The organism is Acidimicrobiales bacterium, from assembly GCA_016794585.1.
Lineage (GTDB): Bacteria > Actinomycetota > Acidimicrobiia > Acidimicrobiales > DATDAH01 > JAEUJM01.
Genome location: JAEUJM010000043.1, coordinates 1 through 115,025, shown reverse-complemented (window position 1 = coordinate 115,025; position 115,025 = coordinate 1). Strand labels below are relative to the sequence as shown.

General features: G+C 73.0%; 110 protein-coding genes, 1 tRNA gene and 1 other RNA gene (1 of these 112 running past the window's edge). 75 read left to right on the top strand and 37 right to left on the bottom strand.

Annotated features, from left to right (window positions below; genetic code table 11):
- Positions 1–1,657, bottom strand: the 5' portion of a protein-coding gene (locus JNK12_21200) for a DUF11 domain-containing protein (protein MBL8778468.1). It extends 587 nt beyond the left edge of the window; 1,657 of the gene's 2,244 nt are visible here — the first part of the coding sequence; the start codon lies at positions 1,655–1,657; its stop codon lies off the left edge, out of view.
- A gap of 140 nt (positions 1,658–1,797) precedes the next feature.
- Here JNK12_21200 and JNK12_21195 point away from each other — a divergent pair.
- The 7 genes from JNK12_21195 to JNK12_21165 all read left to right on the top strand — a co-directional run bounded on the left by JNK12_21195 (position 1,798) and on the right by JNK12_21165 (position 9,455).
- Positions 1,798–1,872, top strand: a tRNA-Val gene (locus JNK12_21195).
- Between the two features lie 110 nt (positions 1,873–1,982).
- Positions 1,983–3,764 carry an N-acetylglutaminylglutamine amidotransferase gene (locus tag JNK12_21190; protein MBL8778467.1) on the top strand — a complete coding sequence of 594 codons (1,782 nt, stop codon included), beginning with the start codon at positions 1,983–1,985 and terminating at the stop codon, positions 3,762–3,764.
- Positions 3,761–5,512: an N-acetylglutaminylglutamine synthetase gene (gene ngg, locus JNK12_21185; GenBank protein MBL8778466.1), complete on the top strand. Its 1,752-nt coding sequence runs from the start codon at positions 3,761–3,763 to the stop codon at positions 5,510–5,512. Before JNK12_21190 ends, ngg begins: the two co-directional genes overlap by 4 nt.
- Before the next feature lie 5 nt (positions 5,513–5,517).
- Positions 5,518–6,693, top strand: a complete 1,176-nt coding sequence (locus JNK12_21180) for an osmoprotectant NAGGN system M42 family peptidase (protein ID MBL8778465.1) — start codon at positions 5,518–5,520, stop codon at positions 6,691–6,693.
- A 45-nt stretch (positions 6,694–6,738) separates the two neighbouring features.
- The gene (locus JNK12_21175) at positions 6,739–7,551 is read left to right on the top strand and encodes an alpha/beta hydrolase (GenBank protein MBL8778464.1); all 813 of its coding nucleotides are present in this window, start codon (positions 6,739–6,741) and stop codon (positions 7,549–7,551) included.
- Complete coding sequence (locus JNK12_21170) at positions 7,548–7,952, top strand: ester cyclase (protein ID MBL8778463.1); 405 nt, start codon at positions 7,548–7,550, stop codon at positions 7,950–7,952. Before JNK12_21175 ends, JNK12_21170 begins: the two co-directional genes overlap by 4 nt.
- A 45-nt stretch (positions 7,953–7,997) precedes the next feature.
- Positions 7,998–9,455 (top strand): FAD-dependent oxidoreductase, encoded by a 1,458-nt coding sequence (locus JNK12_21165; protein MBL8778462.1) that lies wholly within the window; start codon positions 7,998–8,000, stop codon positions 9,453–9,455.
- A 117-nt stretch (positions 9,456–9,572) separates the two neighbouring features.
- On the opposite strand, the gene JNK12_21160 is transcribed toward JNK12_21165, so the two are convergent.
- The 3 genes from JNK12_21160 to JNK12_21150 form a co-directional block, all read right to left on the bottom strand.
- Complete coding sequence (locus JNK12_21160; protein ID MBL8778461.1) at positions 9,573–11,579, bottom strand: molybdopterin-dependent oxidoreductase; 2,007 nt, start codon at positions 11,577–11,579, stop codon at positions 9,573–9,575.
- 17 nt (positions 11,580–11,596) lie between these two features.
- On the bottom strand, positions 11,597–12,088 hold the full coding sequence (locus JNK12_21155) for a hypothetical protein (GenBank protein MBL8778460.1): 492 nt from the start codon (positions 12,086–12,088) through the stop codon (positions 11,597–11,599).
- Between the two features lie 68 nt (positions 12,089–12,156).
- On the bottom strand, positions 12,157–12,801 hold the full coding sequence (locus JNK12_21150) for an HAD-IA family hydrolase (protein MBL8778459.1): 645 nt from the start codon (positions 12,799–12,801) through the stop codon (positions 12,157–12,159).
- Between the two features lie 46 nt (positions 12,802–12,847).
- Here JNK12_21150 and JNK12_21145 point away from each other — a divergent pair, with 46 nt between their 5' ends.
- Positions 12,848–14,218, top strand: coding sequence for a hypothetical protein (locus JNK12_21145; GenBank protein ID MBL8778458.1), 1,371 nt, complete (start codon positions 12,848–12,850; stop codon positions 14,216–14,218).
- 35 nt (positions 14,219–14,253) lie between these two features.
- Here the strand turns inward: JNK12_21145 and JNK12_21140 are convergent, their stop codons facing one another.
- The 3 genes from JNK12_21140 to JNK12_21130 all read right to left on the bottom strand — a co-directional run bounded on the left by JNK12_21140 (position 14,254) and on the right by JNK12_21130 (position 18,565).
- Positions 14,254–15,735 carry a radical SAM protein gene (locus JNK12_21140; protein ID MBL8778457.1) on the bottom strand — a complete coding sequence of 494 codons (1,482 nt, stop codon included), beginning with the start codon at positions 15,733–15,735 and terminating at the stop codon, positions 14,254–14,256.
- 74 nt (positions 15,736–15,809) lie between these two features.
- Positions 15,810–18,026 (bottom strand): PQQ-dependent sugar dehydrogenase, encoded by a 2,217-nt coding sequence (locus JNK12_21135; GenBank protein MBL8778456.1) that lies wholly within the window; start codon positions 18,024–18,026, stop codon positions 15,810–15,812.
- Positions 18,023–18,565 (bottom strand): hypothetical protein, encoded by a 543-nt coding sequence (locus JNK12_21130; protein MBL8778455.1) that lies wholly within the window; start codon positions 18,563–18,565, stop codon positions 18,023–18,025. The genes JNK12_21135 and JNK12_21130 overlap by 4 nt, the downstream gene beginning before the upstream one ends.
- Positions 18,566–18,669: 104 nt before the next feature.
- On the opposite strand from JNK12_21130, the gene JNK12_21125 reads away from it, so the two are divergent.
- The 8 genes from JNK12_21125 to JNK12_21090 all read left to right on the top strand — a co-directional run bounded on the left by JNK12_21125 (position 18,670) and on the right by JNK12_21090 (position 25,480).
- Entirely contained in the window at positions 18,670–20,760 is a 2,091-nt protein-coding gene (locus JNK12_21125; GenBank protein MBL8778454.1) for a transglycosylase domain-containing protein, read from the top strand.
- Positions 20,757–21,506, top strand: a complete 750-nt coding sequence (locus tag JNK12_21120) for a hypothetical protein (protein ID MBL8778453.1) — start codon at positions 20,757–20,759, stop codon at positions 21,504–21,506. Before JNK12_21125 ends, JNK12_21120 begins: the two co-directional genes overlap by 4 nt.
- Before the next feature lie 5 nt (positions 21,507–21,511).
- The gene (locus JNK12_21115) at positions 21,512–22,081 is read left to right on the top strand and encodes a histidine phosphatase family protein (protein ID MBL8778452.1); all 570 of its coding nucleotides are present in this window, start codon (positions 21,512–21,514) and stop codon (positions 22,079–22,081) included.
- 155 nt (positions 22,082–22,236) lie between these two features.
- On the top strand, positions 22,237–22,410 hold the full coding sequence (locus JNK12_21110; GenBank protein ID MBL8778451.1) for a DUF1918 domain-containing protein: 174 nt from the start codon (positions 22,237–22,239) through the stop codon (positions 22,408–22,410).
- 105 nt (positions 22,411–22,515) lie between these two features.
- The gene (locus JNK12_21105) at positions 22,516–23,133 is read left to right on the top strand and encodes a TraR/DksA C4-type zinc finger protein (GenBank protein ID MBL8778450.1); all 618 of its coding nucleotides are present in this window, start codon (positions 22,516–22,518) and stop codon (positions 23,131–23,133) included.
- Complete coding sequence (locus JNK12_21100; protein MBL8778449.1) at positions 23,130–23,942, top strand: sigma 54 modulation/S30EA ribosomal C-terminal domain-containing protein; 813 nt, start codon at positions 23,130–23,132, stop codon at positions 23,940–23,942. Before JNK12_21105 ends, JNK12_21100 begins: the two co-directional genes overlap by 4 nt.
- Before the next feature lie 70 nt (positions 23,943–24,012).
- Positions 24,013–25,206 (top strand): DNA polymerase IV, encoded by a 1,194-nt coding sequence (gene dinB, locus JNK12_21095; protein MBL8778448.1) that lies wholly within the window; start codon positions 24,013–24,015, stop codon positions 25,204–25,206.
- A 61-nt stretch (positions 25,207–25,267) separates the two neighbouring features.
- The gene (locus JNK12_21090; GenBank protein ID MBL8778447.1) at positions 25,268–25,480 is read left to right on the top strand and encodes a hypothetical protein; all 213 of its coding nucleotides are present in this window, start codon (positions 25,268–25,270) and stop codon (positions 25,478–25,480) included.
- A gap of 13 nt (positions 25,481–25,493) precedes the next feature.
- Here JNK12_21090 and JNK12_21085 read toward each other — a convergent pair whose 3' ends face one another.
- The 3 genes from JNK12_21085 to JNK12_21075 all read right to left on the bottom strand — a co-directional run bounded on the left by JNK12_21085 (position 25,494) and on the right by JNK12_21075 (position 28,807).
- The gene (locus JNK12_21085; GenBank protein ID MBL8778446.1) at positions 25,494–25,967 is read right to left on the bottom strand and encodes a VOC family protein; all 474 of its coding nucleotides are present in this window, start codon (positions 25,965–25,967) and stop codon (positions 25,494–25,496) included.
- A 60-nt stretch (positions 25,968–26,027) separates the two neighbouring features.
- Complete coding sequence (locus tag JNK12_21080) at positions 26,028–27,980, bottom strand: heavy metal translocating P-type ATPase (GenBank protein MBL8778445.1); 1,953 nt, start codon at positions 27,978–27,980, stop codon at positions 26,028–26,030.
- Between the two features lie 212 nt (positions 27,981–28,192).
- A complete protein-coding gene (locus JNK12_21075) occupies positions 28,193–28,807 on the bottom strand; it encodes a GNAT family N-acetyltransferase (GenBank protein MBL8778444.1) in 615 nt (204 codons plus the stop codon).
- Between the two features lie 264 nt (positions 28,808–29,071).
- Between JNK12_21075 and JNK12_21070 the strand changes: the two genes are divergently transcribed.
- Positions 29,072–29,917, top strand: coding sequence for an alpha/beta hydrolase (locus JNK12_21070; GenBank protein ID MBL8778443.1), 846 nt, complete (start codon positions 29,072–29,074; stop codon positions 29,915–29,917).
- Positions 29,918–29,943: 26 nt separating this feature from the next.
- Here the strand turns inward: JNK12_21070 and rnpB are convergent.
- Positions 29,944–30,300: RNase P RNA component class A (gene rnpB / locus JNK12_21065), an RNA gene on the bottom strand.
- Between the two features lie 160 nt (positions 30,301–30,460).
- Between rnpB and JNK12_21060 the strand changes: the two genes are divergently transcribed.
- Positions 30,461–31,900 carry an alpha/beta fold hydrolase gene (locus JNK12_21060; GenBank protein ID MBL8778442.1) on the top strand — a complete coding sequence of 480 codons (1,440 nt, stop codon included), beginning with the start codon at positions 30,461–30,463 and terminating at the stop codon, positions 31,898–31,900.
- Between the two features lie 163 nt (positions 31,901–32,063).
- Positions 32,064–32,894, top strand: a complete 831-nt coding sequence (locus JNK12_21055) for a PhzF family phenazine biosynthesis protein (GenBank protein ID MBL8778441.1) — start codon at positions 32,064–32,066, stop codon at positions 32,892–32,894.
- Positions 32,895–33,060: 166 nt separating this feature from the next.
- Here the strand turns inward: JNK12_21055 and JNK12_21050 are convergent, their stop codons facing one another.
- From JNK12_21050 to JNK12_21030, 5 genes are all read right to left on the bottom strand, one after another.
- Entirely contained in the window at positions 33,061–33,939 is an 879-nt protein-coding gene (locus tag JNK12_21050; protein ID MBL8778440.1) for a hypothetical protein, read from the bottom strand.
- 119 nt (positions 33,940–34,058) lie between these two features.
- Positions 34,059–35,504 (bottom strand): glycerol kinase, encoded by a 1,446-nt coding sequence (locus JNK12_21045; GenBank protein ID MBL8778439.1) that lies wholly within the window; start codon positions 35,502–35,504, stop codon positions 34,059–34,061.
- 83 nt (positions 35,505–35,587) lie between these two features.
- The gene (locus JNK12_21040) at positions 35,588–35,974 is read right to left on the bottom strand and encodes a TIGR04086 family membrane protein (protein ID MBL8778438.1); all 387 of its coding nucleotides are present in this window, start codon (positions 35,972–35,974) and stop codon (positions 35,588–35,590) included.
- A 16-nt stretch (positions 35,975–35,990) separates the two neighbouring features.
- Positions 35,991–37,496, bottom strand: a complete 1,506-nt coding sequence (locus JNK12_21035) for an FAD-binding oxidoreductase (protein MBL8778437.1) — start codon at positions 37,494–37,496, stop codon at positions 35,991–35,993.
- On the bottom strand, positions 37,489–39,150 hold the full coding sequence (locus JNK12_21030) for a glycerol-3-phosphate dehydrogenase/oxidase (protein ID MBL8778436.1): 1,662 nt from the start codon (positions 39,148–39,150) through the stop codon (positions 37,489–37,491). The genes JNK12_21035 and JNK12_21030 overlap by 8 nt, the downstream gene beginning before the upstream one ends.
- A gap of 132 nt (positions 39,151–39,282) precedes the next feature.
- On the opposite strand from JNK12_21030, the gene JNK12_21025 reads away from it, so the two are divergent.
- The 6 genes from JNK12_21025 (at position 39,283) to trpD (ending at position 43,662) form a co-directional block, all read left to right on the top strand.
- Complete coding sequence (locus JNK12_21025) at positions 39,283–39,762, top strand: transcriptional repressor (GenBank protein ID MBL8778435.1); 480 nt, start codon at positions 39,283–39,285, stop codon at positions 39,760–39,762.
- Positions 39,755–40,174, top strand: a complete 420-nt coding sequence (locus JNK12_21020; GenBank protein MBL8778434.1) for a rubrerythrin family protein — start codon at positions 39,755–39,757, stop codon at positions 40,172–40,174. The genes JNK12_21025 and JNK12_21020 overlap by 8 nt, the downstream gene beginning before the upstream one ends.
- Before the next feature lie 164 nt (positions 40,175–40,338).
- On the top strand, positions 40,339–41,685 hold the full coding sequence (locus tag JNK12_21015; protein MBL8778433.1) for a 4Fe-4S dicluster domain-containing protein: 1,347 nt from the start codon (positions 40,339–40,341) through the stop codon (positions 41,683–41,685).
- Positions 41,682–42,281 (top strand): DUF3501 family protein, encoded by a 600-nt coding sequence (locus tag JNK12_21010; protein ID MBL8778432.1) that lies wholly within the window; start codon positions 41,682–41,684, stop codon positions 42,279–42,281. Before JNK12_21015 ends, JNK12_21010 begins: the two co-directional genes overlap by 4 nt.
- Before the next feature lie 98 nt (positions 42,282–42,379).
- The gene (locus JNK12_21005) at positions 42,380–42,610 is read left to right on the top strand and encodes a WhiB family transcriptional regulator (GenBank protein MBL8778431.1); all 231 of its coding nucleotides are present in this window, start codon (positions 42,380–42,382) and stop codon (positions 42,608–42,610) included.
- Positions 42,611–42,651: 41 nt separating this feature from the next.
- Positions 42,652–43,662, top strand: a complete 1,011-nt coding sequence (gene trpD / locus JNK12_21000; protein MBL8778430.1) for an anthranilate phosphoribosyltransferase — start codon at positions 42,652–42,654, stop codon at positions 43,660–43,662.
- A 101-nt stretch (positions 43,663–43,763) separates the two neighbouring features.
- Here the strand turns inward: trpD and JNK12_20995 are convergent, their stop codons facing one another.
- Together JNK12_20995 and JNK12_20990 are read right to left on the bottom strand one after the other, a co-directional pair.
- Positions 43,764–44,405, bottom strand: coding sequence for a hypothetical protein (locus JNK12_20995; GenBank protein MBL8778429.1), 642 nt, complete (start codon positions 44,403–44,405; stop codon positions 43,764–43,766).
- A 94-nt stretch (positions 44,406–44,499) separates the two neighbouring features.
- On the bottom strand, positions 44,500–46,218 hold the full coding sequence (locus JNK12_20990; protein MBL8778428.1) for a DEDD exonuclease domain-containing protein: 1,719 nt from the start codon (positions 46,216–46,218) through the stop codon (positions 44,500–44,502).
- 43 nt (positions 46,219–46,261) lie between these two features.
- Between JNK12_20990 and JNK12_20985 the strand changes: the two genes are divergently transcribed.
- Entirely contained in the window at positions 46,262–46,495 is a 234-nt protein-coding gene (locus tag JNK12_20985) for a hypothetical protein (GenBank protein ID MBL8778427.1), read from the top strand.
- On the opposite strand, the gene JNK12_20980 is transcribed toward JNK12_20985, so the two are convergent.
- The gene (locus JNK12_20980; protein ID MBL8778426.1) at positions 46,485–47,162 is read right to left on the bottom strand and encodes a hypothetical protein; all 678 of its coding nucleotides are present in this window, start codon (positions 47,160–47,162) and stop codon (positions 46,485–46,487) included. The two genes, JNK12_20985 and JNK12_20980, sit on opposite strands and share 11 nt — an antisense overlap.
- A 68-nt stretch (positions 47,163–47,230) precedes the next feature.
- Here JNK12_20980 and JNK12_20975 point away from each other — a divergent pair, with 68 nt between their 5' ends.
- The 12 genes from JNK12_20975 (at position 47,231) to JNK12_20920 (ending at position 58,815) form a co-directional block, all read left to right on the top strand.
- Positions 47,231–47,434, top strand: a complete 204-nt coding sequence (locus JNK12_20975) for a hypothetical protein (GenBank protein MBL8778425.1) — start codon at positions 47,231–47,233, stop codon at positions 47,432–47,434.
- A 9-nt stretch (positions 47,435–47,443) separates the two neighbouring features.
- The gene (gene queG, locus JNK12_20970; protein ID MBL8778424.1) at positions 47,444–48,511 is read left to right on the top strand and encodes a tRNA epoxyqueuosine(34) reductase QueG; all 1,068 of its coding nucleotides are present in this window, start codon (positions 47,444–47,446) and stop codon (positions 48,509–48,511) included.
- Positions 48,508–49,623 carry a glycosyltransferase family 4 protein gene (locus tag JNK12_20965; protein MBL8778423.1) on the top strand — a complete coding sequence of 372 codons (1,116 nt, stop codon included), beginning with the start codon at positions 48,508–48,510 and terminating at the stop codon, positions 49,621–49,623. The genes queG and JNK12_20965 overlap by 4 nt, the downstream gene beginning before the upstream one ends.
- Positions 49,620–50,123 (top strand): hypothetical protein, encoded by a 504-nt coding sequence (locus JNK12_20960; GenBank protein ID MBL8778422.1) that lies wholly within the window; start codon positions 49,620–49,622, stop codon positions 50,121–50,123. Before JNK12_20965 ends, JNK12_20960 begins: the two co-directional genes overlap by 4 nt.
- Positions 50,124–50,134: 11 nt before the next feature.
- Positions 50,135–50,590, top strand: coding sequence for an SRPBCC family protein (locus JNK12_20955; GenBank protein MBL8778421.1), 456 nt, complete (start codon positions 50,135–50,137; stop codon positions 50,588–50,590).
- 7 nt (positions 50,591–50,597) lie between these two features.
- On the top strand, positions 50,598–51,809 hold the full coding sequence (locus JNK12_20950; protein MBL8778420.1) for an ArsA family ATPase: 1,212 nt from the start codon (positions 50,598–50,600) through the stop codon (positions 51,807–51,809).
- Entirely contained in the window at positions 51,806–52,054 is a 249-nt protein-coding gene (locus JNK12_20945; GenBank protein ID MBL8778419.1) for a hypothetical protein, read from the top strand. Before JNK12_20950 ends, JNK12_20945 begins: the two co-directional genes overlap by 4 nt.
- 58 nt (positions 52,055–52,112) lie before the next feature.
- Positions 52,113–54,425, top strand: a complete 2,313-nt coding sequence (locus JNK12_20940; GenBank protein ID MBL8778418.1) for a hypothetical protein — start codon at positions 52,113–52,115, stop codon at positions 54,423–54,425.
- A 41-nt stretch (positions 54,426–54,466) separates the two neighbouring features.
- A complete protein-coding gene (locus JNK12_20935) occupies positions 54,467–55,582 on the top strand; it encodes a hypothetical protein (protein MBL8778417.1) in 1,116 nt (371 codons plus the stop codon).
- A 1-nt stretch (position 55,583) separates the two neighbouring features.
- On the top strand, positions 55,584–56,564 hold the full coding sequence (locus JNK12_20930) for an ROK family protein (GenBank protein ID MBL8778416.1): 981 nt from the start codon (positions 55,584–55,586) through the stop codon (positions 56,562–56,564).
- 10 nt (positions 56,565–56,574) lie between these two features.
- Positions 56,575–57,747, top strand: a complete 1,173-nt coding sequence (locus JNK12_20925; GenBank protein MBL8778415.1) for an aminotransferase class I/II-fold pyridoxal phosphate-dependent enzyme — start codon at positions 56,575–56,577, stop codon at positions 57,745–57,747.
- Positions 57,748–57,831: 84 nt separating this feature from the next.
- Positions 57,832–58,815: a DMT family transporter gene (locus JNK12_20920; protein MBL8778414.1), complete on the top strand. Its 984-nt coding sequence runs from the start codon at positions 57,832–57,834 to the stop codon at positions 58,813–58,815.
- Positions 58,816–58,888: 73 nt separating this feature from the next.
- Here JNK12_20920 and JNK12_20915 read toward each other — a convergent pair whose 3' ends face one another.
- Positions 58,889–59,482 (bottom strand): TetR/AcrR family transcriptional regulator, encoded by a 594-nt coding sequence (locus tag JNK12_20915; protein ID MBL8778413.1) that lies wholly within the window; start codon positions 59,480–59,482, stop codon positions 58,889–58,891.
- A gap of 96 nt (positions 59,483–59,578) precedes the next feature.
- Between JNK12_20915 and JNK12_20910 the strand changes: the two genes are divergently transcribed.
- Entirely contained in the window at positions 59,579–60,235 is a 657-nt protein-coding gene (locus JNK12_20910; GenBank protein MBL8778412.1) for an ACT domain-containing protein, read from the top strand.
- Here JNK12_20910 and glpK read toward each other — a convergent pair.
- The 6 genes from glpK to JNK12_20880 all read right to left on the bottom strand — a co-directional run bounded on the left by glpK (position 60,197) and on the right by JNK12_20880 (position 65,751).
- A complete protein-coding gene (glpK, locus tag JNK12_20905; protein MBL8778411.1) occupies positions 60,197–61,681 on the bottom strand; it encodes a glycerol kinase GlpK in 1,485 nt (494 codons plus the stop codon). The genes JNK12_20910 and glpK overlap by 39 nt on opposite strands.
- 75 nt (positions 61,682–61,756) lie before the next feature.
- The gene (locus JNK12_20900; GenBank protein MBL8778410.1) at positions 61,757–62,395 is read right to left on the bottom strand and encodes a GerMN domain-containing protein; all 639 of its coding nucleotides are present in this window, start codon (positions 62,393–62,395) and stop codon (positions 61,757–61,759) included.
- On the bottom strand, positions 62,392–63,822 hold the full coding sequence (locus tag JNK12_20895) for a HAMP domain-containing histidine kinase (GenBank protein MBL8778409.1): 1,431 nt from the start codon (positions 63,820–63,822) through the stop codon (positions 62,392–62,394). The genes JNK12_20900 and JNK12_20895 overlap by 4 nt, the downstream gene beginning before the upstream one ends.
- Before the next feature lie 8 nt (positions 63,823–63,830).
- Positions 63,831–64,529, bottom strand: coding sequence for a response regulator transcription factor (locus tag JNK12_20890; protein ID MBL8778408.1), 699 nt, complete (start codon positions 64,527–64,529; stop codon positions 63,831–63,833).
- A 59-nt stretch (positions 64,530–64,588) separates the two neighbouring features.
- A complete protein-coding gene (locus JNK12_20885) occupies positions 64,589–65,395 on the bottom strand; it encodes an inositol monophosphatase (GenBank protein MBL8778407.1) in 807 nt (268 codons plus the stop codon).
- Entirely contained in the window at positions 65,392–65,751 is a 360-nt protein-coding gene (locus JNK12_20880) for a hypothetical protein (protein ID MBL8778406.1), read from the bottom strand. Before JNK12_20880 ends, JNK12_20885 begins: the two co-directional genes overlap by 4 nt.
- Between JNK12_20880 and JNK12_20875 the strand changes: the two genes are divergently transcribed.
- A complete protein-coding gene (locus tag JNK12_20875) occupies positions 65,735–66,487 on the top strand; it encodes a polyprenol monophosphomannose synthase (protein MBL8778405.1) in 753 nt (250 codons plus the stop codon). The genes JNK12_20880 and JNK12_20875 overlap by 17 nt on opposite strands.
- Positions 66,488–66,718: 231 nt before the next feature.
- Here the strand turns inward: JNK12_20875 and JNK12_20870 are convergent, their stop codons facing one another.
- Positions 66,719–67,159, bottom strand: coding sequence for an LPXTG cell wall anchor domain-containing protein (locus JNK12_20870; GenBank protein ID MBL8778404.1), 441 nt, complete (start codon positions 67,157–67,159; stop codon positions 66,719–66,721).
- Positions 67,160–67,370: 211 nt separating this feature from the next.
- On the opposite strand from JNK12_20870, the gene JNK12_20865 reads away from it, so the two are divergent.
- From JNK12_20865 to JNK12_20850, 4 genes are all read left to right on the top strand, one after another.
- Positions 67,371–68,120 carry an FkbM family methyltransferase gene (locus JNK12_20865; protein MBL8778403.1) on the top strand — a complete coding sequence of 250 codons (750 nt, stop codon included), beginning with the start codon at positions 67,371–67,373 and terminating at the stop codon, positions 68,118–68,120.
- A 10-nt stretch (positions 68,121–68,130) separates the two neighbouring features.
- Positions 68,131–69,273, top strand: coding sequence for a glycosyltransferase (locus JNK12_20860; GenBank protein MBL8778402.1), 1,143 nt, complete (start codon positions 68,131–68,133; stop codon positions 69,271–69,273).
- Positions 69,273–70,262 carry a DUF362 domain-containing protein gene (locus JNK12_20855; protein MBL8778401.1) on the top strand — a complete coding sequence of 330 codons (990 nt, stop codon included), beginning with the start codon at positions 69,273–69,275 and terminating at the stop codon, positions 70,260–70,262. The genes JNK12_20860 and JNK12_20855 overlap by 1 nt, the downstream gene beginning before the upstream one ends.
- Before the next feature lie 88 nt (positions 70,263–70,350).
- Complete coding sequence (locus tag JNK12_20850) at positions 70,351–72,021, top strand: hypothetical protein (protein MBL8778400.1); 1,671 nt, start codon at positions 70,351–70,353, stop codon at positions 72,019–72,021.
- Here the strand turns inward: JNK12_20850 and JNK12_20845 are convergent.
- The 3 genes from JNK12_20845 to JNK12_20835 form a co-directional block, all read right to left on the bottom strand.
- The gene (locus tag JNK12_20845; GenBank protein MBL8778399.1) at positions 71,955–73,205 is read right to left on the bottom strand and encodes a hypothetical protein; all 1,251 of its coding nucleotides are present in this window, start codon (positions 73,203–73,205) and stop codon (positions 71,955–71,957) included. The two genes, JNK12_20850 and JNK12_20845, sit on opposite strands and share 67 nt — an antisense overlap.
- Before the next feature lie 61 nt (positions 73,206–73,266).
- Complete coding sequence (locus JNK12_20840; protein MBL8778398.1) at positions 73,267–74,241, bottom strand: NAD-dependent epimerase/dehydratase family protein; 975 nt, start codon at positions 74,239–74,241, stop codon at positions 73,267–73,269.
- A 16-nt stretch (positions 74,242–74,257) separates the two neighbouring features.
- On the bottom strand, positions 74,258–75,499 hold the full coding sequence (locus JNK12_20835) for a glycosyltransferase family 4 protein (GenBank protein ID MBL8778397.1): 1,242 nt from the start codon (positions 75,497–75,499) through the stop codon (positions 74,258–74,260).
- Between the two features lie 28 nt (positions 75,500–75,527).
- On the opposite strand from JNK12_20835, the gene JNK12_20830 reads away from it, so the two are divergent.
- From JNK12_20830 to JNK12_20815, 4 genes are all read left to right on the top strand, one after another.
- Positions 75,528–76,322, top strand: a complete 795-nt coding sequence (locus JNK12_20830) for a class I SAM-dependent methyltransferase (protein ID MBL8778396.1) — start codon at positions 75,528–75,530, stop codon at positions 76,320–76,322.
- Entirely contained in the window at positions 76,315–77,904 is a 1,590-nt protein-coding gene (locus tag JNK12_20825; protein ID MBL8778395.1) for a sugar transferase, read from the top strand. Before JNK12_20830 ends, JNK12_20825 begins: the two co-directional genes overlap by 8 nt.
- Positions 77,905–78,063: 159 nt before the next feature.
- A complete protein-coding gene (locus tag JNK12_20820) occupies positions 78,064–78,561 on the top strand; it encodes a hypothetical protein (GenBank protein MBL8778394.1) in 498 nt (165 codons plus the stop codon).
- Between the two features lie 42 nt (positions 78,562–78,603).
- Positions 78,604–80,226 (top strand): aminoglycoside phosphotransferase family protein, encoded by a 1,623-nt coding sequence (locus JNK12_20815; GenBank protein MBL8778393.1) that lies wholly within the window; start codon positions 78,604–78,606, stop codon positions 80,224–80,226.
- Positions 80,227–80,444: 218 nt separating this feature from the next.
- Here JNK12_20815 and JNK12_20810 read toward each other — a convergent pair whose 3' ends face one another.
- Positions 80,445–81,029 (bottom strand): hypothetical protein, encoded by a 585-nt coding sequence (locus JNK12_20810; protein ID MBL8778392.1) that lies wholly within the window; start codon positions 81,027–81,029, stop codon positions 80,445–80,447.
- A 4-nt stretch (positions 81,030–81,033) separates the two neighbouring features.
- Positions 81,034–81,522: a GNAT family N-acetyltransferase gene (locus JNK12_20805; GenBank protein ID MBL8778391.1), complete on the bottom strand. Its 489-nt coding sequence runs from the start codon at positions 81,520–81,522 to the stop codon at positions 81,034–81,036.
- A 73-nt stretch (positions 81,523–81,595) separates the two neighbouring features.
- On the opposite strand from JNK12_20805, the gene JNK12_20800 reads away from it, so the two are divergent.
- Positions 81,596–82,741, top strand: coding sequence for a hypothetical protein (locus JNK12_20800; protein MBL8778390.1), 1,146 nt, complete (start codon positions 81,596–81,598; stop codon positions 82,739–82,741).
- Between the two features lie 196 nt (positions 82,742–82,937).
- Positions 82,938–84,056 (top strand): YHYH protein, encoded by a 1,119-nt coding sequence (locus JNK12_20795; GenBank protein MBL8778389.1) that lies wholly within the window; start codon positions 82,938–82,940, stop codon positions 84,054–84,056.
- Positions 84,057–84,299: 243 nt separating this feature from the next.
- Here the strand turns inward: JNK12_20795 and JNK12_20790 are convergent, their stop codons facing one another.
- A complete protein-coding gene (locus JNK12_20790) occupies positions 84,300–84,782 on the bottom strand; it encodes a YbaK/EbsC family protein (GenBank protein ID MBL8778388.1) in 483 nt (160 codons plus the stop codon).
- Positions 84,783–84,808: 26 nt separating this feature from the next.
- Here JNK12_20790 and JNK12_20785 point away from each other — a divergent pair, with 26 nt between their 5' ends.
- From JNK12_20785 to JNK12_20775, 3 genes are all read left to right on the top strand, one after another.
- The gene (locus tag JNK12_20785) at positions 84,809–85,294 is read left to right on the top strand and encodes an NUDIX hydrolase (GenBank protein MBL8778387.1); all 486 of its coding nucleotides are present in this window, start codon (positions 84,809–84,811) and stop codon (positions 85,292–85,294) included.
- Positions 85,294–86,589: a DNA polymerase IV gene (locus JNK12_20780; GenBank protein ID MBL8778386.1), complete on the top strand. Its 1,296-nt coding sequence runs from the start codon at positions 85,294–85,296 to the stop codon at positions 86,587–86,589. Before JNK12_20785 ends, JNK12_20780 begins: the two co-directional genes overlap by 1 nt.
- A gap of 84 nt (positions 86,590–86,673) precedes the next feature.
- The gene (locus JNK12_20775) at positions 86,674–87,048 is read left to right on the top strand and encodes a DUF3040 domain-containing protein (GenBank protein MBL8778385.1); all 375 of its coding nucleotides are present in this window, start codon (positions 86,674–86,676) and stop codon (positions 87,046–87,048) included.
- On the opposite strand, the gene JNK12_20770 is transcribed toward JNK12_20775, so the two are convergent.
- From JNK12_20770 to JNK12_20760, 3 genes are read right to left on the bottom strand one after another with little or no spacing between them, the layout of a single operon-like run.
- Complete coding sequence (locus JNK12_20770; GenBank protein MBL8778384.1) at positions 87,012–89,318, bottom strand: transglutaminase domain-containing protein; 2,307 nt, start codon at positions 89,316–89,318, stop codon at positions 87,012–87,014. The two genes, JNK12_20775 and JNK12_20770, sit on opposite strands and share 37 nt — an antisense overlap.
- Complete coding sequence (locus JNK12_20765) at positions 89,315–90,508, bottom strand: DUF58 domain-containing protein (protein ID MBL8778383.1); 1,194 nt, start codon at positions 90,506–90,508, stop codon at positions 89,315–89,317. The genes JNK12_20770 and JNK12_20765 overlap by 4 nt, the downstream gene beginning before the upstream one ends.
- 7 nt (positions 90,509–90,515) lie before the next feature.
- Positions 90,516–91,475 (bottom strand): AAA family ATPase, encoded by a 960-nt coding sequence (locus JNK12_20760; GenBank protein ID MBL8778382.1) that lies wholly within the window; start codon positions 91,473–91,475, stop codon positions 90,516–90,518.
- 42 nt (positions 91,476–91,517) lie between these two features.
- On the opposite strand from JNK12_20760, the gene JNK12_20755 reads away from it, so the two are divergent.
- From JNK12_20755 to JNK12_20650, 22 genes are all read left to right on the top strand, one after another.
- Positions 91,518–92,432 (top strand): ROK family protein, encoded by a 915-nt coding sequence (locus JNK12_20755; GenBank protein ID MBL8778381.1) that lies wholly within the window; start codon positions 91,518–91,520, stop codon positions 92,430–92,432.
- 10 nt (positions 92,433–92,442) lie between these two features.
- On the top strand, positions 92,443–92,697 hold the full coding sequence (locus JNK12_20750; GenBank protein ID MBL8778380.1) for a hypothetical protein: 255 nt from the start codon (positions 92,443–92,445) through the stop codon (positions 92,695–92,697).
- A gap of 85 nt (positions 92,698–92,782) precedes the next feature.
- A complete protein-coding gene (locus tag JNK12_20745; GenBank protein MBL8778379.1) occupies positions 92,783–93,301 on the top strand; it encodes an HNH endonuclease in 519 nt (172 codons plus the stop codon).
- Positions 93,298–94,089, top strand: a complete 792-nt coding sequence (locus JNK12_20740) for a hypothetical protein (GenBank protein ID MBL8778378.1) — start codon at positions 93,298–93,300, stop codon at positions 94,087–94,089. Before JNK12_20745 ends, JNK12_20740 begins: the two co-directional genes overlap by 4 nt.
- A 162-nt stretch (positions 94,090–94,251) precedes the next feature.
- Entirely contained in the window at positions 94,252–94,719 is a 468-nt protein-coding gene (locus tag JNK12_20735) for a hypothetical protein (GenBank protein MBL8778377.1), read from the top strand.
- A 243-nt stretch (positions 94,720–94,962) separates the two neighbouring features.
- Positions 94,963–95,904, top strand: coding sequence for a 16S rRNA (cytosine(1402)-N(4))-methyltransferase RsmH (gene rsmH, locus JNK12_20730; protein ID MBL8778376.1), 942 nt, complete (start codon positions 94,963–94,965; stop codon positions 95,902–95,904).
- Entirely contained in the window at positions 95,901–96,434 is a 534-nt protein-coding gene (locus tag JNK12_20725; protein ID MBL8778375.1) for a hypothetical protein, read from the top strand. Before rsmH ends, JNK12_20725 begins: the two co-directional genes overlap by 4 nt.
- Before the next feature lie 254 nt (positions 96,435–96,688).
- A complete protein-coding gene (locus tag JNK12_20720) occupies positions 96,689–98,416 on the top strand; it encodes a penicillin-binding protein 2 (GenBank protein MBL8778374.1) in 1,728 nt (575 codons plus the stop codon).
- A gap of 1 nt (position 98,417) precedes the next feature.
- The gene (locus tag JNK12_20715; GenBank protein ID MBL8778373.1) at positions 98,418–99,830 is read left to right on the top strand and encodes a UDP-N-acetylmuramoyl-L-alanyl-D-glutamate--2,6-diaminopimelate ligase; all 1,413 of its coding nucleotides are present in this window, start codon (positions 98,418–98,420) and stop codon (positions 99,828–99,830) included.
- Complete coding sequence (locus JNK12_20710; GenBank protein MBL8778372.1) at positions 99,827–100,864, top strand: phospho-N-acetylmuramoyl-pentapeptide-transferase; 1,038 nt, start codon at positions 99,827–99,829, stop codon at positions 100,862–100,864. The genes JNK12_20715 and JNK12_20710 overlap by 4 nt, the downstream gene beginning before the upstream one ends.
- The gene (gene murD / locus JNK12_20705; GenBank protein MBL8778371.1) at positions 100,864–102,192 is read left to right on the top strand and encodes a UDP-N-acetylmuramoyl-L-alanine--D-glutamate ligase; all 1,329 of its coding nucleotides are present in this window, start codon (positions 100,864–100,866) and stop codon (positions 102,190–102,192) included. Before JNK12_20710 ends, murD begins: the two co-directional genes overlap by 1 nt.
- A 25-nt stretch (positions 102,193–102,217) precedes the next feature.
- Complete coding sequence (gene ftsW, locus JNK12_20700) at positions 102,218–103,414, top strand: putative lipid II flippase FtsW (GenBank protein MBL8778370.1); 1,197 nt, start codon at positions 102,218–102,220, stop codon at positions 103,412–103,414.
- A 31-nt stretch (positions 103,415–103,445) separates the two neighbouring features.
- Positions 103,446–104,618: an undecaprenyldiphospho-muramoylpentapeptide beta-N-acetylglucosaminyltransferase gene (murG, locus tag JNK12_20695; protein ID MBL8778369.1), complete on the top strand. Its 1,173-nt coding sequence runs from the start codon at positions 103,446–103,448 to the stop codon at positions 104,616–104,618.
- The gene (gene murC, locus JNK12_20690) at positions 104,611–105,987 is read left to right on the top strand and encodes a UDP-N-acetylmuramate--L-alanine ligase (GenBank protein ID MBL8778368.1); all 1,377 of its coding nucleotides are present in this window, start codon (positions 104,611–104,613) and stop codon (positions 105,985–105,987) included. Before murG ends, murC begins: the two co-directional genes overlap by 8 nt.
- The gene (gene murB / locus JNK12_20685; protein ID MBL8778367.1) at positions 105,984–106,895 is read left to right on the top strand and encodes a UDP-N-acetylmuramate dehydrogenase; all 912 of its coding nucleotides are present in this window, start codon (positions 105,984–105,986) and stop codon (positions 106,893–106,895) included. Before murC ends, murB begins: the two co-directional genes overlap by 4 nt.
- A gap of 12 nt (positions 106,896–106,907) precedes the next feature.
- The gene (locus tag JNK12_20680; GenBank protein ID MBL8778366.1) at positions 106,908–107,732 is read left to right on the top strand and encodes an FtsQ-type POTRA domain-containing protein; all 825 of its coding nucleotides are present in this window, start codon (positions 106,908–106,910) and stop codon (positions 107,730–107,732) included.
- 166 nt (positions 107,733–107,898) lie between these two features.
- Positions 107,899–109,008 (top strand): cell division protein FtsZ, encoded by a 1,110-nt coding sequence (ftsZ, locus tag JNK12_20675; protein MBL8778365.1) that lies wholly within the window; start codon positions 107,899–107,901, stop codon positions 109,006–109,008.
- 13 nt (positions 109,009–109,021) lie between these two features.
- Complete coding sequence (locus JNK12_20670) at positions 109,022–109,699, top strand: polyphenol oxidase family protein (GenBank protein MBL8778364.1); 678 nt, start codon at positions 109,022–109,024, stop codon at positions 109,697–109,699.
- The gene (locus tag JNK12_20665; GenBank protein ID MBL8778363.1) at positions 109,696–110,349 is read left to right on the top strand and encodes a YggS family pyridoxal phosphate-dependent enzyme; all 654 of its coding nucleotides are present in this window, start codon (positions 109,696–109,698) and stop codon (positions 110,347–110,349) included. Before JNK12_20670 ends, JNK12_20665 begins: the two co-directional genes overlap by 4 nt.
- 92 nt (positions 110,350–110,441) lie before the next feature.
- Positions 110,442–111,053, top strand: a complete 612-nt coding sequence (gene sepF, locus JNK12_20660) for a cell division protein SepF (protein MBL8778362.1) — start codon at positions 110,442–110,444, stop codon at positions 111,051–111,053.
- 5 nt (positions 111,054–111,058) lie between these two features.
- Positions 111,059–111,316: a YggT family protein gene (locus tag JNK12_20655; GenBank protein MBL8778361.1), complete on the top strand. Its 258-nt coding sequence runs from the start codon at positions 111,059–111,061 to the stop codon at positions 111,314–111,316.
- A gap of 86 nt (positions 111,317–111,402) precedes the next feature.
- The gene (locus JNK12_20650) at positions 111,403–112,668 is read left to right on the top strand and encodes a DivIVA domain-containing protein (GenBank protein ID MBL8778360.1); all 1,266 of its coding nucleotides are present in this window, start codon (positions 111,403–111,405) and stop codon (positions 112,666–112,668) included.
- A gap of 356 nt (positions 112,669–113,024) precedes the next feature.
- Here JNK12_20650 and JNK12_20645 read toward each other — a convergent pair.
- Positions 113,025–115,025, bottom strand: a 2,001-nt coding sequence (locus tag JNK12_20645) for a class I tRNA ligase family protein (protein ID MBL8778359.1), incomplete at its 5' end; no start/stop codon positions are given.

The window sequence follows — 115,025 nt, the reverse complement described above, 5'->3', positions numbered from 1 at the left end:
CTCCCACCCACGAGTCGATGTAGTCGTTGCCGCCGCCGCCGTTGATGACATCGGCCCCTGGGTTGGAGGTGGCGAAGTCGAGGTCACCGAGCAGGTAGTCGGACCCGAACCCGCCCGTGATGGTGTCCGCGCCGTTCATGCCGACGATGAGGTCAGCGCCAGCGCCGCCGTCGATGATGTCGTCACCGCCGAGGGCGCAGATGGCGTCGTCGCCGCCGAGGCTGTTGATGACGTCTGGCCCCGGCGTGCCGAGGATCACGTCGTCGCCCTCGGTGGGCACGTCGCCCTCGGCCAGCGAGATGTTCACCGGGTTCGGTCCGCAGAACGGTGCCTTGACCGTCACGCTGATCTGGTTCGACGCGAGCAGCGGGGTCTGGGCCGTGTCGACCGCGGCGGTGTTCTTCCAGCTGCCCACGTCGGCCAGCACCGGGATGTAGGTGCAGTCGATGGTGATGCTCGCTCCGGCCGCCAGGTCGGCGACCGGTCCGGCGCAGTCCGGCGCCTTGAAGTCGACGATCACGATGCCGGTGAGGGTCTGGTTGCCGGTGTTCTCCAGCTCCAGGTGGAGGTCGATCTCCTCGGTGACGAACACGGAGGTCTGGTCGACCGTCTGGGCGATGGTGATGGCGGGCGCCGCAGCGACGACGGTGCTGGACACCTCGTTGCTGACCACGGCGGTCGTCTCGTTGGAGTCCACGGACGCGCTGTTGGCGAAGGTGCCGACGTCGCCCGGGGTCGTGGTGTAGGTGCAGTCCACCGTGGTCGTGGCCCCGGCGGCGAGGTCGGCCACGGGGCCGTCGCAGTCGGGTGCCGCGGCGTCGGTGACCGCGAGGCCGGTGAGCGTGCGGTTACCGGTGTTCTCGAGCTCGAGGTGGTAGTCGAGGTCCTCGCCTGCGACCACCTCGCTCTGGTCGACCGTCAGGGTGGCGGTCAGCCCGAAGGACTCCGCCGTGACGGTGACGTCCACCTGGTTGGAGTCGACCGAGGTGGTCTGGTCGGACACCGCCGACGCCACGTTGCTGACCGTACCGACGTCGCCCGCGTCGGTGGTGTAGGTGCAGTCGATGGTCGTGCCGGCGTCAGGGGCCAGGGCACCGACGGCGCTGTCGCAACCGGGCGCCACCGGGTCGGTGACCGTCACCCCCGTCAGGGGCTGGTTGCCGCTGTTCGTGACCTCGACGTGGAAGTGGATGTCATCGCCCGCGATCACGCTCGTCTCGTCTGCCGTCTTCGTGACGGTCAGCTCGGACAGGGGGGCCTCGACGGTGGTGTTCACCGTCTCGGACAGCGCCAGGGCCCCTTCGTTCGAGGTGACCACCGCGGCGTTGCTGTAGGTGCCGACGTCGTCGGGGTCGACCGTGGTGTACGAGCAGTCGACGACGACGTCCTCGGCGGGCGCGAGGTCTGCCACCGGGCCCGCGCAGTCCGGCGCCTTCGGATCGATGATGGTGACGCCGGTGAGGGTGACGTCGCCCGTGTTGGTGACCGTGAGGTGGTAGTCGATCGGGTCGCCGGCGACCACGGTGGCCTGGTCGGCGACCTTCGTGATGGTGAGCGCTGGGTTACCCGCCTCGGGGGCGCCCTGCGCACCGGCGGGCGGCGACGTGGCGATGAGGGCAGCGGCCAGTGCCGTTGCGGTCAGTGACGCAACGACCACGCTGCGTCGCAATGTCCGGGACGGATGTGGCATTGGGACGTTCCCCTCGGTGGCGAGAACCGGAGGGTAGCCGACGCTCCGGAGGCGCTGGCGGCAACCACGCGAGGGTCGGTGGGGACAAGGGCTAGCGTGGCCGACCCGGGCGCTTAGCTCAGTCTGGTCAGAGCACCTCCCTTACAAGGAGGGGGTCGGGGGTTCGAGTCCCTCAGCGCCCACCGGGGACGGGTGACGTCCGGGTCGATCGCCGCGGCCGACCGCCCCGGGCGTTCGGTTGCGGTGAGGAGGCCCGCGCATAGTCGCCGGTGGTCCGGGTAAGGCCGGGGTCGTGTGTGGGATCGCGGGCGAGGTGCGCAGGGCGGGGGAGCGCGCCGATGTGGCCGCCGTCGACGCCATGGCCACTCGTCTCGAGTCCCGCGGGCCCGATGGATCGGGGGTGTGGGCGAGCGGGCCGATCGCGTTCGCCCACCGGCGACTGGCGATCATCGACCTGTCGGAGGCGGCGGCGCAGCCGTTCCACCGCTCGGACCTGGGCCTCACGGTCACCTTCAACGGGTGCATCTACAACTACGAGGCGCTGCGGGCCGAGCTCGTGGCCGGTGGCTACACGTTCTCGTCGCACGGCGACACCGAGGTCATCCTGGCCGGCTACCACCGCTGGGGAACGGCGGTGGTGGATCGGCTCGTCGGCATGTTCGCCTTCGCCGTCGCCGAGCGCGACAGCGGGCGCGTGGTGCTGGCCCGCGACCGCCTCGGCATCAAGCCCTTGTACCTCGCCGACGTCGATGGCGCCCTGCGTTTCGCCTCCACCCTCCCTGCCCTCGTCGCGGGCGGCGGCGTCGACACCAGCATCGACCCCGTCGCGCTCCACCACTACCTTTCGCTGCACTCGGTCGTGCCCGCCCCACGCACGATCCTCACCGGCGTCCGGCGCCTCGACGCCGGCACGGTCATGACGGTCGAGCCCGACGGCGGTCGATCGACCCACCGGTACTGGGAGGCGGCGCGCCGGCGCCGTGACGACCTGGTCGACCTCTCGGCCGACGAGTGGCGGGACGCCCTCGGCGCGTCGCTACGGCAGGCGGTCCGCCGCCGTCTGGTCGCCGATGTCCCGGTCGGGGTCCTCCTGTCGGGCGGCCTCGACTCGAGCCTCATCGTGGGGCTCTTGGCCGAGCTCGGCCAGGACCGGCTGTCCACCTTCAGCATCGGCTTCGAATCGGCCGGCGAGATCGAGGGCGACGAGTTCCGCTACTCCGACGTCGTGGCGGAGCGTTTCGACACCGATCACCACCGCCTGCGCATCCCCACCGATGATCTCGTCCCCGCCCTGCGTGACGCGATCGGAGCCATGAGCGAGCCGATGGTGAGCCACGACGTCGTGGCGTTCTCCCTGCTCTCGCAGGTCGTCTCCCGGCACGTGAAGGTGGTGCAGTCGGGCCAGGGCGCCGACGAGGTCTTCGCCGGGTACCACTGGTACCCGCCGCTGGTCGACGCCGACGACGACGGAGCGTCCGCCTATCGGGAAGGGTTCGTGGACCGCCCGCACGCGGCGATGTCCGACCTCGTGGACGGGGACTGGCTCGCCGATCACGACGTGACCGGCGAGCTGATCGACGCCCACTTCGCGCGGCCCGGCGCCGACACGGCGGTCGACCGAGCCCTGCGCCTCGACACCGAGGTGATGCTGGTGGAGGACCCGGTGAAGCGCGTGGACAACATGACGATGGCCTGGGGCCTCGAGGCCCGGGTGCCCTTCCTCGACCACGACCTCGTCGAGCTGGCCGGTGCCTGCCCGCCTGAGCTGCTGCTGGACCAAGGCGGCAAAGGTGTCTTGAAGGAGGTGGCCCGCCAGGTGATCCCGCAGGAGGTGATCGACCGGCCGAAGGGGTACTTCCCGGTCCCGGCCCTCACCCACCTCGACGGCGAGGTGCTCGAGATGGTCCGGGGCGCGCTCTACGCGCCCGAAGCCAAAGCCCGCGGCCTGTTCCGACCGGATGCCGTCGACCGCCTGCTCCAGGACCCCAACGCCGCACTCACGCCGCTCGGTGGCAACCCGTTGTGGCAGATCGGGCTGCTCGAGCTGTGGCTCCAGCGCCAGGGCATCCGATGACGGCCGCATCCTCCACCGCCGGTCCGACCGCCGCCGGGGCTGAGGTCGCCCTCGAGTGTGGGTGGGGCCGGGTCGTGTTCGGCCAGACCTTCACCGACCACGACCGCATCGCCGCCGCCATGGCCGACGAGCGGGCGGGCCAGCGCGACATCTGCCTCTACGCCGAGGACGCCCATGTCCTCGCCAGTCGGCATCCGCACGCGCTCTTCATCGATCCGTCGTTCACCTACCGGCTCGATCTCGGCGCGCACCGTCGGTCCCGCACCGAGGTGGCGGGGGTGACGATCCGCGAGCTGCAGGCGGACTCGGAGGACGACGCCCACGCGGTCAACCACGTCTACGCGCGGTGCGGGATGGTGACGGCCGACGTCGACACGATCCGCGCCAACCAGCGCACCCCGGTGTTCCACTACCTCGTGGCCGTGGACGACGCCTCAGGCGCCGTGGTCGGCACGGTGACCGGTATCGACCACCGCGAAGCGTTCGGGGATCCCGGGAACGGGACGAGCCTCTGGTGCCTCGCCGTGGACCCGCAGGCGGTGTTCCCCGGCGTCGGCGAGGCGCTCGTCGTGGAACTGGCGGCGCTCTTCGCTGACGCCGGCCGATCGATGCTCGATCTCTCGGTGCTGCACGACAACGGGCCCGCCATCGCCTTGTACGACAAGCTCGGGTTCCGCCCGGTGCCGGTGCTCTGCCTGAAGCGCAAGAACCCGATCAACGAGCCGCTCTTCGTGCGCACGATCGACGAGGTCCAGGCGCTCAACCCCTACGCCCGCATCGTGGCCGACGAGGCGGCCCGGCGGGGGATCACCGTCGAGGTGCTCGACGCCGAAGGCGGGTACCTGCGGCTGTCGCACGGTGGTCGGACCATCGTCACCCGTGAGTCGCTGTCCGAGCTGACCACCGCGGTGGCCATGAGCCGCTGCGACGACAAGCGGGTCACTCGCCGTGTGGTGAGCAGCGCCGGCATCCGGGTTCCCGAAGGGCGCGTGGCCACCGAGGGCCCCGAGGACGTGGCCTTCCTCGAACGCTGTGGGCGCCTCGTGGCGAAGCCGGCCCGTGGCGAGCAGGGCCAAGGCGTCACCGTCGGCATCGACCGTCCCGATGCCCTGGCCACCGCGATCGACCATGCCCGCAGCTTCGACACCCAGGTGCTGCTCGAGGAGTACGTCGCCGGTCTCGACCTGCGGCTGGTGGTCATCGACGACGCCGTCGTCGCGGCGGCGGTGCGTCGGCCCGCGACCGTGGTGGGAAACGGAGGAGCTACGGTGGCCGACCTCATCGAGGCCCAGAGCCGGCGTCGGGGCGCGGCCACGGGTGGCGAGTCCTCGATCCCCATCGATGGTGACACCCTCGAGGCCCTGGCGGCCGCGGGCTACGGGCTCGACGACGTGCCGCCGGCGGGCGCCGAGGTGGAGGTCCGGCGTACGGCCAACCTGCACACCGGCGGCACCATCGAGGACGTCACCGACCGGGTCCACCCGAGCCTCGTCGACGTGGCCATCCGTGCCGCCCAGGCCATCGCCATCCCGGTGACCGGCATCGACCTGATCGTGCCCGATGTCGCGGGCCCGGAGTACGCGCTGATCGAGGCCAACGAGCGGCCCGGCCTCGCCAACCACGAGCCCCAACCAACCGCCGAGTGCTTCGTCGACCTGTTGTTCCCCGGCACCTCGCCGCTACCGCGCCATTGGGAGCCCGATGCCGGGACGACCGGACGGATGCACACCGCCGGCGCCGACCGGTGACCGGGATGGCCTCAGAGCGGCCGGCGGGCGGTGGCCCCCTGCCGTTCGACCGCTCCTATCTCACCGACCTGCTGGTGGATCTGCTGCGGACGCCTAGCCCGTCGGGCCGCACCGATCAGGCCATCCAGCTGGTCGGGGACCGACTGACCGACCTCGGCTTCGAGATCGTGGTCACTCGGCGCGGCGCACTGCGGGTCGAGTGGGGCGCTCCGCGCGAGCACCACACGCGCCGCGCGCTCATCGCGCACATCGACACCCTCGGTGCGACCGTCAAGGAGCTGAAGGGGAACGGGCGGCTCGCCGTCGTCCCCATCGGCACCTACAGCCCTCGTGTGGCCGAGGGAGCACGCGTGACCCTCTTCACCGACGGCACCGACCGGGCGCCGCTGACGGGCACGATCCTGCCGTTGAAAGCGTCAGGGCACCGCTACCACCGTGAGGTCGACACCCAGCCGTCGGCCTGGGACAACCTCGAGGTGCGGGTGGACGAACGGGTGGACGACGCCGATGGCCTCGCCACGCTCGGCCTCCGTGTGGGCGACCACATCGCGGTCGACTCGGTGCCGGTCGTGACGCCGTCGGGCTTCGTCAACGCCCGCCACCTCGACGACAAGGCCGGCGTGGCCGCCGTGCTCACGGCCCTCAAGGCGCTGCGCGACGCCGAGGTCGAGCCGACGGTGGCGTGTCAGGTGCTGATCACCATCTCCGAGGAGGTGGGGCACGGCGCATCCAACGGCCTCGACGACGACGTGGCCGAGCTCGTCGCGGTCGACAACGCCGTGGTCGCACCCGGGCAGCAGTCGAGGGAGGATCGGGTCACCATCGCCACCCAGGACCTCCACGGCCCGTTCGACTACCACCTCACCCGCCACCTCATCGAGCTGTGCCGCGCCCACGGGATCCGCCATTGCCGCGACGTGTTCGACTTCTACCGCTCGGACGCGGCGGCCGCGCTCGAGGCGGGGATGGCGACACGTGCTGCCCTCGTGGGCGTGCCCGTCGACGCCAGCCACGCCTGGGAGCGCACGCACCTCGACGGTGTCGCATCGGTGGTGCAGCTCCTCGTCGCCTACCTCCGAAGCGAGCTCACCTTCACCCACTGGGACCGGGCGCCGGTCGGCCCTCTCGAGGAGTTCCCCTCCACCAGCGTGCAGCCCGCGCCGCTCCAGCCGCCGCGCTGAAGCCGGCGGTTGCCGTCACGTCGAGCCTCTGCTCTGCTGTGCGGCATGGACGGGGAGGAACGCGGCGTCGTCGAGCGCAGCGGCCGCCAGGTCGGCTGGTCGCGTGTCGGAGCCGGTCCACCGTTGGTGCTGCTCAACGGCTACGCGGCGACGGCGGCCGACTGGGACCCGGTCTTCCTCGGCGCCCTCGCCGACGGCTTCGAGGTGGTGCTGCCCGACCACCGGGGGATGGGCACGTCCACCTGGGGCGACGACGACGAGCCGTTGTCCGTCGCGTCGATGGCCGCCGACGTCGCAGCGGTGATGGACGCCCTGGGCCTCTCGTCGGCGCCGGTCGTGGGGTGGTCGATGGGTGGTTTCGTGGCGCAGACCCTGGCGTCGCACGCTCCCGAGCGCATCGAAGCACTGGCCCTCCTCGGGACCGATCCCGGTGGCCCGTCGGCCGTCGCGGCCGACCCGGCGGTCTGGGCGCGCCTGACCGACGCCTCGGGCTCGCCACGAGAGCAGGCCTCCCGGCTTCTCGGTGTGCTCTTCCCGGCGGCGTTGGCCGCGCAGCTCGACGAGCAGGTCGGACCGCTGGTGGCGGAGGGCCGGGAGGCGCTCGACCACCGGGTGCTGCGGGCCCAGGAGGCGGCCATGGACGCGTGGCACGCCGCGACGCCGCCGCCCGCCCCGTCGCTGCCCACACTGGTCGCCTGCGGCGCGCTCGACGTCGTCATCCCTGCGGCCAACGCCCCACTGCTGGCCGAGCGCTGGCAGGCGCCGACCGCCACCGCCTTCGAGGACTGCGGGCACGCCTTCATGGCCCAGGTCCCGGACGTCCTCGCCGCCCAGATCAAGGAGCACCTGTCCCCGTGAACGACGACCTCGACGCCAACAAGGCCCTCGTCCGCCGCTTCTACGCCGAGGCCATCAACGAGCGCGACCTCGGTGCCGTGGATCGACTGCTCACCGCGGACTTCACCCACGACGGCGAGCAGCGCGGGCACGACGGTCAGCGGGTCGCCGTGGCCGCCTTCCTCGACGCCTTCCCGGACCTCCGCAACGAGATCCTGCTCATCCTCGCCGAGGGCGACCTGGTCGCGGCACACCAGCGCTGGAGTGGCACCCACTCGGGGCCGTTCGCCGGGGTGGAGGCGACCGGTCGGTCCGTCACCTTCACCTCCACGGCGGTGCTGCGGATCGCCGACGGGCTCATCGCGGAGGCATGGGATCAGGTCGACGTCGCCGGCCTGATGGCCCAGCTCAGCGCCCCCTGACCCGGGTGGTCTCGGCGTCGTTCGGGTTCTGCCAGACTCCCGGCCGTGACGACCTCGGACGACCTGCTCTCGCCGATCGAGCCCCTGGCGGCGGACGCCGTCGCGGACTGGGATGACACCGCCGACGTGGTCGTGGTCGGGCTCGGGTGCGCCGGCGCCTGCGCAGCGATCGAGGCGGCGGAGGCCGGGGCCAGCGTGGTGGTGCTGGAGGCGGCCGCGTTCGGCGGCGGCACCTCGGCCCTGTCGGGTGGGCTGATCTACCTCGGCGGGGGTACGCCGGTGCAGGAGGCCTGCGGCTTCGAGGACTCGCCCGACAACATGGCCCGCTTCCTGAGGAAGGCCTGCGGCCCCGGTGTCGACGAGGCCAAGGTGACCGCCTATTGCGACGACAGCGTGGGGCACTTCCACTGGCTCGTGGACCATGGCGTCCCCTTCGAGGGGCGGTACCACCCCGAGCACGACCGCGAGCCGCCGGACACCTCCGGCCTCGTGTTCAGCGGCGGGGAGGACTCCTGGCCGTTCAACGAGGTGGCCACCCCGGCCGCGCGCGGGCACCACCCGGCGCATCCGGACGCCGCCGGCGGATTCCTCATGCAGCGGCTCCTGGCCGCCGTGGATGCGGCAGGCGTGCGGGTGGTCACGGAGGCCACCGTCGAGCGCCTCGTCGTACGCGACGGCGCCGTGGTCGGGATCGAGGCCATGGTCGAAGGCGACCTGCGCCGCGTCCAGGCCGAACGTGGCGTGGTGCTCACCGCCGGCGGCTTCATGTTCAACCGCGCCATGGTCGAACGCCACTGCGCGGCCGCGCTGCGCTGCAACGTCCCCATCGGCACCGAGCACGACGACGGCCGGGCCATCCGCATGGCGGCGGGCGCCGGCGCGGCCGTGGAGGGTCTGGACCGCATCGAGGTGGGCATCCCGCTGGCGCCGCCCCGCAGCATCGTGCGGGGGATCATCGTGAACGGCCAGGGCGAACGCTTCATGAACGAGGACACCTACGCCGGCCGCCTCGGCCACGAGTTCCTGCTGCATCAGGACGGCCGGGTGTACTTCGTGCACGACGACGAGACGTTCGCGGTGAACATCGCCGGCTACAAGCCGCGCTGGGTGGCCGAGACCGCGACCGAGCTCGAGGAGGAGATGGGCCTGCCCGCCGGGTCGCTCCAGCGCACCCTCGACGACTACAACCGCCAGGCCGCCGAGGGCCACGATCCCGCCCACCACAAGGCGTCCGAGTTCGTGCAGCCGCTCGAGCCTCCCTACGGCGTCGTCGACCTCAGCGTCGACCGCTCCTGGTACGCCACCTTCACGCTCGGTGGCCTGGTCACGGATCCCGACGGTGTCGTGGCCACAGCCGAGGGCGGCGAGGTGCCCGGCCTCTTCGCCGCGGGTCGAACGACCGTCGGCATCGCCGTCGGCGGGTACGTCAGCGGGATCTCGCTGGGCGACGGCACCTACTTCGGACGTCGCGCCGGGCGCGCCGCGGCAGGCCCGCGACACTGATCCCCGATCCGGGTCCGCGTCGCACGCACGTTCGCGCCGGGTCCACGGTGGCGTGGTGGTGAAGGTGGTGTGGTGGCCACCACGATGGCCCCGGACTGGGACGACACCGGGTGGGCCTCAGGGTGAGGGCGACGCCGCTACCGGGAGGCCTGAGGCCAGGGGCATGGTGGTGAGCGGGTCGACGTCGACGTCGCCGCTGGTCAGCGCCCCCGGGCCGGCGTCGAGGTGGCCGTGGGTCATCGAGGCGACGCCGCGGCGCACCGCGGGGTCGGCGACGGCCACGGCGGTCACGCGGCCGTGTGCGGACGTGAGGCGCACCGAGGTGGCGCCTTCGGTGAGGTCATCCGGGTGGAGGCGCACGACGGGGACGTCGGCGCCGGCGCCGTAGGGCACCGAGTTGCTCCACGCCGGCTCTCGTCGGGGGGCGAGCAGCAGCGCATCCGTCGCACCCGCGGACGGGGTCGCCGCACTGAGCGCCTGCAAGCGGGACAGCAGCGGAGCGGGGGCGATGCTCCAGCGTCCCTCAGGGAGCAGGTCGTCGTGGACCCACCCGTGCTCCACCTCGGTGGTGACCCCGTGGGGACCGGCGGAGAACACGGCGGCGCCGTCGAGGGTGCTGTGGCCCAGGATCCCGTGCAGGTAGAGCTCGTCGGTGAGCAGGTCGGGGTCGACGCCCCCCGGCGTCGGCCGGCCGAGGGCACGATCGAGGGCGGCGAACATCCACCAGACCGGGCGTCGGTCGGCGACGGGAGCCACCACGGCCGTGGTCGCCTGGAGGCCGGGGCGGACCGCGGTCAGCTCCGCGAGCGTGAGGTCCGCCCGTTCGAGCTGTCCGGTGGCAGGCAGGACGTGGGTGGCGAGCTCGGTCATCGGGCCCTCGGTCACGTCCACCACGGCGAGGACGTCGAGGCGACGCAGTGCCGCCCGCAGGCGCTCGGGCTGCGGGAACGCGGAGAGCGGGTTGCCGCCGGTCACGAGGAGGGCACGCACGTGGCCCGCTTCGATCTCGTCCACGAGCGCGGCGCAGGCGATCTGCCCCAGCACACGCGGGAGCTCGGGGCGGCTGCGGGCGGGGCCCGGCGGTGGGGGAGCGTCGGGGGACGGTGCCGGGCGGCGCCGCAGCTGGTGGATGGCCCCACGGTGGAAGTACATGCCCGTGGGGTTGTCCAGGGAGCCCGTGGCGATCAGGAGCACCCACCGGAGCCACTCGGCGATGACGCCGTCCGGGCTCATGGTGACGCCGGTGCCGCAGTGCATGGCGAGACAGCCGCGGTGGGCGCGGACCTCGGCGATCAGGTCCTCGAGCCGCGCCGGGTCGACGCCGGCGACCGCGGCGGCGCGCTCGACCGTGAACGGGGCGAGTGCCCTGCGGAGCGCCTCGACCTCGTCGGGACGGCAGTGGTCGGTGAGCTCCCGCTCGTCGGCGCCATCGTCGAGGACGGCCCGGGCCATCGCCGCGAGGACGGCGACGTCGGCTCCCGGTCGCACCGGAAGGTGGGCGTCGGCGTGGCGGGCGGTCTCGCTCGCCCGGGGGTCCAGCACCCAGACCCGCCCGCCCGCAGCGCGGAACGCGCGCAGCCGCCCGATGGGGTCGGGCAGGGCCGTGCCGTAGCCGTGGGACACGACCGGGTTGGTCCCGACGAGGACGGCCAACCCCGGCCGGGTCGGATCCCACACCGGGTTGAGCATCGGCTCGCCCGCCACGAGCTCGGCGGCCACGAGGACGGGGGCGTTGTCCACGGTGACCGCGGTGACGAACGAGGAGCTGCCGATCGAGGGCAGCCACTGCGCGGCCGCGACCTGCCCGGCGGCGTCGTAGGCGAGGCCGGTGGCCAGGTAGAGGGCGACCGCATCGGGGTCGTCGGCGATGATCGGGCCGAGGCGGCCGGCGAGGTCGGCCAGCAGTTCGTCCCACGACACCGGCCGCTCCCCGAGCCGGGGTTGGTCGAGCCGCCCGGGACCGTGGTGCCAGGCCGGCAGTCCCCGGCCCTTCCCGCACACGTAGCCCCGGGACACGGGGTGGTCGGCGTCGCCGCGGACGCGCTGCACCCGGTCACCGTCGACGGTGACCACGATGCCGCACGCCGCGGCGCAGATCCGGCAGTAGGAGCGGTGATCGGGCACGGGTGCGCCCGGGGGCGTCAGCCCTCGTCGCCCTCGGCGTCGTCGCCGGCCTCGAGCTCGTCGGTCCCGTACACCGTCTCGGTGACTTCGATCTCGTCGATGGTGCCGTCGCCGTCCAGGTCGACGCCGGTGGCCACGATCTCCTCGACGGCGTCGAAGGTGCCGTCGCCGTCGATGTCGATGGCCGTCGTGGTGGTCTCCTGGACGATGTCGGGGACGCCGTCGCCGTCCACGTCGATGGCGGTGGTGGTGACCTCCTGGATCACGTCGGTCTGCCCGTCGCCGTCGAGGTCGTAGATGGTGGTCTCGGTCGAGGTGATGATGTCGGGCTCGCCGTCGCCGTCCACGTCGATCACCGTGGTCGACGTCTCGGTCACGATGTCGTCGAAGCCGTCACCATCCACGTCCTTCGAGACGGTCTCGGTGACGTTGACGCCGTCGAGCTCGCCGTCCCCGTCCAGGTCGATGCCCGAGACGACGATGTCGGGGTCGTTGTCCTGCTCGCTCATGTACGTCAGCCTCTCGGTCCTCGGAGCGGCCGTCCCGCCCCGTTTTGCGCCAGGGTAGGCGCAAGCGGTCACCCCAGGGGGAAGCCGACCACCGACTCGAGTGCCGTGATCGCCTCGTCGGGGTCCACCACCTTGATGGTGGTCATGCCCATGGCCTTCGCGGGCTTGAGGTTGATGCCGAGGTCGTCGAGGAAGACGGCCTCCGTCGGCTCGATGCCGAGGCGCTCGCAGGCGACCTCGTAGAACCGGGGGTCGGGCTTGCGCACGCCGACCTTGCTGGACTCGACGACGGCGTCGAACAACGCGAGCACCTCCGCCATCTCGTCCTCACGGTCGACGTGGCCGTGGCCGTCGTCGGGGTCCGCCGCCACGACGAAGTTGTTCGTCAACAGGCCGGTGACGAGCCGCTCGGAGCAGCGCCGCACCGCTTCGACCATGCGGGGCCGCAGCCGCCCCTGGAGCAGGGCCAGCACGTCACCGCCGTCGACCTCGTGGCCGAGGGCCTTCGACTCGGCCGCGAAGCGTCGCCCGAACTCCTCGAGGCTCACCTCGCTGCGCTCGAGGGCGGCCCAGGCGTTGGTGTCCGGGTCGGTGGCGTTGACGGTGCGGAGGAAGTCCTCGGGCAGCCCGCGCTCGCGCTCGAACGCAGCGAAGGCCTCGAACGGCGAGGACAGGATGACCCCGCCGAAGTCGAAGAGCGCGGCGCGGATCACGGGTGACGCCGCAGAGGGGGGAGCAGGTCCATATCGTCATTGTCCTATGTCTGCTGCGCCCAGCTCGACCGCCCCCAAGATCACCCTCGTCGGCGCCGGCGGGATGGCCTTCGGGCCCACGATGGTCAACGACGTCATCAAGACCCCTGAGCTGGCCGGAAGCCGCCTGGTGCTCCACGACGTCAACCAGGAGCGGCTCCTGCGGGCTTACCGGTTCGCGGCCAAGCTCAACGCTGCGTCCGGCGCCCCGGTCATCCTCGACCACACCACCGACGCCGCCGCCGCGCTCGACGGCGCCGACTTCGTGATGAGCAGCGCCGAGTTCGGCCGCTTCCACTACCGGCGCCAGGACTACGAGGTGCCCAACCGTCACGGCGCCCGCCAGATCAACGGTGAGAACGGCGGCCCCGGCGCGGTGTTCCACTCGCTGCGCAGCGTGAAGAACACGCTCGGCATCTGCGCGGACATCGAGCGCCACTGCCCCGACACACTCCTGATCAACCTGTCGAACCCACTGAGTCGGGTCGCCCTGGCCATCGACCGCCACACGGAGGTCCGGTCGGTGAGCATGTGTCACGAGATGCCCAACGGCGTCTCGCGCCTCGCCAAGTTCCTGCGCCGTGACCGACACGACATCGAGGCCGAGGCCTCCGGCATCAACCACTTCACGTTCTTCACGACGATGCGCGACCGTCGCACCGGCGAGGACCTCCTCCCCGAGGTGCGCCGCCTCTTCGCCAAGAGGGCGTTCGACTACGGCCCCCGCTCCATCGACGCGGCCAGGCGCATGGGGGGCATCGGACCGCTGGGCGCCCTCGTGGACGAGCTCTACATGCCCTTGGTGGTGCACCTGGTCCGTGAGTACGGACTCGTGCCCTGCTCCATCGACAGCCACATCGGCGAGTACCTGCCGTTCACCGCCGACGTCGCCGAGTGGTACCCCTCACGCGTGGACGTGATGGAGCGCTTCAGCGACTTCACCGAGCGCCTCAGCACCTGGGTGGCCGACACCCACCTGCCGTTGCCCCTGCACCGGGTCGGCCACAGCGCCGAGGAGGTGATCCCGATCATCGCCGCGGTCTGGACGTCCACGCCGACCCGGCTGATGGCCGTGAACGTCCCCAACCACGGCAACGTCCCCGACATCGCCGACGGGGCCATCGTCGAGGTCGGGGCCACGGTCGACGGGGCGGGTGTCCACCCGGACGTCGTGGCGCCGGTGGGCGAGCCGCTGGCGGGCTGGATCGCACCCCAGATCGAGCTCCAGGAGATGATCGTCGAGGCCACCGTCACGGGTGACCGGGAGCTGGCCTTCCGCGCCCTTCTCGAGGATCCGCTCTCGCCCGACGACCCGGCGGCCTGCCGGGCCATGTTCGACGAGCTGTGCGAGCTCCAGGCGGAGCAACTGCCCTTCTGAAGGCGACGCGGCGCGCCAGGAGCGCCCGGCGCTCGTCAGCTGTGGGCGCGGTGACCCACCACGACGCAGCCCTCGTCGGCCCACCCGTCTTCGTCGCGGAGGGCGACCAGCGCAAGACGGAACTCCTCGTCGCCACACGAGGTGTGGGCGTCGACCTGGTTCGTGTCGCGGTGCACCACCACGTAGTCCTTCATCAGGCCGAAGCGGACGGTGAGGAGGTCGCGCAGGTCCGAGACCGGACGACCCACGAAGTCGCCCTCGGGCACCCCGAAGAGGTCGTCGGGCGCCGGCGTGCAGGCCCGGATCACGTCGTCGGGGCCCACGGTGATGACGTGCACGGGGGCCTCGGAGAACTCGCCGATCGTGGCGAGGGCGGCGGTGGCGTCATGGGGGCCGTCGCCCTGGCGCGGCAGGTCGAGGATCTCGTAGGCAGAGGCCGCCCACTCCGCGTCGTCGCCTCCACCGCCGCCTCCGCTCTCGACCCAGTGGGCGATGCGGGCGAGCTCCTGCTCCCAGACGGGGAGGTTGCGACCGAGACGCGGGGCGACCGTCGGCGCCTGCGACCGGAGGAGGTCGAGCACCGCCTGCATCTCGTCCCGCGGGAGCCGGGCGATGCTGCAGTGCCCCGGGTGGTGCACGACGCTCACGTTGACGGGGATGTCCCGTTCGTCGGCGAACAGCAGCAGGTCGGCGAACTCGTGCGCGTTCTGGACCATCAGGCAGTGGTTGATCATCACCGTGGTGCCGCGCCGGCGGGCGTAGTCGCAGAAGCGGTCGACGTTGGCCAGCACGGCGTCGATGTCCGCTCCGACGCGGATGGCCTCGTAGGTCTCCTCCTTCACGCCGTCGAGGGAGAACACGAAGCTGAACGCCAGCTGGTCGAGGGCGCGTTCGACCCGGTCGTTCCACTGGGTGGCGTTGGTCACCACGACCACGGGCAGCTCGGGGGCGACCTCGGCGATCAGGTCCCAGGCCCGGAAGTTCTCGGCGCCGAGGAAGGGCTCGCCGCCGGCGAACTGGACCTGGTGGAGGTGGGGGAGGAACGCGGTGAGGTCCTCGAAGAACTCGTCCCCGTAGACCGCCGGCAGCGGGGCCCGGTGCTCTCGATGGATCCGGATCGACGACGACAGGTCGCCGTTGCACTGGATGCACTGGAGGTTGCAGCTGTTGGAGAGGTTGAATTCGAAGAAGGTGGGCCAGGCGCCGCTGGCGGGGTCCTCGGTGAGGTGTGTGGCCCGAGCGTCGAAGCCTGCGGGGTACGAGCCTTCGCGGCCCTCCTGCGCGACCTCGATGCCGCAGCCCTGGCACCCGAGGGACCAGTCGTCCTGCGCGAGCGCGGCGACCAGCTCGCGACGGCGTTCCCCGGTCCAGAGATCGCGGAGCCGGTCGGTGCCGATGTTCCCCAGAGGGAAGCGCACGTTGCGACAGCACGCTCGGACGTCCCCGTTGGGGTCGAAGTACAGCTGGACCGACGGGGCGGCGCAGGCCGAGTGGGGTCGGACGGCGAGGGCGCGCATGGCGGGGCGGAGTCTACCGATGCGCTCCCGGCCGCCGAGGCCCGAGCGGTGGCGGAGGCGCCGGCCCCGACGTGTCAGCCGGGGGTGATGCGCAGGATGGCGTTGTCGCTGGAGTCCGACGTGGTCAGGTAGAGCGCGCCGTCAGGGCCCTGGGTCGGCGTGCGCAGGCGGCCGTGGGTGCCGTCCAGCTCGGCCGGGATCTCCTGGCGGACGTAGGTCCCGTCGCGCGTGAAGAACATGACGTGCAGTTGGCTGTCCTTGAGGGCGGCGACCGCGAGCGCGCCCTCCCAGGTGCCCCACGCGCCGCCGGTCAGGAAGTGGGCCCCGCTCCAGGCGTTGGTGGGGTTGCCCGACGAGCGGTTGGCCACGAGGGACCCCGGGTGCCGGGTGAGGTCGGTCATCGGGCGGCTCTCGTCGTAGAACAGCGGCCCGGAGAGGGGCACGGGGTCGTAGCCGTAGTTGGCCCCCGGCCGGAGGCGGTTCACCTCGTCGTCCCGGAAGGTCCCGTGCTCGACGGACCACATCTGGCGGGTGCCGGTCCGCCACGCGAGGCCCTGCACGTTGCGGTGGCCGTAGTTGTAGACGCGTGGGTCCGTGGTCGGGTCGGTGTCGCCCACGAACGGGTTGTCGGGTGCCGCCGCGCCGGTCACGGCGTCGATGCGCAGCACCTTGCCCCCCAACGAGGCGCGGTCCTGGGGCACCGTCGGGGACGCGACGTCGCCCGTGCCGATCCACAGGTACCCGTCGGGCCCGAAGCGAAGCCGGCATCCGCTGTGGCGACCCGGCGACGGCGCGCTCGGGGGTGCCACCGGCAAACCTCCGAGCAGGGGGTCGGCCACGCGGGTGGCCGTCGTGTACCCGACGTCCACCTGCCACGCCACGACCTGGATGTCGTAGGCCGCTCCGGCCTGTTGGCCCTGGCAGGTGTAGAAGCGGCGGTTCGTGGCGAACGCCGGGTCCACTGCGAGGCCGAGCACCCCGCCCTCGCCCACGGCGTACACGTCGCTCTGGTCGGCCACGAGCTGGCGCACCGTGCCGTCGGGCAGGCGGACGTCGAGGTCGCCGGACCGCTCGTCGAAGAGGAGCGCCCCGTCGGGGGTGAAGGCGAGGTCCCAGGGCACGCCGATGCTGCCGTCGGGCAGATCGCCGTCGCTGATGAAGGTCTCGACGGTCAGGGTGGGGCGTCGACTCGACGTCCACACCTGGTCGGGCCTCGGTCCCTGCCGGTGCCAGACGATGTCGGCGCCGGTGCTGGCGTCGAAGTCGCCCACGACTCCCGCGAAGCTCCCACCGCGCTCCTCGATGCTGGTGGCGAACGAGCCGCGCGTCCCGGTCCCACGCCACAGCGGGTCGGCGGCCGCCCCTTCGGCGTACCACAGGACGTCGGTCCGCACGTCGGTGCCCGAAGGGTGGAAGTTGGCCGCGACGGGCCGGTACGGGCCGTCGATCGAGACCGTGGCGGGGGAGAAGGCCCGCGAGGCGTTGCCGTACCAGACCCGGTCGGGAGCGGCGCCGTAGCCGAACCAGAACACGTCGTCGCGTCCATCCCCGTCGAAGTCGCCGGTGAACGGCCGGTACGTGCCGTTGACCGTGACGGTCGCCTTCGTGAAGGTGCCGTCCGGGTTGCCGTACCGCACGGAGTCGCCCGCAGGTCCGGCCCGGTACCAGAGCACGTCGTCGCGGCCGTCCCCGTCGAGGTCGCCCACCAGCGCCTTCGCGTCGTCGGGCGCCGTCGTGGACCCGGTGTCGAAGGTCTCGTCGGGCTGGCCGAGGTCCAGTCGGTCCGCTCCGTCGGCGTACCACAGGACGTCGTCGTTGCCGTCGCCGTTGAAGTCGCCGACCGCCGGTCGGGCGCCGTCGGGCGTCGACAGGGCGTGGTCGACGAAGGTGCGGTTGCCCCGCCCCGCGGCGAGGACGTCCGTGCCGGGCCCGTACCAGACGAGGTCCTCGCGGCCGTCCCCGTCGAAGTCTCCGGCCACCGCCTTCTGGTCCTCGGGCGCCGTGAGGGCGACGGTCGTGAACGCGGCCGACGGGCCGCCGAAGGCCACCTCGTCCGTCCCGCCGCCGTACCAGGCGATGTCGTCTGCGCCGTCGCCGTCGAAGTCGCCGGCCACCGGCCGGCGGTCGCCGCCGAGTGGGGCCGAGACCCGGGTGAACGAGACGGCCGGGGGAGGTGCCGGGGCCGTCCCGCTGGACACCGCGGCCACCGGTTGCGGGAGCGTGGCCCCGGCGATGGCCACGAGCGTCCCGGCGACCAGCAGCGCACGGACGCGGGCCGCCGGGAGGGTCACCCGGTGCCGGGGACGGGCTCGGGGACGATGTCCCCGCACATGCTGGGATCGGGACAGGTGGTGGCTGCCGGGATGTCGCCGCACATCTCGCCATCGGCACACTCGCCGTCGGTCCTGATCTCGCCGCACATGCCCACGTCGCCGCAGTCGTCCGAGGGCACGATCTCCCCGCACATCTCGGCGTCACTGCAGTCGGTGGGCGCGATGTCGGCGTTGTCGGCGGACTCGGGGACGGCTGCGGCGGTCGTCGGTGGCGCCGTGGTGGCGGTGGGACCGACGGTCGTCGACGGGGAAGGCGCCGCGTCGGCCACGAGGGCGACCCCCTCGCCGACCGGCCGGGCCGGAGCGGGCCCGGCGACGGCCGCGACCGTCGCGCCCGCGGCGACGAGGACCACCACGATGGCCGCCACGACGGCCATCCGACGGCGGCGGGACCGCGGCGCGCCTACGTCCCCCGAGCGGGGGTCACGCCGTCGGGGAGCGACCTCGTCGAGGGTCAACGCCTCCGGGGCGTCCCGGGGTGGGTCCTGGCTGGCCATGGCTTCTCCATCGACCGTAGCGGCGCTCCCTCAAGATCGGGCCGCGCGCGACCGGTCGGCCCGATGCTTACTGGACCGAGCCGACGGGTAGATTGCTCCCCGGCGTGCGCAAGCTCCTCACCCTTCTCCTCGTGGTCGCCCTGTCGGGCGCCGGCCTCGCCGTCTCGGCGCTCGCCCTCGCGCCCCAGGCGCGCGACATCGTCAGTGCCACCCGGGTGGAGGACCCACGCTTCCGGCTCCGTCCGCTCGACGAGCGTTCGATCGTCTACGCCGGCGACGGCACCGTGCTCGCCTCGCTCCACCGCGAGCAGAACCGCGAGATCGTGCCCCTCGAGGACATCCCCGACACGGTGATCCAGACCATCCTCGCCGTGGAGGACGAGAACTTCTACGACCACGGGCCCGTGGACCTGCGCTCCACCGTGCGGGCGCTGTTCGAGAACGTGTCCGCCGGTGACGTCGAGCAGGGTGGCTCCACCATCACCCAGCAGCTCGTGAAGATCTCGCTGCTCACCCCGGAGCAGAGCCTGAACCGCAAGATCCGCGAGGCCGTCCTCGCCGTGCAGCTCGAGCGCGACCTCACCAAGGACCAGATCCTCCGGAGGTACCTCAACAGCGTCTACTTCGGTGGTGGCGCCTACGGCGTCCAGGCGGCGGCCGAGCTGTACTTCGACAAGGACGTCGGCGAGCTGGGCTGGGGTGAGGCGGCCATGCTCGCCAGCCTCATCCAGAACCCCGTCGGGTACGACCCGGTCCTGCGCCCCGACCAGGCCCGCGAGCGCCGGCGGGTCGCGCTTCAGCGCCTGGTGGAGACCGAGCACCTCACCCAGGAGGAGGCCGACTTCTACGACTTGGCCCCGCTGCCGACGGTGCGCAACCAGGCCCTGCCGCAGGCCAACGACTACTTCATCGAAGAGGTGAAGCAGCGCCTCCTCGACGACCCCAACCTCGGGGCCACCGAGGAGGAGCGCTACAACGCCGTGTTCCGGGGCGGGCTGCGCATCTACACGACCTACAGCCCGCAGGCGCAGTACTACGCGCTGCTCGCCCGCAACACCCAGATGCCCGACACCGGCGGCCAGTTCACCGCGGCCCTCGCCTCCGTCGAGGCGTCGACGGGCGCGGTGCGGGCGCTCGTCGGGGGTCCGGGCTTCGACAACTACAAGTACAACCTGGCCACCCAGGGCCTGCGCCAGCCCGGTTCCTCGTTCAAGATGATCGTGCTCATGGCGGCGCTGGAGAACGGTGTCGTGCCCGACGACAACGTCGACGGTGGCAGCCCCTGCAGCTTCGCGAACCCGGGGGGCGCACCGGACCCGTACGTCGCGTCCAACTTCGGCGGCAGCCGCGGCGGCCGGGGCACGATCACCAGCCTGACCACGGCGTCGTCGAACTGCGGCTTCCTCCGCCTCGGCCAGCTCGTCGGACTCGACAAGGTGGTGGAGACGGCTCGCCGCCTCGGTATCACCACGCCTCTGGACCCGCGGGCGATGTCGATGCCCCTCGGCGCCTTCGAGGTGCACCCCATCGAGATGGCGGGGATGGCGGCGACCTTCGCCAACGGCGGCCAGTACAACGAGCCGTACTTCATCGAGCGCATCGAGGACCGCCAGGGCAACGTCATCGAACAGCACGTCCCCGAGAACCGCCAGGTCGTCTCCGCCCAGAGCGCCTGCCTCGCCACGGAGATCCTCGAGGCCAACGTGCGTGGCGGCACCGGCACCGCGGCCCAGCTCCCCAACGGCCGCCCCGCTGCGGGCAAGACGGGTACCGCCCAGAGCTTCGGCGACGCCTGGTTCGTCGGCTACACGGCGCAGCTGGCCACCGCGGTGTGGATGGGCAACGCCGAGGCCCGGGTGCCGATGACCAACGTCGGGGGCCGCCAGGTCACCGGCGGCTCGTACCCGGCACAGATCTGGCACGACTTCATGGCCGCCGCGCATACGCTCGCGCCCATCGAGGACTTCCCGCAGTGCGAGCCGACCCGCCCGGGACGCACCATCGACCGCATCCCCGACTTCTCCGGCGGGGCCAACGGTGATCCCGGCGAGGTGGTGGTGGACGACGGGAGCGTCACCCCGGACTCGGTGCCGGCCACGTCGTGCCCGCCGGGGTTCGTTCCGGCCGCCACCGGCTGCTTCCAGCCCACGCCGACCACCGCGCCCGATCCCGTCACCGTGACGGTGCCACCGTGAGCGAAGACGCCGCAGCGCAGGACGAGGCCCCGGCCGGTCCGCTCGAGCGCCTGCTCGTCGTCCAGCAGCACGACACCGAGGCCGACCAACTCCGGCACCGTCTGAACGCCCTGCCCGAGCGGGCGCGCCTCGATGCCAAGATGACCGAGATCGCGGCTCTCGAGGCGCGCGTCGCGGAGCTCACCGAGCGGCGCAGCGCCATCGGACGGGACCTGAAGCGGCTCGAGGACGAGGTCGCCATCGTCGAGGCGCGACGCGCGGAGACCGACGCCAAGCTCTACGGCGGCGCGGTCAACGCGGCTCGGGAGCTCCAGGCGCTCCAGGACGAGTTGGCGTCGTTGAAGCGCCGCCAGACGAGCCTGGAAGACGACGAGCTCGAGCTGATGGAGGCCGCCGAGCCGCTCGACGCGGACCTCGAGCGCCTCGGCGCCGAGCAGGCCGCCGCCGACGAGGAGGCCACGGTGCTCACCGCGGCGCTGGCCGAGGCCGAGAGCTCGGTGAGCGCCGATCTCGAGCGAGCCGTCGCGGCGCGGGAGGCCAGCGTGGACGGGCTCGATGAGGAGCTGCTCGCGGAGTACGAGCGTCTCCGGCGCGAGCTGGGTGGGGTGGCGGTGGCTCGACTCGCAGGGACGTCCTGCGGTGGGTGCCACCTCAGCCTGTCGGCGGTCGAGGTCGACCGGATCCGCAAGACCCCGGCGGGGGCCATGGTGCACTGCGAGGAGTGCGGGCGCATCCTCGTCCACTAGGGCCCGTGCTCATCATCGTCCGCCACGGCCGCACGGCCGCCAACGCACAGGGTCGTCTGCTGGGCCGCGACGACCCTCCCCTCGACGAGGAGGGGCGGGCCCAGGCGCGGCGGGTCGGCGCGGCGCTCCGGGCCGATCGTGTCGTGTCGAGCCCCCTGCTCCGGGCGCGCCAGACCGCAGAGGCCCTCGGGTGCCCGATCGAGGTCGACGAGCGGTGGATCGAACTGGACTATGGCGACCTGGAGGGGACCCCGACCGCCGACGTGCCGCGTGAGACCTGGGCGGAGTGGCGCGCCGACGTCTGCTACCACCCCGAGGGTGGCGAGTCCCTGGTCGAGCTCCAGGAGCGTGTCGCCGGTGCCTGCGACGAGCTGATCGAGGAGGCGACCCGACGAGACGTGGTCGTGGTCACCCACGTATCACCGGTGAAGGCGGCCGTGGCCTGGGCCCTCGGCGTCGGCTGTGAGGTCTCGTGGCGCACGTTCGTGGCGCCGGCCTCCGTCACCCGGATCGCCGGCGGCCCCTGGGGCCCCTCCCTGCACACGTTCAACGAGACCTCGCACCTCTCGGTCTGAGCCCACCGTCCGGCGGCGTCCGCCGTCGCCACGGGTCAGGCGCGGCCGTCGTGACCTTCGGCCCTGTCCTGCCCGGTGTCGCGGGATGACGATGTCGGTGGAAGTCCTCTCCGAGAAGGGAGTGCCCCATGCAGGCACGAGTAGGAGACCGCATCGTGATCCGTGGCCACCACGTCGGCGAGCCGATTCGTGACGGCGAGATCCTCGAGGTGCGCGGGCCCGACGGCGGGCCGCCCTACATCGTGCGATGGGAGGACACCGGCCACGAGACCCTCTTCTTCCCGGGCTCCGACGCCCTGGTCGAGCACCTGGCGCACCACGCTTCCTGAGCTCGATCGGCGTCGATCGAACCCCCGACGGGGCGACTCGACGGCTGCACGGCCGTCGCACTGGCCCGTCGCGCCCCAACCACCCACGAGGACGGAGGTGCCGTCATGGACGAACGGACGGCAAGGCAGTTGCTGGAAGAGGAACAGGCGCGGCTCGAGGCCCTGGACCGGGGATTCGACGACGTCGGCCCTGATCGGGCACAGGCCGAGAACGCGTCTGCGGTCTTCGAGAACGAGAAGGAGCGATCGCTCCGGCACCAGGTGGCCGCGGATCTGCGAGACGTCGCCGATGCGTTGGCTCGGCTCGAGGCCGGCCGCTACGGCCGATGCGAGACGTGCGATCTGCCCATTCCCTCGGAGCGGCTCGAAGCCGTGCCGGCGACCCGGTTCTGCGCCGAGCACGAGGGAATGTGGGAGGCCGACCGGCTCAACCTGTCGGTGCCGGCTGGTGCCTACATGGATGACGACGCCCACGCCATCGAGCGTGCAGCCGCCCGGGAAGCGGGACGCAACCTCGACCTGGTACCCGACGACGACGAGACCGAGACGGTGGAAGCGGGCCCCGAGCAACGGGCCCTCCACCTGACCGACCCGGCACGGCCCGACCCCGACGCCCTCACGGCGGACGAGCTCGCCGTCCTGGAGCGTCGGCGCGCCGAGTGGGACGAGGAGGACGAGCGGGTCGCCCGCGAGGTGGCCCGAGAGGAAGAGGAGCAGCGATGACAGATCTCAGCGACACCACCCGTCCCGAGGAGCAGGTTCGGCTGGCCGTCTCCGCCGGCGAGGGCGTGCCCGCCTCCGCGGTCGACTACGCCACCGCCAAGCTGCGCCACCTCGCGAGCCACGAGCGGGCCCCCATCCTCTTCGGGGAGGTCCGCCTCACCCTCGAGCCCAACCGGGCGCGCGAGCGACCGGCCAAGGCCGAGGCGGTGTTCGTGGTGAACGGCGACCCGGTGCGGGCCCACGTCGCGGCGCACGATCTGCCCGAGGCCGTCGACCTTCTCGAAGACCGGATGGCTCGCCGCCTCGAGCGACACCGGCGCCGGGGCACCGATCGGGCGCGTCGCCTCCACGGCCACGAGGACCACGAGTGGCGTCACGGGGACCCTCCCGGCCAGCGGCCCGAGTACTTCGACCGCCCGGCCGACGAGCGCCGCGTCGTCCGGCGCAAGAGCTTCACGATGGGGGAGATGACCTGCGACGAAGCCGCCGACGCACTCGATCTCCTGGGTCACGACTTCCTCCTGTTCGCCAACCTCGCCACCGGCGCCGACGCCGTCGTGTTCTACGGCGACGATCACGGGCTCGAGCTCATCGACGCGTCGGGCCGCGCCGATGCCGTCGCCACCGACACGGTGGCGCCCGTGCGCCTGAGCCACCACGGCACGCCCCGGTGCACGGTCGCGGAAGCGGTCGCTCAACTGGACGTCGACGTGCTGCCCTTCGTGTTCCACGTCGATCCCTCCACGGGGCGGGGGAGCGTGGTCTACCGCCGCTACGACGGCCACTACGGGGTGATCACTCCCGCCTGAGTGCTTGGTCGGCCCCGGTCGGCGCCAGGGCCGGCAGGCAGCTTGGGCGCTCCTGTGCGAACATGTGTTCGTGTCCCGAGGTGATGCGTCCATCCTGCACGCCGACCTCGACTCGTTCTACGCCTCGGTGGAGCAGCGGGACGATCCGGCGCTGCGGGGTCGTCCCGTGGCGGTGGGCGGGGGTGTGGTGCTGGCCGCCAGCTACGAGGCCAAGGCCTTCGGCGTGCGGACCCCGATGGGCGGCCGCCAGGCCCGGGAGCTGTGCCCGCGGCTCGTGATCGTGCCCCCGCGCATGCACGCCTACACCGAGGCGAGCAAAGCCGTGTTCGCCATCTTCGATCGCACGACTCCGTTGGTCGAAGGCCTCTCCATCGACGAGGCGTTCCTGGACGTGGGCGGGTTGGGACGGTTGGTGGGCCCGCCACGCGAGATCGCGGTCACGCTTCGTCGGACCGTCGCCGAGGAGGTCGGGCTCCCCATCTCGGTGGGGATCGCCTGCACCAAGTTCCTGGCGAAGGTGGCCAGTGCGGTGTCCAAGCCCGACGGCCTGCTCGTCGTGCCGCCGGACGGGGAGCTGGCCTTCCTGCACCCGCTCGCGGTCGAGCGGTTGTGGGGGGTCGGGCCCGTCACCGGCCAGAAGCTGCGGGAGAGGGGCCTCCGGACCGTCGGCGAGGTCGCCGAACTGGCCGAGGAGGACCTCGTGGCCATCCTGGGGCCGGCCGCCGGCCGCCATCTGCACGCGCTGGCCCACAACCGCGATCCCCGCCGGGTCGAGACCGGCAAGCGCCGCGGCTCCATCGGCTCCCAGCGCGCCCTCGGGAGCCGCCCTCGCCCGCCGCACGAGGTCGACGCCGTGCTCATCGGCCTGGTCGACCGCGTGACCAGGCGCCTGCGCCGTGCAGAGCGCATCGGACGGACGGTCGTGCTGCGCCTGCGCTTCGGCGACTTCAGTCGAGCGACCCGCTCACACACCCTGGCGCAGCCGACCTCCGAGACCACGGCGATCCTCGAGGCGGCGCAGGCGCTGCTCGACGGGGCTCGACCGCTGATCGCCGAGCGGGGGCTCACGATGGTGGGTGTCGCCGTGGCCAACCTGGCCGACGACCGGCCGGTCCAGCTCGCGCTGCCCTGGCGGGGGCGGCGCGCCGGCGCGCTCGATGCCGCGGTCGATCAGCTCCAGGAGCGGTTCGGCACCGACGCCGTCACCCGTGCGGTCCAGGTCGGCCGCGACCAGGGATGGTCGGTCCCGATGCTGCCGGACTGAGGCGTCATCGCGGACCTTGGTCCCTGGCCTGGCCGGTGCCGGGTTTGCGAGACTCGTCGCCATGATGACCGAGGTCTCCACCTACCGGATCGGCCGCCAGCGCATCGTCCAGACCGACAAGCACGACCACGCGCTACGCGATGGGGACGAGCGTGCGCTCTGCGACAAGTACTCCGCCAAGGTGCTGCTGCTCCACGACCTGCCCTTCATCGCCTTCGGCGAGCACGCCTGCGACGAGTGCAGTCGACTGGTCCGGGTCGAAGCCGGGGCCTGAGCGAGGGGGCGCCTCAGGCGCCGTCGGCGGCCGCCTGGAGCGCGGCCATGTCCAGCTTCACCATGCCCAGCATCGCCTTGGTGGCCCGGGCGACCCGGTCCGGATCGGGATCGTTCATGAGCGCTTCCCAGCCGGCGGGGACCACCTGCCACGACAGGCCGTAGCGGTCGCGCAGCCAGCCGCACTGGACCGGCTCACCGCCGTCGGTGAGCTTGTCCCAGTAGTGGTCGAGCTCGGCCTGGTCGGCGCAGTCGATGAGCAGGGACACGGCCTCGCTGAAGGTGAACTGGGGCCCGCCGTTGATGCCGGTGAAGGGTTGGCCGTCGAGGGTGAAGTTCACGGTCTGCACCGTGCCGGCCGGGCCCGGGGAGCCCTCGATGTAGTGGGTGATCTCCCCGATCGCCGAGTTGGGGAAGATCGACACGTAGAACTCGGCGGCTTCGAGGGCCTGGGTGTCGAACCACAGGTTCGGAGTGATGCGGGGCATGGTGCCTCCTGGCGCGGTGGACGGTGTCGTCCCGGTGTCGACGGCGGGGCGTGCCCGGCATCATCGCGCCTCGGCACGCTCGGGACGGAGGTCCAGTCGACGCAGGAGCTGCGCGTTGAGGGCCACGACGATGGTGGAGACGCTCATCAAGATGGCTCCCACGGCGGGGGAGAGCTCGATGCCCGCCCACTGGAGGGCGCCGGCCGCCAAGGGGATGGCGACGGCGTTGTAGCCCGCGGCCCACAGGAGGTTCTCGACCGACTTGCGGTACGTGGCGCGGGACAGGGCGAGGATGCCCAGCACCGCTCGCGGGTCGCTACTGGCCAGCACGAGGCCGGCCGACTCGACGGCCACGTCGGTGCCCGCTCCGATCGCGATGCCGACGTCGGCCCGAGCGAGCGCGGGAGCGTCGTTGACGCCATCGCCGACCATGGCGACGCGGTGACCCTGGTGCTGCAGCTCGGCCACCGTCGCCGCCTTGTCCTCGGGCAGCACCTCGGCGAAGACCTGGTCGACGCCGAGGTCGTTGCCGACCGCCGTCGCGACCTGTTGGGCGTCGCCGGTGACCATGACGACGCGTCGCCCGTCGGCCTGCAGGGCGGCCACGGCCGCTCGCGCCTCCGGGCGGACCTCGTCCTCGAGGGCCAACGCACCCACGACCTCGTCCTCTCTGACGAGGAAGAGGACTGCGGCGCCGCGATCGCTCCACGCCTGGATCGGCGAGCCGACCTCCTCAGGCGGCTGCGTGTGGCGTTCCCGCAGCAGTGTCGGTCCGCCGACCGCGTACCGGGTTCCCTCGACGGTGGCCTCGACGCCTCGTCCGGTCAGGGAGCGGAAGTCGGTCGCGGTCGGCCTCACGAGGTCGCCTGCCGTGGCGACGATGGCCCGAGCGAGTGGGTGCTCGCTGTCGGCCTCGACCGCCGCGGCCGTCCGCAGCACCCGGTCCTCGCTCCACCCACCGGCACCGACCACGCCGAGGACGGCGTGCTCGCCCTTCGTGAGGGTGCCGGTCTTGTCGAACAGGAAGGTGTCGACCGTGCGGCTCGCCTCGAGGGCGAGGCGGTCCTTCACGAGGATGCCGTTGCGGGCGGCCATGGCGCTGGCCAACGAGGTCGTCAACGGGATGGCCAGGCCCAGTGCGTGGGGGCAGGAGATCACGAGCACGGTCACCACCCGAACGACGGCCTCGTCGGGCTCGCCCAGCGCGGTCCACACGAGGCCGGTGAGGAGCGCGGCCGCCACGGCGACGTAGAACAGGAGCGCCGCCGCACGGTCGGCGAGCACCTGCGAGCGGGACCGGGAGGCCTCGGCCTCGGCGACCAGCCGCCCGATGCCGGCCAGGGTCGTGTCGTCGCCGACCGCGGTGATCCGGAGGCGCAGGGCCGAGTCGGTGGCCACCGTCCCGGCCACCACCCGGTCACCGTGGCTGCGGGGGACCGGGCGGGACTCACCCGTGATCATCGACTCGTCGACCTCGGCGGCCCCGTCGACGACCTCGCCGTCGGCCGGTACCCGGGCGCCCGAGCGCACGAGGACGACGTCGCCAGGGTGGAGATCGGCTGAGGCCACGGTCGTCACCGTGCCGTCCTCGCCGACCCGCTCGGCGACGTCGGGCAGCAGCGAGGCGAGGGCGCCAAGGGCGTCCTGGGCCTGACCGAGGGCACGCATCTCCTGCCAGTGGCCGAGCAGCATGATGGTGATCAGCGCGCCGAGCTCCCACCAGAAGTCGAGGTCGAACCAGCCGAGGGACGTTGCCAGCGAAGCGGCGTAGGCCACCGTGATGGCCATGGCGATGAGCAGCATCATCCCCGGCTCGCGCTCACGGCCTTCGCGGGCGCCCCCGGTGAGGAAGGGCCAGCCTCCCCACAGGTACAGCACCGTCCCCAGCACCGGTCCGACCCACTCCATCGCGGGGAGGTCGAGTTCGTAGCCGAACCACTCCATGACCATGTGGCTGGTCACCACGACCGGGAGGGTCAGCAGGAGGCTGAGCCAGAACCGACGCCGGAACATGGCGACGCTGTGGCCGGCGTGCTTGCCGTGCTCGGCGACCCGCTCCTCGTCGTGGCCCCGGTCGGCGTGGTCCCGGTGGACGTGGCCCCGATCGTCGCGGTGGTTGGGCGGCGCGGTCGGGTCGACGGTGATGGGCATGGCGGCACTCCTCGATCGGATGAACATCAGGATACCCCTAGGGGGTATACCGATCCATCCCCAAGATGCGGGGGTCAGCGCCTGCCGGTGGCCTCCTGGAGCTGCCAGGCCCCTGCCGTGAGGCCGTACACCGCCACCCGGAACCGCTCGCCGTCCTCGGTGAGGTCGACCTCGTGCAGTCGGCGCATGCCGAGGCGCTCCATGACGGCCAGGCTGCGGAGGTTGGGCACGTCGGCCATGGCGGTGAGGCGGTCCCATCCGAGGACTTCGAAGCCGTGGGCCAGCCATGCTCGGGCGGCCTCGGTGGCGTAGCCGTGCCCCCAGTGCTGCGGTACCAGCCGCCATCCGAGCTGGAGGTCGTCCGGAAACCACGGCACGACCGACAAGCCGACGGCGCCGATGAACGCTCCATCGTCGCGGCGCTCGACCGCGACCATGCCCGCCCCGGTGCGGCGCAAGGTGCCGTTGCTGTCCGCCATCTGCTCCTCGGTGTACGCCGGGTCCCTCGGACCGCCGAGGTACCGCATCACCTCCGGGTCGGCCGAGATGGCGGCGTAGAGCGCGACGTCGTCGCGGCGGAACGGCCGCAGGACGAGCCGCTCGGTCTGCATGATCGTGGGCCCGCCCCAGGGGTCGGCGGACGAGTCGGGACCGACGGCGGCGGGGGAGGTGGGGTCGTGGTCGGTCACCTCGGGCCTCGCGGGGTCTGGGCGGCGGGACAGGACACCGACCGTAGAGCGCGGCCCCGGGTGGACGCCGAGGGTTTCGTCGCAGACCGGCGCGAGCGCCACCGTTCTCGAGGGAGTTCTCGCCGTCGGGGACGACGGGTAGTGCGCAACGGTGTTGCGAGCGCCGGAGCCCGGACGAGGCCCCCGACGGCGGCAGACTGTCCCCGGTGGGGGGCCAGGGAGTCGTCGTGGCTGAACGAGTCGGTGATGGACCAGGGAGTTGTCGTGGCTGAACGAGTTGTCCGGGCCAACGGGGTGGATCTCTGCGTCGAGGCCTTCGGCGAGCCGCAGGATACGGCCGTCCTCCTCATGCAGGGCGTCGGTGCCTCGATGTTGTGGTGGGAGGAGCCGTTCTGCCGCTCGCTCGCGGGACGGGGCCGCCACGTCATCCGCTACGACAACCGGGACACGGGTCGCTCGGTGACCTCTGAGCCCGGGCGGCCCGAGTACACCGGTGGCGATCTCGTCGCCGACGCCGTCGGTGTGCTCGATGCCCTCGCCGTGGAGAGGGCGCAACTGGTCGGGGTGTCGGCCGGCGGCGCCTTCGCCCAGCTCCTCGCGCTCGACCGCCCCGACCGGGTCGAGGGTCTGGTCCTCATCACCACCACCGCGGCGCTGTCCCTCGATCGTGAACTGCCGCCACCCACGGACGAGTTCCTCCGCTTCGCCTCCGGTTTCTCGGTGGACTGGGAGGACGAGGCGTCGGTCATCGAGGGACAGGTCGCCTACGCCCGGCTGCTCGCGGGCGGGGTCCGCCCGTTCGACGAGGCGGCGATGCGTGATCTCGTGCGTCGCGACGTCGAGCGGGCCACGGACATCGCGGCGCTGCAGAACCACGATCAGATCGCCGACGACGGCAGGGAGCGACCGCCGCTGTCGTCCATCGCCGCTCCGACGGTCGTGATCCACGGCAGCGCCGACCCGATGTTCCCCCTCGCCCACGGCGAGGCCCTCGCCGAGGAGATCCCCGGTGCCCACCTCCTGGTCCTCGAGGGTGCCGGCCACGGCCTCGACCGCACGGACTGGCCCACGGTGCTCGACGCCATCACCGGCCAGGCCGCCGGCGCCTGAGCGACGAGCCCGGCCTGCCCGGTGTGACGGTGAGTCGGCCTGTAGGCGGGGTTCTGTCCACCGGGCCCTTGCGGGGATCCGGATGGATGGTCATCCATCTGTGCGGCCTACCTGGGGACATGGACCGGGCCGGTCGTCCCCGCTTTGGCCTTGCTCCGGGTGGGGTTTGCCGAGCCGCCCGGGTCACCCCGGGCGCTGGTGCGCTCTTACCGCACCGTTTCACCCTTACCTGTGCCGACCCTGCGGCCGGCCATCGGCGGTCTGTTCTCTGTGGCACTTTCCTGCAGGTCACCCTGACTCGCCGCTAGCGAGCACCCTGCCCTACGGAGCCCCGACCTTCCTCGACCCGGTCGTTGCCGAGCCGCGACCATCCAGCCGACTCACCGTCACCGTTCAAGTGTGCCACCCACCACCGCCGAAGTCCTCCGGTTCGGGGAAGCGTCGAGCCGTTCCGAGCGGTCTGAAGGTGCCGAGAACCCGGGCCTGTTCGCTCGTCGAGCCGCCGGTCGACCGCACGCGGCCGCTGAGTACGCTGGCCACACCATGGGGTCGGTTCACCGGGGGCGCCGACGAACCGTGGTCGGCCTCGCCGCGCTGCTGGCACTCGCCGCCTGCTCGTCCGGCGGCGAGGAGAGCACCGACGTCGCGGTCTCGACCGAGACGACCGCGGCGCAGGAGCAGGTCGATCCCGCCATCGCCGAGTTGCCCGGCGGGGACGTGGCCGCCATCGACCCGGACGGCACCGACCCCTTGCCGTCGCTGCCCGACGACGTCGCCTTGCCCATCGTGTTCGTGCACGGATTCGCCGGCTCGGCCCAGCAGTACGAGTCGCAGGCCATCCGCTTCGCGGCCAACGGGTATCCGCAGGAGCGGATCGTCGCCTACGACCACGACGGCGCAGGTTTCGACGTCGACGGCTACACCGACGGGCTCGAGGAGGTGATCGACGACACGCTGGCCGAGTTCGATGCCGAGCAGGTGTACCTGGTCGGACATTCGCGGGGGACGTTCGTGTCCGGCTCCTACCTGGCCGACCCGGCCCGGGCCGCCAAGGTGGCCAAGTACGTCGCCCTCGATGGCGCTCCCTGCCCTGAGGTGGTGCCCTGCCTCGCTCCGACGCAGGAGACGAACCCCGGTCAGTCGCACGTCGAGGTGGCGACGTCCCCCGAGTCGTTCGAGGCCCAGTACGAGTTCCTCGTGGGCGAGGCGCCCGAAGTCGTCGACATCGAGCCGCAGCAAGCGCCTGTGGTGCTGGCCGGCCGAGCCGTCGAGTTCCCGGCGAACACGGGTCGCGAGGACGCCACGCTCGACGTGTGGGAGGTCGATCCCGACACCGGGTCCCGGCTGGGCGACGAGCCGCACGTCTCCTTCGAGCTCGGCGCGGACGGAGCGTTCGGGCCGTTCGTCGCGGCCTCCGGCGCGCACTACGAGTACGCGTTGTCCGCGCCCGACACCGACGTCCAGCATCACCTGTACCTGCAGCCCTCGGTGCGCAGCAGCAGCATGGTGCGCCTGCTCTCCTCGGGCCCCGACGGCGCCACCCGGGCCAACACCAACACCGGGGATGAGCACGCCGCGCTCATCGTCATGCGCATGCGCGAGTGGTACGCCGAGGACGACGCCGATCGGCCCGGCGACGAGCGGGACGTGCTGACGGTCGCCACGAACAGCGCCAGCGGCGACGCACCCGAGGCGAACGTGATCGTCGATTTCGTAGGGAACGCCGACATCGCGCTGCACCTGCACGACGACGCCGCGACGCCCGGGGTGTCCACGCTCGAGCCGCTGCCGTACTTCTCCGCCCAGCCCTTCCAGGCCGGCGTCGACGTGTACCTCCCGGGTGCCGACGTGCCCGACGGCACCATCACGGTGACCAACCTGCCCAGGGGGGACGCCGATCGCCCGCAGACGGTCAACGTCCCGAACTGGGCGTCGACGGGCCACTCGATCAGCGTCATCTTCGCCGACCACCCCGTGGGCTGACTGTCAGGATCGCTCCAGCGGCCAGTTGATCTGTTCGGCGGCGGGATCGGTGATCTCGACCGTGACCCATGGTTTGACCGGCCCCGCGTGCACGCGGCCGTCCAGTGGCGCCGGTCGAGGGAACGACGCCCGTTCGGGCACGGCGACGTGCGACGCTCGCGGGATGCCGCGACCGATCTTCGAGGTGGACGTCTTCGACACGGGCCCGTTCTCGGGCAACCCGGTGGCCGTGGTGCTCGAGGCCGACGGCCTGTCCGACGAGGAGATGCAGCGCTTCGCCCACTGGATGAACTTCTCGGAGACGACGTTCGTCCTCACACCGACCGATCCGAGCGCGGACTACCGGCTGCGCATCTTCACCCCGAGCTTCGAGCTGCCCTTCGCCGGCCATCCGACGCTCGGCAGCGCCCACGCCTGGCGGGAGGCGGGTGGGCGGCCCAAGGGCGGCGACCTCGTGCAGGAGTGCGGCGTGGGGCTGGTGACCCTCCGCTCGAGCTCGGACGGGCAACTGGCCTTCGAGGCGCCGCCGCTCCTCCGGTCCGGGCCGGTCGATCCGGAGGTCCTGTCCGAAGCGTGCCGCCAGGTGCAGCTCGACCCGGCGTCGGTGCTGCGGGCGGAGTGGGTGGACAACGGGCCCGGGTGGATCGCCCTCGAGGTGGGCTCGCTCGACCAGCTGCTCGCTCTGGAGGCCGCCCCGGGGGAGTGCAAGGTGGGCGCCTTCACCCGGCTGCCCGACGACGACGAAGCGGCCATCGAGGTGCGGGCCTTCTTCCCCAAGGACGGCGTCACGGTGGAGGACCCCGTGACGGGCAGTCTCAACGCGTCCCTGGCCTGCTGGATGCTCCGGGACGGCGCGCTCACCGCCCCCTACCGCTCCCGGCAGGGCACGGTCCTGGGCCGCCACGGCCTGGTGGAGGTCGACCAGGACGCGGCCGGCGCCATCTGGGTCGGCGGCGCCACGACCACGAGGATCCGGGGCGCGGTCGAGCTGTGAGCACCGGCCCGGCCTGACTCCGTGGGCCCCGGGGCAGCGAGCCGCCATCGCGTCCTTCCCGAGTGACCTGACGCGCCGGAGGCCACCGACCCGGCGGGTGGGTCGGTGGCCTCCGGACGTTCGACCGCTGGTGGAGGGGCGTCCCCCAGCGCTCGGGATCGGTGACTCAGCCGGTCACGACGGGGTCGCTGTCGTCGGGGGCGTCGATGCCGCAGTCGTCGGCGCCGTGGGACTCGGTGACGGTCGTGGTGGTGGTGTCGTCGGTGCTGCAGTCGTCGTCTCCATCGGGTGTGCAGTCGTCGGCGCCGTGGGACTCGGCCACGGTGGTCGTGGTGGTGTCGTCGGTGCTGCAGTCGTCATCGTCGTCGTCGATGCCGCAGTCGTCGGAGCCGGACTCGGCGACGGTGGTCGTGGTGGTGTCGTCGGTGCTGCAGTCGTCGTCGTCGTCGATGCCGCAGTCGTCGGAGCCGGACTCGGCGACGGTGGTGGTGGTGTCGTCGACGGAGCAGTCGTCATCGCCGCCGCCGGGGCCGCTGTGGTCGTCGTCGTCCTCATCGCACTCGCCGTCGCCGGAGTGGCGGTTGGCGCCGTGCTCGGCGGAGGTGGTGCTGTCGTCATCGCAGACCTCGTCGGCGTCGTCCTCGTCCTCGTCGTCGATGCCGTCGTCGTCGCTGTCCTCGTTGCCGTCGGCCACGCCGTCGTCGTCGCTGTCGGCATCGTTGGGGTCCGTGCCGTGGTGGCGGACCTCGTCGACGTCGTCGGAGCCGTCGTCGTCCGTGTCGACGTCGTTCGGGTCGGTGCGGTGGCGGAACTCGCCGATGTTGCGGAGCCCGTCGTGGTCCTTGTCGCCGCGGGCGTTGGCCCGGTTGGCGTTCAGGCCGTGGTTGACCTCCCAACGGTTGGGCATGCCGTCGCCGTCGCGGTCGCGGCCGGCGGCACCGGCCGAGGTGGCCAGGTAGCCGAGGCCGACCACGGCGATGAGCAGCAGGCCGGCGGCGAGTCGGGTGACCCTGGTGAGCGGGGACTTCGAGGCAGACGGTGACATGGGGTGGTTCCCTCCCTGGTTGGAACGTCCCCCGTGTATCGGCGCCGCTCGGGCCGCGTCACATCCAAGTTTCGGTAAGGCGCGCGCTCTTCGTAACGGGACGTCTCCCGACGCCGCGGTCAGAAGTCGAGGGCGCTGAGGTCCTCGTGCCAGCGGGCGGCGCGGGCGACGGCGTCACGCCAGCGATCACGGTCGAAGGCGGTCGCGGGCTCGACGGTCGCCCTCGGCTGCCACGCCGCGGCCACGTCGTCCCACCCCGCCCAGGCACCGGTGGCGAGACCGGCGAGGAAGGCGGCCCCCAGGGTGGTGGCTTCGAGCACCGGCGACACCTCGACGGGGCGCCCGGTGGCGTCGGCCACGGCCTGCACGAACGTGGGGTTGGCGCTCATGCCCCCGTCGACGCGCAGGGTGGGGATGGCGAGGCCACTGTCGGCCTCGGCGGCCTCGACGAGGTCGGCGCCGCGCTGGGCGACGCCCTCGAGTACCGCCCGGACGACGTGGGGACGACCGGTGCCCCGGGTGATGCCCAGCAGGGCGCCTCGGGCGCCGTAGTCCCACGCCGGCGTGCCCAGGCCGAGCAGGGCCGGGACGTAGACCACGCCGTCGGCATCGTCGACCTGGCTGGCCACGTCGTGCGACTCTGCCGCCGTGGCGATGATGCCGAGGTCGTCACGCAGCCACTCGACGTTCGTGCCGGCCGACAACATGATCGCCTCGAGGCCCCAGACCAGCTCGCCGGCCTCGCGCCAGCCGACGATGGGGAAGGTGCCGCCCTCGCCGCGCACGTCGAAGGCGGCACGGTCCGGGCCGAGGCAGAGGTCGAGCATGCCGCCCGTGCCGAAGGTGACCTTGGCCAGGCCACGCCGCACGCAGCCTTGGCCGATGAGCGAGGCCTGCTGGTCGCCGGCGATGCCGGCGATGGGCGGGGCGCCCGGCAGGGCACTCGCCGCGCCGACCATCCCCGTGGAGTCGACGATGCTCGGCAGCATCGAGGCGGGGATGCGAAGGCGCTCGAGGATGCGCTCGGACCAGCGTGGGGAGCCCTCGAGGTCGACCAGCCCGGTCACCCCGGCGTTGCTCATGTCGGTCACGTGCAGGTCGCCGCCCGAGAGGTTCCAGGCGATCCAGCTGTCCACGGTGCCGAAGCAGAGGTCCCGGTCGCGATCGGGGTCGACCTGGTCGAGCAGCCAGGCCACCTTGGTGGCGGACACGTTGGGCGCCATGCGGATGCCCTCGGCCCCGAGCATCAGGCACTCGCCGACCGTGCGCAGGTCCTGCCAGCCGAGGCCCGGCCCGACCGGCTCGCCCGTGGCGCGGTCCCACACGACGGTGGAGCCCCGCTGGTTGGCGATGCCCACGGCGTCCACCGGGCCGTGGTCGGAGAGGACCGCCCGGGCCACCTCGAGTGCGCTCTGCGCCATGGCCGAGGCGTCGAACTCGACCAGCCCGGGCGCCGGCGAGTCGGGGAGCACCTCCTGGTGGAGCTCGAAGCTGACGGTCGTGTCCGGCCGGACGACCGCCGCTCGCACCCCGCTCGTCCCCACGTCGATCACCAGGATGCTCATGGTCGCTGCCCCCTCATGGCCTCCACGATGTCACGACCGGGCCGAACCGACGGCACGGCGCAGCGAGGCGGACGGGCTCGCCGTCACGTCCGACGTCGGCGCGCCGTGGCCACGATGGCGCCGACCGTGCCGCAGCTCGCGGCGAGGAGCGCGGCGAACAGGATGCCGAGCCAACGGATCTCGTCGCCGTCGGCGAGGCGCCGCATGACGCCGTAGCCCTGGACGAGCAGGTAGGCGAGCAGGGCGGCCAGGGCACCGTTGGCGAGCGGCTCACCCTCGGCGCGCTTCGCCGCCACGTAACCGCCGATCATGAACGCGATGAGGACCACGGCGAACAGGATCAGGACCCAGTTGGAGCCTTCGAGCGCGTCGCGGTCGGACTGGATCTGGGCCAGGACCGCAGGGGGCACCGCGATGACGAGCGAGGCGGTCGCGCCGATCAGGACGGCGCGCGGGTCGAGCCGACTCACCGGCGAGCGGGCGCCGTCACCAGGCGCCGACCTCGCCGAACGGGCTCGGCAGGCCGAGCTTGCCGGGGTTGAGGATGCCGTTGGGGTCGAGCGCGCCCTTGAGGTCGACGAGGACGTCGAAGGCCGGGCCGAGCGCCTCGCGCACGAAGCGGGAGCGGTTTAGGCCGACCCCGTGGTGGTGGCTGAGCGCGCCCCCGTGGTCCAGCACGGCCCGGGTGCCCGCGTCCCAGACGGCACGGTAGAAGGCGTCCTTCGCGTCGGGGGCGGGCTTGCCCGCGAAGGTGAAGTAGAGGCAGGCGCCGTCGGTGTACGCATGGGATTGGTGGGCGCTGGCGGCAAGGGCCCCCTCGACGCCCTTGATGGCGGCGATGGCGGCCTCGTAGATGCCGGGCAGGGCCGCCCACGGTCCACTGATCTCCATGGTGTCGACCACCAGGCCACCTGAGATCAGCTTCTCCAGGGCGGACACGTCGTTGCGGTGGCCCATCCACGTCTCGACGAGTGCCTCGTCGAGCGGGTCGGCCCCGGCGCACTCCTCGGCGACGATGGCCCACGAGCCGTCGACCACGGCGGCCTCGCCCTCGTCGAGCGCCAGGACGACGTGGTGGGCGTCGCCGGTCTGGAAGTTCCGGTCGGACTCGACGGTGTCGTAGAGGCGCAGCACCGCTGGGCGCCCGCCCCGTCGCAGGATGCGCCGGCAGGCGTCGAGGCCGGCGGCGAAGGAGTCGAAGCCCCACGCGCCCCGCCGCTCGTGGGTGGGCGCGGGGTGTAGGCGCAGGCGGCTGCCGACGATGATGCCGAGGGTGCCCTCGGAGCCGACGAACACCTGGTTGAGGTCGGGGCCGACGGCGGCCCGGGGCGCGCCTCCGGTGTGGATGGTGCGGCCGTCGGCGAGGACCACGTCGAGGCCCACGACCATGTCCTCGATCTTGCCGTAGCGGTTGGAGAGCTGGCCCGCGGACCGACAGGCCAGCCAGCCGCCGACGGTCGAGAGGGTGATGGACTGCGGCCAGTGCCCCAAGGTGAGGCCGTGCCCGTCGCGGAGCTCGGCCTCGAGATGGTCGCCGAAGGTGCCGGGCAGGACGTCGAGCAGGAGAGAGTCGTCGTCCACCGAGACGATGCCGGAGAGCCCGCAGAGGTCGAGCACCACGCCGCCGTGCACCGGGACCGAGCCGCCGCAGACGCCGCTGCGGCCGGCGGCTGCCGTGACGGGCACCTTGGCCTCGTTGCACGCCCGCAGTACCTCGGACACCTGCGCGGCCGTCGTGGGGCGGGCCACCACCCCGGCGCGGGCGCCGACCTGGCCGTCGAGGGCCCAAGTCATGGCGAGGGGCCACCAATCCCGCCCGGCCTCGCCGAGGGCCCCGGCGTCGGTGTCGACCGGGCAGATGCCACCCAGGCGTTCGACCAGTGCGTCGGGCACGTCGACCCGCGCGCTGCCCAGTCGGTCGGACACGGCGGCGGCGCCGCCGGCCAGGGCGATGGGCGGGGTGGGGGCGGCGGGGCCCAGGTCGTCAGCCACCGTGGGTCACCTCGGGTGCGGAGAGGGGCAGGTCGGCGGCCTCGCGCTCGTGGTCGATCGAGGCCTGGAACTCGCGCACCTGGCGCTGCTGCTCGGCGTCGTCCCAGCCCAGTTCGGGGGCGAGGAGCGCGGCGACGGCGGGCGCCGCCTCGGCGGTGGCGTCCCGGGCCAGCAGGCGCGCCCTGGTCCTACGGGTCAGGACGTCGTCGAGGCTTCGGGCCATCTCGTGGCGAGCGGCGTGGACCGCCTCGGCCCGCAGGTAGGGGAGGCCGGGCACGAGCGGCTCACCGAGGGACGGGTCGTCGGCCACGAGGGCCCGCACGGCCTCGGCGTCGCCGCCGTAGCGCTCGGCGAGGTGGGTGTCGCGGGCCGCTTCATCCTCGAACCCCTTGGCCCCGTGGAGACGGAGCTTCTTGGTGAGGCTGCGCTTGGACACAGGGTGGTCCAGGGGGCCGAGCTGGGCGACGACCTCGTCGACGGTGTCGGCGGCCATCTCCCGATAGGTCGTGAGCTTGCCGCCGGTGATGGTGACCACCCCGGAGGCCGAGGGCGTGACCTTGTGGCGGCGGGAGAGGTCGGCCGTGCGGTTGGAGGTGGCGTCCTTCACGAGGGGGCGCAGGCCGGCCCACGTGCCCACGATGTCCGCGGTGGTGATGTGGCCCTCGACCGCGCCGTTCAGGGCGCCCAACAGGTAGTCGACGTCCTCGGCGGTGCACTGGGGGTCGTCGACGGGCCCGTCGTAGTCGGTGTCGGTGGTGCCGACGTAGGTGAGGTCGCCCCAGGGCACCACGAAGACCGAGCGCTTGTCCTTGGGGACCGGGATGACCGCGGCGATGTCGTTGCGGACGAGCGACCAGGGGACGGTGATGTGGATGCCCTTGGCCGGGCGGATGGAGTGCGGGTGGGTGCCCTCGTCGATCGCCCGCACGTCGTCGGACCACACGCCGGCGGCGTTGACCACGGCCTTGCAGGAGACGTGGAGGTCGATGTCGCTCTCGGCGGCGCGCACGGTGGCGCCGGTGATCCGGCCGTCGGCGCCCTTCTCGATGCCCACCAGGCCCACGCCGTTGGCCACCACGGCGCCGTGGTCGACCGCGGCCGTGCGGGCGAGGGTGAGGGTGAGGCGGGCGTCGTCGGCCTGGGCGTCGTAGTAGAGGTACGCACCGGCGAGCCGGCCGCGGGGGAGGGTGGGCATGTGGGCCACGGCCTCGTCCACCGAGAGGCGCTTGTGCAGCTTGCCGATGCGGGCGCCGCCGGTGAGGTCGTACATCCACATGGCCGAGCCCATGGCCCGGGCCAGCTTCTTGTTGATGAGCCCGTCCTTCGAGAAGATCGGGATGAGGAAGGGCAGGATCTTCACGAGGTGCGGTGCGTTGTGGCGCAGGATCTGGCGCTCTCGCAGCGCCTGGTACACGAGGCGGATGTCGCCCTGCTGGAGGTAGCGCAGGCCGCCGTGGACCAGCTTCGAGGACTTCGACGAGGTGCCGGAGGCGAAGTCGTCGCGCTCGACGAGTGCCGTGCGCAGGCCCCGGGACGCGGCGTCGAGCGCCACCCCCGCGCCGGTGACACCCGCACCCACGACGAGGACGTCGAACTCGGTGGACGCCAGCCGCTCCAGCGCCTCGGATCGGTCGAAGGGCACGGGTCCGCTCATACGCCGCCCATACTAGGGAGGCACCTTCCGCGACGACCGGATCGAGCCCTCTCCGCCCCCGACGGTCACCATCTGACTGCAGTAATCAACAGGAATTGTTGATTAGCAACTCGTGCAGTAAGGTGCGCAACCGTGAAGACGCCCGACGAGCTCACCGGCCTCTTCCGGGACCGTGGCCTCAAGGTCACCCCCCAGCGCCAGAGCATCTTCCGCGCCCTGCACGGGACCCGCGAGCACCCCACCGCCGAGTCCGTCTACGAGGAGGTGCGCCGGGACATGCCCACCATCTCGCTGCGCACCGTCTACCAGACCCTCAACGACCTCACCGCGATGGGCGAGCTGCACCAGATCACCCTCGGCTCGGGCTCCTCGCGCTTCGACCCGACCATCGCCCCGCACCACCACCTCGTGTGCGAGTCGTGCGGCCAGGTCAGCGACCTCCACCTCGACTTCCCCGAGGTCCGCGTCCCCGACGACGCCGGCTTCGTCGCCTCGAGCACCGAGATCGTCTTCCGCGGGCGCTGCGGCGCCTGCCACGACGGCGGCCCCACCACCGCCGCCGCCCGTTCCCAACAGCAGCACAACCACAAGGAGCATGCAGCCCATGGCTGACCTGAAAGGCACCCAGACCCACGAGAACCTGAAGGAGGCGTTCGCCGGCGAGAGCCAGGCCAACCGCCGCTACCTCTACTTCGCCCAGAAGGCGGACGTCGAGGGCTACCCCGACGTGGCCGCGCTGTTCCGCTCGGTCGCCGAGGGTGAGACCGGTCACGCGTTCGGCCACTTCGACTTCCTGGCTGAGGTCGGCGACCCCGTCACCGACGTCGCCGTCGGCTCCACCGAGGACAACCTCAAGTCCGCCATCGAGGGCGAGACCTACGAGTACACCGAGATGTACCCCGGCTTCGCCAAGACCGCCCGCGACGAGGGCTTCGAGGAGGTCGGTGAGTGGCTCGAGACCCTCGCCCGCGCCGAGAAGAGCCACGCCGGTCGCTTCACCCAGGGCCTCGAGTCCCTCTCCTGAGGGCTTCGCTCTGAGCACCACCCGCAGCTGACGATCCGTCCTGGCGGCCCCGCACCTCTGCGGACGGCCGCCGGGGCGGGCCGCTGCGGTCGCCTCCGCACCCCAACCCTCGCTCCACCCATTTCGCTACCCGCACCCGCCGCCCGACGGAGACCGACGCACCCGTGACCATCACCTACGACCCCCAGGACCCCGCGTACTGGGACGAGACCGACCTGCGCGGCGAGATGACCCGTGTCTTCGACCTGTGCCACGGCTGTCGGATGTGCTTCAAGCTCTGCCCGTCGTTCCCCTCGCTGTTCGAGATGGTCGACGAGTTCGACGACCAGGACGCCGCCCGGATGACCCCGGCGCAGCAGGACCGCGTGGTCGACGAGTGCTTCAACTGCAAGCTCTGCTACGTCATCTGCCCCTACATCCCCGGCCAGAGCGAGTGGGAGCTGGACTTCCCCCGGCTCATGCTGCGCGCCGAGCAGGTGCGCCACCGCAACCAGAAGCAGACGGTCAAGGCCAAGCTCACCACCCAGGCCCTCGGCCGCACCGACCTCGCGGGCAAGGCCAACACCGCCCTCGCCCCGCTGGCCAACAAGGCCATCGGCACCCCGGGCTCGGCCACCCGCAAGCTGATGGAGAAGACGGTGGGCATCGCCGCCGAGCGGCTCCTCCCGCCCTACACCCGCCAGCGCTTCAGCACCTGGTTCACCAAGCGCCGCGCCGCCGGCACCACCGTGGCGACCGCCCCCGGCGCCGAGGCCCGCACCGAGACGGCCGTGCTCTTCCCGACCTGCATCGTCGAGTACCAGGCCCCCGAGGTCGGTCACGACCTCGTCAAGGTGTGCGAGCGCAACGGGGTGAGCTGCGAGCTCCCCGAGGGCGAGGTGTGCTGCGGGGCGCCGTGGCTCCACGCCGGGGACGTCGACCGCTTCGTCGAGCAGGGCCGCAAGAACGTGGGCGTGCTGGCGAAGGCACTGCGCGACGGGGGCCCCGACGCCACCGTGGTCGTCCCGCAGCCCACGTGCAGCTACGTCCTGAAGAAGGACTACGTCGACTACATCGGAGGGCCCGACGCCGAGCTGGTGGCGGCTCGCACCCAGGACGCGGCCGAGTACCTCATGGGCCTGCACAAGGACGAGGAAACCCCGCCGCTCGACACCGAGTTCGCCGGCGAGGTCCCCGAGGCCATCACCTACCACGCGCCCTGTCACCTCCGGGCGCAGAACATCGGCCTCAAGAGCCGTGACCTGCTGAAGCTCACCGGCACGAAGGTCGCCGTGGTCAGCGAGTGCTCCGGCATCGACGGCACCTGGGGCTACCGCCAGGAGAACTTCGAGGCATCGCGCCAGGTCGCCAAGAAGATGGTCACCGCCATCGACAGGGCCGACAACGACGCCGTCGCCGGCGACTGCCACCTGGCCAACGGCGCCATCGTGCAGGAGACCGGCAAGCGCCCGAGCCACCCCGTCCAGTTCCTGGCCCGGGCCTACGCCATTCCCGAGGAGGGCTCCCCGTGACCGCGCTGACCCTGGACGACATCGCCGATCTGCGCGAGTACGAGCGCGAGCGCGAGGCGTTCCGCTCCCACGTCATCGCGTTGAAGAAGCGCCGGCGGGTCGCCGTGGGCCCGTTCGTGACCCTGGTCTTCGAGAACCGCGACACCATCCGCTTCCAGATCCAGGAGATGGCGCGCGTCGAGAAGCTCATCAGCGACGAGGCCATCGAGGCCGAGCTGGCGGCCTACAACCCGCTCCTCCCCGACGACGGGCACCTGTCGGCCACGCTGTTCATCGAGCTCACCTCCAAGGAGGACCTCATGGCCTGGTTGCCCAAGCTGGTGGGCATCGAGCGGGCCGTCGAGCTCCGCCTCGGCGACGGGCCCGACGCCGAGCGGCTGGCGTGCATCCCCGAGGCGGCCCACGAGGCGCAGCTCACCCGTGAGGAGATCACCGCGTCGGTCCACTACGTCCGCTTCGCCCTCGACGCCGGCCAGGCCGAGCGGTTCCGGGCCGGTCCCGTCACGCTCGCGTCGGTCCATCCCGAGTATCGCCACGAGGTCGTCCTCGGCGACGAGACGCGGGCATCGCTGGCCGAGGACCTCGCCACCGCCTGAGCGTCGATCCCCGGCGAATCGGACACGTGTCCGATCGCGTTCACATCTCGGACACCGTCGGTTTGCGGACGCGCGCGCACCGGTGCCAATCTCCCGCCATGAACCACGCGTGGCACAACCAGGGCGCGTGCCGGGGGCTCGATCCAGAGATCTTCTACCCGGCCACGGACGAAGAGGCCGATCGGGCCAAGGCCGTGTGCGGCGCGTGTTCGGTGCAGGAGTCGTGCCTCGAGCACGCACTGGGCTCGCGCGAGCGTGACGGCGTGTGGGGCGGCGCCACTGAGAAGGAGCGTCGCCGCATCATCCGTCAGCGCCGCCGGGCCTCTTAAGGCACCCGCCGCGTCGCCACCCACGCCGTAGGCTCCCCGTCGTGAACTGGACAGCGGTCCTCGGCGCGCTCACCGAGGGAGAGGATCTCGACACCGGCGTCGCCCACGACGCCATGGCCACGATCCTCGCCGGTGAGGCCACCTCGGCGCAGATCGCCGCCTTCGCGATCGCGCTGCGCATGAAGGGCGAGACGGTCGACGAGCTCACCGGACTGTTGCGGGCCATGGTCGAGGCGGCGGATCCCGTCGTCCTCGACCCTTCGGTCGACGCCATCGACACCTGCGGCACCGGTGGTGACCGCAGCGGGACCATCAACATCTCCAGCATCGCCGCCTTCGTGGTCGCCGGCGCCGGGGTGGCGGTGTGCAAGCACGGCAACCGGGCGGCGTCGTCGCAGTGCGGCTCCGCCGACGTCTACGAGGCCCTCGGGGTGCCCATCGACCTCTACCCGGACGCCGTGGCGCGTGCGGTCACTGAGATCGGCATGGGGTTCTGCTTCGCCCAGCGGTTCCACGCCGCCCTGCGCCACGCCGGCCCCACCCGCAAGGAGCTGGGGGTGCGCACCGCGTTCAACTTCCTCGGGCCCATGGCCAACCCCGCCCGGGTGCGCCGCCAGGTGGTGGGCGTGTCCGACCCGCGCATGGGCGAGCGCATGCTCCGTGTCCTCGTGGCCAACGGGTCGGTCCGACCGCTCGTGGTCTATGGCCACGACGGCCTGGACGAGCTCACCACGACCACCACGTCGACGCTCCTCGAGTGGGTCGACGGCGAGGTGCGCACCCACGAGATCGACGCAACGGCCTTCGGTCTGGCCCGGGCCGAGCCCGAGGCGCTCCTCGGCGGCGACGCCACCGTCAACGCCGCGGCCGCCCGTCGGGTACTCGACGGCGAGGCCGGAGCGCACCGCGACATCGTGGTGCTCAACGCCGGCGCCGGCCTGCTGGCGGGTGGGCGGGTGGACGACCTGGCGGCTGGGGTCCAGCTGGCCCAGGCATCCCTCGACGACGGTCGCGCCGCCGGCGTGCTCGAGCGCCTGCGCTCGTTCTCCTGAGGCTCGCTCTCCGACGCAGCTGACCGGCCCTGCGGGCGGACGGCCTCCGCGGACGCCGTCGTGCGCCGGGTGCGCCTTCGCTCGCTGGTGGGGCCTCGGCGCTAGCCGAGGCCGACGGGGGGAGGGGGCGGCAGGAGCGTGGCCGGGGGAGCCGGTGCGGCCTGCGGGGGAAGGGCGCCGGCGGCGGGGGCCGCCAGGTCGGGTCGACCCTGCGCGAGTCGCTCGACGGCCTCGACCTCGGCCTGGGCGGCCCGGAGGGCTTCGAGCTGGTCGGCCACGTCGCGCAGGCCGTCGGCGGCCTGGGGGAGCGCGGCGGGCCCGGCCCGACGGGCGGTGTGGGCGATCTGGTGGGCGAGGCGCTCGATCTCGGTGACCTGCGCCTGCAGGGGCTGGAGCGAACGCCGCCGGTGGGGCCGGGGGGTGGTGCTGGCCGCGACGAGGAGCTCGTCGGTGAGCACCGCCTCGCGCTCGAGGGTGAGGGCGAGGTCGGGGAGCTGCGGGTGGGCCTCGCCCACGGCGGGGGCGTAGGCGACCCGGGCGGAGGTGAGGGCGTTGCGCAGGCGGCGGTGCATGCGGGCGGCCGAGCGCGGCGACACGAGCCAGGTGACCGGTGCCGGGGTCTTCGTCGAGGCGGACACCCGGTTGCGGCGCCGCAGGCTCCAGAGCAGCGCGGCGATCGAGCCGGCGACCAGGGCCACGAAGCCCAGGTAGAAGACCGTGATGATCACGAGGATCCGCAGCACGCCCTCAGGATACGGGTCGACCCGGGCGTCGCGGGTGCGCCGGGCGGGGGCGGTCAGCCACGCGGTGTCAGGTGCGAGGGATCACGTGCGGGGATCAGGTGCGGGCGGGCTCGTAGGTCGCCAGCTTCGGGAGGCTCGACGTGAGGCCGCGTTCGGAGTGCACGAGACGTAGGCGGGCGGCCTTGGCGTCGAGCCAGCGCGCCACGCACAGCAGCTCGTCGGCGTGCTCGCGGGGGAGGGGCTCGCCGAGCGCCAGCCCGGGCCCCGGCGAGACGAGGGCGCCGCTGCCGTCGCCGGGAGCGGTCGGCTCGGGCGCCGGGAACGGAAGGGCGAGCACGGCATCGCCGCTCGGGTCCGGTGCGTCGGCCCACGAGCGCACGAGGCGCCCGCCGGCGAGCTCGAGGCCGCCCACGCCGGGCAGCTCCACGCGCACGTTTCCCGAGCGTCGCAGCGTGTCCAGGCGGCGCTGCCGGGCGAGGGCCTTGGCCAGGGCCGCGGCCCGGTCGCGCACGTCGGCGGCCTCCTCGTAGCGCTCGGCCAGGGCGAGTGCGGCCATCTTGTCGGCGAGGGGCTCGAGCAGGGCCGCGGGGTCGTGCACGAGCGCGTGGACGAGGCGGTCGACGATGGCGCCGTACTCGGCCTCGGAGGTGGCCCCCGAGCACGGGCAGGTGCTGACCCCGAGCTGGGCGGCGGTGCAGGGGGCCTCGCGCACGGGCGTCCGGTCGAGGCGGAGCGAGCCGCCGATGCGGGTCGAGCAACGACGCACGGGCACCACGGACTCGATGGCCTCGACCACGAGCCGGGCGTAGCGGGTGGACGAGAGCGGGCCGAGGTAGAGCCCACCGTCCGCCGGGGTGCTCCGCACCACCGAGAGGCGGGGGAAGCGCTCGTTGCAGGTGAGCTTGACGTACGTGTACGACCGCCAACGCGTCCCCTGGCGGTTGAACCGGGGGAGCAGCTCCTGGATGAGGCGGACCTCGAGGATCTCGGCCTCGAGCGGACCGGGGCAGACGATGTGGTCGATGTGCTCGGTCTCGCGCAGCAGCTGGGCCACCTTCCGCCGCCGCTCGCCGGAGAAGTACGAGCGGACCCGTGTGCGCAGGTTGGTGGCCTTGCCGACGTACAGGGGCTGGCCCCGGCGGTCCTTGAACACGTAGACCCCCGCGGTGCGGGGGAGTCGGTTGGTGAGGGCGAGCTTCCCCACCTGCGGGTGGGCGGCCAGCTTGGGGAGCGCGAGCAGGTCGTCGAGGCCGGACACCCCGAGACGCCCCGCCCGCTCGAGCAGGACGTGCAGCAGGTCGCCCGTGGCGAGGGCGTCGTCGAGGGCGCGGTGCGAGGGCTGGTGGGGGAGGCGCAGGCGGTCGGCGAGGGTCCCGAGCTTGTGGTTGGGGACCTCGTCGGACAGGAGCCGGCGGGCGAGGCGACAGGTGTCCACGACCGCGTTCGCCAGCGGCGGGCGTCGCCCCCGGTCGGTGGCCGCCCGCAGGAAGCGCAGGTCGTACGAGACGTTGTGGCCGACGATGACGGCGTCGCCGATGAACTCGAGCAGCGTGGGCAGCACCGACTCGATGCGGGGTGCGGGCAGCACCATGGCCTGGGTGATGCCGGTGAGCATCGTGATGGTCGGCGGGATGGCGGCGCCGGGGTTGACCAACGTCTGGAAGGTGCCGAGGCACTCGCCGCCCCGCAGCTTCACGGCGCCGATCTCGGTGATGCCCACGTCCTCGGCGAGGCCGCCGGTGGTCTCGAGGTCGATCACGCAGAACGTGACGTCGATGAGCGGCGTCCCCAGGTCATCGAACGTACGTTGCATCGACACAGTGAAGCGAACGGATGTTCGTTGCGCAAGTGGCCCTATGCTCGACGCCGTGGCCGACGACGACGTCCTCCCGCAGCGCTACCGCTGCGACTCCTGCGGCAACCTCACGCGGTTCGACGTCACCAGCACCCGGCGAACGAAGGCCTTCCACCACTACACGGTGGGGGGCGAGCTCGACATCGAGGAGGAGCAGGTCCTCGACGAGGTGATCGAGGACGTGGCCTGCCGCTGGTGCGGGACCAGCGCCTCGGTGCGCCCCGTCAGCGACTGAGGCGCTCGCGCAGCTGCACGTAGACCTCGGTGCCGGTGAGGGCCTCGAGCTCGTCGGCCAGGGTCTCGACCACCGGGCGGTCGCCGGCGAAGGCCTCGGGGGCCTCGTGCGCCTCGGTGCAGCACCACGCCATGGTGTCGCCCTCGTCGCCCCAGTCCGAGCGCGTCCACCGTCGCACCGTCGCCACCTCCGTGCCGTCGGGTGCGTCCGCCCAGTCGATGCGCAGCGGGAGCTGCCAGCACACCGACGGCTTCCACTCGGTGACGGGCTCGCCTTCGGCCACCGCGGCGAGGTGCAGGGCGCAGCCGGCGCCGCCGGCGAAGCCCGGCCGGTTGAGGAAGATGCAGGCGCCGTCGACCACCCGGGTGTGGTTGCGCTCGTCGTCGCGGTAGATGCCGCCCTCGGCGGCCTCGCGGTGGTGCTGGAAGAGCTCGTCCGGGAGCATCGTGGCCAGCGCCCCGATGGTGCGGGCCTCGTCGCCGTCATCCAGGCCAGCACCCACCGAGCAGCACCCCTGGCCCAGTGCCTCGGCGGGCTCGTCGAGGATGCCCTGGCACCCGTTTCCCCAGAGGCAGGTCCAGCGGGAGGTGAGGAACGCCCGCTCGAAGCGCCACGTCACCTCACCGTCGGCCACGTCCACGAGCTCGTCGGGGTCACGGGTCGACATGGCCCCATGATGGCCCCGGCGAGCACGAGTCCATCATGAGTGTCATACCCCCTGGGGAAGATGGGGCCATGGAGGACAACACGGTGCGAATCGATTGCGACGACTGCGTGATGCAGCACACGTCCACGTGTGACGACTGCATCGTCACCTTCCTCATCAACCGCGAGCCCGACGACGCGGTGGTGATCGACGTGGCCGAGGTGCGGGCGGTGCGCCTGCTCCAGGACGCCGGCATGGTGCCGGAGTTGCGCCACGTCCCTCGCACGGGCTGATCTGATCGGGTGATCGACGCGCTCGCGGCGGTGGGCCGGGCGGCGGGCCTGGATGCCGTCGGCGTGGCCCCGGCCACCCCGTTCGAGCGGACGCGGCGCGACCTCGACGAGCGCAAGGCCCAGGGGTTGGCCGCCGGCATGCAGTTCACCTACCGCCGGCCCGAACGATCGACCGACCCCGGCCAGGCCCTCCCCGGGGCCCGGGCGCTGGTGGTCGGAGCGCGGTCCTACGCCCACGAGTCGGCCGAGGGGCCCCAGGACGTGCCCGCCGCCCGTCCATCCGGCCGGGTGGCCCGGTACGCCCGCCACGACCACTACGCCACCCTCCGGGCGGGACTCGATGCGATGGCCGCCCACCTCCAGGATCAGGGGTGGCGCACACGGGTGCTCGTCGACGACAACGCCCTGGTCGACCGCGAAGCGGCGGTGCGGGCCGGGCTCGGGTGGTACGGCAAGAACGCCAACGTGCTGCTGCCCGGCCGGGGCAGTTGGTTCGTGCTCGGCTCGGTGGTCACCGACGCCGCACTGACGCCCGCCGTCAAGCCGGTGCCCGACGGGTGCGGCACCTGCACGCGGTGCCTCGACGGGTGTCCCACCGGGGCCATCGTCGCTCCCGGGGTGATCGACGCGCGACGTTGCCTGGCGTGGCTGGTGCAGGCGCCCGGCCCCTTCCCGGTCGAGCACCGGGTGGCGCTCGGCAACCGCATCTACGGGTGTGACGACTGCCAGGAGGTGTGCCCGCCCAACCGCCGCACCGATCGGCGCGAGTCCGCCGAGGTCGACCCCGACGGCACGGCCTCGGTCGATCTCGTCGCCCTGCTCGACGCCGACGACGCCACCCTGCTCGCCCGACACGGACGTTGGTACATCGCCGACCGGGACCCCCGCCACCTCCGCCGCAACGCCCTGCTCGCCCTGGGCAACACCGCGGACCCCGGCGACGCCGAGGTCCGGCGCGTCGTCGACCGGGCCCGGGCCGGCGACGACGCGCTGCTCCGCGAGCACGCCACCTGGGCCGCCGAGCGGCTGGCGGCCCGCGCCGGCCGTCACGCCGTGCGGGTCGAGGTGGGCCGGTGAGGCACCACCTCCTGGTCACCAACGACTTCCCGCCCAAGGTGGGTGGCATCCAGTCGTACCTGTGGGAGCTGTGGCGCCGGCTCCCGCCCGAGTCCACCACCGTGCTCACCACGCCCTACGACGGCGCCACCGAGTGGGACGCGGCCCAGGCCTACCGGGTCGAGCGCACCCGTGAACCGGTGCTGTTGCCCAACCCGCTGCTGGTGCGCCACATCGACCGGCTCGCCGCCGAGGTCGACGCCGATCTCGTCCTGCTCGATCCCGCGCTGCCCGTGGGCCTCGTCGGCCCCCACCTCGAGCGGCCCTACGGCGTCATCCTCCACGGCGCCGAGGTCACCATCCCGGGGCGGCTCCCGGGCACCAACCTCGCCCTGCGCCGCGTGCTGCGCGGCGCTGAGGTGGTGATCGCCGCCGGTGGCTACCCGGCCGCCGAGGGCGAGCGGGCCGCCGGCCGGTCGTTGCCCACCACGATCGTGCCGCCCGGGGTCGACGTCGAGCGGTTCCGTCCCCTCGACGACGAGCAGCGCCTCGCCGCCCGCCGTCGACTCGACCTCCCCGAGGACGCCCGTCTCGTGGTCAGCCTCAGTCGCCTCGTCCCCCGGAAGGGGATGGACGTGCTCATCCGCAGCGCGGCGCGGCTGGCGGAAGGTCGGCCCGACCTCCTGGTGGCCATCGCCGGCAGCGGCCGGGACCGCGCCCGGCTCGATCGCCTCGTGGCGGACACGGGCGCCCCCGTGCGGCTGCTCGGGCGGGTGCCCGACGACGACCTGCCCGACCTCTACGGTTGCGCCGACGTGTTCGCCATGCTCTGCCGCAGCCGCTGGGCCGGCCTCGAGCAGGAGGGCTTCGGCATCGTGTTCCTCGAGGCGGCGGCGGCGGGCGTCGCCCAGGTGGCAGGGGAGAGCGGAGGTTCGGCCGAGGCCGTGGTAGACGGGGACACCGGCCTCGTCGTCGGGGACCCCCACGACGTGGACGAGGTCACCGCGGCCCTCGCCGCCCTCCTCGACGACCCCGAGCGTCGCCGCCGCATGGGCGAGGCCGCCCGGGCGCGGGCCGAGGCCGAGTTCGCCTACGAGGTGCTGGTCGAGCGCCTCGCCGGAGCCCTCCCGTGAGCGACGTGGCACCGGGCGCGAGCGGGGATGAACCCGTCGAGGACGCCCCCACCCCGGGGTCCCGCATCGTCCTCGTCAGCCGGGTGGGCACCGCCGCGTTCGTCGCCACCGCGATCGCCGCGGTGATCGATGGCGACGTCTTCGGCCTCGTCGCCGTCGCGGTCGCGCTGGTCCTGTTCCTCATCGGCTGCGTGGTCTTCCTGTGGGCCTTCGGGATCGCGGTGGGCCGGAGCCGCACCGACGCCATCGGCATCGGCGGCCTCTACTTCCTCCAGGGCAGCGCGCCGCGGGCCGTGCAGGTGGCCTTGCTCGTGCCCTTCGGGGTCCAGGTCGCCGTGGCCCTGGTGACGGCCGGGCTGCGCCCGTTCACCAGCCTGGCCTTCGGTGTGCTCGTGCCGATGTTCGGCCTCGCCCAGGCCGGGCTCTGGGGCGCCCGCTACGGCCACTTCGGCCCGCGCTTCGACGACGAGAAGCCGGGCGGCACGGCGCCCTCCAAGTAGGATCCGTGTCGATGCCGGACCAGGCCACCGAGCGCACCACCATCGACGCGTCGCCCGAGCGCGTCCTCGAGGCGACCCTCGCCTTCGAGGACTACCCGAGCTGGGCCCACGACATCAAAGAGACCGAGGTCCTCGAGCGAGATGGCGAGGGCCGCGGCACCAAGGTGCGCTACCGCGCCGCGGCCATGGGGCGCAGCACCACGTACGTGCTGGGCTACGACTACAGCGCGTTGCCCCACACGCTCTCCTGGCAGCTCCTCGAGAGCGACATCACCCGCCAGCTCGACGGCTCGTACGAGTTCGCCCCCGTCGACGGGGACGCCGGGCGCACCGACGTCACGTACCACCTCACCGTGGAGCTCGTGGTCCCGCTCCCCAGCTTCGTGAAGCGCCGTGCCGAGACGCGCATCGTGCACACCGCGCTCCGCGAGCTCAAGGCCTGGGTCGAGCGCGACGCCGCCGCCTGAGCCCGACGTGCGCATCCTCCTCTTCACGGGGAAGGGCGGCGTCGGCAAGACCACCGTGGCGGCCGCCACCGCGCTGCGCTGCGCCGACGCGGGCCGGCGCACGCTCGTGCTGTCGACCGACCCGGCCCACTCGCTCGCCGACGCACTCGACGTGCCCCTGGGTAGCGAGCCCTCCACGGTCACCGAGCGCCTGTCCGGTCAGCAGCTCGACGCCCAGGAGCGGATGCAGGAGTCCTGGTCCGAGATCCAGGCCTACCTCACCGAGGTGCTCGACTGGGCCGGCGTGGCCGGCATCGAGGCCGAGGAGCTGGCGGTGTTGCCCGGCCTGGACGAGATCTTCGCGCTCGCCGACATCAAGGCGTTCGCCGCCTCGGGTGACTGGGACACGATCGTCGTCGACTGCGCACCGACGGCCGAGACCATCCGGCTGCTCTCGCTGCCCGAGATCCTCGCCTGGTACATGGACCGGGTCTTCCCCGCGAGTCGCCGCCTGAACCGGGTGCTCTCGCCCGTCCTGTCCCGCGTCACCAACCTGCCGGTCGCGGGCGACGAGGTGTTCGGCGCCGCCCACCGCTTCTACGACCGGCTCGACGGCGTCCGGGACCTGCTCACCGACCCCCACGTCACCAGTGCCCGCCTGGTGGTGAACCCCGAGCGCATGGTCATCGCCGAGGCCCGTCGGACCCACACCTACCTCTCGCTCTTCGGCTACCGGGTCGACGCGGTCGTGGCCAACCGTGTGCTGCCGGCGGGGATCGACGACCCCTGGTTCGCCCGGTGGCAGGCCCTCCACACCGAACACCTGGCCACCATCGAGGAGGGGTTCGCTCCGCTGCCCGTGCTGCGGGCCCACCTCGCCCCCGACGAGCTCGTAGGTCTCGACGCCCTCGCGGCCTTCGCCCAGGAGGTCTACGGGGACCTCGAGCCGGACGCGCTCCTCCACGAGGGCAACCCGCTGCGCATCGACCGGGACGAAGACGGCGAGGGATGGCGCCTCACGCTCGAGCTGCCCTTCGCCGAGCGCGGGGACGTCGACGTGGCGCGGCGGGGCGACGAGCTGATCATCACGGCCGGCCCCTATCGACGCGCCCTGATCCTGCCCGACTCCCTCCGACGCCACACGGTCACGGGCGCCTCCCTGCGGGAGGGCACACTGGAGGTCACCTTCGCCGGCGACCAGACCGCCACGAAAGCCCAACAGGAGGTGCGCGGGACGTGAACGACGAACGGGCCGACGAGGGCCTCGAGCACCTCCAGACGGCGGCCGAGGAGCTCATCGCCGCGGCGCGGGCCTTCCTCGACGTGGCCGAGGAGGTCGTGACCGACCCGAAGACGGCGGATTCGCTGCTCGGCCTCCTCGACTCCGTCACCACCATGGCCACGCGCGGTCGGTCGGGCCGGGCGTCGGGAGCCGGGCGCAGCGACGAGGGCGACGATCCGGTGGAGCACATCCCCGTCTCGTGAGCGGCCCGCAGGCCCCGGATCCTTGAGGAACCCGGGTCGGCGACCGATGAGGGCAGCAATGAGGTTGCTGCGCCTGCACGACCACGCTCCCGACGGAGCCCACATCGAGCTCCACCCGCGGCTGTCGATCGTCAGCGGTCTGACCCCGGCCGCCAAGGAGCGGCTCCTGGCCGCCTTGGCGGCGCTGCCCGTCGGTGGCGCCGGTGGCGCCCTCGACGGGATCTCGGGTGAGGTCGAGGTGAACGGCATCATCCTCGACCTCGACGCCGAGTCCCTGGCACTGCTCGACCTCGATCCCCGGCTCGAGATGGTGGTCCGGGCGCACGACCTCGCCACCTGTGGGGTCGACGCCGACGATCGCTCGGGGGCTGCGGACGTCCCCGGCGTGCCGGCCACCCCCGAGCTGCTCGATGCCGCCCGCCGCGCCGCCCGTGACTCGGCCGCCACCCACGATCTCCTGCGCCAGTCGATCGAGGCCCTCGAAGAAGAGCACCGGCGAGCGCTGGCCCGCCGGTCGGCCCTCGCCCTCGCCGTCGCCGACGCCGGCGGCCACCCCGACCCGGTCCCGGCCGACGAGGGCACCGACCACGCCGACCACGTCGACCACCTCGACCACGTCGACCACGATGATGCTGAGGTCGCCCCGGTGGCGGAGCACACCGTCATGCGGGCGAGCACGGCGGTGCTCGACAGTCCCGGGCCGACGCCGGAGGCCGTCGCCGCACTCGCCGCCGCGGCCGCACGGGTGGACCGACTCCGCACCCGGCGGGACGACCTCCTGGTCGCGCTCGAGCCCCTCGACGACATCGACACCACCGCGGTCCGCGCCGCGCTCGCCGAGGTGCCCAGCGGGGACGCCCCCGGCGAGGTGCCGGACCCGGTCGCCCGCGCCGCGGCCGACGAGCTCGACGCCGCCATCGGCGCGCTCGAGGCGTACGACGCCCAGCTCGAGGCGAACGGGCACGGCCCGCTGGCCGCCTACCGACGGCTCGACGAGGCCCAACGGCGCTTCCTCGCGGCCGAGGCGGCCGTGCGGCCCCCGGTGATCGACCCGGCCGACGCCGAGGCACTCGAAGCGGCCCATGACGATCTCCTCGAGGCGGAGCTCCGCATCACCGCGGCGCGGATGCCGGGCAAGAAGCTCAAGGAGCGACTCGACGAGGCCGCCGCGGTCGAAGCCGAGATCCTGGCCCGGGTGGGCTTCGCCACCTACACGGCGTTCGTCATGTCGACGACGGCCCCCGTCGTGAGCCCGGAGCTGCGGGCGGCCCACGCGCAGGCGCAGGCGGACTGGGAGCAGGCCGACGCCGCGTTCGCCCAGTCCGTGGCCGCCGTCGAGCAGGACCCGCAGCGCCTGCCGCTGGCGGCGGCGGTCGATGCCGCCCAGAGCCGCGGTCAGGCGCTCGTCGAGGTGTTCGACGAGCGGGACCTCCTCGCTGCGCTGCGAGCCAAGACCATGGTCGACCAGGCGCACGAGGCCCGGGTGGCGGCGGCCGCCGCCCAGGTGCGGGCCGCCCTCGAGTCGGTCGGGGTCGACTTCGGGGACCTGGAGCTGAGTGCCGAGGACATCGTCGACGTGGCCACGGTGTGGCTGGCCGACATGGCGGAGGCCACCCGCCGACGGGGTGAGCTCGAGGAGTCGCTGCACTCCCTCGAGGACGAGATCGCCGGTGCCGAACTGGACCTGTCCCAGCTGGAGACATCGGCGCCGAACCGGGCGGGCGACGAGGAGGTGGAGGAGCGGGAGCCGCTCACGCCCCCGGTGCTCGACGAACAGGACGAACAGGATGAACAGGAAGCCGACGAGGGCCCCGACGAGCGCCCTGACCTGAGCGATACCTCCGGCGACGACGGTGCGGGCGAGCGCGAGGGCGGGGATGAGGTCGGCGACCTCGCCCGGCTCGACCTCGAGCTGGGGCTCGCCGAGCTCGACGCCGAGGTGCGCGACCTCGCCGAGCAGGTGGACGCGCAGCGCTCCCTGCTGGCCGCCGCGGCCAGCGCCCTGGAGGGGGCACGGGCGCACCTCGCCGCGTTGGAAGGTGGCGCGGGCGGCGAGGACACCGGCTTCGCCGTGGCGACCACCTTCGCCTCCGTCGACGGCCACGGCGCCGAGGTGGCCGACCTCGGCCAGGTCGAGTGGTACCTCCTGTCCCGCCTCGCCGCCCAACGCTCGGTCTCCTACGCCGGGTCCGTGCCGCTCGTGCTCGACGATCCGTTCGGCCGTGTGGCCGACGACGACGTCGAGTACCTGCTCGAGCGGCTGGTGCGCATGAGCGACGCGGTGCAGCTGATCTTCGTGGGGGACGATCCCCGGGTGCTGCGGTGGAGCAGCGCGGCCGACGACGAGGTCTCGTCTCTGACGCACGCCTGACCCGGCTCGGCCGCGTCCGGGGATGACTACCATCGGCCGCAATGGCCAACATCAACGAAGACACCGTCCGTGAGCTCGCGGGGGTCTCGGGTGGTGGGGCACCGGTCGTCACCTGCTACCTGGACGTCGACGGTCGCCGCTACCCGCGCCGGCAGGACTACGAGGCACAGCTCGAGCACCTGGTGCGACGGGCCAAGGGGCGGGCCAACGGCACCGCGTCGGTCGCCGGCGACCTGGCCCGTATCGAGGACTACGTGCGCGGCGGCTTCGACCGGGCCGACACGCGTGGGCTCGCGCTGTTCAGCTGCGCGTCGAGCTCGTTCTGGAAGGCGATCCCGCTCGCGGTGCCGGTGCGCAACCAGGTGGTGATCAACCAGTCGCCGGCGGTGGGTCAGCTGGAGCTGTTGCTCCACACCTACGAGCGCATCGCCGTGCTGCTCGTCGACCGCCAGCAGGCGAGGCTGTTCGTCTTCGAGCTCGGTGTGCTGGTGGACCGCTCCGAGCTGCTCGACGAGCTGCCCCGCGACTACGACACCCGGGGAGAACGCGAGCGGGGCGACACCCAGCACCACGTCGATGATCTCGTCGACCAGCACCTGCGCAGGGCCGCCGCCGCGGCGTTCGCCGCGTTCCAGACCCAGGAGTACACCCACCTGCTCGTTGGCGCGCCGAGCGAGCTGGCCACCGCCGTCGAGGCCAACCTCCACCCGTACCTCCGTGAGCGCCTGGGCGGGCGACTGGCGGTTCCGGTGGGCGCCGCCGAGCCCACCGTGCGGGCGGCGGTGCTCGAGGCCGAGGACCGCCTGGTGCGCGAGCGCGAGTCCGCCGTGGTCGAACGCCTCCGCGAGGCCCTCGGCGTCGGACGGCGGGCGGTGGCCGGCCTGGACGGCGTGCTGAAGGCGCTCGTCGAGCGCCGGGTCGAGCTGCTCGTGATCTCGGAGGGCTACGCCGAGGCGGGTTGGCGGTGCCCCGAGTGCTCCTACCTGGCGGCCGTCGGTCGCACCTGCCCGTTGTGCTCCGCCGACATGGTCGAGGTGCCCGACGTGGTCGAGGACGCGCTCGAGGAGGCGCTCCTCCAGTCGTGTCGGATCGAGATCTGCGTCGGCAACGCCGACCTCGACGTGCTCGGCCGGGTCGGCGCCCTCCTGCGCTACTGACGTGCGCCGCGCCGTCGGGGTCGACATCGGCGGCACCAAGGTTCTCGGTGTGGTGCTCGACACCGACGCGCCCGAGAAGGGCCCGCTGGCCGAGGCCCGACGCCCGACGCCGCGCGGCGCCGGCGCGCTGGTCGCCACCATCGTCGGCGTCGTCGCCGACCTGTTCGAGCAGGTCGGGGCCGACGAGGTCGCCGTGGTGGGGGTGGGGCTGCCCGGCCTCATCGACCGCGACGGTGTGCTGCGCTTCGGGCCCAACCTCCCGGGCATCGTCGACCTGGACGTCGAGCACGCCCTCGCGGAGGTGCTCGACCTCCCCGTCGTGGTCGACAACGACGCCAACTGCGCCGCGTGGGCCGAGCGGTGCCTCGGCGCCGCCGGGGGATGCGACCACGCCCTGCTCGTCACCTTGGGGACCGGCATCGGGGCCGGGTTGATCGCCGACGGGCGGCCCTTCAACGGCGCCCACGGCATGGCCGGCGAGCCGGGCCACATGATCGTGGATCCCGGCGGGCCGCGATGCCCGTGTGGGCGGCGGGGGTGCTGGGAGCGCTACGCCTCCGGCAGCGGCCTGGGCTTCCTGGCCCGTGAGGCGGCGCTCGCGGGGCGGGCGGACCAGGTCCTGGCCCGGGCCGGCGGCGACGCCGAGGCCGTGCGGGGGGAACACGTCACCGCCGCGGCGCGCGAGAGCGACCCGGAGGCGGCGGCGGTCATGGACGCCTTCGGCTGGTGGATCGCCGTGGGCGTCGCCAACCTGGTGAACATCCTGGATCCCGAGGTCGTGGTGCTCGGTGGTGGCCTGGTCACCGAGGCGGACCTGTTCCTCCCGGCCGCGCGGACCGCCTTCGCCGAACTGGTGCTCGCGGGTGCCCACCGGCCCGAGGTCCCGATCGTGGCGGCCCGCACCGGGGAGCGGGCGGGTGCCCTCGGCGCCGCCCTGCTCGCGGTGGAAAGGGGCTGGGGGCCCGGGGAGGCCACCCGGTAGCCTCGCCCCGATGGAGTTCCGCCGCATCACCTCGCTGCCCCCGTACGTCTTCACCATCATCGACGGGCTGAAGATCGAGGCCCGCCGGGCCGGAGAGGACGTGGTCGACCTCGGTTTCGGCAACCCCGATCTGCCGTCGCCCGACGTGGCCGTCGAGAAGCTGGCCGAGGCCGCCCGCAACCCGCGGAACCACAAGTACTCGTCGAGCCGGGGCATCCCGAAGCTCCGCGAGGCGGTGAGCGCGCTCTACCAGCGGCGCTTCGGCGTGGAGCTCGATCCCGACCTCGAGGTCATCAACACCATCGGCGCCAAGGAGGGTTTCTCCCACCTCATGTGGGTGCTCCTCCAGCCGGGCGATGCCGCCCTCGTGCCCTCGCCCTCGTACCCGATCCACATCTGGGGCCCGCTGTTCGCCGGTGCCGACGTGCGTGAGATGAAGTTCGGCCCGGACACCGACTTCTTCGAGACCATGCAGGAGGCGTGGGAGTACTCGTGGCCCAAGCCGCGGGCCATCGTCCTGTCGTTCCCGCACAACCCCACCACCGCCTGCGTCGACCTCGCCTTCATGCAGCGGGTGGTCGACTTCGCCCGAGAGCGCGAGGTCATCCTCGTGCACGACTTCGCCTACGCGGAGCTGGGCTTCGACGGCTACCGACCGCCGTCGATCCTCGAGGCCGAGGGCGCGAAGGACGTCGCCGTCGAGCTGTACTCGATGACCAAGTCGTTCTCCATGGCGGGCTGGCGGTCCGCGTTCCTGGTCGGCAACCGGGACGTGGTGCAGGCGCTGGCCAAGCTGAAGTCCTACCTCGACTACGGGACCTTCCAGCCCATCCAGATCGCCACCACGGTCACCCTCAACGAGGTGCCGGACTTCCCCAAGGAGGTCCTGGAGATCTACCAGAGCCGCCGTGACACGCTCTGCGACGGCCTCGACCGGATCGGCTGGTCGTTCGAGAAGCCCATGGGCACCATGTTCGCCTGGGCGCCCATCCCCGAGCCGTACAAAGAGATGGGCTCGATCGAGTTCGCGTCGTTCCTCGTCAAGGAGGCCAACGTCGCCGTGTCGCCCGGCATCGGCTTCGGTCCCGGCGGGGAGGGCTTCGTGCGGTTCGCCCTCATCGAGAACGACCAGCGCATCGCCCAGGCGGTGCGGTCGCTGCGCAAGGCCCTCGTCAAGCTCTGATTCGAGTGCCGCGGCCGAGGCGCACGCCGTCTCCCGCAGATTTCCCGTGCCGCACCGCGCCGGCGCGCGCCTAGCGTCGACGCGATGGCCGCCACCGACGTCGACGCACCCGTGGTGCGCCGACCCGTGGCCGGCGCCGTCGCCGCGCTGGTGGGCGTGGTCATGTGGGGCTCGTTCTCGGTGCTCGCCCGCAAGGCCGGTGACCTGGACGGCCTCGGGCTCGCGTTCCACCGCATGTGGATGGGTGCCCTCGCCGCGGTCATCGCCCTGCGCATCAGCGGGACGCGCATCACGTGGCGCATCGTGGTCGCGTCGGCGCCGGGGGGAGTGCTGTTCGCCCTGGACGTCGCCCTGTTCTTCACCGCGCTGAAGACGACGACCATCGCCAACGCCAACATCATCTCGTCCCTCCAGCCCGTCCTCATCGCGCTCGTCGTCGGCAAGCTGTTCGCCGAGAAGCTCGACGGCTGGTTCTTCGTCTGGTCGGCGCTCGCCCTCGTCGGCGTCGTCGCGGTGCTCACCGGCTCGGCGGCGAGCAACGCAGACACCCACACCTACCACGGCGACCTCCTGGCCCTGCTGGCGACCTGCTCGTGGGCGGCGTTCTTCGTCGCCTCCAAGCAGGCCCGCAAGACCCTCACCTCGCTCGAGTACCTGGCCGGCCTCCTCGTGGTGGCGTGGGTGGTCATCACCCCGGTCGCCCTCCTGTCGGGCACGACCCTGGCCGTCGACGACGGCGGGACCTGGCTGATCGTCGCCCTCATCGCGCTCGTGTCCGGCGGCCTCGGGCACTGGCTCATGAACTGGGCGCATGGTCACATCCCGCTGGCCACGGCGTCGCTGCTCACCCTGGTGATCCCGGTGGCGGCGGTCGCCACGAGCGCCCTCGTGCTCGACGAGGCCATCACCCTTCAGCAGGTGCTCGGCATCGCCGTGGTGCTGTTCGCCCTCGCCATGGTGATCGTGCGCTCACCGGTGACCGCCGGCGAGGGCCTCGAGCCGGTCGCGGACGCGGTGGCGGTCGACGACGGCGACCACTCGCCTCCTCGTCGCCGTGAGGATCCCTGAGAGCCGCTCAGCGGCGCTCAGCGAGGTCCGAGGAAGCGCTCTCGCATCGAGGGGGCGTGCGTGTGTGATCGCTTCAGCCGTCGCGGGCGAGGATGCCCTCGAGGCAGAACCACACGGCGGCGTCGGCGACCTCGTCGGTCGACTCGTTGCGCTCGTGGATGAACTCCCGCGAGAGGTGACCGGTCACCCCGAGGATGCCGTGGGCGATGAGGGTGGGGTCGCCGTCGCGGATGCGGCCGGCGACGATGCCCTCCTTCACGTGGCGCACGAGGTCGTCGATGGCGATGTCCTGGCCGCGTCGCAGCGCCGGGGCGAAGCGCTCCTCGGTGGCCGCGAACTGGACCAGGGAGATCAGGTCGTGGTTCTCGCTCGACCACGCCAGCGTGGTGCGGATGCCTTCCTCGATGCGGCGGATGGGGTCCACCTCGTCGGCGATGGCGTGCATCTGCGCTCGGCGCAGATCCTGTTGGGCCTCCCGGAGGATCTCGAGGAAGAGCTCCTCCTTCGACGAGAAGTACCAATAGAAGACGCCCTTGCCCACGCCGAGGCCGCTCACGATCTCCTGGACCGAGGTGGGGTGGTAGCCGTTCTCGGAGAACCGGGCGGCGGCGTAGTCCATCAGCTGACGTCGCCGTTCCTTGCCACGCTGGGTCAGCCGCCGTGTCACCGAGCCGACGGTAGGCAGACTTGACCGCCCGGTCAAGAGTCGAAACGGACCCGAGCGGGAAACATGGCGTTCACGCTCGTCCCCTAGCGTGGCCCCGTGGAGTCGTTCATCGTGCGGGTCTGGATGCCGGATCGTCCCGGCGCGCTCGGCGCCGTGGCCAGCCGCATCGGCGCGGCCGGCGGCGACGTGGTCGGTATCGAGATCATCGAGCAGGGCGCCGGGCGGGCCATCGACGAGCTCGTGGTGCACCTCCCCGACGCCGGCCTCGTGGGCCTGCTGATCGACGAGGTCTCCGAGGTCGACGGCGTCGACGTCGAGGAGGTCCGGCCCACGAGCGACGTGGTGCACGACCCCCGCGTCGAGGCGCTCGAGATGGCCGTCGCGCTCGTGGGCGCCGCCGATCGGGCGGCGCTGCTCGAGGCGCTGTGCCGAGAGGCCACCCGGGTCACGGAGGCCGCGTGGACGGTGGTCCTCGACCTCGAGGCGGGCACCGTGCGGGTGAGCCACGGCGAGCATCCACCGGCGCCGTGGCTGCTGGCCTTCGACAACGGGGCGGGCGAGCACGGGGTCGCCGACGTCGTGCGCTCGACGGTGGTCCCCGGCGCGTTGGCCCTCGTCCTCGGGCGCGAGGGGGGTGACTTCCGCACCCGCCAGCGGGACCGGGTGGCGCTGCTCACCCGGATCGCCGCCCTGCGGTGGACCGAGCTGGGGGAGTCAGTGAGCCCAGTCGCGCGAGCGCTCGACGGCTCGTAGCCACTGGGCGTGGGCGGCGTCGGCCACTGCGGGATCGCCCGTGGGCTGGACGCAGCGATCGAGGGCCCAGTGCTCGGCGAGCTCATCGGTGGATGACCACACGCCTTCGGCGAGACCGGCGAGGTAGGCCGCGCCGAGGGCGGTCGTCTCGAGGATCTCCGGCCGGGCGACGGGGACCTTGAGCTGGTCGGCCTGGAGCTGGAGCAGCAGGTCCATGGTCGAGGCGCCGCCATCCACCCGGAGCTCGGCCACGTCGCGACCGGACACCGCGCACATGGCGTCCACCACGTCGCGCACCTGGTACGCCATCGACTCGACCACGGCCCGCGCGAGGTGGGCCCGAGTGGTGCCTCTGGTGATGCCGACGATCGCCCCCCGTGCGTAGGGGTCCCACCAGGGGCTGCCCAGCCCGGTGAAGGCCGGCACGAGGAACACGCCGTCGGTGTCCTCGCACGACAGGGCCAGCGGCTCGGTCTCGGCCGCGTCTGCGATGATCTCCAGGCCGTCGCGCAGCCACTGCACCGCGGCGCCGGTGACGAAGATGGCCCCCTCCAGGGCGTAGGTGGGGGAGAGGGCCCCACCGTCGTCGCCGAACGCCCAGGCGACCGTGGTGAGCAGCCCGTCGACGGGCTCGGGGCAGTCGCCGCCGATGTTCATGAGCACGAACGAGCCCGTCCCGTAGGTGTTCTTGGTCATGCCCGGGGTGAAGCAGGCCTGGCCGAAGAGCGCCGCCTGCTGGTCGCCGGCGATGCCGCTGACCGGGATCCCGGCCCCGACCGGGGTGTCGGCGGCGGTGACCCCGAAGCGGCCGGAGGTGGGGCGTACCTCCGGCAAGGCCGAGGTGGGGACCCCGAACAGGTCGCAGAGCTCGTCCGACCACGCCATCGAGCCGATGTCGAACAACAGCGTCCGGCTGGCGTTGGACGCCTCCGTCGCATGCTCGGCCCCGCCGGTCAGCTTCCACAGCAGCCAGGAGTCCACGGTGCCGAAGGCCAGGTTCGGGGAGCGCTCGACCCCGCCTGGCCCCAGGAGCCACTCGAGCTTGCTGGCCGAGAAGTAGGGGTCGAGGACGAGGCCCGTGGCCCGGCGGACGAGCGGGAGGTGGCCCTCGGCCTCGAGGGACTCGCAGCGGTCGGCGGTGCGGCGGTCCTGCCAGACGATGGCCCGGTGGAGGGGCTCACCGGTCCGACGGTCCCAGACGACGGTGGTCTCGCGCTGGTCGGTGATGCCGATGGCCGCGATGGGCACGTCGAGCTCGGCGACGAGCTCCGCCAGGGTCGCGGCCACGGCGTCCCAGATCTCGTTGGCGTCGTGCTCGACCCAGCCGGGCTGCGGGAAGTGCTGGGTGAACTCCCGATACGTGTAGCCGAGGGGCCGGCCGGTCTCGTCCACGGCGAAGCTGCGCACGCCGGTGGTTCCCGCATCGATGGCGATCACGACGGACATGGACGCGCAACCTAGCGCCTCGCCCGGAGGGGTCGAGGCGCGTGCGGCGCCTTGGGAGCGTCGCTCGGCGGCGGCTCAGCCCGCGACGCGGGTGGTGACCGGGCGCAGCGTCGGGTAGTCGCTCGGGCGCACCGGGCGGTCGAGCTCGACGCCCTCGTCGTCGGGGACCGTGATGGTCTCGCCGTCGATCTGGATGACGACCTGGTAGGTGCCGTCGGGGCGGTCCGTGGTGATGTCCGCCGCGGTGTACACGATTTGGGCGATGGCGAAGACGAGGCCGTTGCTCTCCACGCTGGAGAGCTCCTCGCTGAAGTTGAGGGTGACCGTGCTCCCGCTGGTCTGCGCCCCGAGCAGGTCCGTCCCGCTGGGGATGGCGGAGCGCACCCCTGACGGGACCCCGAGGCCGGTGGTGCCTTCGAGCAACTCGCTGACGGCCGCTTGGGGGTCGAAGGCGCTGCTGTCGGGGTCTCGGGGCACCTCCGCGGGCACGGCGAGGAGACGCTCGTTGTTCTGGAAGAAGAGGTTGACCACCTCGGTGTCGGCCCCGTCGGGGGCGTCGGCCACGGTGGTGGACGACGGCGCCAAGAGGTCGAAGGGCACCGCGTCGGGCGAGATGCTGTGGGCGGTGTCGTCCGAGGGCAGGCCGCACGCGGCGACGGCCAGACCGGCGAACACGAGCGCCGCGGCGCCCGTTGCGAGGCGTCGCCCGGTCACGGCGCGGCCACCTCGAGGGGAGCGGCGGCCGCCTGGCGGATGGGCAGCTCGACCACGAAGGCGGATCCGGGCTCGCCGTCGGCTCGGTCTCCGACCCACACCCGGCCCCCGTGCAGGTTCACGTGCTCGGCGACGAGGGCCAGACCGAGGCCCACGCCGCGGTCGCCGCCTCGGCGTCCGGCCTCCTCGCCTCGGGCGAACCGGTCGAAGATGGTCTCCCGCTGATCGGGGCTGATGCCCGGTCCGGCATCTTCCACGATGATCTGCGCCTGGTCGCCCTCCCGGCGCAGCACGATGGCGGTGGCCCCGTCGGCGTACTTGCTGGCGTTGTCCAGGAGGTTGGCGATCACCCGCTCGAGGCGGCGCTTGTCGGCGGCGATGACGAGCTCGGCGAGGTCCTCGTCGTACTGGACGGGCACGCCGACCGCCGAGGAGGACCCGACGGCGTGGATGACGAGCTCGGCAAGGTTCACGTCCTCGAGCTCGAGGTGCGCGGCGCCGGCGTCGAACCGGGAGATCTCGAGCAGGTCGTTGACGAGGCGCTCGAAGCGGGCCACGTCGGCCACGAGGAGGTCGAGCGCGGCCTGCGCCCGCTCGGGCATCTCGTCCTGGCGCTTCTTCAGCACCTCGATGGACGCGGAGAGGGTCATCAGGGGCGAGCGCAGCTCGTGGCTGACGTCCGACGCGAAGCGGGCGTCCCGGTCGATGCGGTCCTCGAGCGCCTGGGCCATGTCGTTGAACGACGCCGTGAGCAGGTTGAGGTCGGGGTCGTTCGGGCTGTCGAGGCGGGTGTCCAGGCGCCCGCCGGCGATGGCCTGGGCGGCCTGGCCCACCTGGGTGAGGGGGCGCAGGGCCCGGCCGGCGACGGCCCAGCCCAGCGCGGCGCCCGCGAGGGTGGTGAGCAGCGCGGCGCCCACGAGGACGATGCCGAGCGAGCGCAGCGTGTCGTCGAGCTCGGCCAGCGACACGACCTCGAAGTAGTCGGCCTGGGCCGCGGGGATGGGGATGCCGACGGCCAGCACCGGCTCGCCGTTGTGGACGAAGCGCATGGTGGCGGCGTCACCCTCCGCGACGGATTCGCGCAGCGGCTCGGGGAGGGCCTGCTCGCCGAAGTCGACGGGGGACTGGGAGTAGAAGTCGCCCTGGAACACGAGCATGGGCTGCGCGCCGACGGGGGACTGGAGCGAGCCGAGCAGGTCGAGGGCGTCGAAGTCGTCCCGGCTGGAGACCGAGCTGAGGCTGTCGCGGACGAGACGGGCGTTCAGGTACACCTGGCGCAGGGAGGTGCGCTCGCGCTGGTCGAGGAGCTGGGAGCGGGTGAGGGCCCACGTGCTGCCCGCCAGCACCGTCGACAGCAGCAGCGCCCCCAGTCCGAAAGCGAGGGTGATGCGGGCCCGCAGACCCGGACGGTGGAAGCGCAGGCGCACGGAGGTGCTCAGGGAGCCAGCTTGTAGCCGAGGCCGCGCACGGTGACGACGTGACGGGGGTTCGCCGGGTCCGTCTCGATCTTGGTGCGGAGCCGGCGGATGTGGACGTCGACCAGGCGGCCGTCGCCGAAGTAGCCGTAGCCCCAGACCCGCTCGAGGAGGACCTCCCGGGAGAAGACCCGCCCGGGGCTGGCCGCCAGCTCCACGAGCAGGCGGAACTCGGTCTTGGTGAGGTGGACCGTCTCACCCGCCCGGGTGACCGTGCCCTCGTCGGGGATGATCTCGAGGTCGTCGAACTGGAGGTGGGTGGTCGCGGGGTTGGCCGAGCGGGCCCGGCGCAGCAGGGCGCGGATGCGCGCCGAGAGCTCCTTGGGGGCGAACGGCTTGGTGAGGTAGTCGTCGGCGCCCGCCTCGAGCCCGGCCACCACGTCGTGGGTGTCGACCCGGGCCGTGACCATGACGATGGGCACGTCGCTCACCCGCCGGATGGAGCGGCACACGTCGAAGCCGTCGATGCCCGGGAGCATGATGTCGATCAGCACGACGTCGGCGGGGTGACGGGTGAAGGCCTCCAGCGCCTCCTCGCCGTCCACGGCTTCCTCGACGTCCCATCCCTCGTCCTCGAGGGCGAGCTTGACCGCGGTACGGATGCGTTCGTCGTCCTCGACGGTCAGGATGCGGGTTCCCACGCTCAAATGGTGCCTCATCCGGGCGCCGATCGTGCTCATACCCGGGGGAAAATCTTCCTGGCGGCGTCCTCGTCCGGTCAGGCCTGCGGCGCGCCGGCGGCCAGGAGGCACGACGCGAGCTCGGCGAAGCGCTCCGGGTGGGCGGCGAGGACCCCCTCGCCGCCGGCGGGGGTGCCGTCGAGGTCGGCGACGCGGGCACCCGCCTCCGCGGCGATGAGCGCGCCGGCGGCGAGGTCCCAGGGGGCCAGGCCCCGTTCGTAGAAGGCGTCGACCCGGCCGCCGGCCACCCAGCAGAGGTCGATCGCGGCACCGCCGCCGCGGCGGATGTCCCGCACCTGCGGGAGCACCGCCGCGAGCACCTGTCCCTGGCGCGCCCGGCGGGCCGGGTCGTACGAGAAGCCGGTGGCCAGCAGCGTGGCGCCGAGCGGGGGGTGGCCGGGACCGGCCAGCGGGTCGCCGTTGCAGTGGGCCCCACCGCCGGCGGTGGCCGTCCAGGTCTCCCGGTGGATCGGGTCGACCACGGCGGCCGCGAGTGTGCCCCCGCCGCCCACCGCGGCGATGGACACCGAGAAGCCCGGGTAGCCGTAGAGGTAGTTGGTGGTGCCGTCGAGGGGGTCGATGACCCAGGTGACCCCGCTCGTGGACGGTCGCTCCGTGCCCTCCTCCCCCAGGATGCCGTCGTCGGGACGGGTGCGGAGGAGGTGGTCGACGATCAGGGCCTCGCTGCGCCGGTCCATCTCGGTGACCATGTCCGTGGTCGAGGACTTGGTGGCCACCAGGGTGCGCTGGCGGTGCAGGCCGTCGAGCAGGAGGGCGGCCGCCGCCTCGCCGGCTTCCACGGCGAGGCCGAGCAGGGCCTCCGGGGACGGCGGGAGGTCGCTCACTGCCGCTGCTGGCGCTCGCGCTCCTGCACCGTGTCCCACTCGGCCATGGCCCGCAGGGCGAGGACGGCGACGACGGCCACGCCGCCGGCGGCCACCACGGCGCCGAGCAGCGCCCCCAGGCCGACGAGCACCGGCGCGTCCCCCGTGGTCTGGAGGTCGGTGACCGCGTACCCGATGAGGCCACCGCAGAGCCCGGCGATCACGATGAAGCCCACGGCGAACGCCCGCGCCAACGGCGAGGGGAGGGGCGCGGTGGCGTCGGGAGCGGCGGGCTCGGGGGGCGTCGAGGCGATGCGCCGATGATACGGGCCGAGGCGCGTGCTCCTAACATCGACCCCCGTGCTGCGTGCCCTCATCGTGCTGCCCACCTACAACGAGGCCGAGAACATCGACGACGTGCTCCGCAAGGTGCGGGCCGTCGTCCCCGAGGCCGACGTGCTGGTGGTGGACGACGGCAGCCCCGACGGCACCGCCGACCTCGCCGATGCGCTCGGCGCCGAGCTGGGCCAGATCGAGGTCATGCGCCGGACCGAGAAGAACGGCCTGGGGGCGGCCTACCGGGCTGGCTTCGCCTGGGGGCTCGAGCGGGGCTACGAGGCCATGGTGGAGATGGACTCCGACCTCTCCCACGACCCGGCCGCGCTCCCGTCGCTGCTCACCGCGCTCGACCTCGCCGCGGACCTCGTCATCGGGTCGCGCTACGTGCCCGGAGGCACCATCCCCGAATGGTCGTGGCACCGGCGGGCCCTGTCCCGGTGGGGCAACCGCTACGCCGCCGGCCTGCTCGGCCTGGCCGTCAACGACGCCACCGCCGGGTTCCGGGCCTACCGCGCCTCGATGCTGCGCACGATCGACCTCGACGCCGTCGTGGCCGAGGGCTACGGCTTCCAGATCGAGATGACCTACCAGGTGGTGGCGGCCGGCGGCCGCATCGTGGAGGTCCCCATCGCCTTCACCGACCGGGTGCGGGGCACGTCGAAGATGTCGAGCCGGATCGTGTTCGAGGCCTTCGGGCTCGTCACCTGGTGGGCCGTGCGGGACCGTCTCCTCGGCGGTGCCCGTCGCCGGCGCCGCCGCGCCCTCAACGCCTGAGCGTCCGCACGCCCGAGCAGCCGGGCGCCTGACGGTCACCGGCCGCTCCCACCCCGGGGCGGGTGAGCGCCCGCCGACCGCTCGGCGGGGGAGCGGGCGGGTCCCGCCGCCCCGCATCCCGTGGCGGCGCGGCACCGGACCCGACACGCGGAAGGGCCCCGGCCGGAGCCGGGGCCCTTCTCACGTTCCTCGTACAAAGCCGTCAGGCAGCCGCCTGACTGGTCGGACCGCTCAGGCGGTGGCGTTCTTCGAGCGACGGTCGCGGGCGACGACGATGAGCAGACCACCGGCGGCGATCAGCACGATGGCGATCTTGGCCAGCGGGAGGCTGTTGTCGGTACCGGTGCGGGGCAGGTTGCCGGCGGTGGCGCCGGCGATGGTGATGGTGAGCACCGCGGTGTTGCAGCTGTTGGTGATCTGGTGGGTGCCGGGCGAGCCGGTGACCACGATGTCGATCGACGCGGTGCCGTCATCGTCGGCCACGCCGGAGCCGACGTCGTTGCCATCCAGGAACACGGTGATGTCGGTGCCGGCGGGCACGTCGCACGTGACGGTCACGGTGACGGTGTCACCGGAGCTCACGGTGCTGTCGCTCACCGTGGCACCGGGAACGAGCGGCGGGTACTGCGCGTGCGCAGCCGGGGCGAGCACGCCGAGCCCAATCAGTGCCATAGCCCCAAGGATGAACATACGTCGGATCATTGGTTTCCTCCACCGCCGAACGGCTTTGTCGCGGATGCGAACTTCTGCTGAGCCGATGTTTTAGCGGGTGCACCCGCTCATGTCCAGCATTGGTCGTGTCCATCGGTGTCCGCGATCGTTTGTTGAGGGGTCGTCGCGCGGGGCAGGCTCCTGGTCCACCTTCGCCCAGGAGCCGTCGCCGATGCCGCTGCGCCCCAGAGTCGACCAGGCCGCCAAGCTCGTCGACGTCGCCCTCACCAAGGGTGCCCTCGGCGCCGCCCGGGGGGGCAAGCCGTTCTCGCTCAGCGCGTTTCGCCTGGTCAGCCAGGTCCGCGCTCGCTTCGGCGTGCCGGCCACCGTGCTCGACGTCGGGGCCAACAAGGGCCAGTTCAGTCGCGCCGCCGCCACCGCGTTCCCCGGCGCGCGCATCATCGCGTTCGAGCCGCTCGAGGCCGTGGCGGCGGAGTGGCGCCACCACCTCGCCGACGTGGCCGCCGCCGAGATCCACGTGTGCGCGCTCGGCGCCGAGGACGGCACGGTGTCGTTCCACCCCCACGCGTACTCGCTCTCGTCGTCGGTGCTCCCGCTCGTCGCGGGCGCCGGCGCCGAGGGAGGGGGCGGAGCCGGCGAGCTGGCTGCCGTCGAGGTGCCGGTGCGCCGCCTCGACGACGTGGTCACCCTCGACGACCTCCGTGCCCCCCTGCTGGCCAAGCTCGACGTGCAGGGCTACGAGCTCGAGGTCCTGCGTGGCGCGGAGGCCACGTTGCGCCACGTCGACGCCCTGGTGGTCGAGCTGGCCTTCGAGCGCCACTACGAGGGCCAGCCCCTCTTCACCGACGTGCTGGCCCACCTCGGGGAACAGGGATTCGCCCTTGACGTCCCCATCGACGTCCGGCGCGACGAGTCGGGCACCGTCGTCGAGATGGACGGCCTCTTCCTGCCTGCCCCGTAACGTGGCCCCGATGCGCGCCCTCCACGTGGTCCCGTCGCTCGACGACCACATGGGCGGCTCGGTGCACGCCGCGGTGGCGCTCGCGGCCCACCTCGGGGCCCATGACGACGTCGAGACGGAGCTGGCCTCGACCGAGCAGCCCGGCGACGACCACGCCTACCTGGCCCGCATGGCGCCCGACGTGCCGGTGCACCGGTTTCCCCGGTCGTGGCCCGAGGGCCGCTTCCAGTCGAAGGGCCTCGCCGGCTGGCTGCGCGACTCGGTCGCCTCGTTCGACCTGGTGCACCTGCACGGCGTGTTCCACGCGCCGGCGCTGCACGTCCGCCGGGCCTGCCGGGCGACCGGGGTCCCCTACGTGCTCCAGCCCCACGGCCAGCTCGACCCGTTCGACCTGGCGAAGCACCGGCTCCAGAAGCAGCTCTACGGCCCCGTGGCCGTCCGACCCCTCGTGGCCGGGGCCGACGTCGTGGTGTGCACCACGGACCTCGAGGCCGAGCGCCTGGTCACCTACGGCGCCGGGACCCGAACCGCGGTGGTCCCGCTCCCCGTCGCGCCGCCCGGGCCGGGGGACCGTGCCGGCTTCCGGCAGCGTCACGGGATCCCGCCCGACGCGACCGTGGTGCTGTTCCTCTCCCGTCTCGACGTGAAGAAGGGCCTCGACCTGCTCGCGGGGGCGATGGCCGACCTCGACGCCTGGCTCGTCGTCGCCGGCTCCGGCGACCCCGAGGTGGCCGCCGAGCTCGACCGGGCCCTCGACGGGACCCCGCTCGGGCGCCGCACCGTGCGCACCGGGTTCATCAGCGGCGCGGACAAGGACGACGCCTTCGCCGCGGCTGACGTGTTCGCCCTGCCGTCGCGCAACGAGAACTTCGGCATCGTGGTCGTCGAGGCGATGGCCGCGGGCCTGCCCGTGGTGGTGAGCGACGAGACGTACCTCCACGGCGAGGTCGCGGCTGCCGGCGCCGGCGCCGTGTGCCGCGTGGACGCGTCGTCGTGTCGGGACGCGCTCGCTCCGCTCGTCGCCGACGGCGCCCGCCGCGCCGAGGCCGGCCGCCGTGCGCTGGCGCTCGCCGACGGTCGGTTCGCGCCCGCCGCGGCGACCGCGGCCATGGTGGAGGTCTACCGATCACTCCACACCGGAGCCGTTGCCTGATGCCCCGCTTCGCCATCGAGCCCATCGGCGACGACGTCGTCGCCGCCGTCCGCCGGATCGCCGAACGCCTCGACCTCTCGGCCGGCGTGGGCGACGCCGTGTTCCTCAAGCCCAATTTCACCTATCCGTTCCCGAAGGCCGGGGTGACGACCACCCGCCCGGTGCTCGAGGCCACGGTGCAGGTCCTCTCGGACCTCGGGTGCCGGCGTATCTGCATCGGTGAGGGAGAGGGGGGCTACAACGCGTTCGCCATGGACGAGACCTTCGCGGCCTTCGCCCTCGACGAGCTCACCACCCGCTACGGGGTCGAGGTGGTGAACGCCAGCAACTGGCCGAGCCTGGAGGTGCGAGTCGAGGGACGCCGGGGCACCTACGACGTGCACCTGCCGCAGCCCCTGTACGAGGAGTTCGACTCGTTCATCAGCCTCCCGGTGCCCAAGGTGCACTGCATGACCGGCATCAGCGGCGCGGTGAAGAACGAGTGGGGCATCGTCCAGGACCAGATGCGCCTCGCCTTCCACTGCGCCTTCGACGAGATCATCACCGAGGTGGTGGACCGCCTGCCCCGTCCCTACGCGCTGGTCGACGGCACGTTCGGGCTCACCCGCAATGGCCCCATGATCGAGGGGGAGACGATCGACCTCGGGTGGGTGGCCGGCGCCGACGACCTCTGGCTGGCCGACGCGGTGCTGTGCAGGATCATGGACGTGCCCCTCCGCTCGGTGGCCCACCTCCGCTACGGCGACGACCACGGCCGGGTGCCGGCGCTGGCGGCGGCGGACCTGCCCGCCGACCTCGACCGCTACCTCGACGACCGCTTCTACCTGAAGCGCAACCTGTGGAACCGGGTGGCCAAGCTCACCTGGTACTCGCCCCGCCTGAACCACCTCGTCTACTTCTCCAAGGCGTCCAGTGCCCTGCACAAGGTGATGTACGCCATCCGGGAGAAGCCCGACGAGCTGTCGGCCCGCGGCGTCGACTGGGAGTGAGCCGACGGGGAGTGAGCCGCGTCCCAGGGCCCGGGCGGGCGTCCGGCCGCCTCACCGCGGGGTCGCCGGCGCCACTACGCTCACGCCGATGACCGGGGAGCGCGCCACGTCACCTGCGGCGCCCGCGACCGCGTCCTCGGGCGTGCCCGCGGCGCCCTCGCCCCTGCCTCGTCCCCTTCCCCGGGTCCAGCCGCCTCGCCGCCGGGGCGTCAACTCCGGGCGGCGCGCCGACTCGATGGGGACCTGGTTCGGTGCCACGCTGCTCTTCGTCTTCCTCGCCCTCGTCGTCCCCGTGGCGGTGATGGGCCAGAACTTCGGCCCGCTCGGCCGCATCTCCACCCTGCTGGCCCTGCTGGTCACCTGGTACGCCGCCGCCCGTCTGGCCGGGCACTACCACTCCGGGCGGCCCCACCTCGTCCAGATCACCTTCTGGGCCTTCGTGTACCTGTTCCTCGGGCTGGCCTCGTTCGCGCAGCTCACCGCCGACACCTTCCCCATCCGGGGCCAGTTCTTCGAGGAGGAGATCCGGGTCCAGGCACTGGCCGGCATCCTCATCGGCTGCCTCGCCTTCGACGCCGGCCGCTTCCTCGCCCTGAGCATCCGACGCCACCGCATCCGTGAGCGGCTCGAGCACCGGGTGATCGACGCCCGTCGCGTCTGGTTCCTCGGGATCATCGGCATGGTCTGCACGATGGGCGTGGTCATGACCACCGGCGGCCTGGGCACCCGGTTCCGGTCCCGCCAGGCGGCGGAGGAGGCCCTGTTCGGCATCCCGCCGTGGGGCGTGCGCATCGACCAGCTCGACGACAAGACCATCGGGCTCATCAAGACCAGCCTCACCTGGCTGCCGGTGTTTCTCGGCCTCATCTTGTTGTTGTTCGTGCGTCAGGCGGCCACGGCCCGCTACGGCGACCGCCGCCAGGTCCGCTGGGTGCGCAACCCCGCCACCACGTGGCTGCTCGGGGGGCTGATCCTCATCAACATCGTGGCCAACAACCCGATCGCCAACCCCCGCATCCGCTTCGGTGGCGTGGCCTTCGCCATCGCCCTCGTCATGGTGCACGTCGAGCGGCCCCGTCGGCTCCGGGCGTTCCTCGTGGCGCTGCTCCTGCTCGTCCTCGTCGTGTTCCCCTACGCCGACGTGTTCCGGTACGACGTGCAGCAGAACATCAAGGTGGCGACCCTGCGCGACCAGCTCGTCGAGAGCCCGGACTACGCGATGTTCCAGCAGGAGATGAACGGCATCGTCTACGTGCGCGAGAACGGCTTCACCATGGGTGAGCAGACCCTCGCGGCTGCGCTTCCCTTCGTGCCCAAGTCGATCTGGGCCGACCAGCCGGAGGCGACGGGCGACCTCGTCTCGCGCACGGACGGCATCAACGCCTCGTCCACCCTGTGGACCGAGGCCAACGTCGAGGCGGGGTGGCCCGCCATCATCGTCGTGTTCCTGCTGTACGGCCTGGCCGCCATGCTCGCGGACGAGAGCTACGAGCGGTGGTCGCGCAGCCGGCCGTCGATCATCGGCATCGCGGTACCGCTGTTCGCGGCCTTCCAATTCTTCGTGCTGCGCGGCTCGCTGCTGCCCGTGGTCGGCGATCTCGCGCCCATCGTGATCATCGTGGCCCTCTGCTCGCGCCGGGCCCGACGGCCGGCGCCGAAGGGCGGCGCCGACCGTCGTGACGGTGCGGTGGGTCAGGTCGAGGGCGGTGCCGAGGGTGGCGCCGGGGCCCGCTCGACCGTCGCGAACGCCCGCCCGTAGACGACCACGCCGCCGGTCTCGGCGGCGGCGACACCCGCCAGCGCACCCCGCGCCGCGCCGGCGAGCGCGCCGGCGCATCCGAGCACGAAGGTGGCGACCGCCACGGTGGTGCGGGCCCGGAGGCTGCGGCGGGCGTCGGCGTGGACCCGAAGGCCCACGACGAAGGCGAACCCGATGGCGCCGGCCACCGCGGACCACGTCATCACCCCGAGCACGGTGGACGTGCCCGCCCAGGAATCCCCGAGCAGGGCCTCGCCCACGACGTCGGGAAGGCTCCACACCACGAGGCCCCAGAGCAGGGTGAGGAGCCCGAGGCCGGCCGCGAGGCGTTGGACGATGGGCCGCGTGCGCTCGGGCGCGTCGGCATGGGCCCGGACGAGACGGGGGGTGACCGCCACCCGCACGCCCGCGTAGAGCGCGTACATCGGGCCGAACAGGATCTGCGCGCCCCGCACCTTGGCCACCTCGTCGAGCCCTGCGATGGCGCCGAGGAAGAGCACCACGACCTGGGTGGTGCCGTAGAGCAGCATGAACTCGGCGCCGTAGCGCAGGCCGAGGCCGGCGTGGTCGGGGATCCAACGGCGGACTCCGGCGAAGCGGGGCACCACGCGGAGCTGGAACGCGCCGACGACAGCTGCGACCGCGCCGGCCGCCCCCCAGGCGGCGAGAAACCAGCCCACCGTGTCGAACGGGGTCTGGGCGAGGGCGATGATCGCAAGGGTCGAGCCGCCGCCCCAGATGATGTCGTTGACCGCGGCGGCGCGGGGGAGGTGCTCGGCGAAGAGGGCGAAGCGCCAGAGGTCCTGGAGGAAAAGCCCGGGGAGGACGAGGCCCAGCACCGGGAGCAGGTCGCCGATGGGGCCCGGGACGACCAGGCCAACGGCGGCGCACGCGAGGCCCAGTAACGCGCCGAAGGCCAGGGCCGACCCGGCGGCGCCGGCGAGCATCGAGCGCCGATGGTCCTCGTCGGCGGCGCTGTAGGCCACCGAGAAGGCCTCGCCGTGGAAGCCCTCGTTCACGCCCTGGCTGCACACGTAGACGATGTAGACCGCCGAGAAGGCCCCGAAGGCCTCGGCCGACACCTGCCGGGCGATGAGGATGGCGAGGACGACGTTGCTGAGGCTGTAGACGCCCTGGTCGACCACCGACCACGACGCTCCCCGCAGTCCCGCCGGGAGCTTCACCTCTCCCGCTCTGGGCGACGCCGTCGCCGGGCCGCTCGGGCCACGCCCCCGTGCTCCGGGCTCAAGCGCTCATCTGGTCGTGGATCCAGCGGTAGGTGCGCTCGAGGCCGTCGGCCAGCGACGTCGAGGGCTCCCAGCCGTAGCGCTCGAGGATCATCGTGTTGTCGCTGTTGCGGCCCCGCACGCCCTGGGGGGCGTCGAGCTTGTAGTCCCGTTCGAGGGTGACGCCGGCGATGCCCTCGACGATGTCGACGAGCTGGTTGATGGTGACCAGCTCGCTGCTGCCCACGTTGACGGGATCGGTGTACTCGCCGTCGGTGACGAGGTGGATGCCGTGGAGGCAGTCGTCGATGTAGGTGAAGCTGCGGGTCTGGTGGCCGTCGCCCCAGATCTCGATGCGGTGGTCGCCGCTGAGCTTCGCCTGCACGACCTTGCGGCAGATGGCGGCGGGCGCCTTCTCCCGGCCGCCGTCGTAGGAGCCGTTGGGCCCGTAGATGTTGTGGAAGCGGGCCACCCGGGTGGCGAGGCCGAAGTCCTCGTGGAAGTGGTGGCACATCCGCTCGGTGAAGAGCTTCTCCCAGCCGTAGCCGTCCTCGGGCATGGCGGGGTAGGCGTCCTCCTCGCGCAAGGCCTGGACCGCGGCGGAGGTCTGCTTCTCGGCGGCGTACACGCAGGCCGACGAGGCGAAGAAGAAGCGCTCGACGCCGGCGTCGCGGGCCGCGAGCAGCAGGTGCGTGCCGATCAGCGACGACAACATGCACAGCGCCTTGTTGTTCTCGATGAACCCCATGCCGCCCATGTCGGCGGCGAGGTCGTAGACCACCGTCGCGCCGGCCAGGGCCTCGTGGCAGGCCGCCAGGTCCATGAGGTCGAGCTGGCGCTCGTCGACGCCCTCGTGGTGCTGGAACCACTCGTCCTTCGGCTTGACGTCGACGGCGCGCACCTCGGTGTGGCCCGCTTCGACGAGGTCGCGCACCAGGTGGCCCCCGATGAACCCGCCGCCCCCGGCGACGACGATCAGCCCGTCCTGGCTCACAGATCCCGCTCCTGGTTCACGATGCCTTCCTCCCTGTCCGGCCCCCGCCGGCAGTCTCGTCCGTTGTCGAAAGCTCGTCGAAGATGGCGTCGAAGCGATCGCCGATGCGGTGCACGTCGAAGGCCCGCTCGGCGTACGCACGCGCGTCAGCCCCGAGATGGTGCCGTAGATCCGGGTCGTCGAGCAATCGTCGGGCCGCGGCGACGAAGCCGTCGGGGTCGTCGGGCTCGACGGTCACGCCGCTGCCGGCCTCGGCGATGGTGCGGGCCGCGAGGTTGGCCGATGGCACCGAGGCCACGATGGGGCGGCCGGCGCAGTGGTAGCTGAGCACCTTGGACGGGACCGAGAACACACCGGCCTCGGGCTCGAGGATGGCCAACAGGACGTCGGCGCTGCCCAGCACGTCGGGGAAGACCTCGATGGGCTGGAAGGGCAGGAGGACGAGGTTGTCCAGGTGCTCGGCGGCGGCCCGCTCGGCCAGCCAGTCCGCACCCATGCCCTCCGAGGCGACAACGACCGTGACGTCGGGCTGGTCGGCGACGGCGAGCGCGAGGCGGCGCAGGAGGTCCGGGTTGTGCTTGAGGCCGAGGGTGCCCGAGTACAGCAGCACCCGCTTCCCGTCGAGGCCGTGCTCGGCCGACCACGGGTTGTCGCGGGGGCGCGCGGGCAGGTCCTCCAGGGGCGCCCAGTTCTCGACGACGTGCACCCGATCGGCCGGGATGCCCCACTCGTCGAGGATGGGCTCGAAGTCGGGGGAGATGGTGACGACCGCGTCGCTGCGCCGCAGCATCCGGCGCTCGAGGTGCACGAACCACGCCCCCAGCAGGTGGCCGGCGCCGGGCAGCTTGCGGGCCACGGTGTCGCGCATGGCGAAGCTGTAGACGTCCTGCTGCCAGAACACGAACGGGGTACGGGTGCGCCGGGCCCAGCGCTGGATCTGCTCCTGGGCGAAGAGGGGGACGTTGCACGAGACGAGCACGTCGGGCCGCAGGTCGTCGACGAGGGCGGCGAAGAGCTTCCCGTAGCGCACCTCCTGCCGCCAGCGGCGCCGGAAGTGGTACTTGTCGAAGGTCTCGCCGAGGTCGACCTCGAGGACCCGGAACCCCTCGGGATCGTCGGGTCGGCGCACCAGGGAGCCCTTGCCGGTGGTGTACGACGGGCAGTGGACGTGGTCGACCTGGTGGCCCCGGCGGGCCAGCTCCCGGCTGAGCTGCACCTGGAAGGGGTGACCGGAGTAGTCGTGGAGAACGATCCGCATGGGCGCCGGGAGCGTAGTCTCGGGCCCGATGGCCGACGGGGGAGAGGGGCGAACGGTGCAGTTCGGGGGCCTGTACCCCGAGGTCGGCGCCGGCGGGTTCAGCCGGGTCGATGGCACCGTCCAGTTCTACGGCCGGGTGCGCTCGCTCCTGCGGCCCGACATGGTCCTGCTCGACTTCGGTGCCGGACGGGGGGTGGGGCCACAGGAGGATCCCGTCACCTACCGGCGGGAGCTCCAGATCCACCAGGGGCACGTGGCGCGTGTCATCGGCGCCGACATCGACCCGGTGGTGAAGGAGAACCCGGTGCTCGACGAGGCCATCGTCCTCGACGGCGTGTCGGCCCGGCTGCCCCTCGACGACGAGTCGGTGGACCTGATCGTCTCCGACTTCACCTTCGAGCACCTCGACGACCCGGCCCACACGGCCCGTGAGCTCGAGCGGGTGCTGCGACCGGGGGGTTGGCTCTGCGCCCGCACGCCGAACAAGTGGGGCTACATCGGCGTGGGCGCCCGGTTGGTGCCCAACTCGTTCCACACCCGGTTCCTGCGCCGTCTCCAGCCCGATCGGCAGGCCCAGGACGTCTTCCCCACCCGCTACCGCTGCAACACCGTCGCCGACGTGCGTCGGCACTTCCCGCCCGACCGCTTCGACGACTTCTCCTACCGCCACGAGTCCGAGCCGCTCTACGCGGGCTCGTCGGCGGCGGCGCAGCGGGCCCAGCGGGCCGTGCTGACGGTGCTGCCCAACCGCATGGCCTCGATGCTCATGATCTTCGTGCGGCGCAAGGGCGGACCCGACGGTGGGACGTCCGCCGATGGCTGAGGCAGGCCCCGGCGGCGCATCGGGCGAGGGGGCCGAGCCGGCCGCGCCGAGCGGGGTCCCGGGCGCCGACGAGCGCCCCGACGACGAGCACCTGGCCGAGGACCTCGCCGCCGCGGCGGCCGCGGCCGCCCCGCCGGCGGCCTCCGAGGTGCTCCTCGCCCGGCCCGTCCACCACGCCGTCGAGCGCTACCGGCGCGTCGTGGTGGCCGTCGACGCCCTGTCGGCCCTGGCAGGGGCGATGCTGGCCCAGGTTCTGCGCGAGGTGCTGTTCGGGGCGTCCCTGACCGTCGACGGGAGCCACGTCCCGTACCTGCTCGTGGCGGTCGTCGCGGTGGCGTCGTGGTTGGCCATCCTCGCCGTCGCCGGCGCCTACCAGCACGCCATCCTCGGCTCCGGCACCGAGGAGTACCGCCGCATCATCCGGGCTGCGGTCGGTGCTCTGGCCGTGGCCGTGCTCATCGTGTTCCTCACGCGCGCCCAGGTCGCCCGCGGCTTCGTGATGGGCCTCGCCCCGCTGATCGCGGGCTGGACCCTGTTCGGCCGCTACCTCGCCCGGAACTGGCTGGCCCGCCAGCGGGCGAGGGGCCTCCAGATGCGGCGGGTGGTGGTGCTGGGCCGGCCCGAGGCCGTGCTGGAGGCCGTCCGACACTTCCGGGGTGCCGTCGACCAGGGCTACCAGGTGGTCAGCGCCTGCGTGGTGGGCGACGCGCCAGCCGAGGTGATCGACGAGCTCGGGATGCCGGTGCTGCCCTCCGGCGACCCGATCAGCGCCGTCCGGGACGAGCGGGCCGAGATCCTCGCCATCGCCGGCACGGAGGCCCTGCCGACGGGCGCGCTGCGCACGCTGGCGTGGGACCTCGAGGGCACCGGCGTCGACCTGATCGTCGTCCCGACCATCACCGACGTGGCCGGGCCCCGGGTGAGCGTCCAGCCGGTGGCCGGCCTGCCTCTCCTGCTCGTGGAGCCTCCCCGGCTGACCGGCGGTGCCCGGCTGGTGAAATCGATGGTCGACCGGGTGACGGCGTTCGTGGTGGTCCTCGTCCTCCTGCCCGTCTTCGTGGTGATCGGGCTGATGGTGCGCCTGACCAGCCGGGGGCCGGCCATCTTCCGCCAGACCCGCATCGGGCGTGACGGCAAGCCCTTCACGATGTGGAAGTTCCGCACCATGACCGAGCGGGCCGAGCAGGACCTCGACACCCTCGTCACCCTGAACGAGCACGACGGCCTGCTCTTCAAGATCCGCGACGACCCGCGCCGCACGACGGTGGGGAAGTGGCTGCGGCGGTTCTCGCTCGACGAGCTGCCGCAGTTCGTCCACGTGCTCTCGGGGAAGATGTCGCTCGTCGGCCCCCGCCCACCGCTGCCGTCGGAGGTGGCGAAGTACCCCGAGGACGTCCGCCGGCGCCTGCTCGTCAAGCCCGGCCTCACCGGCCTCTGGCAGGTCTCGGGCCGCGCCGACCTCCCGTGGGCCGAGTCCGTCCGCCTCGACCTCTACTACGTGGACAACTGGTCGCTCTCGATGGACCTGGTCATCGTGTTGAAGACCGCGACCGCCGTCCTCCACGGCAAGGGCGCCTACTAGTGCCTCGACCGGAAGGGCGTGGTCTCCCATCGCCCCCGTCTGGGCACTGGTATGTGTTCTGGACAACACATACCAGTACCCGGAACGGGACTTGAGGTGGTGGGCCGGGGAGCTGGAGCCGGTCCTGCCTCGCCGGATGACGCCGCGACCCGGCCGCGCGTGCCGCGCCGCAACGTCGCCGCCGGGGCCATCGCCCTCGTCGGCGTCGTGCTCGTCGCCGGGGGGACGGTGCTGCCGATCGTGGAGATCGACGTCGCCGGCGTCAGCGCGTCGACCAACGGCTGGGGCGGCGACCTGAACGACGGCCCCATCCACCTCGTCGTGTGCGTCGTGCCCGTGGTGATGGCGCTCCTCGCGCTCCTCGGCCGGGCCCGGGTGCTCGTGAAGACGCTTCTGATCGCGTCGGCCCTCATCGGCTTCTTCTGGGTGGCGGCGCGCCTCGCCGACGTCTCCGGGTCGCTCGAGCAGGGGACCGCCGGCGCCTTGGTGGCCGAGGTCACCGACCCCGGCATCGGGCTGGTCGTGATGACCGTCGGCTGGGTGCTCGTCCTGGTGGCGGGCCTCGTCGCCACTGCCGCCCGCCCCCCGAAGGTCCTCGCGCCGCCCCGGGTCTACCCACCGGTGCCTCGGCCCGAGGGTCGGAGCCGGCCGGCGTAATCCCCGCTGGGCGCGGACGGCGGGCGCCCTAGCGTCGGCGGGATGCCGGCGCGCATCCACCCCGACGAGGTCGACATGCCGCCGGCGCTGGTGCGGCGGCTTCTCGCCGCCCAGCACCCGCAGTGGGCCGACCTGCCCCTGACGGTGGCGGGGGAATGGGGCACCGACCACGCCATGTACCGCCTGGGCGATGAGCTGGTCGTGCGCCTGCCCCGCATCGGGTGGGCGGTGAAGGCGGTGGCGGCCGAGCAGCGGTGGCTGCCGTTCCTCGGCCCCCAGCTGCCGGTCCAGATCCCCGAGGTGGTGGCGACCGGCGAGCCCGGCGAGGGCTACCCGTGGCCGTGGACCGTGTTGACGTGGATCGAGGGCGAGCACCCGCCGACGGTGGACTGGTGGGGCGCCGAGCAGCTGGCCGTGCGCCTCGCCCGCTTCAACCGCGCGCTGGCCGCGATCGACCCCACCGGCGGACCCGTCGCCGGCTCGCCCGGCGGGCCGCAGCGGGGGATCCCCATCCGGCTCCGGGACGAGCAGGTGCGCTCGTGCATCGACCTGCTCGCCGACGAGTTCGACCCGGTGGCCTTGGTGGCGGCATGGGAGGCCGACGCCTTCGTCGCCGACCACGACGGCGACCCCGTGTGGGTCCACGGCGACCTCACGTCCGGCAACCTCCTGCTGCGGGACGGGCGTCTGGTCGGCGTGCTCGACTTCGGTGGCATCGCGGTCGGTGATCCCTCGGTCGGGCTGCTCCCGGCGTGGAACCTCTTCGCCGGCCAGGCCCGCCAGGCCTTCCGGGACTTCAGCGAGGTCGACGAGGCGGCGTGGCGGCGTGGCCGAGCGTGGGCCCTGTCCATCGCCGTGGTCGCCCTCCCGTACTACCGCGACACCTTCCCGGCCATCTGCGCCTCCTCCCGCCGGGTCCTGACCGAGGTGCTCGCCGACCACGAGCGCGAGGCCCTCGGCCCAGCGACGCCGGCCGCGCATCCCGACGGCTACCAGCAGGCGGCCTACGTCGGCGAGGCAGAGGCGGGGGCCGAGAACCTGGGTGGACCTGTGCCCCCACCACCGCGCCCGGCGCCACGTGGACCCGCCTCGTTCGGCGACGCTGTTCGCCCTGCCGCCGATGTCTCCGCCGCCGACTGGGTCGTGGCCGGCCAGGACCACAGGTCCGACAACATGGGTGGCGTCGGCCGGCTGGTGCCCGACGGCTTCGAGCAGGTCGTCTTCGTCGACGATGTCCCTGGGGACCAGGACGACTGGTGGGACCTCGAGCGGGCGCACACCATGGCGATCGCCGAGGTCGCTGCCCGCCACACCACCTCGCCCGACCACGTGTTCATGGCGATCTGGGAAGGCCACGGGTACCCGGAGGACGACCTCGAGCGCTACCCGAAGTTCTCCACCGCGGACGGCGATCGGGCGTACTACCTGCTCGAGGGTTCGTTGTCGACCCTGGCCGATCTGGTCTGGCCGAACTACGAGGTACGGGTGTGGCGTCAGCCCGACCTGTGGTGGCCGGCGGACCGGGCCTGGATCGTGTGCACCGACGTGGACATCTGGTGCAACTACGTCGCGGGCACTAGTGCCCTCGTCGCCGAGGTCGCCGCCGCCGTCACGACCGACACCCACCTCGTCACCCGCACGGACGACCTCGAACGCGTCGACTGAGGCCCGCGTGCCAGCGGCACGAGGTGGAGGCGACAGCGTCCGGAATCCGGATGGTGTCGCCTCCACCGTCGATGGCCATGGACAGTGCGAGGGGCGCGGCCGTCGGCGCTGGTGTGTCCGACGACGCCCGCTCAGCAACGGCGGGGGCCTTGGTGGGGGCGATGGCCACGAACGAAGCGTTCGGTCGGTCGACCGGCCGCCCGACGTTGCGTGATCTGTCAGTCGCCAACCTCGGGCGGCGGGGCGGGGCGACGGGCGTCGAGCTCGGCGGCGAGCCGATCCCACTTGGCGACGGTCCGTGGCGCCATCCGCCACGCCACCGGCGCCATCACCACGCAAACGGCGGCGAGGCCGAGGTCGAACACCTCGTGGTTCACGAGCCCCCTCGTCAGCGACATCGCAGCCACGACGAGGAAGATCACCCAGCTGCGCCTGGTCAGCTCGCCCGTTTGGAGGCGGGCGTACCTGACTCGTGCCCGGATCGCGTCGTCGTGGGAACGATCGTCGGGCAGGCGGCCCGTGCGAAGTGCCCGCCCCACGACCCGGCCGGATCGGCCGCGCTCGATGCCCGCCTGCTCCAACTCCCGTCGGTGCCGCTTGAGCGTGTGGACGACCATGGCGACCATGCCGAGCACGAGCGGTGGCCAGGGGGTCGCCGCCCAGGAGGCGCGGCCTTCGAGTCGCGGTGCGACGACGGCCATCCAGGTGATGGTCGATGCCACCACGACGGCGGACAGGACGACGGACCCCCGCGGCACCAGGGCGTCGTACACGCTCGATGGCCGCTCCTCCACGGGCGCCATGCTCTCAGAGCACGAGGCGGTAGGCGAGGAGGAGGAGATCGTCGTCGACGTGCCAATTGCGGTGGGGCTGGGGGAGGTAGCCCCGGCGGTCGTAGAGGGCGTGGGCGGCGGTCATGTGGGGGGCGGTGGAGAGCACGATGGCGTCGAGGGCACGGTCGCGGGCGCGTTGCTCGGCGGCGTCCATCAGGCGGTCGGCGATGCCGAGCCGGCGGGCCGCGGGGTCGACGCCCAGCATGCGCACCTCGAGCTCCCCGGGCTGAGCGATCTCGGCGAACGGCGTGCCGGACTCGGCGAGGGTCACCGAGCCGACCATGCGCAGCCCGGCGAACGCCACCAGGACGTGGGCGTCACGCACCCGGGCGGTGCCGTCGCCGAGCTCCTTGGCGTACTCCTCGTCGACCACCCGGTCGCCGCGATAAGCGGCGAGGGTGAGCAGGCCGATCTCCTCGCCCTCGTCGGAGGCGGCGCGGCGTACGACGATCGGGGAGGGCACCCGACGTTTCTACCGCCTCACCCCCGTCGGGACGCCCCGCGACCGCCGTGCCGCCGGCTCGATCGATCAGCGGGTGCCCGGCGACCCCACCGCCCCGAGGCGAGCCCACTCGGATGATGCAGCCCGTCGACAGGACGACCAACCGCCGACAGGACGACCAACCGCCGACAGGACGACCAACCGCCGACGATGGGCGGCCCGTCGCATCGGGCACCGGGCGTGCAACGCTGAACGGATCGCCGACCAACCGACGGACGCCCTGGACCTCGATGCCGCCCTGGACGCGCTGTTCGCCGCGGCGCCGGACGCGTTCGTGGCCGAGCGGAACGCCCTGGTCAAGCGGCTGCGCTCGGCGAGGCGCCGCGAGGAGGCCACCGAAGTGGCCGCGATGCGCAAGCCGCCCCGGGCGGTCTGGGCGTTGAACCACCTCGCCCTGAGCGACGACCCCCACCTGGCCGACCTCCTCGACGCCATCGACGCGGTGGGCGCCGCCGACGCCGCCACCCACCGGGACGCCGTGGCGGCCCTCCGGGACCGGATCGGGGACACGGTCGACGCGGCGGTCGCCGCCATCGAGGCCCCTCGTCCGGACGACCACCCCGAGGTCACCGCGGCGCTCCAGGCCGTGGTGGGCGACGCCGACGCGCTCCGCCTCCTCGTCGACGGGCGGCTGGTCGAGGTGCCCGCCGGGGGCATGGGCGCCCTGGGCCTGCTCCCACCGGGTGGTGCCGACGCCGTGCCGCGAGCGCCCCGACCCGAGCGCTCCCGCCCCAAGCTCGGCGTGCGCCGAACGCCGCCGCCCGAGGCGGACGAAAAGGGCGAGGACGACGAGGGCGACGCGGTCGACGAGGAGGTCGAGGTCGACGAGGTGGGCGCCGCCGCCGAGGTCGACGAGTCGATGGCCGAGCGCCGGGCGGCGCGCGAGCGCCGTCGGCTCGAGAAGGAGGTGGCGGCGAGCCGTGCCGCCCACGAGGCGGCTGTCGGCGCGCTCGAGCGCGCCGAGGAGGCGGTGTCCGCCGCCGAGGACGGCCTCGCCGCCGCGGACGCCGAGGTGACCGCTGCCGAGGCCGCGCTGGCGGCCGCCCGCACGCACCGGGAAGAGCGGGAGGCCGCCCTCGCCGACGCCCGGTCGACCCACGACGACGTCGCCGCGGAGGAGGCCGACGCCCGCACCGCGGCCGACGCCGCCCGCGCCGAGCTCGACGCCCTCGACCCCTGACCTCTGACCCCCGACCTCCGACCCCGGCATTCGTTCTGGTGGCTCGCCGGCGACGCAGGAGGTGTTGCAGGGGAGGTACCAGAAGCGGGGGAAGGGGCGGGGCCGCGGCGCCTCTCAGGAAACTCTCATGTACTTCCATGGGATCTCCTCATTTTCGCAGCGGGTCCTGAGGGACCTCCAAGGCGGGGACCGGACCATGACCTGCATCCGATCCGCCCCGACCAAGGAGCACCTGATGAAGCGCCACCGCAGCCCCCGTTCCGACGACTCCCGCATCGACACCGGCGCCGTCGCCCTCGCCGACGACGAGGGCCCGGTGCTGGACCGCCGCCGCTTCCTCACCATCGCCGGCCTCGGCGCCGGCGCCACGGTGGCGGGCTTCGGGCTGGCCAAGTACGTGTTCAAGGACGAGTCGTCGGCCGCCTCCGCGGCGAGCACGTCGGCCGGCGCCACCACGGCCACCACCGCCGCGGCGGCGTCGAGCAGCACGAGCACCACCGCCGCTGCCGCCACCGCCGAGGTCGCCGACGAGCTGGCCTTCGGCATGGGCGACGTCGCCACCGAGAACCTGACCATCACGGTGGCCGACGGCTATCGGACGATCGTGACCACCTGCTACCCGGACCACGACATCGACGCGGACTTCCGCTACCCCGGCACCCCCGCGGTCCAGGCGGCGTCGACGTACCAGGTGACGACCGACCCGCAGTACGCCGACTCGCCGACCTACGTGGGGACCGGTCAGCTGTTCGGGGTCCACCTCGACAGCGTGCTGTTCGACCCCAAGACCGCCGGCTACTACGACAACGACATGGGAGGCGGCTGGAACTACGTGGCCACCGCGGACCAGCTCGACGCCTACGGCGCCCACACCCGGCCCGAGACGGGCATGTACCACTACCACGCCATCACCGCGCAGTGGCTCTCCGAGACCGACGAGCACTCGGCACTGGTCGGTTGGGCCGCCGACGGCTTCCCGATCTACCTGCGCTACGGCTACGTCAACCCGGAGGACACGTCGAGCGGGGTGGCCAACCTGGCGTCGTCGTACCGGCTGAAGAGCGGCAGCCGCGGCAGCGACTCGCCCGGCGGCACCTACGACGGCACGTTCGTGGCCGACTACGAGTACGTGGACGGCCTCGGCGACCTCGACGAGTGCAACGGCCGGGAGTGCGTCACCCCCGAGTTCCCCGAGGGCACCTACGCCTACTTCCTCACCGACGAGTGGCCCTGGGTGCCGACCTACCTGAAGGGCACGCCCGACGCCAGCTTCAGCCCCGGTGGTGGCCAGGGCGGTCCCCCGAACCAGGCCTGAACTCCGCCGGCCTGTGCCCGGCTCCGAGGATGGTGGTGGCCCCCTCCCGCCGCCATCCCGGGGCCGCCGGCGCGTCCGGTGCATGGCCTCGGGGGTGCGCCGGCCAGTCAGCCCAGATGGGGGCGGACGACACGACCAGCGCGACGCCGCGCCGGCCGCCGCCGTTGGGGCCGACGGGGCGTGGGCCAGCGAGCGCGGCGGCTGCACCGGTCGCCCGGCGGGCGCCGCAGAGGACCGGCGTGGTCAGCGGGCCAGGTCGGCGACCGTGCCCCCGGAGGCGCGGACGAGCTCGTCGGGGGTCAGGGGGAACACGTCGTGGGGGGTGCCCGCCGCGGCCCACACCTCGTCGTACACGAGGAGATCGCGGTCGACGAACACGGGCAGGGTCGTGGCATGGCAGAAGGGCGGCACGCCCCCGATGGCGTAGCCGGTGGCGGCCCGGACCTCGCCGGCGTCGGCCCGCTCGGTGTGGTCGGCACCGGCGGCAGCCGCGAGCGCGGCCTCGTCGAGGCGGTTCGACCCGCTCACCAGGGCCATCACCACGAACCCGGAGCCGTCGGCCCGCACCGCTCGGAAGGCGAGAGACTTCACGATCTGGCCCACGTCGACACCGATCGCAGCGGCCGCGTCCTCGGCGGTGCGGGTCCCCTCGGGGAACGTGCGGGGCTCGACGCGGATGCCGAGCCCGGCAGCGGCGTCGACGAAGGCGGCCGTCGTCGGATGCATCGGCCAATGCTGCCAGACTGGCCCTCGTGCACCGGTGGCTCGTCGGGGGAGCGTTGATCGAGGGCCCGGGTGGCCTCCTGCTCGTCCAGAACCGCCGCCGAGGCGGCCAGGTCGACTGGTCGCCGCCCGGGGGCGTCATCGACGAGGGCGAGTCCGTCCTCGAAGGCCTGGCCCGTGAGGTCCTCGAGGAGACCGGTCTCGTGGTCACGGCGTGGGAGGGGCCCGTGTACTCGATCGAGGCGGAGGCCCCGGGCCTCGGCTGGACCCTCACGGTCGAGGTGCACCGGGCGGTGGCGTACGAGGGCGACCTGCTGGTCGACGACCCCGACGGGATCGTGGTCGACGCCTGCTTCGTCGACCCGGCGGCCTGCGCCGACCGCCTGACCGAAGGGCACCCGTGGGTGCGAGAGCCGCTCGTCGAGTGGTTGGGCGAGCGATGGGTCGGGACGCGCGGGTTCGGCTATCGGGTCGATGGCGACGACCTCGCCCGCCTCACCGTCAGCCGCCTCTGATGGCCGGGCCCGGCGCCCACCGCACGATCCTGCACGTCGACATGGACGCGTTCTTCGTCGCGGTCGAGCGCATCCGCGACCCCAGCCTGGTGGGCAAGGCCGTCGTGGTGGGCGGTGACGGAGAGCGTGGGGTCGTGGCCGCGGCGTCCTACGAGGCCCGACGGTACGGCGTGCACTCCGCCATGCCGAGCACGCGCGCCCGCCGCCTCTGCCCGCACGCGGTCTTCGTGCAGGGGGACCACCGGGCCTACAGCGAGGTGAGCGCTCGGGTCATGGAGCTGTTCCGTAGCTACACGCCGCTGGTCGAGCCGTTGTCGCTCGACGAGGCCTTCCTGGACCTGTCGGGCGCCCTCCGGCGCTGGGGGAGCGGCGAGGCCGTGGGCCACGACATCCGCCGTCGGGTGCAGGAGGAGGAGCACCTCACCTGCTGCGTCGGCGTCGCCCCGAACAAGTTCCTGGCGAAGCTGGCCTCCCAGGAGGCCAAGCCCCGGGCCTCCATGCAGGGCATCGAGCCGGGTGAGGGCGTGACCGTGGTCGCGCCGGGCGCCGAGCTCGCCTTCCTCCACCCGCTCCCGGTGGGGCGCCTGTGGGGGGTGGGGCCCGTCACCCGAGAGCGGCTCGAACGCCTCGGCGTCACCACCGTGGCCGACCTCGCGGCGCTGCCGCTCGACGTCGTCGTCGGAGCGCTGGGCAAGGCCTCGGGCGCCCACCTCCACGCGCTCGCCCATGCCCTCGACGACCGGGCGGTGGTGCCCGACCAGGCGCCGAAGTCGATCAGCCACGAGGAGACCTATCCCCACGACCACCATCGCCGTGGCCCCCTCGAGCAGGAGGTCGTGCGCATGGCCGACGCGGTGGCCACGCGCCTGCGGGCCAACGACATGGCGGCGCGCACGGTGGTCCTGAAGGTGCGTTTCGGCGACTTCCGCACCATCACCCGATCGGTCACCTTGACCGAGGCCGTCGACACCGGGCCGGCGCTGGCCCGAGCGGCCAAGGCGTTGCTCGACGACGTCGACCCCTCACCCGGGGTGCGGCTGCTCGGGGTGGGGGCGGCCAACCTCACCGCGGCCACGGCCCAGCAGCTCGCCCTGTTCGACGAGCCCTCGGGCGAGGGCCAGGGCGCCGATCTCGCAGAGTGGAGCGACGCCAGCCGTGCGGTCGACGAGATCCGCGAGCGCTTCGGCGCCGCCGCCATCGGCCCGGCCCGCCTCGCCGGCCCCGGTGGCCTGCGGGTGAAGCGCCGGGGCGACCAGCAATGGGGTCCCGGCGCCGACGAGGCGTCCATCGACTGAGCGGCGCCACCGCCCGGTACCGGCACCGGCGAAATGCGCTTCGTGCGCGTTGTTGGCGGCGGGGTCGTGTGCGATCATGGGTTCGTGCCGCTTTCCGAGGACGAACAGAGGATCCTGTTCGAGATCGAGCAGAAGCTCACCGAGAGCGACCCGGCCCTCGCCCGCGAGGTCGGATCGACCACGATCTACACCCACGCCTTCCGCAACATGAAGTGGGCCACGCTCACCTTCATCCTGGGCGTGGTCCTGATGATTGCCACGCTGTCGCAGTCGTTCCTGTTCGCCTTCGGGGGCTTCCTCGTGATGTTGGCGAGCGCGCTCTGGTTCGAGCGCAACGCCCGCAAGCTCGGGCGGGTCGGGCTCGAGCAGATGACGCGCTCCGAGCGCTCTGCCGGGTTCAAGGACTACCTGGGCTCGACGAGTCAGCGCATGCGCGACCGCTTCCGCCGCGAGGACTGATCCCCGCCGCCACCCACCGGTGACCAAGCCGTCCGTGGGTGGGTTCGCCAACCCAGCCGACGGGCCGCGCGGCGGGTCCACGGCGTGCGAAGGCGAACGCCGCTGACCACCGTCCGGGCATCTCGCTCGGCCTGCTCGGCCGTGGCGGTCGACACCCCACCGTCGGCGTAGTCGGCGGCGGTGGCGGCCAGGGCGAGCGAGCGGTGCGCCTCGCGCCCCGCGTCGACACGTCGAGCGGCGCGGGCCGAGAACTCGAGGGGGGTCTCCGCAGGGTCGGGGACGAGGCCGGCGACGGCGAGCGCGTCGGCGGCCTCGAGCCAGGCCACCCGGGTGCGCTCGTCCGGTCCGCGCCGGGCCCGCCACCGCCAGCGCGCCCGGCGGACGGCCAGGGCGCCCACCGCACCCACCAGATAGAGGACGGCGGCTCCGAGCACGACGGCCATCGCCGCCGCGAGCCGACCCGGCCAGGGTGAGCTCGACCCGCCCGACGGAGCGGTCGTGGGCGCCACCTCGGGCGTCGGCACGGGCCGGGTCACGGGCGCAGGGGCCTGGGTCGTCGCGGTGCTGGCCGATGAGTGGAGGGTGATCTCGTCGCCGCTCGGGGTGGCCTGGTCCTCGCGCACCCCGGTGTAGCTCTCCGCTCCGGGCGCCCCGCGACCCGGCGTCGGCTCGAAGGCCACCCAGCCGAAGCCCGACAGGTACACCTCGGGCCACGCGTGCGCGTTCTCGCCCCGCACGATGAAGCGCCCGAGGTCGGCGGGGTCGCGCTGGCCGGGGGTGAAGCCGACGGCCACCCTCGCGGGGATGCCGACCGATCGGGCCATCGCCGCGAACGTCCCGGCGAACTGCTCGCAGAAGCCGACCCGCCGCGCCAGGAACGCGTCGATCGCGCTCTCGCCGTGGCCGGCGGGGACGTCGGTGCTGTACTCGAAGCCCTCACGGAAGAAGTCCTGCAGGGCCAAGGCGCGGTCGTAGTCGGTGGTCGCGCCGGCGACCACCTGTTCGGCCTGCGCTCGTGCGGTCTGGCTGAAACCCTCCGGGAGCGCCGTGTAGTGGGTGAGGAGGTCGGGTGGCGCCTCCGAGGCGCCCCGCAGCTCGTCGGGCGTGAGACGGGGGACGGCGGACACCACCCGGTACCTGGTCCCGTCGGAGGTGGGTCGCTCCTGATCGACGATGAGGGTGGACGACGCCGGCTCCCAGCGGAGGTCGAGGCCCTCGGCGTCGATGGACGTCGGCTCGTACGCCGCCGGCAGCCAGATCGCCGCCAGGGCCTCGATGGTGAACTCCTGCGTCACCTCGTCCGAGGCCCGCGCCGGCGCCACGCCGTTGGGGAGCTCGCCGTCCGCCTCCCCGAAGGTGCCCCCCGAGGCCCAGATCTGGCCGTCGAAGCGGTCGAGGGAGGTCATCCGCCAGTAGGCCGGGACCGCGCTGCGCACGCTGAAGACCTCGGTGCGGCGCTGGTCGATCAGCCGGGCCCGGATGTCCACGAGCGGGCTGAGGGTGACCCGCGGCCCGCCGTCACCCCCACGGCCGTCGAGGGCGATGAGGCCGGCGTCGTCGGCGCCCGGCAGCCTGGGGGCGACCAGCACGCCTGCCACCAGGGCGGCGGCGGCCAGGATGCTGCCGGTGACGAGGATCGCCCGGGTGCCCCGACCGGTGCCCGTGGCCACCCAGCGCACGGTCGCCTCCTGTCGGTACGCCCGGTGCAGGAGGAGGAACACGAGGGCCGCGGCCAGGTAGGCGATGCCGCCGACCGCGGCGTGGCCCTCGGCGCCGAGCACGGCGGCGAACACCACCAGCCCCGCCGAGGGCACGATGGCCTCGAAGGGAGCCCACAGGCGGAAGGCCGCCCAGTCGGCCACGAAGGCCACCAGCCAGATCGCGAGGGCGGTGGCCACGAGGAACCCGGTCGTGGGCTCGGCCGGCGCCACGACCTCCTGGAAGCGCTCCCACCCCTCCGCCAGCTCGTTCGACACCGTGCCCCACGTCTCGCCCGTCGGCACGCCGTACCAGGTGGTCGACGCCGCGAAGAGCCACGCCGTCGTGAGGACGAGCGCCCCGGCGCTGGTCACGGCGGCGAGCGGCAGCCGGAGCCCGCCGGCGCGGGCCACCGCCACCGTGAGGTGGGCGATGGCCGCGATGGCCAGGAGGCGGGGGAGGTAGGACCAGGTGTCGAAGAGGGGGTGCAGGCCGACGAGGGCGGCCACGGTCACCGCGAAGAGCGCCAGCTCGGCGGGCACCCTCAGCCGCGGACGGCGCTCGTCGCTCACCGGCCGGCCACCACGGCGCGACGGTTGACGTGCTCCTCCCAGGCCAGCGCGAACGGTCGGTCATCGCGGACGCGCACACCGCCGCCGGCGTGGGTGCGGACGGGTGCCGCCGCGGCCGAGGGGTCCCACGACGACGCCTCGAACAGCACCGGGATGATCCGCCCGTACCGGGCCTGGAGCCGGCGCAGCCGCGCGAGGTCGTCCGGTGCGACGTCGGCGGGCACGAGCAGGACCAGGGTGCCACCCGCGACGCGGGCGAGGCGACCGATGGCTGGTGCGAGATCGTGGTGGTCGGACGAGGTCACCACCGCCAGGCGCTCCATGACGGCCTCGACCTGGGCGTGGGAGCCGGTGAAGCCCGAGTCGGTGCCGTCGGCGGTGACGAGTCGGAGCTGCTGGTTGCGCCGGCGGCCGGCGTGCACGAGCGAGGCCGCGGCGCGCACCGCCGGCTCGATGGCCTCGGCGGGCCGGTACCCGGACCGGGTGTCGAGGAAGATGGTGGCGCGGCCCTGCCACGGCAGCTCGTCCTGGCGCACCAGGAGGTGGTCCCGACGGGCGGTCGAGGCCCAATGGACCCGGCGGAGGTCGTCACCCACGACGTACTCGCGCAGGGCGAAGAACTCCTCACCGGCAGGGGACAGGTTGCTCCGCTGGTCCCGGCCGGCGTGCGGATCGGTGCCCGACGACATCGGCACCGGTGCGACCTCGTCGACCGCGGGATACACGGTCAGGGTCGTCACCCCGCTTACCTGCACCCTGGCCTGGGCGAGGCCGAAGGGGTCGGTGACCAACACCTCGAGCGGACCCACCTCGAGGAGGCCCCGCCGCTCGGTCGGCAGCTCGTAGGAGGCTCCGGTCGCCGCCTCGCGCTCGAGTGGCGCGACGGCGAGGTGGGCACCGCGGGTGCCGGACACGCGGTCGACCAGGGTGAGCACCGGTGTCCGGCGACGACCGCGGTTGCGGACCTCGAGGTCCACGCTGCTGGACGTGCCGGCGTGCACCCGGGCGGGGTGGAGGTCCCGAGCGACGTCGAGGCGGATCCGTACGAGGGCGACGCCGAGGGCGGCCAGCACCACGAGCACGGCGATGGTGGCGCCGGCGACGAAGGCCTCGTCGATGGCGATGAGCCGGCCGACGAGCAGGAGCCCGGCCGCACCCGCGGCGGCGAGCCAGCCGGTGCGGGTGAGCACGGCGGGCCTACCCCCGGCCGGTGGGGAGGGGGACGGTCCGCAGCAGGTCGTCGACCGCGTCGGCGCTCCGGTATCCCTGGATCTGGGCCTCGGGAGTGAGCAGGAGCCGGTGGTCGAGCACGGGATGCGCCAGGGCCTTGAGGTCGTCCGGGACGACGAACTCGCGCCCGGCGGCCGCGGCCCGAGCCCGGGCCACCCGCTGGAGGCCCAGGCTGGCACGCGGGGACATGCCGAGGGCGAGCTGGGGGTGGTGCCTCGACGCGTCGGCGAGGTCGACCAGGTACTCGCGTAGGGCGGGGGCCACGTGGACCGAGCGGGCCGCGGCGGCGAGGGCGGCGATGTCCGCCGTGCCCGCGACCGGCTCGAGGTCGGCGAGGGGGTCGCGGTCGCCGTGCGCCTCGAGCACGTCGATCTCCGACTCGCGCGACGGGTAGCCGACCGAGAGCCGCATCAAGAAGCGGTCGAGCTGGCTCTCGGGCAGGGGGTAGGTGCCCTCGTGCTCGATGGGGTTCTGGGTGGCGATCACCATGAAGGGCGGGGCCATCGGGTAGGTGACGCCGTCGACGGTCACCTGTCGCTCGCCCATCGCCTCGAGAAGGGCCGATTGCGTCTTCGGCGACGCCCGGTTGATCTCGTCGCCCAGGACCACGCCGGCGAAGATCGGCCCCGGCCGGAACTCGAAGCGCCCTTCGGCGCGGCTCCACACGTTGACTCCCACGACGTCGGAGGGCAGCAGGTCGGGCGTGAACTGCACCCGCCCGAACGTGCAGTCGAGCGATGCGGCCAGCGCCTTGGCCAGGCTGGTCTTGCCGACGCCCGGCACGTCCTCGAGCAGGAGGTGGCCCTCGGCGACGAGGCACAGGAGCAGGAGGCGCACCACGCTGCCCTTGCCCTGGATGACCCGCTCGATGTTGGCCTGGACGCGCGTCAGCACGTCCGCCTGCGGGTCGGGCTCGCGCAGCGCCATCTCGTCGAGGTTACGGGGTCGTCGGCCACAATGGCGGGCGTGGTGAGCGAAGCGACGTCCCTCCCGGTCGGGGCGCTGGCGGTGGACATCGGGGGGACGAAGATGGCCGCCGGCATCGTCGACGGGGCGGGCGCGCTGCGAGCGTCTGCTCGCACCGCCACGCCGACCGACGACGACCCCGAGGCCGTCTTCGCGCCCCTCGCGACCCTGGTCGACGACGTGCTCCTCGAGGGCCGCCGGCTCGGCGTCGCGGTCGACGTGTGCGGGGTCGGCTGCGGGGGACCGATGGCCCGTGACGGCGAGGAGGTGTCGCCTCTGAACATCAAGGGCTGGCGGGGCTTCCCCCTGCGGCGCCGACTCGCCGAGCAGTCGGGCCTGCCCACCTTCGTCGACAACGACGCCAAGGCCCTCGCCCTCGGGGAGGGCTGGCGGGGAGCGGCCCGAGGCACGGACTCGTTCCTCGCGATGGTCGTCTCCACCGGGGTGGGGGGTGGCGTGGTCCTCGAGGGCCGCCTCCTCGACGGCCACTCGGGCAACGCCGGCCACATCGGCCACGTGATCGTCGAGCCGGACGGGCACACCTGTGCCTGTGGGGCCCGGGGCTGCCTCGAGGCCGAGGCGTCGGGTACCGCGATCGCGGCCATCACCGGACGGCCGGCGCTGGAGGCCCCGGCCGAGATCCGGCAGCGCACGGGGCGCCTCGTCGGGCGGGCCGTGGCCTCCGTGGCCAACCTGCTCGATCTACGCCTGGCGGTGGTGGCGGGCTCGGTCGCCCTCGGCTTCGGGGCCGCCTTCTTCGAGGCGGCCCAGGCCGAGCTCGACCGCTGCGCCCGCCTCGAGTTCTCGCTCGGGGCGCGGCTCTCGCCGGCGGGTCTCGGCGCCGACGGGCCGCTCGTCGGGGCCGCGGCGGTGGGCTTCGCCGGCCTCGGTCACCCGGTGCTGGGAGGGCACCGATAGCTTGGCGCCCATGGCCTGGGGCATGCGTGCGATCGGAGCGGTGCTGGTGCGCCCCTGGTTGTGGGCGACGGCCGTCGCCCAGCTGTTCCGCCTCGCCCGACCCGGCTGGTGGCACCGGTGGCCGCTCCTCCCGCTCCCGGACGAGGACTACCTGCGCTTCCGCCTGGTGACCGCCTACGGCGACCCCGACCGGGATCCCGACGCCGCCGACCTCGTCACCTACCTCCATTGGTGCCGGGCCTGGCCCCGGGTGAGCGGGGTCTGAGGCGGTGCGGGCCCCCGCGAGCGCGAGGACCGGCCCGCCCGCAAACCCTGCCGTCCGCCCGCGAGGCCAGGGCTAGGTTCGACCGATGGCCCCCTCGCTGGTGCTGAACGCGTCGTACGAGCCCCTCTCGGTCGTCCCGAGTCGGCGCGCCGCGGTCCTGGTGCTCTCCGAGAAGGCCGACCTGCTCCACGACACCGGTGAGGCACTTCGGGCCGAGCACGTCTCGATCCCGGTGCCCTCGGTCATCCGCCTGCGTAGCTTCGTGAAGGTCCCGTTCCACCGGCGGGCCCCCCTCAACCGGCGCGCCGTGTTCGTGCGCGACCACCATCGCTGCCAGTACTGCGGTGGCCGCGCCGAGAGCATCGACCACGTGGTGCCCCGGAGCCGTGGCGGCGAGCACCGGTGGGAGAACGTCGTCGCGGCGTGCCGGCCCTGCAACAGCCGCAAGGGCGACCGTTTCCTGGCCGAGACCGCGATGGTGCTCACGCGGCGCCCGTCCGCACCGCTCGAGCACACCTGGGTCCTCGTGTCGGTCGGCCACCTGCCGGAGCACTGGGCGCCCTACCTGCGCGTCGCGCCGGCCCTCGCCGCCGCGGGGGCATGAGCGCCGCCCCCGGCCCGGCGGCGGGGGACGAGGGCCTGGACGCGGCGGCCCGCAAGGCCGAGAAGCGCGCCAAGAAGGAGCGGAAAGCCAGACGGCGGGCCCGGTGGCGCATCGAGCACCGCCTGGGCTCGCCGGGCTTCCTCCACGCCCTCCCGCTGCCCGACCCGCTGCGTCGCTCCGTGTGGGTGATGGGCGCCACCAGCGCGGCGGTGGCCCTCGGCAGCGCACAGCGCCCCGATGCGGTCGATGCGGCCCGGGCCCAGGCGGCGGGCCTCGAGGTCGTGCGTCGCCACAGTGGGGGAGGAGCGGTGCTGCTCCAACCGGGCGCCATGCGCTGGATCGACGTCCTCGTCCCTGCCGGCGACCCGTTCTGGGACGACGACGTCGGGCGCTCGTTCCTGTGGCTGGGGGAGGCATGGGCCGACGCCCTCGCCGCCGTGGGCGTCGCCGCCGAGGTGCACACGGGCGCACCCCTGCGCACCGAGTGGTCGCCCCTCGTGTGCTTCTCGGGTCTCGGCACCGGCGAGGTCACCATCGGGGGGCGCAAGGCCATCGGCTTCTCCCAGCGCCGAACCCGTGCCGGGGCCCGCTTCCAGTGCCTCGTCCTGGCCGACTGGGACCCGGAGCCGCTGCTCTCGGTGCTCGACCTCGACCCCGCCGAGCGCGCCCGGGCGGCGGCCGAGCTGGCCGACGTGGCCACCGGCGTGGGCACCGATCGCCTCGGCCCGCTCGTCGCCGCGGTGCTCACGACCATCGAAGGCAGGAGGGCGCCCACGAACCCACGGTGATCGGTGGTCGGTGGGAGGGTTCGCCCTGAGAAACCCACGTGAAACCAGAAAATGTTGACGAATGGCAGAAAGTCGCCGATAGTGGTGCGAAGCGACCACGCCTGACCACGGTCAGTGCGCGGTCGTGCGAGGGACCACCACCACCACACCGGAGACCTTTCTGTGCAGCTGTCGGGGCAGTTCGAGCGCACGCTCGACGACAAGGGGCGCGTCGTGCTCCCCTCGCGCCTCCGGGAGCTGCTCGCCGGCCAGTCGATCCTGATCACCGACGTCGGTGACCGGTTGAGCATCTGGCCGACCGATGAGTTCGGCCGCTTCGTCGACGACCTCACCGAGGACCTGCTGGCCAAGGTGGACGCCGGCGAGATCGACGACGCCGAGCTCAACGAGACCCTCGAGTTCCTCTGGGCCGGCGCCCAGCCCATCAAGGCCGACCAGCAGGGCCGCATGGTGATCCCCGAGGAGCTCCTCACCGACGAGCTGCGCGGCGCCGACGTCGTGCTCGTCGGCGCCCGCGACCACATCAACGTGTTCCCGGCGGCCGAGTACTTCGCCCGCAAGCAGGCGGTGCGGCCCAAGGTGGCCAGCAACGTCTCGATGTACCGGCCGCGGCGGCGCTCCGATGGCTGAGCTCCCCGTGCGCCCCACGCAGGCCACGCATCCTTCCTCGAGGCAGACCGGCACGGGCATCGCGCTCATCCGCTGCCTCCCGGCCGACGAGGTGGTTGACCCCTACTCCGCCCGTCTCCCATCCCGCCCGCTCGGGGAGAAATCCCGACGTGCACCTGTCGGCCGGGGGGTTGCCGATGGGCGCGGTGCCGTGTCGCCCGCCCACCTGTCCGCGGTCATCACCGCCCTGCGGGAGCTCGACTGATGGCCGAGTTCGCCCACACCCCGGTGATGGTCGACGAGGTGGTCGAGCTGTTCGGCCCCGTGCCCGCGGGCGTCTTCGTCGACGCCACCGTCGGGGGAGGAGGCCACGCCGAGGCCATCCTCACCGCCCACGACCACCTGTCGCTGCTCGGCCTCGACCGCGACGAGGACGCCCTCGCGGCATCCTCCGAGCGCCTGGCCGGCTTCGGCGACCGGGTGACGCTGCGCCACACCCGCTTCGACCACCTGGCCGAGGAGGTGCACGCCCTCGGCCTCGAGCAGGTCTCGGGCGTGCTGTGCGACCTCGGCGTCAGCTCGCCCCAACTCGACCGGGCCGACCGCGGCTTCAGCTACCGGTCCGAGGCCCCCTTGGACATGCGCATGGACCGCACCCAGGAGCGCACGGTCGCCGAGCTCGTCAACACCTGGACCGAGGCCGACCTCGCCACCCTGCTGCGTGACGCCGGGGGTGAGCGCTACGCCCGGGCCATCGCCCGCGCCATCGTGGCCAACCGTCCCATCGAGCGCACCGACGAACTCGCCGAGGTCATCCGCGAGGCCATCCCGGCCCCCGCCCGTCGCCGCGGGGGTGACCCGGCCCGCCGCAGCTTTCAGGCCCTGCGCATCGGGGTGAACGACGAGCTGGACATCCTCGAGGGCACCCTCGACCAGGCCATCGACCTGCTCCGCCCCGCCGGTCGTGCCGCGGTGCTCGCCTACCACTCCGGCGAGGACGTGATCGTGAAGCGCTGCTTCCGGTCCGCCGCCACCGGCGACTGCACCTGCCCGCCCCAGCTGCCGTGCGGCTGCGGGGCCCGTCCCTCCGTGCGCCTGCTGAAGCAGGGCGCATGGAAGCCCTCAGCGGCCGAGGTGGCCGCCAACCGTCGTGCCGAGAGCGCCCGCCTGCGCGCCGTCGAGAAGCTCCCCCAGGAGGAAGCATGAGCCCCGCCCTCGCGCCGGTGACGGCCCCGCGCCGCCACCCCCGCCACGCCCCGACGACCCCTCCGGTCCCGCGCCGCGACCACCTGCGACTGGTCGAGCCGCCGACCCGATCGCCCCGGGTCGTCCCCGCCAGCCGGCCCCGGGTCAGCCGCCGGGCGGCCATGCTGATCGGTGGCGCGGTCCTGTTCGCCGTCCTGTTCGCCGTGGCCGTCCTCCAGACCCAGAACGTGGCCGGTCAGATGCACCTCGACCGGGTACAGCAGGACATCTCGGATCGCCAGGCCGAGGCCCAGGCCCTCCGGCTCGAGGCCGCCGAACTGGCGGCACCCGCCCGCATCGTGACCGAGGCAGAGCGACTCGGCCTGGCCACCCCCGCGGGCGGCCCGACCTTCGTCAACCAGGTCGCGCCCGACGCCGCCACGGGCGACGGGGCCACGGCGGTCGACCCGAGCCAGTGGGCGGCGCCGGAAGCGGAGGTCTCCCTCGACGAGACCGCGGCCGGGCCGGTGGACGCGGTGCTCACGCCATGAGCGCGGCCGGCGGCCGCGGCCGCCCCCCGTCCCGTCCCGCCCGTCCCGCCCGGGCCCCTGGCCGCACCGGCCGCACGGCCGAGCGCACGGAGAGCCCCCGGTCCCGCCCGACCGGGGGCGCCGCCGCGTCGCGGTCACCGCGCCCGCCGCGAGCGACGAGCGAGCCGCAGCCCGAGCGCCACGGCCGGCGTCAGCCCGCCCGGCACCGCACCGGTCGGGGCCCGCACCCGCGCCGGCGCCTCCTCGGGCTGCTGGTGTTCGTCCTCTTCCTGTTCAGCCTGCTGCTCGTGCGCGTCGCCGAGCTCCAGACCGTGAGCCCCGAGCGCTACGTGGCCTTCGGCGAGCAGCAGCGGGTCCGCTCCATCGACCTCCCCGCGGCCCGCGGGTCGATCCTCGACCGCAACGGGGAGGACCTCGCCCTCAGCGTCAACCAGACCACGGTGTACGCCAACCCCCAGGAGATCGCCGACCCCGTGGCGGCCGCCGCGCACCTGGCCCCGGTGCTGGCCATGGACCAGAACGAGCTGATCGAGAAGCTGAGCGACGACAGCGAGTTCGTGTACCTCGTCCGCCAACAGCCCGACGAGCTGGGTGAGGCCGTGGACGAGCTCGCCATCGAGGGCGTGCACCTCATGGACGAGCCCGCCCGCTTCGAGCCCTCGGGTGACCTCGCCCGCTCGGTCATCGGCACCGTCGGGGTCGACAACACCGGGCTCTCGGGCGTCGAGCAGCAGTACGAGGACGCCCTCACCGGCACTCCCGGCGAGCTGACCGTCGAGCGGGCGCCCGACGGCGACACCATCTCTTCCGGCGACCGCCACCTCACGCCCGCGCAGCAGGGCGACAGCCTCGTGCTCACGCTCGACCGGGGCATGCAGTTCGAGGCGGAGCGGGTCCTCGCCGAGCAGGTCGACGCCACCGGTGCCCTCGGGGGCATCGCCGTCGTGAGCCGGGTCGGCACCGGTGAGGTGCTGGCCATGGCCAACGTCGAAGCCACCCAGAACGACGACGGCAGCCGTGGCCCCGCGGTGCCCAGCAGCAACAACCGCGCCGTCACCGCCATGTTCGAGCCCGGGTCGGTCAACAAGGTGGTGACGATGGCGGCGGCCATCGAGGAGGGTGTGGTCGAGCCCGCCACCCGCTTCATGGTCCCCGACGGCCTCCAGGTCGCCGACCACCTCTTCACCGACCACGACCCGCACCCGCTGGTCAACTGGAGCGTCAACGACATCCTCACCCAGTCGTCCAACGTCGGGACGATCATGGTCGCCCAGGAGCTGGGGGCCGAGCGGCTCGACGAGTACATGCGCCGCTTCGGCTTCGGCCAGCCGACCGCGCTGGGGTTCCCCAACGAGGCCGCCGGCATCACCCTTCCGCTCGACGAGTGGTCGGGCACGTCCATCGGCAGCATCCCCATCGGCCAAGGCATCTCCGTCACCGCGCTCCAGATGATGAGCGCCTTCAACGTGGTCGCCAACGACGGCGTGTACGTGCCGCCTCGCCTGGTCCTCGCCCGCGTGGCCGAGGACGGCGCCCGACAGGGGATCGACGCACCCGAGCCCCACCGGGTCATCTCCACCAGCACGGCCCGCCAGCTGAGCACGATGATGATGTCGGTGGTCGACACCGGCACCGGTACGTCGGCGGCCATCCCCGGCTACCACGTGGCCGGCAAGACCGGGACCGCCCGCAAGCCGCAGGACACCGGTGGCTACGAGGACGCCGCGGGCAACTACCACTACGTCGCCACCTTCGCCGGGTTCGTCCCCGCCGAGGACCCCGAGCTCTCGATGATCGTCGTGCTCGACGAGCCGACGTCCTCGATCTACGGCGGTGAGGTGTCGGCGCCGGTGTTCGCACAGCTCGGCCAGTACGCGCTCGCCCGCTACGGCATCGCCCCGCCGGCGCAGCTCGCGCCCGTCTCCCTGCCCTCTGCCGCCGTCGACCCGAGCCAGGACGGCCTCGGGACGCCCGTGCCGTGACGTGGAACTCGCCCGCCTGACCACTCTCCTGAACGGCGCCATCCTCGACGGCGCTCGCCTCGTCGGCGCCGGCGACGGTGACGGCGAGGTGGACGTGACCGGCGTGGCCCACGACAGCCGGGCCGTGGCCCCTGGCGACCTCTTCTGCTGCGTGCGGGGGGAGCACGCCGACGGTCACGACCACGCCGCCGCCGCCGTGGGAGCCGGTGCGGTGGCCCTGCTCTGCGAGCGCCGGCTCGACCTGCCGATCCCGCAGGTGGTGGTGCCCGACGCCCGCGCGGCCATGGGCCCGGCCGCCGCCGCGGTGCACGGCAACCCGTCCGAGCACCTCGTCGTGATCGGGGTGACGGGGACGAACGGCAAGACCACCACGGTCCACCTGCTCTCGTCGATCCTCGAGCACGCCGGGCGTCGGGCCGAGGTCATCGGGACCCTCACCGGGGCCCGGACCACGCCCGAGGCGCCCGAGCTCCAGCGACGCTTCGCCGACTTCCTCGCCGCGGGGGTCGAAGCGGTCGCCATGGAGGTCTCCTCGCACGCCCTCGCCCTGCACCGGGTCGACGGCACCCGCTTCCGGGCGGCCGTGTTCACCAACCTCAGCGCCGAGCACCTGGACTTCCACGCCACCATGGAGGAGTACTTCCAGGCCAAGGCCCGTCTGTTCACCCCCGAGCTGGCCGACGCCGCAGTCGTCAACGTCGACGACCCGCGGGGTCGGCTGCTCCGGGACGCGGCCATCATCCCCACCCGGGGCTTCAGCCTGGACGAGGTCGACGACCTCGAGGTGGGCCACACGTCGAGCCGCTTCCGCTGGCGCGACCAGCACGTCACCGTCCCCCTCGGCGGCCGCTTCAACGTGGCCAACGCCCTCGCCGCCGCCGAGACCGCGATCACCCTGGGCATCGAACCGGCGGTGGCGGCCGAAGGGCTCGCCACCGCCGGGCCGGTGCCCGGCCGGTTCGAGGCGGTCGACGCAGGGCAGGACTTCGGCGTCGTGGTCGACTACGCCCACACCCCCGACGGCCTCGAGCGCCTGCTCGACACCGCCCGCGAGCTGGTGGGGGAGGGACGCCTCCTGCTGGTGTTCGGCTGCGGCGGTGACCGCGACACGGCCAAGCGGCCCCTGATGGGGGAGGTCGCCGGTCGCCTGGCCGACCAGGTCGTCCTCACGTCGGATAACCCCCGCAGCGAGGACCCAGCGACCATCATCTCCGAGGTGAGATCAGGATTCGACGACGACCGCACGCTCCTCGTGGAGCCCGACCGGCGCCGGGCCATCGCCATGGCCCTCGAGACGGCCGATCCCGGTGACCTCGTGGTGATCGCGGGCAAGGGCCACGAGACCACCCAGACCATCGGGGAGACGACGCTCCCGTTCGACGATCGCGTCGTGGCCCGGGAGCTGCTGTCGTGAAGACCCTCCTCGTCGCCGGCGGCATCGGCCTGGTGGTGTCGCTCGTGTTCACCCGCCTGCTCATCACCTGGCTCACCAACGCCCACATCGGCCAGCCCATCCGCGAGGACGGGCCCCAGGGGCACATCACGAAGGCGGGCACCCCGACGATGGGTGGTCTGGCCATCGTCATCGGCGCGGTCTCGGGCTACGTGATCAGCGACATCTCCAGCAGCCGGATCATCACCCGCTCGGGACTCCTGGTGATGGCCGCCATCGTCGGCGCGGGCCTCGTCGGGCTCATCGACGACTACCTCAAGGTGTCCCGGGAGCGGAACCTCGGCCTGAACAAGCGGGCGAAGATCATCGGCCTGCTCATCGTCGCGGTGGGCTTCGCGGTGCTCACCCTGGTGCACACGCCCGTGCACACGGAGCTCTCGATCAGCCGGGTCGGCCAGTTCGACATCGACCTCGGAACCGTGGGGTGGGTCGTCTTCGCGGTGCTGTTGATCCTGGGCAGCGCCAACGCGGTGAACCTCACCGACGGCCTCGACGGCCTCGCCGGTGGCTCAGCGGTCTTCGCCTTCATGGCCTTCACCATCATCGGCTTCTGGGCGTTCCGCCACCCCGCCACCTACGACGTGGAGCACGCGCTCGACCTCGCCGTGGTGGCCGCCGCCATGACCGGCGCCTGTACCGGGTTCCTGTGGTGGAACGCGGCCCCGGCCCGGATCTTCATGGGGGACACGGGTTCCCTGGCCATCGGCGCCGGCCTCGCGGGCCTCGCCCTCACCACCAGCACCGCGCTGCTGCTCGTGGTCATCGGGGGCCTGTTCGTCATGGAGACGCTCTCGGTCATCCTCCAGGTCACGGCCTTCCGCCTCTTCGGCGGCCGCCGGATCTTCCGCATGGCCCCCATCCACCACCACTTCGAGCTCGGCGGCTGGCCGGAGACCACGGTCATCATCCGCTTCTGGATCATCGCCGGCCTGCTCACCGCCGTGGCCCTGGGTTTCTTCTACGCCGACTTCATCAGCACGGGGGCCATCGACTGATGGGCGCCCCGCTGCTGGTCGTGGGCCTCGGCGTGACCGGCGAGGCCGTGGTGCGGGCGCTGCTGTCCCGCGGGCACGACGTGGTGGTGGTGGAGGATCGTCCGACCGACGAGAAGCGGGCCCTCGCGGCGGCGCTGGGCGTCGACCTGGTCGCCGAGCCGGACGAGGGTGCGCTGGGTGCACTCGTCGCGGGATCCGAGGCCGTGCTGCCCAGCCCCGGAGTGCCCGAGGCCCACCCGGTCTTCGGGGCCGCCCGCAGCGCCGGTGTCCCGGTGCGCAGCGAGTTCGACCTCGCCGCGGCGTGGGACGACCGCCCCCTCGTCGCCATCACGGGGACCAACGGCAAGACCACGGTCACGATGCTGGTGACCGAGATGCTCGAGCGCAGCGGTCGACGGGCGGTCGCCGCCGGCAACACCGAGGTGCCCCTCGTCACCGCCATCGACGATCCGGCCACGGATGTCTTCGTGGTCGAGGCGTCGTCGTTCCGTCTCGGCCACACCGAGCGCTTCGCGCCCGCGGTGGCCACCTGGCTCAACTTCGCGCCGGACCACCTCGACGTGCACGCCTCGCTCGCGGTGTACGAGGCCGCCAAGGCCCGCATCTGGGCCGACCAGGGCCCGGACGACCTGGCCGTGGCCAACGCCGACGATCCGGTGGTCGCCGCCCACCACGGGCCGGCCCGTCGGGTCACCTTCTCGACCCGGGACGACCACGGCTTCCACGTCGCCGGCGGCGTCCTCGTCACGGACGAAGGGATCGAGCTGGTCGGGGTCGACGCTCTGTGGCGCGCCTTCCCCCACGACGTGGCCAACGCCCTCGCCGCGTCGGCCACCGCGCTCGGCGCCGGTGCCTCCCTCGACGGGGTGCGTGCCACCCTCACCGGGTTCGCCGGGATGCACCACCGGGTCGAGCTGGTGGCGGAGCGCGGGGGCGTGCGCTTCTACGACGACTCCAAGGCCACCGTCCCCCACGCGGTCGCGGCGGCCCTCGCCGCGTTCGACTCGGTCGTCCTGATCGCCGGGGGCCGCAACAAGGGCATCGATCTCTCGCCGCTCGCCGCCGACCTCGGGCGGGTGCGCGCCGTGGTGGCCATCGGAGACGCCGCCGCTGACGTCGAGGCTGCCTTCGCCGGCCGCCGTCCCGTCGAGACCGCCACCTCCATGGACGACGCCGTCCGCCGTGCCGCCGCGCTCGCCGAGCCCGGCGACGCCGTGCTGCTGTCACCGGGGTGCGCGTCGTTCGACTGGTACTCGTCCTACGGCGAGCGCGGCGACGACTTCGCCCGTGCCGTGCACGCCCTCGCCCCGTCCCCGCCGACCGTCTGACTCGCCGAGCACCGGAGGACCCACCTTGGCCACCACCACCCGCACCCCCGACGAGCTGCTCGACGAGCGGGGCGACCATCTCAGCGAGACGCGCCGCCGCCATCCCGCCGGCCGTCTGCGCCCGGGTCGGGCCACGGGGACGTGCATGGCCATCCTCGGCCTCGTCGGGTTCCTCACCCTGTTCGGCCTGGTGATGGTCATCTCGGCCTCGTCGGTCACCGACCTCAAGGAGCACGGGACCACCTGGTACAGCTTCAAGCGCCAGGCCCTCTGGGCCGTGGTCGGCACCTTCGGCCTCGTGCTCGCCTTCCGGGTGCACTACCGGCGGTGGCGGAACTGGGCGGGGCCCATGCTCATCGGCTCCATCGGCCTCCTGCTGCTCGTCCTCGTGCCCGGCGTGGGCGCGGAGGTGAACGGCGCGTCCCGGTGGATCGGCGTCGGCGCCCTGCGGGTCCAGCCGTCCGAGTTCGCCAAGCTGGCGGTGCTGCTCTTCGTGGCCAAGCTGCTGGCGGACCGCGAGCGCGAGGGCAAGGCGCGGGTGACGAGCCTCACCCTGAAACCCACCCTCGTCGTGTTCGGTGGGGTGGCGGCGCTGCTGATGCTCCAGCCCAACCTGGGCACCACCATCGTCCTCGGCGCCATCGTCCTCACCATGCTGTTCATCTACGGTGCCCGCCTCCACCACCTCGGCGGGATCGCCCTGCTCGGCGCCGGCGCCGCCACCTTCCTGGCCCTCCAGGCCAGCTATCGCCGGGCCCGGGTCACCGCGTTCCTCAACCCGTGGGCCGACCCCTCCGACACCGGCTACCAGACCATCCAGAGCCTCGTCGGGATCGCCTCGGGCGGGCTCTTCGGCGTCGGCCTCGGCGCCAGCCGTGCGAAGTACGAGTTCCTGCCCGAGGCCCACACCGACTTCATCTTCGCCATCGTCGCGGAGGAGCTGGGCCTGTTGGGCGCCGCCGTCGTCATCGGGGCGTTCGTGGCCCTCACCTACTTCGGCGTGCGCGTCGCCCTCGAGACCGCCGACCCGTTCGGTCGCCTCGTGGCCACCGGCATCTCCACCTGGTTCGGCGTACAGGCCTTCATCAACATCGGCGCGGTCGTGGCGGTCCTGCCCATCACCGGCGTCCCCCTGCCCTTCGTCTCCTTCGGCGGATCGTCGTTGGTGGTGACCCTCGTCGCAGCTGGCATCCTTGCCAACATCGCCTCGCACGCCGACTGAGCGCGGGGCACCCGATGAGGTGAGCGCAGCGGTGAGCCAGGACGCGGGGCCCGACCCGGCGACGACCACGAACGCGGGGCAATCCCCGACGACGAGCACGGCGTGGGCCGTGATCGCCGGCGGGGGGACGGCCGGCCACACCCTCCCCGGCATCGCCATCGCGCGGGCACTGGTCGAGCTCGGTCACGATCCCGCCACCCTCCACTTCGTGGGGTCCGAGCGGGGGAGCGAGGCGCGCCTCGTGCCCGCCGCGGGCTTCGCCGTGACCCTGCTCCCCGGTCGGGGCATCCAGCGCCGGCTGACCCTCGCCAACGTGGGCGCCGTCTGGGGCCTCCTGCGGGCCCTGGTCCGGGCCTTCCTGCTGATGGCCCGCCATCGGCCCGCCGTCGTGGTCGCCATGGGTGGGTACGCCAGCGTGCCCTGCGCCCTCGCCGCGGTCGTGCTGCGCGTGCCGATCGTCGTCGCGGAGCAGAACGCCGTGCCGGGTCTGGCCAACCGGCTGACGGCCCGCTTCGCCAAGGTGGCCGCCGTCTCCTTCCCCGGCACCGCCCTGCCGCGGGCCGTGCTCACGGGCAACCCCGTGCGCCCCGAGGTGCTCGCCGTCGACCGTGCCCGGGACCGCGACGCGGCCCGGTCCGCCCTGCACATCGCCGACGGCCAGCGGGTGTTGCTGGCCTTCGGGGGCTCGCTGGGCAGCCTGCGCATCAACGAGGCGGTGGTCGGTGCCCTGGCGGCGTGGCTCCCTCGCCGGGACCTCACCGTTCGCCACGTCATCGGCGAGCGGGACTGGGCCGTGCTCACCGAGCAGGCTCCGGCGCCCGTCACCGAAGGGGTGACGTACGTGCCCGTCCGCTACGAAGACGACATGCCCCGAGCCTTCGCCGCCGCCGACCTCGTCCTCTGCCGGAGCGGGGCCACGTCGGTCGCCGAGTTGGCGGCCATCGGGGTGCCCGCGATCCTCGTCCCCCTCCCCGGGGCGCCGGGGGACCACCAGACCGCCAACGCCCGTGCCCTGGTCGACGCCGGTGCCGCGGTGCTGGTGCCCGACGCCGAGCTGACCGCCGAGCGGCTCGTCCGGGAGGTCGACGCCCTCCTCGCCGAGGACGGCCGGCTCGAGGCAATGGGCGGGGCCGCTCGCGGGGTGGCCAACCGCGAGGCGGGCAACGCCGTGGCCGCACTCGTCGAGGAGCACGCCCGTGGCTGACCGCCTGGATCTGGGCCGCCCCCGACGGGTACACGTCGTGGGGGTGGGCGGCGCCGGCATGAGCGCCATCGCCACCGTCCTCGCCGACATGGGCCACACGGTGAGCGGGAGCGACCTCAAGGCCTCACCGGGGCTCGAGCGCCTCCGAGCCCGGGGCCTCGACGTCACCGTGGGCCACACCGCCGAGCACCTGGGCGAGGTGGATGCGGTCACCATCTCGACCGCCGTGCCCGCCACCAACCCCGAGGTGGTGGCCGCCCGTGAGCGGGGCATCCCCGTGCTGCGCCGGGCCGACGCCCTCGCCGCCATCGCCGGCACCCGCCGCACCATCGCCGTGGCCGGTACGCACGGCAAGACCACCACCTCGTCGATGCTCGCCCTCGTGCTCGTCGAAGCCGGCCTGCACCCGTCGTTCATCATCGGCGGTGACGTCAACGAGATCGGTACCGGCGCGGTGTGGGACTCGGGGGAGTGGTTCGTGGTCGAGGCCGACGAGAGCGACGGCACGTTCCTCGAGCTCGGGGCCGAGGTCGCCCTGGTCACCAACATCGAGCCGGACCACCTCGAGCACTACGGCAGCTACGACGGCCTCCTCGCCGCCTTCGGCCGGTTCCTGGCCGAGGCGGCTGGACCCCGGATCGTGTGCGCCGACGACGAGGTCGCCGCTCGAGTGGGTCGCGAGGTCGGTGCCGTGTCCTACGGCGAGGCCGACGACGCCGACTACCGGCTCGTGGATCCCGTCGTCGAGCGCAACGGCACCACGTTCTCGCTGCACCGTCGAGGGGTCGACCTCGGGCGGCTGCACCTGCCGGTGCCCGGCCGCCACAACGCACTGAACGCGACCGCGGCGTTGGTGACGGGGCTCGAGCTGGGAGCGTCCTTCGAGGCCTGTCGCGCTGCGCTCGAGCGCTTCGCGGGGGTCGCCCGCCGGTTCGAGTTCCGTGGTGAGGTCGACGGCATCACCTTCGTCGACGACTACGCCCACCTGCCCACCGAGGTCTCGGCCGCGCTCGAGGCCGCCTCGGAGGGCACCTGGGGTCGGGTGGTCTGTGTCTTCCAGCCCCACCGCTTCAGCCGCATCTCCGACCTGTGGCAGGACTTCGGTGACGCGTTCGGCGACGCCGACCTGCTGGTCGTCACCGACATCTATCCCGCCGGCGAGGCGCCCCGGCCCGGCGTCTCGGGAAAGCTCATCGTCAACGCGGTGCTCGAGGCCGACCCGTGGCGCGCCCTCGCCTACCTGCCGAAGCGGCCCGACCTCGTGCCCTACCTCCGCTCCGTGCTGCGCCCGGGCGACCTCTGCCTGACCCTGGGCGCCGGCGACCTCACCTCGTTGGCCGACGAGGTGCAGGCCGCCCTGCGGTCGTGAGCGGGGCGCTCGACCGGGTGGCGGCGCGCCTCGGCGCGCGGGCCCGGCGGGACGTCCCCCTCGGCCCGCTGACCACCTACCGAGTGGGAGGCGCGGCCGATGTCTTCGTGGTCGCCGCCGAGCTGGCCGAGCTCCGCGCGGTCGCCGAGGCCGTCGCCGGCGAGGGCGTGGCCACGCTCGTCCTCGGCCGGGGCTCCAACCTCCTGGTGGCAGACGCCGGGTTCCACGGCGTGGCGATCCAACTGGCGGGCGACTTCGAGGCGGTGGGCGTCGTGGGCACGGACGTCACCGCCGGTGGGGCGGCATCGCTCCCGGTGGTCGCTCGGCAGAGCGCGGCGGCGGGGCTCACCGGCTTCGAGTGGGCGGTCGGGGTGCCCGGATCGATCGGCGGGGCGGTGCGCATGAACGCGGGCGGCCACGGGTCGGACATGGCCGCCTCGCTCCGGAGGGTCCACCTCGTCGACCTGGCCACCGGGGAGGATGGCTGGGTGCCCGCCGACCGCCTCGACCTCTCGTACCGGCACTCGTCGGTGCGGGCGGACCAGGTCGTGGTGGCGGCCGAGCTGTCCCTCGCCCCTGGCGACCGCGCCGCCGCCGAGGCCGAGATCTCCGAGATCGTGCGCTGGCGCCGGGCCCACCAGCCGGGTGGGCAGAACGCCGGCTCGGTCTTCACCAATCCACCAGGCGACTCGGCGGGTCGCCTCATCGAGGCCGCCGGGGCCAAGGGCCTGCGCATCGGGACGGCGCACGTCTCCACGAAGCACGCCAACTTCATCCAGGCCGACGAGGGCGGGTCCGCCGACGACGTGTGGCGCCTGATGCAGACGATCCAGGAGACCGTGCGCGCCGCCAGTGGGGTGATCCTGCACCCCGAGACCCGCCTCGTGGGCTTCGATCCCTCACGCTGAGGTCGAGGCGCGGTGACGACCAGGAGGGGTGAGCCTCGAGGTGGGGAGGAGGTCGAGAGCGGCGAGCGACCCTCGACCATCGACCCCCGCATCCGGGCGCGCCGCGTCGAGGTGCGCCGCTCCGAGGGGCGACGGCGGCTGCGGGTGGTGGTCGTCCTGGGTGCCCTCCTGGCCGTGGCGCTCCTGGGCCTCGGGCTCTTCTTCACCCCGCTGCTCGACGTCGACCGCTTCACGGTGGCCGGGCAGTTCCGCACGGACCCGGCCGACATCGTGGCCGCCGGCGGCATCGAGCAAGGGGCGCCGCTCCTCACGGCCGACCTCGACGCCGCCGCCGATCGCATCGAGGCGCTCCCCTGGGTGGCCGAGGCGACCGCTCGCCGGCGCTGGCCGGGGACGGTGCGCTACCGCGTCGTCGAGCGGGTCCCGGCTGCCGCGGTGGCCGCTGACGACGACACCTGGGTCGCCGTGGACGGCGAGGGCCAGGTGCTGGCGCTGCTCGACGGGGAGCCCGCCGACCTCCCGGTGGTCGAGGGCGCCACCGTGGCGCCCGACGTGGGCGCCGCCGTCGCCGAGGACGCCCGGGGGGCCTTCGCGGTGGCCGCGGTGATCCCCGAGGGCGCCCGGCCGCTCGTCGATGCGATCGTCATCGATGCCGACGGCGGCGTGACCGTGCGGCTCGTCGCCGGAGGGATCGTGACCTTCGGGGCGCTCGAGGACCTCCCGGCCAAGGGCGTCGCCCTGGCCAGCGTGCTCGATGCCATCGATCCGTGCATCGCCACGCTCGACCTGTCGGTGGCGTCGGCCCCGGTCCTCACCCGGACGCCGGGTTGCGGGTGACAGGCCTGTTGGTTACGGTGAGGTTGAGCGAGGCGACTTCGCGCGCCCCGAACACAACGTTCAACCTCCCGTCGAGGGTTCGGCCGGGCACCCCAGGCGCCCGGCGTTTGCCGTTGTGCCGGGGTGGCGTGACCGCCTCGGCCACCACTCACCGGGAGCACACCACATGGTCGGCATCACCCAGAACTACCTAGCGGTCATCAAGGTCGTCGGTATCGGCGGTGGTGGGGTCAACGCCGTGAACCGGATGATCGACGCCGGCCTGAACGGCGTGGAGTTCGTGGCCATCAACACCGACGCTCAGGCGCTGCTGATGAGCGACGCCGACGTCAAGCTCGACATCGGACGGGAGCTCACCCGGGGCCTGGGCGCCGGCAGCGACCCCGAGATCGGCCGTCAGGCCGCCGAGGACCACAGCGCCGAGATCGCCGCGGCGCTCGAGGGCGCCGACATGGTGTTCATCACCGCGGGCAAGGGTGGCGGCACCGGGACCGGCGCCGCACCGGTGGTCGCCGAGATCGCCCGGAACCTGGGCGCCCTCACCATCGGCGTGGTCACCCGGCCCTTCACCTTCGAGGGCCGCCGCCGCACCGTGCAGGCGGAGCAGGGCATCCAGCGCCTGAAGGAGAAGGTCGACACCCAGATCGTCATCCCGAACGACCGCCTGCTGACGGTCTCCGACGACAAGACCTCGATGCTCAACGCCTTCAAGATGGCCGACGAGATCCTCCTCCAGGGAGTGCAGGGCATCACCGACCTCATCACCACCCCCGGCCTCATCAACACCGACTTCGCCGACATCAAGACGGTCATGAGCGACGCCGGCTCGGCCCTCATGGGCATCGGCTTCGCGTCGGGCGAGGGCCGGGCCCTCGCCGCCGCCCGGGGTGCCATCTCCAGCCCGATGCTCGAAGCCTCCATCGAGGGGGCTCGGGGCATCGTGTTGAACATCTCGGGCGGCAGCGACCTCGGCCTGCTCGAGGTCAACGAGGCCGCCGAGGTGATCCACGGCGTGGCGCACCCGGACGCCAACATCATCTTCGGCGCCATCATCGACGACGAGATGGGCGACGAGGTCCGGGTCACCGTGATCGCCGCCGGCTTCGATCGCTGGGACGAGAAGGACAAGCGCTCGACCGAGCAGAGCGACGCCGACTTCCTGCGCTCCGTCCCGCTCGACCGTGAGCCCACCGGCGACCTGTTCGCGACCCACGACGACGAGGACGACGACCTCGACGCGGGTGACGACTTCGACGTCCCCTCGTTCCTCAAGTAGCCCCGCCGCCGCGGTGTCGCACCACGCGCACCCGGCGTCCTGGGTCTTCTCCACCCGCGCCGACGGCGATCTCGCCATCGACGCTCCCGCCGTCGACGCGGCGCGGGCGCGCCTGCTCGCCGGGGCAGGTGGCCCGTCGGTGCGCTGGAACTGGCTCCGGCAGGTGCACGGCGCCGACGTCGTCGTGGCCGAAGGGGCGGGGCACCACCAGGGGACCGAGGCCGACGCACTCGTCACGGCCCGCGCCGGGGTGCCCGTGGCGGTGCAGACCGCCGACTGCGGAGCGGTGGTGCTCACCAGCGCCGAGGGCGTCGTCGGCGCCGCCCACGCCGGCTGGCGCGGCCTCGCGGCCGGGGTGGTGCAGCGCACCGTCGCACAGATGCGATCGCTCGGTGCCGGCACCGTGGTCGCCCACGTCGGTCCGATGATCCACCCCGAGTGCTACGAGTTCGGGGCCGACGACCTGGAAGAGGTGGCCGACGCCCTCGGTCCCGACGTCGTGGGGCGCACCCGCACCGGCGCCCTCGCGCTCGACGTGCCGAGCGCCGTGGACGCCGCGCTGGCAGCCGCCGACGTGTCGGTGGCCTCGGCGTCGCCCGGCTGCACCGCCTGCGAAGCCGAGCGCTGGTACTCGCACCGGGCCCGCAAGGAGACCGGCCGCATGGCCGCCGTCGTCTGGGTGACCCCGTGATCGACGTCGGCGCCATCCGGGCGCGCGCCGAGGAGGTCCGCGCCCGGATCTCGGCCGCCGGCGGCGACCCCGCCGCCGTGACCCTCGTCGCGGTGACCAAGGGCTTTCCGCCGGCGCTGGCCGTGGCCGCAGCCGAGGCCGGCCTCCTCGACCTGGGCGAGAACTACGCGCAGGAGCTCGTGCCGAAGGTCGACGCCGTCGCGGCGTCGGGCGCCGCGCCGCGCTGGCACTTCCTCGGCAACCTCCAGCGCAACAAGGTCCGGTCGCTCGCCCCCCACGTGACCCTCTGGCAGAGCGTCGATCGTGAGGCGCTCGGCGCCGAGATCGCCCGCCGGGCCCCCGGGGCGTCGGTGCTGGTCCAGGTCAACCTGAGCGGCGAGCCCCAGAAGGGCGGCTGCACGCGCGAGGAGGTGGAGCCCCTCGTGGCGACCCTCGCCGACCTCGGCCTCGACGTCCGGGGCCTCATGGGCGTGGCCCCCGCGGGAACCGCCGATGACGCCCGACCGGGTTTCCGCTGGTTGCGCTCCGAGGTGGAACGCCTCGCCCTGACGGTGTGCTCGATGGGGATGAGCGCGGACCTCGAGGTCGCCGTCCAGGAGGGCACCACCATGGTGCGCATCGGCACCGGGCTGTTCGGACCACGCTCGTGACCGGCCCCGCAGCGTGTGGGCGGCGGCGACGCTCCGCGCGGGTGGCATCGCGGCGTGCGACACTAACCTTGCCGGTTTCGTAGGAGGAACCAATGTCCAGTACGTGGCGGCGCGCCATGCTCTACCTCGGGCTCGGTCCCGACGAGGAATACGAGGACTACGACGACCACGACCGGTACCAGGAGCGGTACCCCTCGTCGGCCGCGCCGTCCATCGGGTCCGGCGTCGGCCAGGCCGTCCCCGTGCGGCCGGTCCAGCCCGTCGCGCCCGAGCCGCGCCAGGGCGGAGTCGTGCCGGTCGAGCCCTACGCGCCCGACGACGGTGTCTCGGCCATCCGGCCCATCCCCAACGAGGCGCCGGCACCGTCCAACGTGTCGCCGATGGAGAGCCTCGGTGGCTCTGCGGTGCGTCCCATCCCCGCCGTGGCCAAGGCCAAGCCCCACGTCGTGTCGCCGCACTCGTTCACCGAGGCCCAGGACGTGGCCGACCGCTTCAAGGGCAACCAGCCCGTGATCATCAACCTCCAGGGCGCCGACCGTGACCTGGCCCGCCGGCTCATCGACTTCGCCAGCGGCCTGTGCTACGGCCTCGGCGGCCAGATGGAACGGGTCGCCGACCAGGTGTACCTGCTCACGCCCTCCGACGTCGAGGTCTCCGACGAGGAGCGGCGTCGGTTGCAGGAGCGGGGGCTCCACGACTCCTGATCCCCATGAACATCCTCTGCCTCGTCCTCAACCTCTACCTCATCGCGCTCTTCGGCCGGATCATCCTCTCCTGGTTCCCCATGGAGCCCGGGACGCCGATGGCGTCGGTGTACTCGTTCCTGTTCCGGATCACCGAGCCCGTTCTCGGACCGCTGCGCCGGGCCATCCCCGCCGTCGGCGGTGGCAGCTTCCGCCTCGACCTGTCGCCCATCATCGTGCTGATCGGCATCCGCATCATCCAGAGCGCCGTCCTGGGCTGCTGACGCCCTCGTGAGGGGGCGTTCCCGGGCCGGCGCATCCTCGCCCCGCCATCCCCATGGGGACGGAGGGGGTTCGGTACGCTGACCCCATGGATGTCACGCCGCAGCTCCTGAAAGACGTCGACTTCCGCGAGAAGAAGTTCGGCGGATACGACCCCGACGAGGTCGATGACTTCCTCGAGCGGGTCGGCGTGGCCATCGGCCAGCTCCAGATGCGCCTGCGCGAGATGACCCAGCGCGCCGAGGCCGCCGAGGCCCGTCTCGCCGAACAGCCGGCGGCGACCCCCGCGGTCGCCAGCGAGGTCGACGACACCCTGCGCCGGACGCTCCTCCTCGCCCAGCGCACCGCCGACGCCGCCGTGGCCGAGGCCCGGGAGGAGTCCGAGCGCATCGTGGCCGCCGCGCAGGACGAGGCCGAGCGCATCCGCGCCGAGGACGCCGCCCGCCACGAGCGTGAGCTGACCGAGTCCCAGGACGAGATCCGCCGCGCCGGCGACGAGGCCCGGAACCGAATCCTCACCGAGGTGGACGAGCTCGAGGGCATCCGAGACCAGCTGATGGCCGACGTCGAGGTCCTCGAGCGTCACGTCGACGACGAGCGGGCCCGCCTCCAGACCACCGTCGCCACGCTCCAGGGCCTCCTCGACGCCGCCGGCGCCATGGCCCCGCTCGAGCCCCCGGTGGTCACCGCCGTGGTGCCGCCGCGAGCCGAGTCCGAGCCCAACTACGAGGATCCGGGCTCGGGCATGGCCACGCCCGAGATCGTCCCCGAGGCCGCCTTCGAAGAGGCCGCCTACGAGCCGCTGGGCACCATCGAGCCGCCGGCGCCCGCCCCCGCCGACGACGCGCCGCTGTTCCGCGCCCCCGAGGCTGCCGCCCCGCCGCCGGCGTTCGACCCGCTCCCGCCCGCGCCCACCTTCGGTGAGCCCGAGCCGCCCGCACCGGCCCAGCCCGCAGGCTCCGTGTGGGACGCCCCCGCCGAGGACGTCTTCGCCCCCGAGCCCGGCGCCCCGAGCGAGGACCTCTTCGCCCAGCCCCCGCCGCCCCCGCCGCCGCCCGCCGAGCACCACGGCTTCGGCGGCCTCGACGCCCCCGCCGACGCGCCGGCCGGCGACCCCTGGGCGGACCTGCCCGGCACCGGGCCCGCCACCCAGCCCGTCGCCGCCCTCCCCGACGAGGGAGGCGACAACCCCTGGATGGCCGACCTCGCCCGCGAGGAAGCCGCCAACGCGCCGGCGCCCCCCGTCCCCGAGGGCGAGGGGGACGACGCGATGGCGGAGTGGTATCGGGGCCAGGAAGAAGCGGGCGGCGGCGACAAGGGCGAGAAGCACAAGCGCTTCGGCCGCAAGAAGTAGCTCTCGGGTCGAGCTTGTCGGCCCTCGGCCTCCGGGCCGGCGGGTCCTGTCACCGGGTTCCGTTTCGGGCCATGCGGGCGCCGGACCGCGTCCCGCCCTGCACTCTCCGCGGGCGCGGCTCGAGCTCGGGAGTCCTCGGCCTCCGGGCCGGCGGGTCCTGTCGCCGGGTTCCGTTTCGGGCCATGCTCGTCCCTGCGCGTGGCCCGAAGCCGGCCCGGCGCCACCCGCCGACCCTCCGGCCGAGCCCTGGCGGACGTGAGCGGCACGTCACCTCGAGCGGTGTCGCGACACGTCGGCTCGGGGTCGGGTACCGCCACCTCTTCGTGACCGCGAGGGTGTGCCGCTGATCTAGAGCGTCAGGACTTGGTGAGGGTGACCGGGAAGGTCTGGGCGTCGACGGTGACTTCCAGATCGCCGCCGGGGGTGAGGGCTACTTCCGTCGCCAGGACTTCTGTGGCGATCCACGCTTTGTGGGCTTCGATCGCTTCGGTGATCTCCGGCGGGGGGTCGAGGGTGACGACCACTCGGTCGGCGATGGCGAAGCCGGCTTCTTTTCTCAGGTCGTTGAGGGCCCTGACGACTTCCCTGGCCGTGCCTTCTCGTCTCAAGGCGTCGTCGAGGTCGAGGTCGAGGGCGACGGCCCAACCGGCCTCTTCGGCGAGGGCGAGCTCCTCGTGGCGGGAGGCGCGGACCTCGACGTCGGCGCTCGACAGGGTCTCGCCGGCGATCTCGACCTGGCCGTCGGCCTCCAGGGCGGCCTTGATGGCGGCGCCGTCGGCGGCGGCCAGGGCGGCCTTCACCTCGTTGACCTTGGCGCCCAGGCGGGGGCCCAGGGTCTTGAAGTTGGGGATCACCGTCCAGGTCATGAGGCCCGAGAGGGTGTCGATGGCCTCGAGCTCCTTGACGTTCAGCTCGGTGGCGATCTCGGCCTTCACCTCCTCGCCGAGGGTGGCCCCCGGGGCCAGGAGCATCGCTCGGCGCAGGGGCTGGCGCACCTTCATCTTGGCGTCGGTGCGGGCGGCGCGGCCGAGGGCGACCAGACGGCGGGCGCCGGCCATCTCCTCGGTGAGGCCGGCGTCGTGCACCCCGAGGGGGGCCGGCCAGTCCGAGAGGTGCACCGATGCCTCGCCCGTGAGGGTGGTGTAGAGCTCGTCGGCCAGGAAGGGGCAGTAGGGCGCCAGCAGCTGGGCGGTGACGACCAGGCAGCGGTGGAGGGTGGCGTGGGCGTCGGGGTCGGAGCTCTTCCAGAAGCGCGAACGTGAGCGGCGCACGTACCAGTTGGACAGGTCGTCGACGAAGCGGATGATGCGGGTGGCCCCGCCCAGCGCGTCGAAGCTCTCGAGGGCGTCGGTGACCGTGGCGATGGTGTCGTCGAGCTCGGACAGCACCCAACGGTCGAGGACGTGGGTGGGGGACAGCGGCTCGCCCGTGGGTGCCCAGCCGTCGAGGTCGGCGTAGGTCACGAAGAACGAGTGGACGTTCCAGAGGGTGACGAGGGTCTGGCGGGTGGTCTCGCGGATGCCGTCCTCGAAGACCCGGCGGGGGGTCCAGGGTTGGCCGGCGGCGAAGAAGTACCAGCGGACCGAATCGGCGCCGAAGCGGTCGAAGAGGTCCCACGGGTCCATCACGTTGCCCTTGGACTTCGACATCTTGGCGCCGTGCTCGTCGACGATGTGGCCCAAGCAGACGACGTTGCGGTACGGCGTCTGGTCGAACACGAGCGTGTTCACGGCGAGCAGCGAGTAGAACCAGCCACGGGTCTGGTCGATGGCCTCGCAGATGAAGTCGGCGGGGAAGGCCTCGCTGAAGCGGTCGTCCGGCGAGAACGGGTGGTGGTGCTGCGCCGAGGGCATCGAGCCCGAGTCGAACCAGGCGTCGAGCACGGGGGCGAGGCGGGCTGCGGGGGCCGCACACCCGTCCGTCGGGCAGGGGAAGGTGACCTCGTCCACGTAGGGCCGGTGAAGGTCGAGCTCGGAGAGGTCGCGGCCGGCGAGCTCGGCCAGCTCGGCCACCGAGCCGACGCAGGTGTCGTGGCCCGCCTCGCAGCGCCAGACCGGCAGGGGAGTGCCCCAGTAGCGGTCACGGGACAGGGCCCAGTCGACGTTGCCCTCGAGCCACTTGCCGAAGCGGCCGTGCTTGAGGTGCTCGGGGTGCCAGCCGATGCGTTCGTTCTCCCGGAGCAGCTCGGGTCGGCGCTCGGAGGTGCGGGCGAACCAGGAGGTCTTCGCCCAGTAGAGCAGGGGCGTCCCGCATCGCCAGCAGTGCGGGTAGGCGTGCTCGTAGGCCTCCTCGGCCTCGAGGCGGCCGCGGGCGTCGAGGTCGTCGATGATGCCGCGGTCGGCGTCCTTGACGAACCG

Excerpts from the sequence above, each read along its gene's own strand:
- ngg (MBL8778466.1), top strand. The coding sequence starts at position 3,761 with ATGACGGCCGCATCCTCCACCGCCGGTCCGACCGCCGCCGGGGCTGAG.
- JNK12_21180 (MBL8778465.1), top strand. The coding sequence starts at position 5,518 with ATGGCCTCAGAGCGGCCGGCGGGCGGTGGCCCCCTGCCGTTCGACCGC.
- JNK12_21175 (MBL8778464.1), top strand. The coding sequence starts at position 6,739 with ATGGACGGGGAGGAACGCGGCGTCGTCGAGCGCAGCGGCCGCCAGGTC.
- JNK12_21155 (MBL8778460.1), bottom strand. The coding sequence starts at position 12,088 with ATGAGCGAGCAGGACAACGACCCCGACATCGTCGTCTCGGGCATCGAC.
- JNK12_21145 (MBL8778458.1), top strand. The coding sequence starts at position 12,848 with ATGTCTGCTGCGCCCAGCTCGACCGCCCCCAAGATCACCCTCGTCGGC.
- JNK12_21140 (MBL8778457.1), bottom strand. The coding sequence starts at position 15,735 with ATGCGCGCCCTCGCCGTCCGACCCCACTCGGCCTGCGCCGCCCCGTCG.
- JNK12_21130 (MBL8778455.1), bottom strand. The coding sequence starts at position 18,565 with ATGGCCAGCCAGGACCCACCCCGGGACGCCCCGGAGGCGTTGACCCTC.
- JNK12_21105 (MBL8778450.1), top strand. The coding sequence starts at position 22,516 with ATGGACGAACGGACGGCAAGGCAGTTGCTGGAAGAGGAACAGGCGCGG.
- JNK12_21100 (MBL8778449.1), top strand. The coding sequence starts at position 23,130 with ATGACAGATCTCAGCGACACCACCCGTCCCGAGGAGCAGGTTCGGCTG.
- JNK12_21090 (MBL8778447.1), top strand. The coding sequence starts at position 25,268 with ATGATGACCGAGGTCTCCACCTACCGGATCGGCCGCCAGCGCATCGTC.
- JNK12_21085 (MBL8778446.1), bottom strand. The coding sequence starts at position 25,967 with ATGCCCCGCATCACTCCGAACCTGTGGTTCGACACCCAGGCCCTCGAA.
- JNK12_21080 (MBL8778445.1), bottom strand. The coding sequence starts at position 27,980 with ATGTTCCGGCGTCGGTTCTGGCTCAGCCTCCTGCTGACCCTCCCGGTC.
- JNK12_21060 (MBL8778442.1), top strand. The coding sequence starts at position 30,461 with ATGGGGTCGGTTCACCGGGGGCGCCGACGAACCGTGGTCGGCCTCGCC.
- JNK12_21055 (MBL8778441.1), top strand. The coding sequence starts at position 32,064 with ATGCCGCGACCGATCTTCGAGGTGGACGTCTTCGACACGGGCCCGTTC.
- JNK12_21050 (MBL8778440.1), bottom strand. The coding sequence starts at position 33,939 with ATGTCACCGTCTGCCTCGAAGTCCCCGCTCACCAGGGTCACCCGACTC.
- JNK12_21045 (MBL8778439.1), bottom strand. The coding sequence starts at position 35,504 with ATGAGCATCCTGGTGATCGACGTGGGGACGAGCGGGGTGCGAGCGGCG.
- JNK12_21030 (MBL8778436.1), bottom strand. The coding sequence starts at position 39,150 with ATGAGCGGACCCGTGCCCTTCGACCGATCCGAGGCGCTGGAGCGGCTG.
- JNK12_21020 (MBL8778434.1), top strand. The coding sequence starts at position 39,755 with ATGGCTGACCTGAAAGGCACCCAGACCCACGAGAACCTGAAGGAGGCG.
- JNK12_21005 (MBL8778431.1), top strand. The coding sequence starts at position 42,380 with ATGAACCACGCGTGGCACAACCAGGGCGCGTGCCGGGGGCTCGATCCA.
- JNK12_20990 (MBL8778428.1), bottom strand. The coding sequence starts at position 46,218 with ATGCAACGTACGTTCGATGACCTGGGGACGCCGCTCATCGACGTCACG.
- JNK12_20985 (MBL8778427.1), top strand. The coding sequence starts at position 46,262 with ATGCTCGACGCCGTGGCCGACGACGACGTCCTCCCGCAGCGCTACCGC.
- JNK12_20980 (MBL8778426.1), bottom strand. The coding sequence starts at position 47,162 with ATGTCGACCCGTGACCCCGACGAGCTCGTGGACGTGGCCGACGGTGAG.
- JNK12_20975 (MBL8778425.1), top strand. The coding sequence starts at position 47,231 with ATGGAGGACAACACGGTGCGAATCGATTGCGACGACTGCGTGATGCAG.
- JNK12_20955 (MBL8778421.1), top strand. The coding sequence starts at position 50,135 with ATGCCGGACCAGGCCACCGAGCGCACCACCATCGACGCGTCGCCCGAG.
- JNK12_20940 (MBL8778418.1), top strand. The coding sequence starts at position 52,113 with ATGAGGTTGCTGCGCCTGCACGACCACGCTCCCGACGGAGCCCACATC.
- JNK12_20935 (MBL8778417.1), top strand. The coding sequence starts at position 54,467 with ATGGCCAACATCAACGAAGACACCGTCCGTGAGCTCGCGGGGGTCTCG.
- JNK12_20925 (MBL8778415.1), top strand. The coding sequence starts at position 56,575 with ATGGAGTTCCGCCGCATCACCTCGCTGCCCCCGTACGTCTTCACCATC.
- JNK12_20920 (MBL8778414.1), top strand. The coding sequence starts at position 57,832 with ATGGCCGCCACCGACGTCGACGCACCCGTGGTGCGCCGACCCGTGGCC.
- glpK (MBL8778411.1), bottom strand. The coding sequence starts at position 61,681 with ATGTCCGTCGTGATCGCCATCGATGCGGGAACCACCGGCGTGCGCAGC.
- JNK12_20890 (MBL8778408.1), bottom strand. The coding sequence starts at position 64,529 with ATGAGGCACCATTTGAGCGTGGGAACCCGCATCCTGACCGTCGAGGAC.
- JNK12_20880 (MBL8778406.1), bottom strand. The coding sequence starts at position 65,751 with ATGAGGGCACGCAGCACGGGGGTCGATGTTAGGAGCACGCGCCTCGGC.
- JNK12_20870 (MBL8778404.1), bottom strand. The coding sequence starts at position 67,159 with ATGGCACTGATTGGGCTCGGCGTGCTCGCCCCGGCTGCGCACGCGCAG.
- JNK12_20865 (MBL8778403.1), top strand. The coding sequence starts at position 67,371 with ATGCCGCTGCGCCCCAGAGTCGACCAGGCCGCCAAGCTCGTCGACGTC.
- JNK12_20860 (MBL8778402.1), top strand. The coding sequence starts at position 68,131 with ATGCGCGCCCTCCACGTGGTCCCGTCGCTCGACGACCACATGGGCGGC.
- JNK12_20855 (MBL8778401.1), top strand. The coding sequence starts at position 69,273 with ATGCCCCGCTTCGCCATCGAGCCCATCGGCGACGACGTCGTCGCCGCC.
- JNK12_20850 (MBL8778400.1), top strand. The coding sequence starts at position 70,351 with ATGACCGGGGAGCGCGCCACGTCACCTGCGGCGCCCGCGACCGCGTCC.
- JNK12_20835 (MBL8778397.1), bottom strand. The coding sequence starts at position 75,499 with ATGCGGATCGTTCTCCACGACTACTCCGGTCACCCCTTCCAGGTGCAG.
- JNK12_20830 (MBL8778396.1), top strand. The coding sequence starts at position 75,528 with ATGGCCGACGGGGGAGAGGGGCGAACGGTGCAGTTCGGGGGCCTGTAC.
- JNK12_20825 (MBL8778395.1), top strand. The coding sequence starts at position 76,315 with ATGGCTGAGGCAGGCCCCGGCGGCGCATCGGGCGAGGGGGCCGAGCCG.
- JNK12_20815 (MBL8778393.1), top strand. The coding sequence starts at position 78,604 with ATGCCGGCGCGCATCCACCCCGACGAGGTCGACATGCCGCCGGCGCTG.
- JNK12_20810 (MBL8778392.1), bottom strand. The coding sequence starts at position 81,029 with ATGGCGCCCGTGGAGGAGCGGCCATCGAGCGTGTACGACGCCCTGGTG.
- JNK12_20795 (MBL8778389.1), top strand. The coding sequence starts at position 82,938 with ATGACCTGCATCCGATCCGCCCCGACCAAGGAGCACCTGATGAAGCGC.
- JNK12_20790 (MBL8778388.1), bottom strand. The coding sequence starts at position 84,782 with ATGCATCCGACGACGGCCGCCTTCGTCGACGCCGCTGCCGGGCTCGGC.
- JNK12_20780 (MBL8778386.1), top strand. The coding sequence starts at position 85,294 with ATGGCCGGGCCCGGCGCCCACCGCACGATCCTGCACGTCGACATGGAC.
- JNK12_20760 (MBL8778382.1), bottom strand. The coding sequence starts at position 91,475 with ATGGCGCTGCGCGAGCCCGACCCGCAGGCGGACGTGCTGACGCGCGTC.
- JNK12_20750 (MBL8778380.1), top strand. The coding sequence starts at position 92,443 with ATGGCCTGGGGCATGCGTGCGATCGGAGCGGTGCTGGTGCGCCCCTGG.
- JNK12_20745 (MBL8778379.1), top strand. The coding sequence starts at position 92,783 with ATGGCCCCCTCGCTGGTGCTGAACGCGTCGTACGAGCCCCTCTCGGTC.
- JNK12_20740 (MBL8778378.1), top strand. The coding sequence starts at position 93,298 with ATGAGCGCCGCCCCCGGCCCGGCGGCGGGGGACGAGGGCCTGGACGCG.
- rsmH (MBL8778376.1), top strand. The coding sequence starts at position 94,963 with ATGGCCGAGTTCGCCCACACCCCGGTGATGGTCGACGAGGTGGTCGAG.
- JNK12_20725 (MBL8778375.1), top strand. The coding sequence starts at position 95,901 with ATGAGCCCCGCCCTCGCGCCGGTGACGGCCCCGCGCCGCCACCCCCGC.
- murD (MBL8778371.1), top strand. The coding sequence starts at position 100,864 with ATGGGCGCCCCGCTGCTGGTCGTGGGCCTCGGCGTGACCGGCGAGGCC.
- ftsZ (MBL8778365.1), top strand. The coding sequence starts at position 107,899 with ATGGTCGGCATCACCCAGAACTACCTAGCGGTCATCAAGGTCGTCGGT.
- sepF (MBL8778362.1), top strand. The coding sequence starts at position 110,442 with ATGTCCAGTACGTGGCGGCGCGCCATGCTCTACCTCGGGCTCGGTCCC.
- JNK12_20655 (MBL8778361.1), top strand. The coding sequence starts at position 111,059 with ATGAACATCCTCTGCCTCGTCCTCAACCTCTACCTCATCGCGCTCTTC.
- JNK12_20650 (MBL8778360.1), top strand. The coding sequence starts at position 111,403 with ATGGATGTCACGCCGCAGCTCCTGAAAGACGTCGACTTCCGCGAGAAG.